Below are 115,343 nucleotides of genomic sequence, written 5' to 3' on the forward strand. Positions count from 1 at the left end.
GCACCCGCGGTCCGCTGCGCGAAAATGCACACGCAGGAAGAACCGCACAGCAGCATACAGGTGTGGCCAATCACTCGGCCTTCCCTGCGCGGTGGTCGGACGGCTTATGCCGTGCTCTCCCGGGAGCCGAACTTTCCTTCTGGCCTCCCTCGCCGTTCGAATTGGCGATGCCGTCCACCCGGTTGGGCTCGCGCGCATCTTCGATCCGGCTTGACCGTAGCAACGACGGCCAGGACCACACGGTTTTGCCGTACGCACGGCCCGCCATGTCGCCGCAGTTTTTCCAGCCCTGTCGACGAAGCCGGAAACTTACAGGCGAGACGAAGCCTAGCAGCGCCGTTCGTCTGCACGCGGCCACGGGCTCACAGGGACACCCCGCCCTGCCCGCGCCATCTCGTGCCGACGCTGCCGCGTCCACCGCAAGCCCGGCTCGCGAAATTGACGACCGCAAGATCGCCCCTCCTGGATAAGCCGGGATGGCCGACACATACGCCAAAACCGAATTTCGGTAAAGTGGAATATTTTTGTCCGCTGGGATTGACAGGGCGCGACACACCCGGTGCCGTAGGGTGGGCAAAGCGAAGCGTGCCCACGTCTTTTCGCCGTCATCGAGAGATCGTGGGCACGGCGCAAGTGCGCCTTTGCCCACCCTACGAGAGCTCGCCAAGCGTCCTCGACGCCCGCCTCGTGCGGCGTGAACTGGTAGACCGAGCTGCAGTGCCGCAGGGTGAGCAAAGCGACTTGTCCGCCGTAGCTCGAAGAGCGAAGGCGGAAGCGTGCCCACGTCTTTTCGCCGTCGTCGAGAGATCGTGGGCACGGCGCAAGTGCGCCTTTGCCCACCCTACGAGAGCTCGCTACGCGTCCTCCACCGTGCGGCGTGAACTGGTAGACCGACGAGCAGTACGAGAGCTCGAAAACGTCTAATCGGCGGCCGCCTGGGCCGGGACGATTCTCCCGATCATCGTCTCGATCTCCGCCTTCACGCGGTCGGGCACGGCATTCTGCACCATGTGGCCGAGATCGGGCAGCACGATCAGCTTCGCGTTGGGCACCATGGCCGCGAACGGGCGGGCGTGGATGCCGGTCCTCACCGTCTTGTCGGGCTCGCCGGCGATGATCGTGACCGGGGCTTTGATCTCGCCATAGCGGGAGACCTGCGCCGCGACGGCTTGCTTCAGCGTCACCAGATCATAGGCATTGGCGATGAATTCGCGCGGGCGCAGCAGCAGCGGCGTTGCGGAATTCTGCACGTATCCATCGGGCATCGTCTGCGGCAGGAATACGCTGCGCGCGCCGGGTTCGGCGAGAAAGTAACCGAGCGGCAGGGTGATGGTGTAGGCGAGCAGCGGGCCGATCACCGGCGTCGCGATGATCTCGTTGTAACGGCCGACGCCGCCGCGCCAGGGATGGGTGACCGGCGCGAGCATGACGAGGCCCGCGACGCGGCCGGGATGATCGAGCGCAAGCCGCGCGCCGAGCGCACCGCTCCAGGAATGCACGACGAAGACCGCACGCGCGATCCCGAGTTTTGCAAGCGCCTCGTCGATCATCCGGGCCTGGATCTGCGGCGTGGAATCCTGGCGCCGCGCACGCGTGCTCCAGCCATGGCCGGGACGATCGACCAGGATGACGCGATGGTCCTTGGCGAGGATGTCGCCGAGCGGGCGCCGCATCGCTTCGAGATTGGAGCTCGCGCCGTGCAGCATCACGATCGGCAAGCCCGCATCGCGCGGGCCGATATCGACGACGTGAAGCGTCGCGCCGTCGACTTCGACCATCTCGCCCTGCGGCGGAAAGGCGCGCTGCACGGCGACGATTCCGGCCTGCGTGACCAGCGCCAGCACAACCAGCGCCGTCACGACTGACATCACGATCATGGGGAGAATCCGGGTGATCCTGGGCACAGGGCAGTTACGGGTCTGGAGGGCGGCAGTTTCGCGCCGGCTTTCCGTGCTTCCACCGAAAATGCCGGGGCTGTGGATATGTGCACAATTGCACAACGTAAAAACTCAATGGAATCAACAATATTCTGAGAGCATAGGCAAGCCCGGAGCAGCTTCATGCAGCCGTCATCGCGGCTTCCATATAATCGCCATGGTCGGTTCCGCCATTTAGGCGCGGGTGGGCGCCGATCCTCCTCGCAGCCTCGGGGAATGTGGGAAGACCGGCAGAAATTGTCCTGGTTTGAACCGGAGGATTTTCGATGAGCTTCAGATCAAACGACACTGCGATCGACGAAATCGTCGCGAGCTGCAACGGCGACCTGCGCGGTGCCGTGCGGGCGCTGCTGCTGATCAATGAGCATCTCGAAGCGGAGCTGGCGAAGGCCTACGCCGCAGCGGCCGATCGCGGCCTGGTCGAGCGCGGCGGCAGCGTCCTGCATTGAGCGCAGGCTAGTTCGTACCGTCCTCGTCTTTTTCCTCGTCCGGCGTGAGCGCGGGACAGGCGCGGATCGTCGAACGGGCAAGCTTGGCATCGGCCCTGGACTTGTAGGGACCGTCGCCGAACCAGATATCGCCGATGATGACCGGATTGCTGGTCACGATATTGCATTTTCCGGTGGCGCGGTTGCCGACCACCCAGAACAATCCGTCGGCGAGGCTCACCGTCCCCGACGCGAGCAGCAAGCACCCTGCAAAGATCAAACGCTTCATGGCTTTGGCTCCTGCCATGCAGGTAGGCCTGCGGCGGCGCCGACAATAGTCCTCACGATGCCGCGCTTCCGATCGTGGTTAATCCGAAGACGCCACGTTCGCTCAAGAAACGATCGAGTTGTCGGCTAAAGCATGATCCGGAAAAGTGCGCAGCGGTTTTCCGGAAAGATCATGCGCAAACAACAACCTGAAGCGCCATGACGATTCGTCCGAATCTCATAGCGCTCTAGATATCGCGGCCTTCGACCTTCTCGGTCAGCGCCTTGACCTGGTCGGGGATCTTTTCGAGGTGCGGATTGACGGCGAGCGCCTTGCGGTAAGCGTCGAGTGCGCGCTTCTCGTCACCGACCTCCTGCATGATCATGCCAAGGCCTGCGAGCGCGCCGAAATGGCGCGGCTCCCGGATCAGCACCTGCTGGATATCCGCAAGCGAGCGGCCATAATCGTTCTGCATGTAATAAAGCGTGGCGCGCCGGTTCCAGGCCTCGATGTAGTCGGGCCTGAGCTTGATGACCGAGTCCAGCAGCTTGATCGCGACCTCGATCTTCTTGGCGTCGACCGCGGTCTTGGCGCGCGCCATCAACAGCGCCGCGGTGTCGCTGGGGGTCTGGAGCCAGATCGCCCAGATCCGCGCTTCGACGTGCTTGGCGCTGACCTCGTCGGGCGCCGCCTTCAGCGCGCCGAACAGGAAATCGAGATTCTTGGTGCGATCGACCTTGGGCAGCTTGGCCGGCGCCTCGGGCAGCTTCTTCTGCTTGCCCGGCGGGTTCGGCGGTTCAATCTGCTGCGCCAGCGCCGGACCGAGCCCAATGGCTCCCAGCACAAGGGCCAGACACAAAGTGCGCGAATGCGGGAATCTCACTGCCATGGTGAAAGTCTAAACGCGCAAAGCCGCCCTTGCAAAGCAAAGGCGGCGTCAAACTCGTGTGAGCCGTGGTCTTGCGGGAACGCGCGAAGGCGTCCGGCCGGGCGAGATCAGCCTTGCTGAGATCAGCCCTGCCGCGCCTTGAAGCGGCGCTGCACCTTGTTGATCACATAGACCCGGCCCTTGCGGCGGACCAGGCGGTTGGCGCGATGGCGACCGCGCAGCGATTTCAGCGAGTTACGGACCTTCATGGCGGAATCCTGAACGTTCGAAAGGCCGTGTTCGGCACTACCGTTGCGGCACGCGCGAATGTGGCAAAATGAGATTTTTCCCGCTGGCGGACGACCGCCCGGGACGGGGCGGTTCTTAAGGCATGGCGGGAGGTGCTGTCAATGTTCACTGCCGGCTTCCGAACCGGCAAATTCTCGAAAACAACCCCATGCACAGTCAAAGCGGCCGGATCGGGCCGATTTATCGCCAGCGAAATCAGGGCTCCTTTGATGATGCCTTGCCAAATTCGTTATATCATATAATCAATTCGGCAACCCGTCGGGAGGAAACCCATGCCGAAGCTGAAGCTGCCCAATATCGACGATGTCGTCGCCATCGACATCCACACCCATGCCGAGGAGCCCTGCGGCTGCCACCCCGACGACGGCTATGACGATTTCCAGGCGCAGATGGCGGAGTATTTCAAGTCGCCGAACAAGCATCCGCCGACGGTGCCGGAAACCGCGGCCTACTACCGTTCCAAGAACATCGCCGCGGTGATCTTCCCCGTCGATGCCGAGCGCGAGACCGGCTTCCGCCGCTACAACAATTACGAGATGCTGGAGGTCGCCTCCGATCATCTCGACGTCCTGATCCCCTTCGTCTCGATCGACCCGCACAAGGGCAAGCTCGGGGCGCGCGAGGCGCGCAAGCTGATCGAGGAATACGGCGTGCGCGGCTTCAAATTCCACCCGACCATGCAGGGCTTCTACGCCAACGACCGCATGGCCTATCCGCTCTACGAAGAGATCAACAATGGCGGCGCCATCGCGCTGTTTCACACCGGCCAGACCGGCGTCGGCTCGGGCATGCCCGGCGGCATGGGCATGCGGCTGAAATATTCCAACCCGATGTACATGGACGACGTCGCGGCCGATTTCCCCGACCTCAAGATCATCCTCGCGCACCCGTCCTTCCCCTGGCAGGAAGAGGCGCTGTCGGTCGCGACCCACAAGCCGAACGTCTATATCGACCTCTCGGGCTGGTCGCCGAAATATTTTCCGCCGATCCTGGTGCGCTACATCAACTCGATCCTTCAGGACAAGATGCTGTTCGGCTCGGACTGGCCGGTGATCACGCCGGACCGCTGGCTGTCGGACTTCGCCAAGATCGACATCCGCGATGAGATCCGGCCGAAGGTGCTCAAGGCCAACGCAAGGAAGCTGCTGGGGATCTGAAGCGCATCGAGGGCTTCGGTCGACCGAAGCCCTCATGCTCAAAACCTCACACCTGCGCCAGGCCTCCATCCACGAAGACCTCGCCGCCGGTCATGAAGCTGCTGTCCGACGACGCCAGGAACGCGGCCACCGCGCCCGTCTCGGAGGGGTCGCCGACACGCCCGATGGGCGTGCTGCTTCCGAGCGCGTCGAACGCTTCCTCGCCGACGATCTCCAGCGCCAGCTCGGTCTTGGTCGGCCCCGGCGACAGCACGTTGACGCGGATACCGGTGCCGCGCAGATCCTGCGCCCAGCTGCGCGCCAGATTGCGGATCGCGGCCTTGGTCGCGCTGTAGATGCTGAACTGCGGCGTCCCCATCACCCCCGTGCTCGAACCGGTCAGGATGATCGACGACCCCTTCCTCATCAGCGGCAGGGCTTTCTGCACAGTGAAGACCAGCCCTTTCACGTTGACGTCGAAGATGTGATCGTAATGCTCGACCGTGATCTCGCCGAGCGGCGCAAACAGCCCGGTCCCCGCATTGGCGAAGAGAACGTCGAGCGTGCCTCGTTCCTTCCTGACCGTCTCGTAAAGCCGGTCGAGATCGGACAGATCGGTCACCGAGCCCCTGACCGCGCGCGCCTGGGATCCGAGCTTCGCAACGGCGGCGTCGAGCTGCTCCTGCCGCCGCCCGAAAATGTAGACGAAGGCGCCTTCGTCGACGAACCGCTTCGCCGCTCCAAACCCGATGCCGGTGCCACCGCCGGTCACCACTGCCGTCTTGCCTTGTAGTCTGCTCATGATGTGCTCCTTCACTGAGGTTGCACTGAGCTGGCGGCGTACCCACCTATCGACAAGTATGCACCTTTTGGTAAGTGCCCAAAAAATGTCAGACTCAACCTTTCCGCCGACGCAGCCCCCTTCAACCGTTCAGCGTTGCACGCCGAATCTGCCCGGATTCACGTGCGGGCTGGATGCCACCCTGCGGATCATCGCGGGCAAGTGGAAGCCGTTGATCCTGTACTTCGTCGCCCAGGACGGCCCGACCCGCTACGGCGAGCTTCGGCGCGCCATACGCGACGTCAGCGACAAGGTGCTGATCCAGCAATTGAAGGAGCTGGAGGCCGACGGCCTCGTGAAGCGCACCGACTACAAGGAGGTGCCGCCGCGGGTGGACTACAGCCTCACTCCGTTAGGTCACAGCCTCGCCCAGGCTCTCGTGCCGCTCTGCTCATGGGGCACGGAGCACATGGCGGAAGTCAGCCGGGTGTTCGCCGAGCGGGCGGCCTGGACGCGGCGAGAACGTCCGCCGAGTGCCTAGCTTGCGCTGAACGTCGTTGGAAATCTGCTACGCCGCTGATTGCAGCGCATTCCATGCTCGCTCCAGCGGAGCTCCTGTGACCACAACCACCTGGAAGGATAGTCCATGAGCATCAAAGCCGTCGTCTTCGACGCCTACGGGACGCTGTACGACATCCAGTCGGTCGCTGACGTCACCGAGGATGCGTTTCCGGGTTATGGCGAGATCATCACGCAGATCTGGCGCATCAAGCAGCTCGAATACACCTGGCTGCGCTCGCTGATGGGACGCTACCAGGATTTCGCCGCGGTCACCCGCGACTCCCTGGCCTATACGCTGCGGATGCTGGGGCTGGCCTATGAGCGCGAGGCGTTCGAGCGGGTGATCGAGAGATATTTGCATCTCGATCTTTATCCGGATGCAGCCGCCGCGCTCACGGCCTTGAAGCCGCGACAACTGGCCATCCTCTCCAACGGCAGTCCGGACATGCTGAATGCGCTGGTGCGCAATTCCGGTCTCGACCGCCTGCTCGATGCCGCCATCAGCGTCGACGCCAAGAAGATCTTCAAGCCGAGTCCGGCGGCTTATGAGCTGGTCGGCGAGGAGCTCGGGACCGCGCCGAACGAGGTTCTGTTCGTGTCCTCCAATCCCTGGGACGTGGCGGGGGCAAAATCGTTTGGGCTCAACGTCGCCTGGATCGAGCGAGTGACGCCCGAGGTGATGGCGCTGGCTTGCGTCGAGAACGAACTCGTGGCACCGCTGACGATGTTCAAGGCGATCCGCACCCAGATGGACGAGCTTGGCTTTGCGCCGGATCATCGTGTCCGCGCACTCTCCGAGCTGTCGATGATTGCTTAGGCATCGCCGCCCGCACGTTTGACATGAGCTGCCTGGAATGAGCCTTCAATCCGTTCGCGCCTTCTTCGCCGAAAAAGCCCCCGACATCACCGTGATGGAATCGCCGATCAGCTCGGCCACGGTGCCGCTTGCCGCCGAAGCCTATGGCGTCGAACCCGGCATGATCGCCAAGACTCTGAGCTTGCGCGTCGGCGAACGCGTGATCCTGATCGTGGCCGCCGGCACCTCGCGGATGGACAACAAGAAGGTCAAGGCGCAGTTCGGCGGCAAGCCGAAGATGCTGGGGCTGGAGGAGGTCGCCGCCATCACCGGCCACGAGGTCGGCGGCGTCTGTCCGTTCGGACTGAAATCACCGCTGCCGGTCTATTGCGACGTCTCCTTGAAGGCATATGACGTCGTGGTGCCGGCCGCAGGCTCGACCCATAGCGCCGTGCGCATCACCCCGCAGCGGATGGCCGAGCTCACCGCGGCCGAATGGGTCGATGTCTGCGAGGTCAGGCCGAACGGCGGCGCCGGACAGGATGCCTGATGCATTTGCTGGCCAGGGAGGCTAGCATGGCGGCCATGGCTGACGAGAAGGTGAAACGACGACTGACCACCGTGCTGTGCGCTGACGTGTACGGCTATTCCCGTCTCATGGAAGCGGACGAGACCGGAACGTTGGAGACGCTCCGCCGCTACCGCACGGCCATTGCGCGATTGGTCGAGCGCCATGACGGCCGCATCGTGAATACCTGGGGCGATGCGGTGATCGCCGAGTTCGCCAGCGTGGTCGAGGCCGTGCAATGCGCGGTCGAGATTCAGCAGGAAATCTCCAGTCAGGCCTTGGACGCGCCGCAGGCGAGCCCGATGCGGTTTCGCATCGGCATCAACCTCGGCGACGTGATGGTGGACGGCTCCGACATCTATGGCGACGGGGTCAATATCGCATCCCGCCTGCAAGAGCTCGCCGAGCCCGGCGGCGTCGTGATCTCGAGCTCCGTCTATGATCAGGTCCACAATAAATTGTCCGTTGGCTTCGACTGTCTCGGCCAGCGCCCGATGAAGAACATCGCTCCCCTGACCAGTTATCGCCTGACCTTGGGCGACCGAGTCGCACAAGAGAGCTTCCCGATCGAGGCAAGCGCGGCTCCCTCAGAACGAGCGCGTGATCCGCGGATGGAAAACAGGGGCATACCAACTTCGGCGACGAATGTCGTCGCGGCTTGGCTCGCAAGGCTGCCCCGCCCGGTTGCAGCGGCCCTCACGGTGTCGGCTTTCCTGATCGTGATCAATCTGCTCACCAGCCACAAGATCTGGTTCCATTGGCCAGTCGCAGCCATTCTCTTCGGAGTGGCCATGCGGATGGTGCTGGGACAGCGGCCTGAATCGGACAGCAAGCCGGAGCGCTGAACGAGGCGGCACGATCGCATGTCGCGCCTACGCCCGCGCATCTCTCGGGCGCTCGTCAGAGCCTAATCGTCGTAATCGTCATAGGGACGCGGTCGCGCGTACGGAGGTGGCGGCGGCGCATTGTTAAAGCGCGGCGGCGGTGCGGCCCGATTGCGCGGGACCGGCTGCTGCGGTTGAGCCTGATTGTTCGACTGGAACACGGCACGGCAGCCGCTGGAGAGCTGCGGCGTGTTCTGTTGCAGACAGGCCACGATACGGTTCACATCGGGAATCTGGTCGCTGCACAGCCGCCACACATCGGGTGTGCACGCCATCTGCTGTTCCATCGTACCGCGGTATTCCTGCGCGGATGCAGCGCCCTGCGCCGCGATCCCGCCGACCGCAAGCGCCACACCTAGCGCGATCCGCTCTGCTCGCATGTCCAGATCCTTCCGGGTTCACCCAAAAGCTCCTAAATCAATGAGGCGCAGGAAGGTTCTGCTTCAACAACAAAACGTGAAAACTTGGAACCAACTTGATCAGCGCTTCCCATCCATGTTCACGCCACCGACTTTCGCATCCGAAGGCGTCATTCCAAAGCGCCGCCGAAATGTCCGGTGGAAATACGAGACGTCGTTGAACCCACAGAGGTAGGCGAAGTCGCTGATCTTGTTCAACCGGTGCAGCGGATCGCGGAGCAGTCGCGCCGCGCGTATCAATCGCTGCTCGAGAAGAAACTCCGAGTACGTGACGCCAGTGCGCTCGAACAGCAGCTGTATCGAGCGCGGGCTGACGCGATGGCGTTGCGCGACGCTGGCGAGCGTGAGATTGCCGTCGCCGAGTCGCGCCAGAATGTCGGACTTGATCGCTTCCAGGCGCGCAGCCGCAAGACCACGCGCTTTCGCCAGCTCAGTCTCGTCACGCCGGGTCCCCAGCATAAGGGCCACGAGATCCAGAAGATGCTGCGAGGCTGCGCTCTGCCCCAGCGCATCCAGATCCGCGGCGTGGCGGAGCGTCAGATCATAATATTGGTGCAGCATCGCCGCGAGTGCCGGGCTGTGCACGAGCGGCCGCGCGATACGATCTTCTGCGTCGGGACAACGGGCCAGCAGTGCTCGACGCGCAATGAACAGCGACTGAAACCGACCTTCGGCCAGTTGCGAGACATCGGCGCCTTGATGGGCCGCGTCGGCAAGGCCCGTTGCCATCGGTTCGAGTTCGACCGTCCGCCCGCCAACCGTGATGCGCATTGGCGCAGTCGTAGCAAGCACAAAGGCGAGTGAATTGTCGCGATCGGCACCGGTCGCGACGAACTGCATCGGCGATCCCGCGGCTCCCGACAACTTAAGTTCAGGCAGCGGCAGCGCCGTCAGATCGCAACGGACAGGCCCTGACACAAGCGGCGCGACATCGCCGCACATCACGTGGCGGCAAAATTCCTCCCGCCAGGCGTCATAGGTCGGCCCGTCCGGGTCGCCGGCATAGCCGAGGCGCGGCGCGCCGCGGATCGATCCGCCGTGTGTTGCCATCAAGCGTGTCTCCAGGCTCGAATACCGACACACTGATATCGTGCCGGACAAGCCGCGCAACGCCGTTCAGATCCGATGGCGCCTCGAACCCTCGTGAACTTTCGCTTTTGTCCATTTGCCGCGGCAACACGTCGCGGCGCCGGCGCTGTCGTCCGGCGCCGTGATCCGCGGGAATCTGACGGCCACGACATCGTGCCAGGCTTCCGTACGAGGGTGCGTTCGCGCCGGGATTTGACCGACCCACGCTCCGCAGCCTCATCCGAAGCGAATTCCGAATCTCGCCCCACTCCACCTTTCCGATCTTCTTCACCCGCCATCAGACGCGCAGGAACAAGACGTTTACCAGGCGTTAGCCATGTCCAGCCCGGCCAGGAACGCGTGCCTGCGGCCGCCGTTGGCCTCCCAGGGAGTGAGTGATGCACAATCTTGGAACCATCGACGTCGCCTTGGACGAGATGCTGGTGAATCTCGCAGCGATCGTGTTGCGGCTTTCGGCGCCCGAATTGACGCGAACCCCGGAAGCGCGGCGCGCGCTGGCGCAATCCGTCCATCAATATGGGGTATGCGCGGCGCGGTCGAGCGATCCACGCGTTCACGAATTGAAGATGCAGCTCGACGAGACGTTGAAGCCGAGCTTGCGCGTCGTCGCGATCGACGGCGTGAAGGTGTCGTAGTCGAGCACGGTGGGCACGCTTCGCTTTGCCCACCCTGCGATAGTTTGCACGAGCGATGGATTGATGACATCCGGTAGGGTGGGCAAAGGCGCGCTCTTCGCGCGCCGTGCCCACGATCACTCACCGAATTGCCCCGCGATGCCCCGCATATCACCGCCCCAATCCGCGGGGAGTGTGCTCAGCTCCACCTAGCGATGAACGGTAAAGGCGGACATCCTGCCTTGCGCGCGTCGATATCGAGACACTTGTAATCTTCTCAGGTAAAGACGTGGGCACGCTTCGCTTTGCCCACCCTACGAGAATTATTGCAGAGGATCGACAGCGAGATCGCGTAGGGTGGACAAAGGCGCGCACCTCGCGCGCCGTGCCCACGATCACTCGCCGAATTGCCCCGCGATGTCCCGCATGTCACCGCCCCAATCCAGGGGCAGGGTGCCGCTCTCCACGTAACGATGAAAGCTGCTGAGAGACCAGTCGCGCACACGAGCGACGAGGCCGTGCTTGACGGGATTGAAATGGATGTAGTCCACGTGGCGCTCCAGGTCCGCATCATCGCGAATGGCGTGTTCCCAGTAGCGCCGCTGCCAAATGCCCTTCTCGCGCTTCTTCAATTTGCTCATTGAAGGCGGGGCGGCCTCCAAGCCACGCGAGAATCCGCCCTTGATGAGATTCCAGCGCGACGCGAAATCAGCATCGTGCTCGGGTAACGACCAAACGGCATGGAGGTGGTCGGGCAAGATACAGATTGCGACAGTCTCAAACGGGCGGCGTTGCTGGACGGTTCGGTAAATTCGTCGCAAGCGATCAATGTGATCTGCAAGCAGAGTGCTTGACCGATCTTCGAGCACGACCGTGAAGAAGAACGTGCTGCCATGCGCGCGCCGATATCGAGACACTTGCGATCCCTCAAGCAAGACGTGGGCACGCTTCGCTTTGCCCACCAAATGGATCTATGGCGCCTTTGCTCTCACACGCGGCCGCCGCTTGCATGTGCCCGGCAGCTTGGCCGCGAGGAAATCGCCGAGCGCCTCGACGCGCGCTGGCCTGGGGCCGCCGGGCGGGGTCACGAGGTGCACGGCGCCTTCGGCCTGTTTCCAGTCCTTCAGGATCACTTCGACGGCGCCGGAGGAGATCGCCTCGCCGACGATGAATTCAGGCAGCTCGGCGATGCCGAGGCCTGCGATCAGCGCCGGCATCACGGCTTCGCCATTGTTGACGCGGAGCTGTCCACCCGGCCGCACGCTGGCCTGCTCGCCGGCCGAATTGGTGTAGTGCCAGACGTTGGGCGTGGAGAGATAGGCGTAGCTGAAGCATTTGTGCTCGGCCAGATGCATCGGATGCGTCGGCCGGCCATGACGCTTGAGATAGGACGGTGCGGCCACGGTGAAGCGCGGCATGGTGAAGAGCCGCCGTGCGATCAGTGACGAGTCCGGCAGCCGCGCGATCCGCACCGCCATATCAAAGCCCTCGCCGATCAGGTCGACGGTCGCATCGCTCAAGTGCAGATCGACCGAGACTTCCGGATAGGTCTCGAAGAATTCCGGCAGCAGCGGCGCCACCGCCTTGATGCCGAACGTCATGGGCACGGCGAGCCGCACCAGGCCGCGCGGCGCCACCGACTGCGCCAGCGCCTCGTTCTCCGCCGCTTCGCCGTCGGCCAGAAGGCGCGTCGCGCGCTCGGCGAGCTTGTGGCCGGCATCCGTCAGCGCAAGCCGGCGCGAGGTGCGGTTGAACAGCCTGGCGCCAAGCCGCTCCTCCAGGCGCGTGACCGCCTTAGACACCGTCGCCTTGGACGTCGCCAGCTCGCTCGCCGCCCCCGCAAACGACCGTAATTCCACGACTTTTGCGAAAATCGCGAGGGCCTCGAAATCCGGGAGCTTCGCCATGGGAGCAATCCGCCTGGGCTCTGTTAGGAAACAATGCGTTTCGACAGTTTCTATTTCTATACCACAACCGGAGGCCTATCCAAGGGCCATCAGAAATTCAGGAAGCGGAGAAATCCAATGACCAAGAAGCTCTCAGGCAAGGTCGCCCTCGTCACCGGCGGTTCGCGCGGCATCGGCGCGGCCTCTGCCCGCGCCCTCGCCGACGAAGGCGCGGATGTCGCCATCAGCTATGTTGCCTCGCCGGAGAAGGCTGAGGCCGTTGTCGCCGAGTTGAAGACCAGAGGCGTCAAGGCCCGCGCCTTCAAGGCCGACCAGGCCTCGGCCAAGGACGTCGCGCAGCTCGTGAACGATGTCGCCAGGGAATTCGGCCATCTCGACATCCTCGTCAACAATGCCGGCGTCGCCGCCGGCGGCGCCATCGACGATGCCAGCGCCGACACGGAAGCGCTGGCGCGCCAGGATCAGATCAACGTGCATGGCGTGATCGCAGCGATCCGCGCCGCGTCGCAGTTGATGGGCGAAGGCGGCCGTATCGTTACCGTCGGATCGATGCTGGCCGACCGCGCCTCGTTTCCGGGACTTGCCGACTACGTCGCCACCAAGGCAGCCGTGGTCGGCTACACCAAGGGTGCGGCACGCGACCTCGGCGCGCGCGGCATCACGGTGAACGTGGTGCAGCCCGGCTCGATCGATACCGACATGAACCCGAAGGACGGCGGCGAGTTCGCCGAGACCCAGCGCAAGCAGCACGCGCTGCAACGCTTCGGCCGGCCTGAGGAAGTTGCGGCCGGCGTCGTCTTCCTTGCAAGCCCGGACGCCTCCTTCGTCACCGGTACCGTACTCAACGTCGACGGCGGGTTCGGCGCCTGATGGCGCCGAACGCTTAGATCAAGGAATCACGCAGATGATCGAACTCAGACCCTTCGCAAAGCTCGGCGGTGCCGACCACGGCTGGCTCAAGGCCAAGCATCATTTCTCCTTCGCCAGCCATTATGATCCCGACAACATGGGTCACGGCGCCTTGCGGGTGTGGAACGACGACGAGATCGCGCCGAACACCGGCTTTCCCGCCCATCCCCACGCCAACATGGAAATCATCACCTATGTGCGCGAGGGTGCGATCACCCACCAGGACAGCCTCGGTAACGAGGGGCGCACCGAAGCGGGCGACGTGCAGGTGATGAGCGCCGGCAGCGGCATTCGCCATTCCGAGTACAATCTGGAGCCGACCAGGACACGCATCTTCCAGATCTGGATCGAGCCGACGCAACGCGGCGGACAACCGACCTGGGGCTCAAAGCCGTTTCCGAAGGCCGATCGCTCCGGCAAGCTCGTGACCATTGCGAGCGGCCTCGAGGGCGATAGCGACGCGCTGCCGATCCGCGCCGATGCACGCGTGCTCGCCACCACGCTGAAAGCCGGCGAGAGCGCGGAGTACGCGCCGCAGAGATCGCGGCACCTCTATCTGGTGCCCGCGGCAGGCGCCGTCGAGGTCAACGGCGTGCGCGTCAACGCCCGCGACGGCGCCGCGATCCGCGACGAGCAGCACCTGAAGATCACGGCGCTCGAAGATTCCGAGCTCGTGCTCGTCGACGCTGCGTAAGCCACCCTCCCCCGTCATGGCCGGGCCTGTCCCGGCCATCCACGGCCTGGCCCGGAGCAAAGAACGTCGATGCCCGGGACAAGCCCGGCCATGACGACCTCAACAATTAGACCAACACCAATCCCAACGGAGACCACCATGACCAAAGTTCTCGTCCTCTATTACTCCGCCTATGGCCATATCGAAGCGATGGCCAATGCCGTCGCCGAAGGCGCGCGCGAGGCCGGCGCGACCGTCGACATCAAGCGCGTGCCCGAGCTGGTGCCGGCCGAGGTCGCAAAAGCCTCGCACTACAAGCTCGATCAGGCCGCTCCCGTTGCCAAGATCGAGGACCTCGCCAATTACGACGCGATCATCGTCGGCACCGGCACCCGCTTCGGCCGCATGGCCTCGCAGATGGCGAACTTCCTCGATCAGGCCGGCGGGCTCTGGGCCAAGGGCGCGCTGCACGGCAAGGTCGGCGGCGCCTTCACCTCGACCGCGACCCAGCATGGCGGCCAGGAGACGACGCTGTTCTCGATCATCACCAACCTGCTGCATTTCGGCATGGTCGTGGTCGGCATGAACTACGGCTTTGCCGGCCAGATGAAGCTCGACGAAGTCACCGGCGGTGCGCCCTACGGCGCCACCACGATCACTGGCGGCGACGGCAGCCGCCAACCCAGCGCCAACGAGCTCGCCGGCGCGCGCTACCAGGGCCGCCAGATCGCGGAGACTGCCAAGAAGCTACATGGCTGAACTCCATGGCTGAGCTACATGGCTCAGCTGCACGGCCGATGCGCTCGCGGCATTCCCGTCCGGGAATGCCGCTTCAGCGTATGCCTTTGCCCATGGCGCGCGCGGCAAGAGCGGCGGCCGCGGGATAGCGGCGCAGGCCCTGCGCGGCATGATCGCGCCATGCAAAGGGCAAGCCTCGCCATGACAGCGCGACGCTGACGTCGGTCAGCGGCACCCGCTCGGCGCCGAAGCGGCGCTTGTAGTCCTGATTGCCGATGCTGAGGTCGAAGCGGCGCACGCCCTTTGCATGCAGCGCCGCCATGGTGCGCTCGATGATGAGCAGCCCGGGGGAGCAGCTCGACCAGGAATCGCCGGCGTGACTGATGCGCAGCAGGCAATAAGTCGCGCCTTGCCTGACGCCGAACGAGGTGCCGATCACGCCCTCGTCGCAGACCAATGCCGAAACGACGGCATAGCCATCGCCAAGGCCCTGACGGACGACCTCGCGATAGAATCGCGCATGAGTCTCGTCGTTGAGAACGAACGGCGAGCCGAGCTTTCGCATACGCGCCTGCTGCTGCACGTCCATCACGTCCAGCAGCTCACGCGCGCGCGCAACGTCCGTAGCGATCTCGAACCGCGCGCCCTGGTGCCGGTTGAAGACGCGCCAGCACCGCGGCATCTGCATGCGCTTGATCGATGCCTGATAGGCCTCGTAGGTATCGCCCATCAGCACGAGATTGCCGTTGAGCGAGCAGGACCCGATCCGTCCGAGCGACACCAGCGGGTTCGGCTTGCCGCCGACCTGGGCCGGCATCTTCCTCAGCCGCAGCAGATCGAAGCGGTCCGGCAAGGCGCGCAACGCCTCGACCAGCGCCATGCCGATCGCATTCGCCGCCGCCGCGTCCAGCGCGGCATCGGGCGCCATGATCGGCGCGTTGTTGTCGGCGACGCCGAGATCGGCGAATTCGACGATGCGGATGCCGCGTCTGGCATGGCTGATCATCGGCACCATCGCGATGTCCTTGCCGGTGGCGGCATCGCAGATCACGGCAATCAACGGCGCGACGTCATCGAACGCCTGATACCAGGCCTCGAGCCAGTAGCCATGCTGAAAGACGGTGCGATGCCCGGCGCTCAGGCGCGAAGCGGCCTGGCGCCAGTCACGCACGATATCGATCGCGATTCCCGACGTGGTGGATGCAAGCCCCTCCAATTGCTCGACGCCGAGACACGTCATGGCTTCGGTTCCGCTTGCGCAACGCACTGGAACCTGGCCAGGAAGTGCAGGCCGGCCGCGGCCAGAGCGAACATGAACCAGATCGGATTCTGCCGTTCGAGCAGGAAGGTCTCGGTCGTCCCGTAATACAGGCCGAACAGCCACACGGTCAGGAACAGCTTTGCCAGTGCGCCACTGCGGCTGTGGGCCTGGGCCGACTGGAAATTGCCGAGCGGTGCGAGCACGAAGACCATGATCACGAGCAGCAGGCCCGGCAGACCGATGCCGACCGCGAGATCGAGATAGCTGTTGTGGCTGTGCGCCGCGGACGTCGCCCATTCGGCGCCTTGGGCGGTCTGCCGCGCCGTGACGTCGTCCCAGAAAGCCGCATAGCCGTGACCGACGATCGGCTTCTCGGCGACGGCCGCGAGCGCAAACTCCCAGATCGCGGACCGGCCGGTGAAGGTGGGATCGAGCGGAAGCAGCCGCGTCATGGCCCCGAGCCCCGGGCTCAGGACGCTGCCGACCGTCAGCAGGTTCATCGCGATCAGCGGCACGAAGCAGATGATCCGCTTCAGCCACAGGCACGGAGTGACATAGACCAGCGAGGCGAGCACGTAGACCGCAAGGCAAAGCACCGACGAGGTCTTGCCGCCGGTGAAGATCAGGAAGAGGCCGGCCAGCACGGCGATCACCGGTCCCATCACGAAGGAGCCGACGGCGGACAGGTAGATGCCGACATAGACCAGGATGGTCATCACGGGCGAGGCGATGTTCTTGTGGCCGAAACTGCCGCGCCAGTCGCCGGCGAGCTGCGGCTCTGTAACATCGAGCGCGGTGTGGATCGAGTATTGCCGCGCGAGCAAGACGCCGAGATAGCAGAGCGCGAGCAAGACCAGCGCCGCGGCACCCAGGCACAGGTTGAAGCTGCGCTGCGTCGGCGGCAGCAATGGCAGCAGAACGGCGAGCGACGTCATGCTGACGAGGAGCACGAAGCGCTGCATCGACACGCCGCGGCTCTCGGACAGGACGATGTTGATCAGCAGCCAGCCCACGAGACAGAGATGAAGCGGCGTGACCAGGGTCTTCAGCGCGGGCGCATCGGTGCGAGCTGCGAACAGCACCGCGATCGCGGCCAAGAGCCCCCAGGAGACGTAGGTGACCGCCATTCGTCCGCCGACGACCGTTGTGACATCGGGATTGCGCAGGTCCGGGAACGGATCGAGCGTCACCATCACCAGCAGCAGCGACGCGACCGCGACGAGACAGCGCGCAGCCTGCGCGGCGTTCAGCTCCGCCAGGCCATCGCGCAGGACATGGCCCAACGATCGGGCCTCGAGGTCGGTCATATCGGCGACGCTACGGTCCATGCTGCGGTCCACGGCTCAAGACATCTGGTGACGCAGGTGGAGCTCCGGGTCCTGGCTCACCCCGGTTGAGCGTCCGTCAACAGGCGAGCCGGAGCTCTGCGCCGCGGGCGGCCGCACGATGCTCCGCGCAATCTCGTAATATTGCAGCGCTCGTTGCTCGAGCGTGAGGTTGTCCAGGACATAGCCGCGCGGGTCGAACGCGCCCGCTTCACAGCCGGCCCAGAACTCGTCCCACCCCGCCACGAACCCCGCGATGTCGACGAACTTGGCGCCGCAGCGCTGGTCCCAATACGGCACCGAGGACACCGGCGCGAACTGCACGCGGTGCGGATAGTAATCGGGATCTCGCCACGGCCCCCCCGGATCCCAGGCGAACACCGGTATGCCGCAGGCCAGGGCCTGCTGATAGGCGATGCCCTGGCTTTCGTTCTGGCACAGGAAGATCATCGCGCGCGAGGCCGCCAGCGCCGCCCGATATTCTTCCTCCTTGTAGCTGCCGTAGCGCAGCTCGATGAACGAGCGTCCCTCCCTGGCGAGCCGGGCACGGACCGGCGCGATCAATTCCGGCGCGTAGCGCTCGCGATCCCAGTGGACCTTGTCGTAGATCAGCACATCGACGGCCTTCTGCGAGGCCTGTGACGGCGCCCACAGATCGGTGTCGATGCCGACCGGCCAGGCCTCGGTGTCGGGCCAGTACGGCCGGTACATGTCGACGTACCAGGGGCCGGGCACGACGACTTTCTTGACCGGCAGACGCTTGAACAAATCGGGATCGTCGAGCGGATGATTGTGGGCGGCGACGCCGAGCAGGATCGGATTCTTCCACGCGAACTTGTCGAGCAGGAAGGTCCGGCCGATGATGCAGGCGAGCTCGTCGGGATGCTGCGCGATGTAACGGTAATCGTTGACGCGGTAGCGGATACCGAGCCGGTCGAGCCCCGCGCAGAGATTGAGGAACACGCGAAGCTGTCCGCTCATGCGCGGCTCGCCGAGCAGCAAGCGGCGCGCCGTGCGCCGCAGGTGCCGGTCGCCGGGAAACCAGCGATCGTCCTTGTCCTCGTAAAAGAGGTTGAGGATCATCGCATCGGGGTCGTGTTCGAACGTCGTGGCGGGCACTGGATCCATCCGCGGCAACCGGATGCGCATTCTCGCATGGGACCGGCTGCCGCCCTCTTCCGAATTTGCCACAGGCTTAATGCCAGCGGCTTAACGCTAATTGACGAAAGCACGCCGGCATACGCCTTCGCGTCAACGATCAGGCCGTAATGCGGGTATCATTCGCAAGGGGCAACGCTGCGATCGATCGCATCATCCATTCAGCAGCTGCGCCCTGGTTAACAGACTCTTAAGGGCGAGCCGTGACTCAGATCACCGCCGAACAGGTTCTCGATTTGCCGGCCTCCACCCGCATCGTGCCGGCGGCGCGCCAGCCGCTGCCGTCGAGCCCGACCACATCGGTATCCGTTGTCATTCCCGCCAAGAACGTTGCGGCCTATATCGGCGAAACCCTTGCCAGCGCCCTGGCGCAGCGCGAGGTGGGCGAAGTGATCGTCGTCGACGACGGTTCCACCGACGACACCACCGCGATCGTCCGCGCCATTCACGACCCGCGACTGCGCCTGGTGACAAATGAGTCCGCCGGCGTATCTGCCGCGCGCAATCTCGGTGCACGATATGCCAGCGGCGAGTGGCTGCTGTTCCTCGATGCCGACGACCGCCTGCGGCCCGGCGCGGTGGCTGCACTCCTGGCGGCGGCACGCGGAGCGCCGCGCGCGGTTCTGGTCTATGGCGACTACAACACGATCGACAGCGACGGACGCCAGATCGGCCGTCGCGGCCTTCTGAAGGGACGCCGCAAGCCGTCGGGCGACGTGCTGACGCGGCTCGCGGCCGGCAATTTCATCGTCAATGGTGGCATCGCGCTCGCGCGCGCGGAGGCGTTCCGCGCCATCGGCGGTTTCGACACCTCGCTGCGATATTGCGAGGACTGGCATTGCTGGTGCCGCCTCGCCGCGATCGGCGAGTTCGAATTCGCGCCGAAGCTGCTGCTCGATTATCGTCTGCACACCGCCAGCACCATGAACGCCGCGGTCCGGACGCCGAAGGACTTCTTCCCCGCCATCGCGCGGGTGTTTGACGACGGGCTGATCCTGGCGAGATTGCCCGCGGGCACCGCGCCCGGGTTGCGCCTTGCCGCCGAACTGCATCTCATCACCTATGCGGCGATGCAGGCCGTCCGCTTCGGCCGATATCGACAGGCCTTCGGCTATCTCGGCATGGTCGGCCGGCGTTCGCTCAAGGCGCTGCCGCGTGCCACGGCAAGGACCGCCCTCGCCTGCTTCGGCATCTAACCGTCACGACACGATCTTGGAGGCCTCGTAGGGCTTCGGCGCGAAGCCGAACGCCGCCAGCATGGAGCCGAGCGCCACCAGCGCCGGATGCATGGCGACGACGGCGTTCGACGTCGCCAGCAGGCGAACGGACCGGACCAGCGACAGCGGCAGCCGTCCGAGCATCTGCGCGAACACCCATGCGCGCGCGCCTGCGCTTCGGGCCGCCTTGTACTGCACGCGATAATTGATCGCGCCGATGCGCAGGCCACGCTTTGCGATCCAGCCGAGGCTGGTACGGCTTTGCGGCACGGTCTCGGTGATGACGGCCTCCGCCGTCCAGTGGAATATCATCCCGGCATCACGGCACCGCACGAAGAAGTCGCAATCGCCGCCGCCGAGAAAATTGAAGCGCAGGTCGAACGCGGGACGCTCGAACCGCTCGAAGACCGCGCGCGCGATCAGGCAATTGCCGCAGCCATAGATCAGCGGCACCGCGCCGGAATAGTCGTAGGCCGGACGGAAGGCGGGATGGCGCGACAGCCACGGCTTGCTGTCGTCCTCGAACACCGGCAGCACCGGCCCGCCGACCACGTCGGCGCCGGTCGCTTCCGCGGTGCGGACCATCAGCTCGAGCCAGTCGCTCGATGCGATCTCGTCGTCGTCGATCATCAGGAAGCGGGTTGCGGCGGGAAACAGCGCCTGCGCCGTCTCGAACGCAGCGTTGATCGCCTGGCAATTGCCCTGCCGTTTCTCGACAAGGCACACTCCCTGGAGCCTGCCGGCGGCCAGAAACTCGGCGGCGACCGGCGCGCTTTCGCGCCGCGCAGCGTCGTTCTCGACCATGACGACGGCGAAGGAACGCGGGGTACGCTGGTTCGCCAGCGATTCCAGCGTCAGCCGCAGGTGCTGCGGACGGCGGAAGCAGGGAATGCAGACGACAATGCCGACCGACAGGTCGATGACGCGGGAGCTCGCCGCGATCTCCCGGTTGGGATCGCGCACGGCATCCGAGATGCGCGTGGCGGACAGGTCTGTCGGGATCAATGTCATGACGTTCTAGATGTCCGAGATATGTTGAGAAAACCCTGCTTCGGTCACGCATCCCGCGACGGCACATCGCCGCGGGACAGATGCGTCCCAAAATGAGCAGCCCGGCGCAGGCGCGTGCCCAGGTCGCGCGCCGGTCTGCCGGCCGTCCTGAAACAACATCATGCGCTTAACCGCTTTCGCCTGTTTCTCCCGCGCCATCATGCCTGCGTGATAGTGCAATTCGCGGTCCGCGCGCCGACGGAGCCCCAACATGAACAATGCCGTAGTTAATGCGTGTGCGCATTAACCCGACCGTAAGCACTGCGACCGGTGAGACGGCGCGGCATCGGATTTGCTCTTCGGGCAAGCGAGTCTTTTCCTGTAAATTTGATTAGAACAAGCGCGGTCAGAAAATATGAACAAGCCAGCCACGATCGATTTCGCGACAGCCACGGCGATCCGGATCCCCGCGGCCACTGCACCCGTCCAGGCGCTGCACGATCTCGTCCCCGGCGAAGCCCGCGATAGCCTGCTCGCCGTCCACGAGGTGCTGCGCGGCGAACTGCCAAAGGCTCAACTCGCCATCTACGAAGCCGGCGGTGGCTCGTGCAGCGTCTTGCCGCCGGAATTGCTCCACCGCAGCAAGGTCACCGTCGTCGACATCGACGAGGACCAGGTCCGCAACAACAGCTACGCGGACGAGGCGATCCTGGGCGACGTGCAGACCTACCGTTTCGGGCGCGAGAGCTTCGATCTCGTGATCTGCTACAACGTGATCGAGCATCTGCCCCATGTCGACGCCGCGCTGCTAAATTTCCGCGACGCGCTCAAGCGCGGTGGCCTGATCCTGATCGGCGCACCCAATCCCAGCTCGCTGTCCGGAATTGTCACCAAATATTCGCCGCACTGGTTTCACGTCTGGTTCTACCGGCACATCCGCGGCATCAAGGATGCCGGTCTGCCCGGCGAGCCGCCATTCCCGACCTTCTTTCACCCGCTGGTGACGCTGCCCCGGCTGGAAGCGTTCGCGGCCGCCAACGGCCTCGAGATGATCTACCGCCGTGAGGTGGAAAGTCCGCGCTATCCCGAGATGCGCCGGCGCAAGCCGCTGCTCGCGGCTCTCGTGGACGCCGGCGCCGCGGTGCTGAACGCCGTGCTTCCGCGCGGCATCGACGTCCGCCGCGGCGACTATCACGTCATCCTGCGCAAGAGCTGACCATCATGGCGCGCGTGCGGCCCATCACCGGACAAGCGGGGTCTCGCGGCCGAAGCGTGCGCGGTAACGAACCGTTAATCTCCGGGAAGCCCGCGCGACTTGCGCGTCACAAGGGGGCTCGGCCGGCTGGCAAGCGCTTAAACGCTTTGTTTGCCATTTCGGTGAATAGTCCCTCAATGAGTATGGTTAATTTTCCCTGTTGCGTTGACTGGGCACCTATATCCCGGGTGCGTGGCGTAGAGCGAAGAATAACCCCTCAGCCTGCGGCACTTGGAATGAAAGCTGGGGATCATGCTTGACTATAACCAGCCGATAGATCGGGCGAGGCCCGAGCCTCCGCAACAGAGATCTCAGGCCGGCTTCAACGTGCTGGAGCTCGCCAATCTGCTCTGGCGGCGCAAGATCGCGATTGCCGCGGCTGCCCTGCTCGGCGCGACGCTTGCCGTCACCGTCGGCAAGAGCCTGACGCCCCGCTACACCGCCACCGCCCAGCTCTATGTCGACCCGCGCGAGCTTCAGCTCGTCGACCGGGAGCTGACGCCGCGCGCGCAGGACGTCTCCGGCATGTCCATGGTGGTGGAGAGCCAGGCGCGGCTGATCACTGCCAACAGCGTCCTGCTCAAGGTGATCGAGCAGGCCGGGCTCGACAAGGATCCGGAATTCGGCGGCGGCGACGGCAGGAGCCTGATGTCGTCGCTGCTCGGCCTGATCGGCCTTCAGCCCCGGGCGCCCTCCGCTGCGGCCAACACCGAGGTGCAGCTCGCGGCGCTCGAGGCGCTGAACCGGCACATCACGATCCGCAAGACCGAGAAGAGCTTCATCGTCGACATCGAGGTCTGGTCGACCGATCCGGCGAAGGCGGCGATGCTCGCCAACACGCTGACCAATGCCTATCTCGCGGAATCCCGCAATTCGCAGGCTTCGGCCGCACGGCGCGCCACCAGCGATCTCTCCGGCCGCCTCAAGGAGCTGCGCGAGCGGCTGCGCAACGCCGAGACGGCGCTCGCCACCTACAAGGCCCAGAACAATTTCGTCGGTACCCAGGATGCGCTGATCAGCGACCAGCAGCTCTCCGCCAGCAACCAGCGGCTCTCCGCGGCGCGCGCGGCGACGATGGATGCGCAGGCACGGCTCGACCAGATCGAGGCGAGCCGCCGGACCGCTGCCGATGCCGGCGCGATTCCGGAAGCGCTGCAATCGCCGACGATCGCGAATTTGCGCGCACAATATGCCGATGCGCGCAAGAAATATGCCGAGCAGGCCGGCGAGCTCGGGCCACGCCATCCGGCGCTGCGCCAGACCGAGAAGCAGGTCGAGGATCTCAAGCGTACCATCAGCGAAGAGATCGACCGCTTCGCCCAGTCCGCCAAGAACGATCTGACGCGCGCCCGCGATTATGAAGCCTCGCTCAACCGAGCGCTGGAAGCGCAGAAGCGGCAGAGCGTCCAGCTCAGCCAGGCCGCCGTGCGCCTGCGCGAACTGGAGCGCGAGGCCGATGCCAGCCGCGACGTCTACCAATCCTTCCTCAAGCGCTCCCGCGAGACCGAGGAGCAGGAGAGCCTGAACACTTCGGCGGCCCGCGTCATCGGCGAGGCGACCGTGCCGCAGCGGCGCTCGTTCCCGCCGGCGATGAGCCTGTTCGCCATGATCGGCTTCATCTTCGGCGCGCTTGCGGCCTCGAGCTGGTTCGTCGCGGCCGAGCTTCTGTTCGCCGGCGCAACCGCGCCAGTGCCCGCGCCGGCCCGCCGCGAACGCAAGCCGGTGCCGGAGACAACGCGCGCGCCCGAGGTTTCGCGGGCGCTGGAAGCTTCGCGGTCCGAGCAGCCGTCGCGATCCCCCGAGGTCGCGCAGATCCCGCCCGAACTTGCCGCGCCACCGCTGCAACCCGCGATGGTCGAGAACCCCTCGATCGAGAAGCCGCTGATCGCGCGCCTTCAGGAGGCCGACGTCATTCACACGCTCGGCGCCATTCTCGCCACCGGCGGCGGCGTCGATCTCACCCGGCTGGGCTGGCCGACGTTGCGGCCCGGCTTTCCCCTGACGAAGCTGCTCAACGCCTGGCGCGACATGCGCGCGGCCGTGGCCCGGCGCGCCGCCGGCAAGGCGATGCCGGTCATTGCGCTGGTCGGCACCGGCGAGACCGCCGGGCGCAGCGTGAGTGCGCTGAACTTCGCGCTCGCGGCCGCGCGCGATGGCGCCCGCGTGCTCATGATCGACGCCGACCATCAGACTCACGCGCTCTCGAACAAGGTCGGCCGCCCCGGCAAGAACGAACCGAGCAGGCTCGGCTGGCTCTCGATCGGCAGCAAGGCCGCACGCGAGATCAAGACGGTCAACGGCATTTCGGTGCTGCCGGCCGGCGAGGGCGATGCCGGCAAGGCCGCCGACGCGATCCGCAAGGCGATCGCGCAGGCGCGCGCCGCAGGCGGCTACGACCTCGTGATCCTCGACGGCCCTGCGATGCCGCTTCTTGCGGGCAGCCGCAAGCTGCTCGACGACACCGACGCACTGGTGGCGGTGCTGCCGACCAGCCTCGACCTCAACGACAGCCTCGAAGAGATCCTGACCGCGCTCGGCCGCGCCGAGTGCAAGCTCGTCGGCGTCGTGCTCGACGAGCTCACCCCTAAAGCTGAAACGCGTCAGCGAGGCAGACAATATGCTTGAGCGCCGCGTCAACCTCGACGGACGGGCAGCAACTGCCGACGTGCCGCGGATCACCGTCGGCGGGCTTCGGATGGCCGCGCTCGATCTGGAAGAGACCGCCGATTTCATGATCGAGGCGACCGATCCTGACAGTCGCATCGGCCGTCCGCTGTTCCTGACGTCGGCCAATGGCGAGGTGCTGGCGCGCTGTTCGACCGAGCCGCAGACCGAGCGCCTGTTCCGTGCCGCCGATCTGATCAACGCCGACGGCCAGCCGCTGGTCGCCGCCTCAAAGCTGCAATCCTGGTTTCCGCTGCCGGAACGCGTCGCAACCACGGACCTGTTCCACGTCGTCGCGCGCAAGGCGGAAGCGCTGGGCCGCACCTTCTACATGTTCGGCGCCAGCGAGGCCGAGAACATCGCAGCGGTCGCGAACGTCCAGAAGATGTATCCGAAGCTCAAGATCGTCGGGCACAGCCACGGCTATCTGCGCGGCGAAGAGCTGCGCGCGAAGGTCGAGGAGATCAACGCGCTTGCACCGGACTATCTGTGGGTCGCGCTCGGCGTGCCTAACGAGCAGGCATTCGTGAAGGAGTTCACGCCGCATCTCACCAATGTTGGCGTTATCAAGACATCCGGCGGCCTCTTCAACTTCTTGTCAGGCAGCCGTTCCCGCGCGCCGCAATGGATGCAAAAAATCGGACTCGAATGGGCCTGGCGCACCTTGCTCGAGCCACGCCGCCTGCTCTGGCGCTATTTGACCACCAACCCTCGCGCGCTCTATCTTCTCTTCAGCCGCAACCGACCCCTCTACTAAGAGAAGAGCACAAGACGACATGACCGACCGACCGACCGTCCTCGTCACAGGAGGCGCGGGCTATATTGGCTCGCACGCCTGCCGCGCATTGACCGCCGCCGGCTATCAGCCCGTCGTTTATGACAATCTTTCGACAGGCCATCGCAGCTTCGTCGCCGGTCCGCTGGTCACTGGCGATCTGCTGGACGGCACGGCGCTGGCACGCGCCTTCGCCGACCACAAGATCACGGCGGTGATGCATTTCGCGGCGGCGAGCCTGGTCGGCGAGTCCATGACCGACCCGCAGAAATATTATGTCAACAACGTGCAGGGAACGCTGTCGCTGTTGCAGGCGATGCGCAACGCGAGCTGCCATCGCATCGTGTTCTCCTCGACCGGCGCGGTCTATGGCAACGCCGATTCGAAGGAACTGCCGGAAGACTTCCCCTGCGCGCCGATCAATCCTTACGGCGCATCGAAGTTGATGATCGAGCGGATGCTCGCCGATTATCGCACCGCCTATGGCTTCGGCGCGTTCTGCCTGCGCTATTTCAACGCCAGCGGCGCCGATCCGGGCGGTGGCATCGGGGAACTGCGCGACAACGAAACCCATCTCATTCCGCGCGCGATGATGGCGCTTCAGGGACATGTCGATTTCGCGGTGTTCGGCGACGATTACGCCACACCCGACGGCACCGCGATCCGCGACTACATCCACGTCACCGACCTCGCGGCGGCGCATGTCGCGGCCCTGAAGCTTCTGGAAGGCGGACATGCCGGCGGCAGCTTCAATCTCGGCACCGGCTCCGGGTTCTCGGTGCGCCAGATCCTCGACGCCATCCGGCAGGAGACCGGGCGCGAGGTGCCACATACCGTCAAGCCGCGCCGCGCCGGCGATCCCACTTATCTGGTCGCAGATCCTTCGGCAGCGAGAAAGGTGCTGAACTTCGTACCGCGCCACTCCGACCTGGCTACGGTGATTCGCACCGCCTGGGCCTGGCACCAGAAGGCGCATCCGTTCAGGGCGCGATAGGCGTTCGACGCGCCCGCGCCTGGCTCCGCCGGGGGCGGACAGCTGCAGCCGTCAGACGACGGCGCGTTTCAGCCGTGACGCCGCGGCTTGCGTGGCGGCAAAGTCCGGCTCCGGCTGGAGCGGCGGGGCGGCAGGCAGGATCATCGGCCGCAGCAGCTCGGCCATCTGCCGTGCCGGCAAGGGTTTCGAGATGAGGAAGCCCTGCATCTCGTCGCAGCCATGGGCGCGCAGGAATGCCTCCTGCTCGGCGTTCTCGACGCCTTCGGCGACGACGGTCATGCCCAGCGCCTTGCCCATGCTGATGATCGCCTGCGCGATCGCCTGGTCTTCCGAATCCAGCGGCAGGTCCCGCACGAAGGAGCGGTCGATCTTGATGGTGTCGATCGGGAAGTGCTTCATCAGCGACATCGACGAATAGCCGGTGCCGAAATCGTCGATGGCGAGGCGAATGCCGCGGCTTTGGATGGCGTCGAGCACCTTGAGCGCACGGCCGACATTGCGCATCATCATGCTCTCGGTGACTTCGAGCTGGAGCAGCACCGGCGACATGCCGCTGGCCGCCAGCGCCTCGTCGACGTCCTGCAACAGATGCTCGTCGGCGAACTGCCGCGGCGACAGGTTGACCGCCATCGACAGCGGCAACAGGCCGCGGCGCTGCCAGGCCATGGCCTGCGCGCAGGCCTCGTTGAGGACCCAGCGGCCGATCGGCACGATCAGCCCGGTTTCTTCCGCAAGCGGAATGAACTGCGCCGGCGAGACGTTGCCGAGATCGGGATGTGCCCAGCGCAGCAATGCTTCCACGCCGGTGATCTGGCCGGTCTCCATCTCGACCTTGGGCTGGTAGTTCAGCGAGAACTGCCCGCGCTCCAGCGCCCGGCGCAGCGCACTCTCCAGCGACAGCCTTTCGATCGACTGCGTCTTCACTTCCTTGGAGAAAAAGCGATAGCCGTTCTTGCCGTCTTCCTTGGCGAGATACATCGCCATGTCGGCGTTCTTGGTCAGAGTCTGCACGTCGGAACCGTTGGCCGGATACATCGCGATGCCGATCGACGCCGTGGTGTGACATTCGTGCCCGGCCAGCTCCATGGGCTGGGCGAGTGCGGCCAGGAGCTCGGTCGCGATGCGCTGGACGGCATCGATCTCGCCGCACTGGTCGAGGATCACCACGAACTCGTCGCCGCCGAGCCGCGCCACCACGTCGCTTGCCCGCAGCGCGCCGCGCAAGCGGTTCGCCACTTCGAGCAGAAGCAGGTCGCCGGCCTCGTGCCCCAGCGAATCGTTGATAACCTTGAAGCGGTCGAGATCGATGAACAGCACCGCAAAGCGGTGATCGTGACGCTCCGCCGTGTCGATGGCCTCGCGCAAGAGCCCGTTGAAGGTCTCGCGGTTCGGAAGGTCCGTCAGGCTGTCATGCGAGGCGAGGTATTCGATCCGCTCGTCCGCCTGGTTCTTGGCGTCGGCGCGATCGAAATTCTCCATCGCAAAGGATACGTTGTCGGCGAGACGCTGCAACAGCTCGACGAACTCGACCGTGAAGGTGCCGGGCTCGGTCGACATGTAGATCATGACGCCGACCGCCTGCTCGTGCACGACGAGTGGAAATGCCGCGCCCGACCGCGCGCCGTCGTTGCGGACGATAGCATGGAAGGCGCGGACGCGATCGTCGTTGAGATAGTCGTTGCTGATGCAAGGCCGGCGCGTGCGGAACGCCGTGCCGCTCATCCCGCGCCCTTCGGGCCGCTCCGGATCGACGGAGAGGCGGACGTTGCGCGTGGTGTTGGAGGACGGGCCCGCGCTCGCCACGATTTCCAGCAGATCGCTCTCGGCCCTGGCCAGCGCGATGGTCGTCGACGTGAACTTGGCACCATGCGAGGCCGCGTGACACACGAGATCGAACAGCTCGGCGCGCGACTTCGCCCGCATGATCGCCTCGTTGGTCGCGCTCAGGGCCGCGAACATGCGCGTCAGCCGTTCCTTTTGGCTCTCGGTGCGGGCCTTCTCCTCGGCACGGTCGAAGTTGTCGAGGGCGAACGACACGTTCTCGGCGAGACGTCCAAGCAGTTCGACCAGATCTGGCGTGAACGTGTTCTCTTCGGTTGCAAGGAAAAGCAAGATGCCGATCGGCTCCTGGCCTGCCTTCAGAAGCGGAAAGCTGGCGGCAGCCCGCGTTCCATCCTCAACCGCCTTCGTCCGCCAGTGCATCGAGCGCGGGTCGTTGAGATAGTCGTTCATGACACTGGGCCGGCGGGTCCGGATCGAGATCCCGATGATGCCCTGGCCCTCGGGATGACCGGCGGAAAGATTGCAGGTCCGCCCGGCCATCTGCTCCTGCAGACGCCCCTTCACCGCGGCGACACGAAGGAGTTCGTTGTCCCTGTCGATGATGCCGATCGTAGCCGAAGCGAACACGTCGCCGAGGACGCCGGCCTGGCAGGCAGCCTCGAACAACTCCTCGCGCGTCTTGGCGCGGATAATGGCCTCATTGGTTGCGCTCAGTGCCTCGAACATTCCGCTCAGGCGATCGCGCTGCTTGTCGTCCTGCGCCTTCTCCTCGGCGCGATCGAAGCTTTCCAGGGCGAAGGCGACGTTGGCCTGGAGCCTGCTCAGCAACTCGACGAATTCATCCGTGAAGGTGCCGGCCTCCGGAGCGTTGAACAGGAACACGCCCTCGACCCGGTCGCCGCAGAACAGCGGCAAGGCGGCGGAGGATACGATTCCGGTGCGGCGCGCGCTGGCGTGCCACGGCGCGAGGCGCTCGTCCGCGAGCACGTCGTTGCTGACGGCGGGCCGGCGCGTACGATAGGCGGTGCCGGTCAAGCCGCGGCCTTCCGGCACCTCCTCGGAGGTGGAGAACTTGAAGTTGCGAACCTCATTCGCATTCGGCCCGTAACAGGCCACGACGCGCAGCAGCTCGGCGTCACGGTCGACCAGCGCGATATTGGCCGAGGTGAACTTGGCGCCCTTGGCGGTCGCCTCGCAGACGAGATCGAACAACTCGGTACGCGAGTGAGCGCGCAGAATGGCCTCGTTGGTGGCGCTGAGCGCGGCATACATGCGCGCCAGGCGTTCCTCCTCCACCGCAATCCTGGCCTTCTCGGACTCACGATCGAAATTGTCGAGCGCAAAGCAGACGTTTTCGGCAATCCGCAGCATCAGCGCGACGACTTCTTCGTCTTTGGCCCAGGACCGGCTGATGAAGGACAGCATGACGCCGACGCTCTGACCATGCTTGATCAGAGGAGCGACGACGCAGGCGACGACGCCGGTATTGATGTTGGCTTGCTCCCACGGCGTCCCCCTGGTGCGACCGGGCAGATCGTCTTCCAGGCACGGCTTCTGCGAGCGGAATACCTCCCCTGAGATTCCGCAGCCATACGGATTGGCCGGATCGACGGAGTACCGGGTTCGAGCAACCAATTCCAGGTTCTGGCCGGTGCCCGCAACAGGCTTCAGCCAATCGGAATCCGGCTCCTTCAGCAGAATGACGGTCGAGAGCGATTTGCCTCCGTGAACGGAGGCATCGCAGACGCGCTGATAAAGCTCCTGCTCGGTCTTGGCGCGCAGGATTGCCTCGTTGGTGGCGCTGATGGCCCCGAACATGCGATTGAGCCGCCGCGTCGCCCGTTCGCTGCTTTGCCGCGCGGTCTCACGCGCGAAATTGTCGAGCGCATAGGAGATGTTGGCCGACATGCGCTCGAACAGCGACACCATCTCGTCGTCGAGCGAATTGGCCTCGCTGCGGGTCACATACAGCACGCCGACGCTCTTGCCGTTGCAGAGCAGCGGCAGCGCCGCAGCCGCGCCGATATGGGCCGAAGCCGCGCCTTCGCGCCACGCCAGCGAGCGCGGATCGTTGAGGTAATCGTTGCTGATGCACAGCTTCTGCTCGCGAAACGCCTCGCCCCCGACGCCAGATCCCTCGGGCGTGCCGGCTTCCGTCGTGATCACGATCGAGCGCAGCCGCCGAACGTCGTCGCCGCAGCCGGCTGCGAACCGCAAACGGCCGCCGTCCGGTTCGACCAGGAACACGGCCACGGCCAGGAAGTCCCCGCTGGCGAACCCGGCGCCGCAGACCTTCTGGTACAGCTCGTCCGGCGATTTCGCATAGAGGATCGCTTCGTTGATGGCGCTCAACGCCGCAAAGGTGCGCGCGAGTGTCGTCGTCACGATCTCAGCTCCCGGGGCCTTCTGCCAGTTTTTCCCAGGTGACTTTATGAACGCCCATCGCCTAAGTGGTCGTTATTGCGCGCCGCAAACTGTCAATCAAAGTGAACGAGCTGCGAACGACCGCGCCAAGCGGCCGGAAAATACCGCAGCGTGGACGAATCCCCCACCGAGGGCGGGTCTGTTTACGAATTTGCAGTCCTGTATTGGTTTACGGCCGGTTGATATCGCAGCTACGCTTTGAGACGATGGCTTCAACAACCATTGCCCGCCAAGGGCAAGAAGTCGCGCGGGCCGTTCACCGGGCCGCGCTCGCAACAGGGTTATCCCGTGATCATCCAGGCCAGCGCCTCCGACCACGGCCAGCGCCTTGCCGTGCGATGGGCGAGGGTAGCGGAAGTGCCGTAGGGTGGGCAAAGGCGCTTAGCGTCGTGCCCACCATCTCTCGACGATAGAGAACGTGGGCACGGCGCGAGCGCGCCTTTGCCCACCCTACGGCGCTACGACGGCTGTGCGAGCCGCTCTCAAAACGGCAGCGCCACGCCCGACTTGATCTCCTTCAACACCACGTTGCTGCGGACATAGCGGATGCCGGGAATGCGAAACATGAACTCGTCGAGGAAGCGATTATAGGCCGCCATGTCCTGCACCACGACGCGCAAATGATAGTCGGCATCGCCCGTGGTCGCAAAGCACTCCAGCACTTCGCGGCGCCTCGTGACCCTGGCGACGAATTCGTCGACGAACTTCGCGTCGTGCCGCTCCAGCGAGACGTGGAGGATGGCCGACATCGTAAAGCCCGCCTGCTCGCGCGCGACCAGGGCCGCATAGCCCTGAATGACGCCAGCCTCCTCCAGCGCGCGCACCCGGCGCCAGCAGGCCGAGGTGGACATGCCGACCTCGTCCGCCAGTTGCTGGTTGGTGGCGCGGCCGTCCTTCTGGAGATGAGCGAGGATTCGCGCGTCCTGGTCTTCGATCATAGGGCCTCGCCACGGGGGAATTTTCCACCGAATTATCGGGTATTCTGGATAATTCTACCACAATAGACCGGATTGAAGAAAAAGATAGGTAAAACCTACCAGCCGTCCGGGCCTACCCTGCTCCGATCCGGGGGAATGCGTGGGAGGTCCGCATGGACGCCATTCCGTCACTCGACACCTATGAGCTTTCCGACCGCTACGACCGCGAGCAGGGCCGCGTCTTCCTCACGGGAACGCAGGCCATCGTCCGCATCGCGCTCGACCAGGCGCGGCGCGATCGTGCGCAAGGCCTCAACACCGCCGGCTTCATCTCCGGCTATCGCGGCTCGCCGCTCGGCGGCGTCGATCTCGAACTCTGGCGCATCCAGGAACGCCTCAAGCGGGACCGCATCGAATTCCTCCCCGCCGTCAACGAGGATCTCGCGGCGACCGCGGTGCTCGGCTCGCAGCAGGTCGAGACGCAAGGCGACCGCGAGGTCGCTGGCGTGTTCGGACTCTGGTACGGCAAGGGCCCCGGCGTCGATCGTTCCGGCGATGCGCTCAAGCACGGCAATGCCTATGGCTCCTCGCCGCATGGCGGCGTGCTGGTCGTCGCCGGCGACGACCATGGCTGCGTCTCCTCCTCGATGCCGCACCAATCCGACGTCGCCTTCATGAGCTGGTTCATGCCGACGCTGCATCCGGCCAGCGTCGGCGAATATCTCGCGTTCGGCGAATATGGTTACGCGCTGAGCCGCTTCTCCGGCATGTGGGTCGGCTTCAAGGCGATCTCGGAGATCGTGGAGTCGGGCGCATCGGTGGCGCTGCGCCCGCCGCGCCTCTTCCGCACGCCCGATTTCACGGCGCCGCCCGGCGGCCTGCACTACCGCTGGCCCGACTTGCCGGGCCCGCAGATCGAGGAGCGGCTGGAGGCGAAGAAGCACGCGGTCTACGCCTTCGCAAAGGCCAATCCGATCGACCGTCACATCTACGACATTCCGAACGCGACCTACGGCATCGTCACCACAGGCAAGGCGCATCTCGATTTGATGGAGGCGTTGCGATTGATGGGCCTCGACGAGGCCGCCTGCCGCAGCATCGGGATCGACGTCTACAAGGTCGGCATGGTCTGGCCGCTGGCGCTGCACGACGCCATGGCTTTCGTGAAGGGCAAGCGCGAGATCCTCGTGGTCGAGGAGAAGCGCGGCATCATCGAGAGCCAGTTCAAGGAATATTTCTACGACTATCCCGGCAGCAAGCCCGAACGCATGGTCGGCAAGCACGATGAAACCGGGGCAAGGCTGATCTCCTGGATCGGGGAATTGTCGCCGCGCGCGCTCGCCGGCGTCCTGGCCCGCCGGCTCGATCCGATGTTTCCGGGCCTCAATCTCGCCGCACGCGCAGCCGCGCTCCTGCCGGAGGCAGCACGCAGCATCAACGTTCCGGGCGCGACGCGCACGCCCTATTTCTGCTCGGGTTGCCCGCACAACACGTCGACCAAGGTGCCGGAGGGATCGAAGGCGCTGGCCGGCATCGGCTGCCATTTCATGGCGAGCTGGATGGACCGGGAGACCTCCTCGCTGATCCAGATGGGCGGCGAGGGCGTGAACTGGGCGGCTTCGTCGAGATTCACCGGCCGCAAGCACATCTTCCAGAACCTCGGCGAAGGCACCTATTACCACTCCGGCTCGATGGCGATCCGGCAGGCGATCGCGGCCGGGGCCAACATCACCTACAAGATCCTGTTCAACGATGCCGTCGCGATGACCGGCGGCCAGCCGGTCGACGGTCCCGTCAGCGTCCATGCGATCGCGCACAGCGTTCGCGCCGAAGGCGTGACGCGCATCGCGCTGGTGTCGGATGATCCCGCACAGTTTTCGCCCGCCGACCTGCCGGCCGGCGTCACCATCCATCCGCGCGAGGCGATGGATGCCGTGCAGCGCGAGCTGCGCGACATCCCCGGCGTCTCGGTCCTGATCTACCAGCAGACCTGCGCCACGGAGAAGCGGCGCCGGCGCAAGCGTGGGCAGATGGCCGACCCCAAGCGCTTCGCCTATATCAACGATCTCGTCTGCGAAGGCTGCGGCGACTGCTCGGTGGAATCCAACTGCCTCAGCGTCGAACCGAAGGAGACGCCGTTCGGCCGCAAGCGTCAGATCAACCTGTCGGCCTGCAACAAGGATTTTTCCTGTCTCAACGGCTTCTGCCCGAGCTTCGTCACCGTCGAAGGCGCGACGCGCCGGAAGAAGGCCGCGAGCCAGATCGACGCCATCGGCCATGCGGCCACGCTTCCCCTGCCCCCCTCTGCCTCGCTCGACCGTCCCTACGACCTGCTCGTGACCGGCGTCGGCGGCACCGGCGTGATCACGGTCGGCGCGCTGATCGGCATGGCCGCACACCTCGAACGCCGCGGCGTCTCGGTGCTGGACTTCACCGGCTTTGCGCAGAAGTTCGGGCCTGTGCTGAGCTATATTCGCCTCGCACCAGGTCCCGAGTCCCTGCACCAGGTGCGCATCGACCAGGGCGCGGCCGATGCGCTGATCGGTTGCGATCTGGTCGTCAGCTCGTCGCCGAAGGCATCCGGCACCTACCACCGCGGCACGCGTGCCGCGGTCAACACCGCGGAGATGCCGACCGGCGACGTGGTCCGCTTCCGCGATGCCGATCTCGCCTCCGCCGCCCGGCTAGGCGCGATCGGCCGGGTCATCGGCGAGCACAATCTCGGCACGATCAACGCCAACGCGCTGGCCGAACGGCTGCTCGGCGATGCCGTCTATGCCAACATCATCATGCTCGGCTTTGCCTGGCAGGGCGGGTTGGTCCCGATTTCGTTGCAGGCGCTGCTGCGCGCGATCGAGCTCAACGGCGTCGCGGTCGAGCGCAACAAGCAGGCCTTTGCCTGGGGCCGGATCGCGGCTTCCGATCCCGACTTCCTGCCGAAAATGACGGAAGCGCCGGAGGTCGAGACGCTCGACCAGATCATCGACCGTCGCGCCGACTTTCTCACCGCCTATCAGGACAGCGCCTATGCGGCGCGCTACCGTTCGACCGTCGCAAGAATTCGTCATGCCGAAGCGGCCCTGAACAGCGAGGCTTTGACCGAGGCCGTCGCACGCGGCCTGTTCAAGCTGATGGCCTACAAGGACGAATACGAGGTGGCGCGCCTGCACATGCAGAGCGGCTTCCTCGAGGAGCTGAAGCGCGAATTCGAGGATGGCTTCAGCGTCCAATATCACCTCGCCCCGCCGTTCCTCCCCTCGGAGCGCGACGCCCGTGGACGCCCGCGCAAGCGCGCTTTCGGTCAATGGATCCAGGTGCCGCTCGCCGTCCTCGCACGCTTGAAGGGGCTGCGCGGAACGCCGTTCGATCCGTTCGGCTATTCCCGGGAACGGCGCAGCGAGCGCGACCTGATTGCGTGGTACGAAGCGCTGATCGAACGGATGCTCGACCAGCTCGACGCTGCGCGTCTTCCCGATCTCGTCGCGATCGCCAAGGCGCCCATGGAGATCCGCGGTTATGGACCCGTGAAGGAGGCTGCGATCGCGTCGATCAAGTCGGAGGTCGAGTCTCTGTTGGCGCGACAGACGGCGCTGCGAGCGGCCTGACCGCAGGCCTCACGAATAGGGATTGATCAGCTTCTGCTGCTCGGCGCTGTGGTGCACGATCAGGTCGATGAAGGTCCTGACCTTCGCCGAGAGATGATGACGGTGCGGATAGACCGCGTTCATGGACAGCTCGACCGTCCGATATTCCGGCAGGAGCCGCACGAGGCGGCCGGCTTCGAGATCGTCCTGAATGAGAAACCCAGCCATCATGCAGACGGCCGCACCCTCCAGCGCGACCTTTCGCAGCGCTTCCCCGCTATTGGTGACGAAGCTGCCCGAAATACGGACGGAGGCCGGTGTGCCCTTGCGATCAAGGAAGCGCCATTCGTCGCCGAACGGATAGTTCAAATGCCGACCGCAATTATGCCCCTTGAGCTCGTCGAGCTTCTGCACCCTGCCGTGCTTTTCGATGTAATCATGGGAGCAGCACAGCACGTGACGCCAGGTGGCAAGGCCCCGCACGATCAGGCTCGAATCCGGCGGCGGGGTCATGCGCAGGGCGACGTCGTAGCCTTCCTCGATGAGATCAACATCGGCCTCGCCCATGCGCAGATCGACCTTGAGCTCCGGATAGGTCGAAAGCAGTTTCGCCACGACCGGCGCGGCGAACGGAACCATATGGGTGGCGACGTGAATGCGCAGCGTGCCGCGAGGCACCGACTGCAATTCGCTCGCGATGTCGTCGGCCTGCTCGAGATCGGCGAGAATTTGGGTCGAGCGGTCGTAATAGGCCTTGCCGATTTCGGTGAGGCTCACCTTCCGCGTGGTGCGGTTGAGCAGGCGCACGCCGAGCCGGTCCTCCAGCGCCTGCACGTGATTGCTCACCATGGTCGTCGACATGTTGAGCCGGCGGGCGGCGGCGGAAAAGCCGCCGTTTTCAACCACATGGACGAAGGCGGTCAGGCTGGTAAAGCGATCCATGGCCGAGATTATCCACTATTACTGGATAATGCTTCCATAAATTCAAAGATTATCACAATGTCCAGGACAGCACATCTTGCAGGCACCAACAGCGCACCATTTCGAAGGGGCGTCTGGGAAGTCCGAGGATGTCATGTCGAATGCTTCTTATGTCACTGAAACCAATAGAAAAATCAGCCTGCGCCCGTCCCGGCGGGCGATCAGGCGCGCAGCGGTCGGTCTGGCGCTGGCGATCTGCGCCGCGGTGGCCGGCGACTATGGCTACGACTACCTGAAAACAGGCCGCTACCTGGAAGCGACCGACGACGCCTATGTGAAGGCGGACTCCACCATCATCGCGCCGAAGGTCTCCGGCTATATCGCGAAGGTGCTTGTCGGCGACAACGAGAGGGTCAGGGCAGGCCAGACGCTGGCCAAGATCGACGACCGCGACTTCAAGGCGGCGCTCGACCAGGCCAAAGCCGACGTCGCTGCCGCCGAAGCCTCGGTGCGCAACATCGACGCCCAGCTCGAACTGCAGCAGCCGATCATCGAGCAGAGCACGGCCGATGTCGATGCGGCGGACGCCAATCTGAAATTCGCGCGGGAAGAGCGCGCCCGCTATGACGATCTGATGAAGTCGGGTTCAGGCACGATCCAGCGCGCGCAACAGACCGACGCGGCGCTGCGCGCCAGCAGCGCGCAATTGCAGCACGCCAAGTTCGGCCTCGTGGCTGCGCAGCGCAAGGTCGACGTGCTCACCACCCAGCGCGCGCAGGCAGCGGCCCAGCTCGAGCGCACCCGCGCGGCCGCGCAGCAGGCGGCGCTGAACCTGTCCTATACCGAGATCACCGCGCCGGTCGACGGCACGGTCGGCGCCCGGAGCCTCAGGGTCGGCCAATACGTCCAGGCCGGCACGCAATTGATGGCGGTGGTGCCGCTCGATGCGGTCTACGTCGTTGCGAACTTCAAGGAGACCCAGCTCACGCATGTGCGGCCAGGACAGCCGGTCGAGCTGCGCGTCGACAGCTTCCGTAACAGGACCCTGCGCGGCCATGTCGACAGTCTGTCGCCGGCGAGCGGGCTCGAATTCGCGCTGCTGCCGCCGGACAACGCGACCGGCAATTTCACCAAGATCGTGCAGCGCGTTCCCGTGAAGATCGTGCTCGACGACCACAGCCTCAACGGCCTGCTGCGCCCCGGCATGTCGGCAGTGCCGACCGTCGATACCAAAGCCACGGTGCTTGCCGAGCGCGAGACGGCGAGGCGCCTCGCCGACAACACCTCCCGCGCGAACGGCAGCTGACGCCATGAGCACGCTCCAACCGACCGCCAACGCCGCCGCCGGCCTCCCCGCCGCCGCCGCTGGCCCCGCAGCGCCGGTGGTCTCCACAAAAACCTGGATCGCCGTGATCGGCGCCACGCTCGGCGCGTTCATGGCGGTGCTGAACATCCAGATCGTCAACGCCTCGCTCGCCGACATTCAGGGCGCGATCGGCGCCGGCATCGACGACGGCGGCTGGATCTCGACCTCCTATCTCGTCGCCGAGATTGTCGTGATCCCGCTTTCCGGCTGGCTCGCGCAGGTGTTCTCGATCCGCATCTATCTCCTCACCAATGCGATCCTGTTCCTGCTGCTGTCGGCCGCCTGCGCGCTGGCGCAGGACCTGTCCCAGATGATCGTGCTGCGCGCCGTGCAAGGGTTCACCGGGGGCGTTCTCATCCCGATGGCGTTCACGCTGATCATCACGTTGCTGCCGCGCGCAAAGCAGCCGGTGGGCTTGGCATTGTTCGCGCTGTCGGCAACGTTCGCGCCTGCGATCGGCCCGACCATCGGCGGCTATCTCACCGAGAATTTCGGCTGGGAATACATCTTCTACGTCAACCTCGTTCCCGGCGCGATCATGGTCGGCATGCTCTGGTACGCGCTCGAGGCCAAGCCGATGAGGCTCTCAGCGCTGCGCGAGGGCGACTGGGCCGGCATCGTCACCATGGCCATCGGCCTGTCGGCATTGCAGACCGTGCTGGAGGAAGGCAACAAGGACGACTGGTTCGGCTCGCCTTTCATCGTCAAGCTCTCAGTGATCGCGGCCGTTGCGCTGACCACCTTCCTGATCATCGAACTGACGGTAAAGAAGCCGCTGCTCAATCTGCGCCTGCTCGTCCGCCGCAATTTCGGCTTCGGCATGCTCGCGAACTTCCTGCTGGGCATCGCGCTCTACGGCTCGGTGTTCATCCTGCCGCAGTATCTGGCACGCATCCAGGGCTACAACGCCGAGCAGATCGGCATGGTGCTGGCCTGGACTGGATTGCCGCAACTCGTGCTGATCCCCCTGGTGCCGCGCCTGATGCAGAAATTCGACGCGCGGATCATCATCGGCATCGGCTTCGCTCTGTTCGCGGCCTCCAACTTCATGAACATCTATATGACCAACGACTACGCCGCCGATCAACTCATGTGGCCCAACATCGTTCGCGCCATCGGCCAGGCGCTGGTGATGGCGCCGCTGTCGGCCGTCGCAACCGCCGGCATCGAGCCGGAGAACGCGGGCTCGGCCTCCGGCCTATTCAACATGATGCGCAATCTCGGCGGCGCGGTCGGCATCGCGCTGCTGCAAACGGTCCTGACCAAGCGCGAGCAATATCATTCCAACGTGCTGATGCAGTCGGTCTCGGTATTCGAGCAGGCCACCCGCACGCGGCTGGACCAATTGACGCAATATTTCGTCGATCACGGCATCCTCGACCGTGCGGACGCCGCGCATCGCGCCTATGTCGCGATCGGCCATATCGTGCAGAAGCAGGCTTATATCCTCGCCTTCAGCGACACGTTCTATCTGCTCGGCATGGCGCTGATCGTCGCGCTTGCCGCGGTCCTCTTCCTGAAGAAGCCCGGCCACACCTCGGCCGGCGGCGCCCATTGACGTCAACCCAGTGACAGCAAGGAGAACGACCATGAAGCCCCGCATGAATTTCTACCAGGCCGCCCCCGATACGATGAAGGCGCTGATGGCGCTGGAGCAACAGATCCAGTCCACGGGACTTGAGAAATCGCTGATCGAACTGGTCAAGATCCGGGCATCGCAGATCAACGGCTGCGCCTTCTGCATCAACATGCACACCGAGGACGCTCGCAAGCGCGGCGAGACCGAACAGCGCATCTACCTGCTCAATGCCTGGCGCGAATCCCCGCTCTATTCCGACCGCGAGCGCGCGGCGCTGGCCTGGACGGAATCGCTGACGCTGATTGCGCAGACCCACGCGCCCGACGATGTCTACGAGCAGGTTCGCGCGCAATTCTCCGAGGAAGAGACGGTGAACCTGACCATGCTGATCGGCGCCATCAACGCCTGGAACAGGGTCGCGATCGCGTTCCGCGCCGTCCATCCGGTGAAGGTGAAGGCGTCGGTGGCGTAAGGGGTGATGGAGGCAAACGCGTCTCCACACTTTCAACTGTCATGCCCCGCGAAGGCGGGGCATCCAGTACGTCGCGGCTTCTCGATTCAAGCACTCCTGTCACGGAGTACTGGATCGCCCGGTCAAGCCGGGCGATGACAGCGGTGGGAGTGGCTAAACCGCCGTTGCCTTGGCGAACTCCACGTAGATCTCGCGCAGGCGCGTGGCCATCGGGCCCGGCTTGCCGTCGCCGATCTTCTTGCCGTCGATCGCAATCACCGGCTGGACGAACAGTGACGCCGAGGTGGCAAAGGCCTCCTTGGCGGCCAGCGCCTCGGCGACCGTGAACGAACGCTCCTCGACGCGGAGCTGGCGTTCTTCGGCGAGCGCCACCACGGCCTTGCGGGTGCAGCCCGGCAGGATCGCGTTGGAGTTCTTGCGGGTCACGATGACGTCGTCCTTGGTGAGGATGAACGCCGACGACGAACCGCCCTCGGTGACGTAGCCGTCTTCCAGCATCCAGGCCTCGCCCGCGCCGGCCTCGGCCGCGGCCTGCTTCGCCAAGACCTGCGCCAGCAGCGCCACGCTCTTGATGTCGCGCCGCTCCCAGCGGATGTCGGGCACCGTGATCACGCTGATGCCGGTCTTGGCCGACGCAGCATTGATGATGTCCTTTTCCGAGGTGAACATCACCAGGCTCGATTTGACGTCGTCCTTCGGGAAGGCGAAGTCGCGGCCCTTGTCGGCGCCGCGGGTGACCTGGAGATAGACGAGGCCGTTCGCGACCTTGTTGCGCGCGATCAGCTCCTTTTGCAGCTCGGTGATGCGCTCGACCGTCTCCGGCAGCTTCAGCTTGATCTCGCCGACCGAACGCTCCAGCCGCGCCAGATGCGAGGCATTGTCGACCAGCTTGCCGTCGAGCACCGCTGAGACCTCGTAGATGCCATCGGCGAACAGGAAGCCGCGATCCAGCACCGAGATTTTGGCGTCCGAAAGCGGGACGAATGAGCCGTTGACGTAGGCGATCGGATCCAAGGCAGGTCTCCTGGGGAGAGAAGGAGGGAATTTGGTCTCGGTATAGGAGATTTGGCGCGCCCGATAAACCCTCGATCCGTCATTCCGGGGCATTCGCAAAGCGAATGAGCCCGGAATCCATCTCGCCTCGCGTCCTTCCGCCCAATGGATTCCGGGCTCGCGACTTCGTCGCGCCCCGGAATGACGGGAGTCAATGCGACAGGATCTTCGACAAGAACTTCTGCGCGCGGTCGCTGCGGGGCTTGCCGAAGAAATCTTCCTTCGCCGCGTCCTCAACGATCTCGCCGCGGTCCATGAAGATCACGCGATTGGCCACCTTGCGGGCAAAGCCCATCTCGTGGGTGACGACCATCATGGTCATGCCCTCATGAGCGAGGTCCACCATGACGTCGAGCACCTCGCTGACCATTTCCGGGTCGAGCGCCGAGGTCGGCTCGTCGAACAGCATGACGATCGGATCCATCGCGAGCGCGCGCGCAATGGCGACACGCTGCTGCTGGCCGCCGGACAGGTTGGCGGGAAACTTTTGCGCCTGTTCCTTGAGGCCGACGCGCTCCAGCAGCTGCATGCCTTTCGCCATCGCCTTGTCGCGCGACCGGTTCAGCACCTTCTCCTGCGCGAGACAGAGATTGTCGATGATCTTCAGGTGCGGAAACAACTCGAAGTGCTGGAACACCATGCCGACGCGCGAGCGCAGTTTCGGCAGGTTGGTCTTGGGATCGTTGACCTTGGTGCCGTCGACGCTGATGTCGCCGCTCTGGAACGGCTCCAGCGCATTGACGCATTTGATCAGCGTCGACTTGCCCGAGCCCGAGGGGCCGCAGACCACCACGACCTCGCCCTTGGTGACGCTGGTCGTGCAATCGGTCAGCACCTGGAAGCTCGGCGTATACCATTTGTTGACATGACTGATTTCGATCATGAGCTTCTGGCCCTAGCGAACGATGGCGATGCGCGCCTGGAGCCGGCGGACGGCGTAGGACGCGATACAGGAAATGGTGAAGTAGACGACCGCCGCGAACAGGTACATTTCGACGAGGCGCCCGTCGCGCTGCGCCACCTTGCTCGCGGCTCCGAGGAAATCCGTGATCGAAAGGACGTAGACCAGCGAAGTGTCCTGGAACAGAACGATGGTCTGCGTGATCAGAACCGGCAGCATGTTGCGGAAGGCCTGCGGCAGCACGACGTAGCGCATGGTCTGGCCGTAGGTCAGCCCCAGCGCACTGGCGGCGGCAGGCTGGCCGCGCGAGATCGACTGGATGCCGGCGCGCATGATCTCGGAGAAATACGCCGCTTCGAACATGATGAAGGTGATGAGCGAGGACGCGAAGGCGCCAACGCTGATCGGGCGCGAAGCACCGGTCACCCACTGCCCGATATAGGGCACCAGGAAGTAGAACCAGAAGATGACCAGAACCAGCGGCAGCGAGCGCATGAAGTCGACATAGACCCCGGCGATCCGGCCAAGGATCTTGAAGCCGGAGAGCCGCATCAGGGCGAGTGCCGTGCCGAACACGAGACCACCGAGCGCTGCAAGGCCCGTCAGCGTCAGCGTGAAGGTCATGCCCTCGAAGAACAGATAGGGCAGCGCGCGGCGGATGACGTCGAAATCGAGATTGCCGAACATCGCTATTTCCCCGTGATGTAGCCGGGGATCGCGACCCAGCGCTCGAGGAAGCGCATCGCGGTCACGACAACGGCGTTGACGAGGAGATAAAGGATGGTCGCAGCGGTGAAGGCCTCGAACACCTGGAACGAGAATTCCTGCATCGAGCGCGCCTGTCCGGTCAGCTCGAGCAGGCCGATGGTGATCGCGACCGCCGTGTTCTTGATGGTGTTGAGGAACTCAGAGGTCAGCGGCGGCAGGATGATGCGGAACGCCATCGGCAGCAGCACGTAGCGATAGCCCTGCGCGGTGGTCAGGCCCAGCGCCGTTGCGGCCATCTTCTGCCCGCGCGGCAGTGAGCCGATGCCGGCCTGCAGTTGCACGGCAACGCGCGCCGACATGAAGAAACCGACGCCGATCGCCGCGGTCCAGAACGGCGCGTTGGGCAGCTGCTTCAGCCAGGTGCCGGCGCCTTTCGGCAGCAGTTCCGGCAGCACGAAGTACCACAGGAAGAGCTGCACGAGCAGCGGCATGTTGCGGAAGAATTCGACATAGGCAAAGCCGAACCAGTTCGCCCCCTTCGACGGCAGCGTGCGCATCACGCCGACGAGCGAGCCGGTGATCAGCGCGATGACCCAGGCCAGCGCCGCGGTCTTGAGGGTCAGCACCAGGCCCGACAAGAGCATGTCGAGATAGGTGCCGGTCCCCATCGGGTTCGGCTGGAAAAAGATTCCCCAGTTCCAGTTGTAGTTCACGTGTCCCCCGCGCGAACGCGCCAGCTATGGATGTCCCGGCGCCTATGCAAATGTCCGGCCACCCCAGTGTCAAGAGTGGCCGGACATGATCCCGATCGAAAGATCGAGGTTTTGCTTACTTATAATCGTCCGGATTCGGCGAGTCCGTCGGCTTGGCGAACTCGTTCTTCAGCTCGGCCGAGATCGGCGTGTTGAGGTTCAGGCCCTTCGGCGGAATCTTCTGGGTGAACCACTTGTCGTAGATCTTCTGGGCTTCGCCCGAGGTATAGAGCGCGGCGGTTGCCGCATCGACCACCTTCTTGAAGGCGGGATCGTCCCTGCGCAGCATGATTCCGTAGGGCTCGGGCTTGGAGAAGGCATCCTTGGAGATCTCGTAGTCGCCCGGCGACTTCGAGCCGGCGACGAGGCTCGCGAGCAGGATGTCGTCCATGACGAAGGCGACCGCGCGGTCAGTCTCGACCATCAGGAAGGCCTCGGCGTGGTCCTTGGCGGGGATGATGTTGGCGCCGAGGCTCTTGGCGACATTGGCCTCGGTGAGCTGCTTGATGTTGGTGGTGCCGGCGGTCGAGACCACCGTCTTGCCCTTGAGATCGTCGATCGACTTCAGGCCGCTGGACTTCTTGAAGACGTAGCGGCTGGCGGTCAGGTAGTGGGTGTTGGTGAAGGCGACCTGCTTCTGGCGCTCGGCGTTGTTGGTGGTCGAGCCGCATTCCAGGTCGATGGTGCCGTTGGCCATCAGCGGGATACGGGTCGCCGAGGTCACCGGGTTGAGCTTGACCTCGAGCTTGTCGAGCTTGAGCTCCTTCTTCACGGCGTCGACGATCTTGTAGCAGATGTCCATCGCGAACCCGACGGGCTTCTGGTTGTCGTCGAGATAGGAGAACGGGATCGAGGAGTCGCGGAAGCCCAGCGTGATGGCGCCGGTGTCCTTGATGTTCTTCAGCGTGCCGGTCAGCTCCTGGGCCCCGGCCTGGCTGACGGCGAAGGTCGCGGCGAGTGCGAGCCCAATGCTACGGAAATGTTTCACTTTTTTGTCCCCTTTCAGGATGATGCGGCCGGATGCAAGCACAAATCGGCCCGGATTAGAATGTGACTTTTGGCTGGATCGAGGCTCAGGTTAACGGGCTTGTCAGCGGTGCTCGCAATTGGCCGAGATCCCAGAACAGCCCGGCCATCACCGTCAAGGCCTCTTCGGTCAAAGGCAGCAGAATGTGCTCATTGGGCGCATGCTGGGAGCAGCCGGGATAGGAGTGCGGGACCCAGATCGTCGGCAGGCCGAGGATTTCGGAGAACACGTCATTGGGAAGCGAGCCGCCGAAATTCGGCAGCACGGCCGGCGCCTTGCCGGTGGTCTCCTGCACCGAATCCGCCGCCCATTTGATCCAGGGGCTGTCGAAGTCTGTGCGCGATGCAGCAAAACTCTGGGCCGCCCGCACCTCCACCATCGGAAAACCCCTTGCGACCAGATGCGCGCGGATGGCCTCGATCAGGCCCTCGATCTTCGTCCCGACCACGAAACGCAGTTGCAGCACGGCATTGGCATGGCCGGGAATGGCGTTGGCCGGCTTCTCGATATTGCCCGAGGACATCGCCAGCACTTCCAGCGTATTCCAGGCGTACAGCCGCTCGGCGGCCGAAAGACCCTCCTCGCCCCAGTTCTCGGCGAGCGCGGGCTCGTCCGCGCTCGGCACCACCTGCACATCGGCCAGATAAGAGCGGATCTGGTTACTGAGCCGCGGCGGCTTCAGGGCGTCGAGCTGGAGGCGACCGTGGCCGTCGACCAGCGTCGAGATCGCGTTGACCAGAATGGTCGCGGGATTGGCCAGCACACCGCCCCAATTGCCGGAATGGTGGCCGCCGTCGCGCAGGTTCACATCCAGATGAATGCGGACGCCGCCGCGGCAGCCGAGGAACAGGGTCGGACGGTCGGCGGACAGGCGCGGCCCGTCGGAGGCCATGAACAGGTCCGCCTTGAGCGCGTCGCGATTGAGGTCGCAGACCTTGCCGAGGTCGGGCGAGCCGATCTCCTCGCCCATCTCCACGATGAACTTGGCGTTGAAGCCGAGCTTGCCGCCGCGGGCATCGCGCACCGCGCGCAGTGCCGCCATGTTGATGCTGTGCTGACCTTTGTTGTCGGCGGTGCCGCGGCCGTACAGCCGCGTGCCGGCAACCGTGGTGCGCCAGGGATCGCGCCCGTCGCGCCACTCGCCTTCCATGCCGTCGACGACGTCGCCATGGCCGTAGATCAGCACGGTCGGCGCGGAGGCACTCTCGAGATGCTCGGCGAGCAGGAACGGCGCCTTGCCGCTGGGGGACTCGACGATACGGCTGGTGAAATCCAGCGCGGCGAAGGCCGGCTGCATCTCCTGCTCCAGATAGGCGCGCAGCTCCGGGCCGCGCGACGGATTCTGGCTCTCGGTCTTGAAGGCGACGCGGCGGTCGAGCTCGGCGAGGAATGCGCCGGATCGAAAATCCTCACGGGCGCGGGCGATGGCGTCGGCTCTGGTCATGACTTGCTTTTCGGGACTTCAGGACGAAGGACTTTACCCGATACGGGTTGGCCTTCGAAAGTGGCAGGGGGTTGGTTAGTTCTTGTCGTTCGCTTGCACTTCTTCTTGGGATTTCGTCCTTGCTTCCTTGAGATTGGCTTGCCAGGCGCAGCAGCGCCGCTGATTTGGCCTTGCCAAGCGCAAGCGATATGCAAGAACTTCGCCAAGTTCGGGCGTCAAATTCGGGCGCACATCTATCATTCGAAGAGCGCTCAGTACAGAGCGCCGTGGAGCCAGCATGGCCAAGCAGATCAGACTCAACGCATTTGCGATGAATTGTGTCGCGCATCAGTCACCCGGCCTGTGGACCCATCCGCGCGACCGCACCGCCGACTACAACCGCCTGCCCTACTGGATCGATCTGGCCAGGACGCTGGAGCGCGGCCGTTTCGACGGACTGTTCCTGGCCGACGTGCTCGGGGTCTATGACGTCTATGGCAACAGTCCTGACGCGGCCTTGCGCAACGCGGCACAGACGCCGTCCAACGAGCCGCTGCTGCTGCTCTCGGCCATGGCCGCGGTGACGCAAAATCTCGGCTTCGGCGTCACCAGCAATTTGTTGTTCGAGCCGCCCTATCCGTTCGCGCGGCGGATGTCGACGCTCGATCACCTCACCGAAGGGCGGATCGGCTGGAACGTCGTCACCGGCTATCTCGACAGCGCCGCGCGTGGCGCCGGCAAGGACAAGCAGACCGGGCACGACGACCGCTACGACATCGCCGACGAATATATGGAGGTCGTCTACAAGCTCTGGGAAGGCAGCTGGGAGGACGACGCCGTGCTGCGCGACCGCAAGCGCGGCATCTTCACCGATCCCAGCAAGGTCCATCGCGTCAATCATGAGGGTACGAACTACCGCATCAACAACACCATCCATCTCAGCGAGCCCTCGCCGCAGCGCACGCCCGTGCTTTACCAGGCCGGCACCTCGCCGCGCGGCCGGCAGTTCGCGGCCAAGCATGCCGAATGCGTGTTCATGTCGGGACCGTCGGCCAAGATCATTGCGCCGCGCGTGTCGGCGATCCGCCAGGAGGCCGCCGCACTCGGCCGCAACCCGGCGGAGATCCTGATGTTCAGCATGATGACGATCATCCTCGGCAACAGCGAGGCCGAAGCGGCGGCGAAATATTCCGACTACCGCTCGCACATCAATCCGGAAGGCGCGCTGGCGCTGATGTCGGGATGGACCGGCATCGATTTCTCCGGCTACGAGCTCGACCAGCAAGTGCGTCACGTCCAGAACGATGCCGGCCGCAGCGCGCTCGACAATGTCACCCGGGGCGATCCGGACCGCGTCTGGACCGTGCGCGACGTCATCGAGCATGTCGGCATCGGCGGCGCCGGCCCGGTCGTGGTCGGCACGCCCGAAACCGTCGCTGACAAGATCGAGGACTGGTTCGAGAAGACCGACGTCGACGGCCTCAACGTGGCCTTCGCGATCTCGCCCGGCGATTTCGAGGATATTTCCGACATGCTGGTGCCGGAGCTGACGCGGCGCGGGAGGTATAAGTCGGAATATGCGAAGGGCACGCTGCGGGAAAAGCTGTTCGGTGCCGGCCGGGCGAGGCTCGATGCGAAGCATCCGGCGGCGGGGTATCGGGTGGGGAAGACGGGTGGCTAACGCCCCCACGCCATAAGTCCCGTCATCCTGAGGCGCGAGACCGGCGGTGCATGCCCCGCCGGGCGAGCCTCGAAGGATGAACGGCCGAGCTGGCAGCAACAGCGGGGCCGTCGCCCTTCGAGGGCCGCTGAAGAAGCGGCCACCTCAGGGTGACGGTGAGAATTTTGAGCGCGGTGCAGCCACGCCGTCATGGCGCGCAATATGGCGGAGTGCGCCGCAGCGTCCTACAGCTTCCCATCCACCATCACCTCGATCAGCTTCGTCCCCGGCCGATTGAACGCCGAGGCCAGCGTCGCCTTCAGCTCGCTGGGATCGCTGAGCTTGATCGCCTCGCAGCCCAGCGCTCTCGCGAGGCCGGCGAAATCCACAGGCGGATCGACGAAATCCATGCCGACGTAATTGTCGTCGCCGTGGAAGGCGAGCAGGCGCTGCTTGATGATGCGGTAGCCGCCATTGTTGGCGATGACGACGTTGAGCGGCAGCTTGTGGTGCGCCGCCGTCCACAGCGACTGGATCGAATACATCGCGCTGCCATCGCCCGAGAAGCAGACGACGGGACGATCCGGATTGGCGATGCTGGCGCCGACGGAGGCCGGCAGGCCCCAGCCGATGCCGCCGGAGGCAAGGCCGTGATAGCCATAGCGGTCGCGATGCGGGCGCAGCGCCGTGATCTGGCGGCTGGAGGTGAGGCCTTCGTCGACCAGGATCGCATGGTCCGGCATGGCCTCGACCATCTGCAGCACCAAAAAGTCCGGATCGATCGGCGTGCGGCTGGCGCTCTTGCCGATCTGCTCGACCAGCGCCGCGCGGCGTGCGGTCCAGTTGTTCGGCGCGAGCTCGGCAAGGCGCTGCTTGGCGCGGTTTGCAAGTGTTGCACCGCCCATCTCCTTCAGCACCGGGATCAGCGCGCGCAGGGTTTCCTTCAGATCCGCCTTCAGCGCGATCTCGGCGCCGTAATTCTTGGCGATCTCCCAATCGACGAGGCCGACCTGCACCATGCCGAGCCCGTCCGGCAGCGCATCGACCTCGCTATAGACCGACATCCGCAAGGGATCGCCGCCGAGCGCAATCAGGAGGTCGTACGGCGCAAGCGTATCGCGCGCCACCTTCTGCACGCGCGCGAGCGTGCCGACGAAGCTCGGGCTCTCCGACAGGAAGTGCGATCCATACGGCGTCGAAGACTGGTAAGCGGCGGCGCCGAGCAATTCGGCCAGCTCGACGGCCTCCTTCAGGGCATCGCTCTTGACCACCTCGTCCATGGTGACGATGACGGGGCGCTCGGCCTTGAGCAGCCGCGCAGCAAACGCCTTCAGCGCTTCGTCCGACGGCTTCACGCGGGCGTCGATGCGGGTGGAGCGGCCGAGCTCGATACCCGCCTCGCTGTTCAGGATGTCGCCGGGGAGCGAAATGAACACCGGCCCGGTCGGCGGTGTGGTCGCGATCTTGGCCGCGCGGCGGACGATGCGCGGCAGATCCTCCAGCCGCGTCACCTCCACCGCCCATTTCACCAGCGGCTCGGCCATGCGGACCAGCGGGCCGTACAATACTGGCTCCATCAGGCCATGGCCCTGCTCCTGCTGGCCGGCGGTCAGGATCATCGGCGTGCCCGTGAACTGGGCGTTGTAGAGCGAGCCCATGGCGTTGCCGAGGCCGGGCGCGACGTGAACGTTGCAGGCGACGAGCTTGCCGGAGGCGCGGCTGTAACCGTCCGCGATCGCGACCACCAGGCTCTCCTGCATCGCCATCACGTAAGTGAGATCGGGATGGTCCTTCAGCGCATGCATGATCGGCAATTCGGTAGTGCCGGGATTGCCGAACAGATGCGTGATGCCCTCGTCCTTGAGCAGCGCAAGAAAGGCGGAGCGGCCGGTGATCTTGTTCTTCATGTTTCCTCCAGGAGCGAGCGTTGCCGCAAGGCCTGAAGGCATGATGGCCGAAATCGAAGGAGGCGCGCAAGGAAGCACGGTCATGGCAGCGTTGCGCGCGGGCGCTCCTCGTGTCCCGGACGCGTCGCAGCGCGCAACGGTGCGACGCAGAGCCGGGACCCAGACTCGCTCCGAGTTCGCTGATGCATGGGCCCCGGCTCTGCGGTGCGTCACTTCGTGCCGCACCGCGTCCGGGGCACGAGAGTTGTGCGCCCAGCCCGCGCTACATCTCCTCGCGTCCAAGCTCGAACGGGTCCTCGCCGCCCGCGCGCTTCTTCTTTTTCGAGCGCTGCCAGACCACGCCGGGAAAACCCTTCAGCGGCACCAGCGGCTCGCCGGTATAGGCCCATTCCTGCAGCTCCTCGATCGCGATGTGATAGAGCGGCTGGCGGCCGGTGCGCTCTCTAAACAGCGCACGGGGGATGTTGACCATGTGCGGCCCGCGCGGCCGCTCATAGGCGATCGGCGTGCCGCAATGCGAGCAGAAGCTGCGGGTGGTCTTGGTGGCCTTGTCCTCGTAACGCGTGAGCGCGGTCTTGCCGGATGTGATGCGAAAGCGCTTCTTCCAGCTTCCGACATAGGTCGCATAGGCCGCACCATGGGCGCGGCGACTGGCGGTGGAGTGATCATGCCAGGCCCAGCGTGCTGGGACGTCGATCTCGAAGCTGACCTTGCCGCAGAGGCATTGGCCGGTGGCGATACCTGCGGCGGCTGCGGCTTTGGCCATTGTGTTTCCCCGTCGTCATTGCGGCTGACGGTGGCGCGACACTCTTACTCGTCATTCCGGGGCGATGCGAAGCATCGAGCCCGGAATCCATCTCACCTCCGGATATGCGGGCGGATGGATTCCGGGCTCGCGACTTCGTCGCGCCCCGGAATGACGGAGCAAGTCATGCCGGCGTCAGCTCGTCATACACCGGATAATCCGTATACCCCTTCTCCTCGCCGCCGTAGAAGGTCGCGCGGTTGTACGGCGTGATCGGGTAGTCGTGCTGCAGGCGCCGCGGCAGATCGGGGTTGGAGATGAAGATGCGGCCGAAGGCGATGATGTCGGCGTGGCCATCGGCAATCGCCGCGTTCGCGGTCTCACCGGTGAAGCCGCCCGCGGTCATCAGCACGCCGCTGTAGAGCGGCCGGAACAGCACCATCGCCGACGGCACGTTTTCCCAGTGGACGTCGGCACGGCCGGCGCCGCTCGAGCGCGGCTCGATGAAATGCAGATAAGCGAGTCCGAGCTGGTCCAGCGCCTTCACGACGTAGGTGTAGAGCGGCATCGGATCGGGCTCGCCGGAATCATTGGCGATGCCGTGGGGTGAAAGCCGCACGCCGACGCGGTTCGCGCCAAAGACGTCGATCGCGGCCTGCGTGACCTCGAGCAGCAGCCGAGCGCGGTTCTCGATTCCGCCGCCATATTGATCGGTGCGCTGGTTGCTGCGCGACTGCAGGAATTGCTCGAGCAGATAGCCGTTGGCGCCGTGGATCTCGACACCGTCGAACCCGGCCGCGAGCGCATTCTTCGCACCTTGCCGGAACGCCTCGACGATATCCTTGACCTCCCCGGTCTCCAGCGCGCGCGGCGTTTCATAATCCGAGATCTTGCCGTCGGCCGTCATCGCCTTCATCCCTTCCGCCCGGATCGGGATCGCCGAGGCCGAAACCGGCAGCTCGCCGCCGTGAAAGGAGGAATGCGAGACGCGGCCGACATGCCAGAGCTGGAGGAAGATGATGCCGCCCTTGGCGTGCACGGCGTCGACCACCTTGCGCCAGCCGTCGATCTGCGCCTGCGAATAGATGCCGGGCGTCGCCGGATTGCCGCGGCCGTGCGAAAGCACCGGCGAGGCTTCGGCGATGATCAGGCCGCCGGGCGTCGCGCGCTGGGCGTAATATTCCGCGTTCAGCGGCCGCGGCGAAAAGCTCTCGCGCTCGGCCCGCATGCGCGTGAGCGGCGCCATCGCGACGCGATGCGCAAGCTTGTACGGACCGACCTGCAACGGCCTAAACAACGCTTCGAATTTCATGTGGTCCCCGGATGTTTACAGAAGGATGCGGATCATAGCGCGAGGGGCGGCACCCGGAAAAGGCGCCACCCCCTCGAATGCGGATATTCTCTCTCGCGGAACGCGACAGAGAGCAGGCCTTACGCCGTCTTGATCCAGACGGCCTTCACGTTGAGATATTCCTCGACATGCTGCTTGCCGGACTCGCGGCCGTAGCCGCTCATCTTGTAGCCGCCGAACGGCACAGCCGGATCCATCGCCTGGTAGCAGTTCACCCACACCGAACCGGCGCGCAGGCGCTTTGCGACCGCATGCGCCTTGCTGACGTCGCGCGTCCACAGGCCGGAGCCGAGGCCGAACGTGGTGTTGTTGGCGCGCTTGACCAGCTCGTCCATGTCCTTGAACGCGATCGCGGAGATGACGGGGCCAAAGATCTCCTCCTGCGCGATGCGCATGTTGTCCTCAACGCCCGCGAACACCGTCGGCGAGACGAAGAAGCCTTTCGACAATGCGCCCTCGGTGACGCGGCCGCCGCCGGCGAGTGCCTTGGCACCTTCCTTCTGGCCGATGTCGAGATAGCCGGTGACGCGTTCGAGCTGCTGCTCGGAGACCAGCGGCCCGATCTGCACATTGGGATCGAGACCGTTGCCGACCTGCAGCTTCTTGCCGAACTCGGCGACGCGGCCGACGAACTCCTCGTAGATCGACTGCTCGACGAACAGGCGCGTGCCGGCGCTGCAGATCTGCCCCGAATTGGCAAACACCGCCATCGCCGCGCCAGGCACGGCGGCATCGAGATCGGCATCGGCAAACACGATGTCCGGTGACTTGCCGCCAAGCTCGAGCGAGACCCGCTTGAGATTGCCGGCGGAGGCGCGGATGATCGACTGTCCCGTGACATGCGAGCCGGTGAAGGCGACCTTGTCGACGTCGTGATGCGAGGCGAGCGCGGCGCCGGCGGTCTCGCCGTAGCCGGGCACGACGTTGACGACGCCGGGCGGAATGCCCGCCTCCATTGCGAGCTCGGCGATGCGCAGCGAGGTCAGCGGCGCCTCTTCGGCGGGCTTGAGCACCACGGTACAGCCGGTCGCGATCGCAGGACCGATCTTCCAGATCGTCGCGGTGAGCGGCCCGTTCCAGGGAATGATGGCACCGACGACGCCGATCGGCTCCTTCAGCGTGTAGGAGAAGATTTCGCCAGGCAGCGAGTTCTCGATGGTCTCGCCGTGGATCGCGGTGGTCTGACCAGCATAGTAGCGCAGCATGCCGACGGCGCGCAGGCGATAGGCGCGGGTGCGGCTGAGCGGCGCGCCCATGTCGAGCGTGTCGAGCTGCGACAATTCATCGAAGTTCTTCTCGACGAGGTCGGCAAGCCTCAGGAGCAGGTTCTGCCGCTCGAACGGCTTGACCTTGCTCCAGGGCCCTTCGAAGGCGCGGCGTGCGGCGGCAACCGCACGATCGATGTCTTCCTTGTCACCCTCCGCGACGGTCGCGAGCAGCTCGCCCGTTGCAGGATTGCGGGTCTCGAAGCGCTTGCCTGAGGCTGCATCGACCCATTTCCCGTCGATCAGCATCTGCTTGTAGGACCCATTCGCGAACGGATGGCGCGTGATCGGAATAGCCTGCGACACAGCCATGGCTGCACTCCCTGTCAGGTGATTGATTGGGTCGATCTGGGCGGGATCGTTCGTCGGACAAGGTACAACCGGCCCGGAGGGGCGTAAAGACGCCGTGGAGCGAAGACCTCCCATGCCGACTTGTGCAGGGTCGAGCCGAGCGCGTGCTATAACGCGACCGAGCGCAACGCAGCTTCGCCGGAGTCCAGCCATGCCGCATCCCGCCATCGTCAAAGACAACGTTGCCGTCATCACAGGTGGCGCATCCGGAATCGGGTTTGCCGCCGCCGCGGCGTTTGCGCGCACCGGCATGAAGGTGTGCATCGCGGATGTCGATCAGGGACGCCTGGTCGAGGCCGCAACAATACTGTCATCCATCGCCGGTGCCGCGAACGTGATGACGGCCGTGGTCGACGTCAGCAAGACAGAAAGCCTGACGGAACTCGAGCGCGCGGTACGCGAGCGGTTCGGTGGCACCGACATCCTCATGAACAATGCCGGCATCCAGCCGGGCAGCACGCTGTTCGGCGAGCCCGATCATTGGCAGCGCATCATCGCCGTCAACATGTGGGGCATCATCAACGGCTCGCGCATCTTCGCACCCAACATGATCGCGCGCGGCAGGTCCGGCCTCATCATCAACACCGGCTCCAAGCAGGGCATCACCACGCCGCCGGGCGATCCCGCCTACAATGTCTCCAAGGCCGGCGTGAAAGCGTTCACCGAAGCGCTCCAGCATGAGCTGCGCAACACGAAGGATTGTCGCCTCACGGCACATCTGCTGATCCCCGGCTTCGTCTTCACCGGCCTCACCGCTAAGGGGCGCACCGAAAAGCCGGCCGGCGCCTGGACGCCGGAGCAGACGGTCGATTTCATGCTGGCACGGCTGGAGGCCGGCGATTTCTACATCCTGTGCCCGGACAACGACGTGCCGCGCGCACTCGATGAGAAGCGCATGCTGTGGGCCGCCGGCGACATCGTCGAGAACCGCCCGCCATTATCGCGCTGGCATCCGGACTACGCGAATGCGTTCAAGAAGTTTGTGGAGGGGGAGTAGCTGTCAGACCCTCATGGTGAGGAGCGCGCCCTTGCGCGCGTCTCGAACCATGCAGGCCCGGCTGAGGCAGTCCGGCCTCGATCCTTCGAGACGACCGCTTTCAGCGGTCTCCTCAGGATGCGGGGTTAAAGGTGTCGCGGCGCGGCGAGTTAGCGCAAGCGCGCTACAGCGTCTCTTGCTGATGCCCGCAATTCTTGCAGGCGAACTTGACGCGGCTCTGGCCCTTCTCCGCCTGGACCCGGTTCGGGGCCCCGCACTTGCCGCAGACAGCCTCGATGCGGGTCGTGCCCTGCTTGACGACGATGGACTTCTTTTCCATCGATTCGCGGATCAGGCGCTCGGCCTCCTCACGCAGCGATTGTTTCGACAAAGCTCGTCTCCGCCTCTGAACGCGCGAGAGCCATATCGCACCTGCAGTCGGAGCACAATGCAGGATACGGATCGCGGAGCACGATCAAGCGTTCAGTTCCGGACACGAGAGCCGCGGCGCGTATTGCGCCGCGGCCCTCCTGCTTGTCCTCCTGATCGGCTCAACCGTTTTTTTCAAGCGGCCTTGGACACCTCCATCAAGAGCCGCTCGGCCTTCGCATCCTCGATCCGATTGACCAGCCGGCTGCTCTCGTGGTTGTCGCGCACGGTCTTGGTCAGGGTAATGCAGGTCTGGACCAGCATGACGATACCCATGGTGAGATAGCCCTTCATCCAGACGTCGATCGGCAGAAAGAAAACGCCGATGGCGACCAGGAAGGCGGAGGCTGCGAAGGACGCGTATGTGAAGGTCACCCAGGCGTTGCTGTGGGGCTGGCCGTTCTGGTTCATGATGGTCTCCTGTGAGGACGAATGATGACGGGGTTTGGGATCAGGTAATTGGCGAGCGCTTGGACTTCAGCCGCGCCAGCACGTCGTCTGCGGTCGTCTTCAGCCGCGGGCCAAAGCCCTGCTCGGCCAATCTTTCGGCGATAGCGATGGGACCGGTGGCCGCATCGAGCTCGACCAGCGCATCGTCGGCCGCCTGAGCTTCCATCTGCCGATCGCGCAGACGCCGCAAAGTGCTCTCCGCCTCCGGCAGCGTGGTTTCGTACGGACGCGCGGCCTCGATGCCGCTGCGGCGTAGCGAGCGGACCGCCTCCGAGGCACGGGCGACGCGGCGGCCGCGATCGAGCTCGGTGATGCGGGCCTGTGCGTTTGCGACGTGCCGCTTCAGCCGGGCGATCTCGGTCGCGAACAGCGCGCGGGCCGTCATCGCGGCATCGCGGTCAGCCTCCAGGCCCGCGATGGCTTCGGCGGCGTCCCTGGCGAGGTCGTCACGGCCGCCGTCGAGCGCCGCAACCGCACGGGTCTCGAGATCGGCGATGCGGGCGAGGGTCGCCTCGAGCTTGCGGCCTTCCTGCTGGTCCTGCGCGATCGCCAGCGCCAGCGTCCGCTTGCTGCGCTCGACGGCGGCAGCCGCATCGCGCATCTGCTGGTCGAGAATCAGGAGGGCCGTCCGGTCTTCCAGCTCTTCGCCTGCGGCGGCCACGCTGCCGCGGAAAAGTGTCGCTACAGTCTTGAACATCTTCAGCTCCCTGTTATGAGCGTTGCTCACAGATCCTTTGTAGCAAGGAACCTGAACATCGTTCAAGAAAATTTTGAGCAATGATCAAAAATTTGGTAAAGATGCCTAAGACCCTGGAACGTCGAGAGAAATTGAGGTCAGACCTAATCCTGGCGGCGGAGCGGATGATCGCCGCTCGTGGCTTGTCGGGGCTGAAAACCCGTGATCTCGCCCGCGAGATCGGCTGCGCCAATGGCGCGGTCTACAACCTCGTGGCCGACATGGACGAGCTGATCCTGCGTGTGGGCTCGCGCACCCTGCTGCGGCTCGACGAGGCTCTCAGCGCAGCGGAAAGCGCGGGCGAGCCATCGCCGCAGGAGACGCTGGTCCGCATCGCCCTCGCCTATTGCGATTTCGCGGCCGAAAATCTCCAGCTCTGGCGCGCGCTGTTCGAGCACCGCATGGAGGCCGACAAGGTCGTCCCCGACTGGTCGGTCCAAGATCAGATGCAGCTGTTCCGCCACATCTACCAGCCGCTGGCCGCGTTGTTTCCGAAGCGCAGCCGCGAGGAGCTCGGCATCACGGCGCGCGGCCTGTTCTCGGCGGTGCATGGCATGGTGGCGCTCGGACTGGAGCAGAAGCTGGTTGCCGTGCCGCTGCCGGCGCTGCGCAAGGAGATCGCGGGACTGGTGCGCGCGATGAGCGACGGATTGATCGCACGCGACGTGGAAAGGAGCGGCGGCGGCTGACTAAAATTTCACCTGTCGCATCGCCAGTAGCACGCTTAGCCTTCGAGCCGTCCCTCACCTCTCGGAGCTACTCATGCCCCTCCTCATCCGCGGCGGCACCGTCGTCAATCACGATCATTCGCGCCGCGCGGACGTGCTGATCGCCGGCGAGACCATCGTCGCGATCGGCGCTTCGCTCGATGCGCCGACAGGGAGCGAGATCATCGATGCGGGTGGCGCCTACGTCATCCCGGGCGGGATCGATCCGCACACCCATCTCGAAATGCCGTTCATGGGCACCGTCACCGCCGACGATTTCGAATCCGGAACCAAGGCGGCGCTGAGCGGCGGCACCACCATGGTGGTGGATTTCTGCCTGCCCGATCCCGGCCAATCCATGCTCGTGGCGTATCAGGAGTGGCGGCACAAATCCGAGAAGGCGGCCAGCGACTACGGCTTCCACATGGCGGTGACGTCATGGTCGAAGCAGATCCATGACGAGATGGAGATTGTGGTCAAGACCTACGGCATCAACACCTTCAAGCATTTCATGGCCTACAAGGGCGCGCTGATGGTGAACGATGACGAGCTCTACAACTCGTTCGCGCGCTGCGCCCATCTCGGCGCCATGCCTGTCGTCCATGCGGAGAACGGCGACGTCGTCGCCCTGATGCAGGAGGCGCTGATCGCGCGCGGCGTCACCGGCCCCGAGGGCCACGCCTATTCACGGCCGCCGGAGGTCGAGGGCGAAGCCACCAACCGCGCCATCATGATCGCCGATATGACCGGCACGCCGGTCTATATCGTGCACACCAGCTGCCGCGAGGCGCATGAAGCCATCGCTCGCGCGCGTGCCAGTGGAAAGCGGGTCTATGGCGAACCGCTGATCCAGCATCTGCTGCTCGATGCCGGCGAATATCAGAGCAAGGACTGGGACCATTCCGCACAGCGCGTGATGTCGCCGCCGTTCCGCGACAAGTCGCATCAGGACAGCCTCTGGGCCGGGCTGCAAGCCGGCTCGCTACAGGTGGTTGCGACCGATCATTGCGCCTTCACCACCGAGCAGAAGCGGTTCGGGCGCGGCGATTTCAGGAAGATCCCGAACGGCACCGGCGGCCTCGAAGATCGCCTGGCGCTGCTCTGGACCGCGGGCGTCGCCACGGGGCGGCTGACGAAAGAGGAATTCGTCGCGGTAACCTCGGCGAACATCGCCCGCATCCTCAACATCTATCCGCGCAAGGGCGCGGTCGCCGTAGGCTCTGATGCCGACATCGTGGTGTGGGATCCGAAGGCGAGCAAGACTATTAGTGCCAAACGGCAGATGAGCCGGATCGATTACAACGTGTTCGAGGGTTTTGCCTGCACCGGCGGTGCGGCGGCAACGCTGTCGCGCGGTCGTATCGTCTGGACGGATGGCGATCTGCGCGCCGAGGCCGGCGATGGGCGATACGTCGAACGTCCCGCCTTCTCGCCGGTGCATGTGGCAAATTCCACCTGGAAGGAACTGACGGCTCCGCGCGCCGTCGCGCGCGGCGCGGTGACGCCGTAAGCCATCGCACTCCCTGGCAGAAGTCCGGGGTAACGACCTCAATCTTGGAGAGACTTTAGGAACGAACGGCTGGAGGCCTCGTTGTCGCGTAGTTTCTCTCCAGCACGCGAGTCCCTCATGTATCACCACGTCAAGAAGCTGATGTTCACCGTGCGCGTCGACGAACCCGATCCGCGCTTCGGCAATATGCTCCTCGAGCAGTTCGGCGGCGCCAACGGCGAACTTGCGGCCGCGATGCAATATTCGATTCAGGGACTGAATTGCGAGGATCCCGACCGCAAGGACCTCTTGATGGACATCGGCACCGAGGAGCTCAGCCATCTCGAAGTCGTCGGTTGCCTCGCCCGGATGCATCTCGCACCCTCGAAGAATGACCGTCAGGCAGCCGAAGCCGATCCGCTGATCGCGATCGCCGGCGGGGGCGGCGTCAACCTGTTCAACTCGCAAGGCAATCCCTGGACCGCCGACTATCTCAAGATCACCGGCGAGCTCGACGTCGATCTTCGCAGCAACATCGCCGCCGAGGCGCGTGCGAAGATCGTCTACGAACGGCTGATCAATTTCTGCGACGACGCTGGCTCCAAGGACGCGCTGCAGTTTCTGATGACGCGCGAGATCACGCATATGAAGGCCTTCGCGCGAGCGCTCGAAAGCCTGTCGAAGCCTGCCTTCAGTGTCGGCAGGATTGCGCCGACGCCCGGCCTCGTGAACCAGTACTTCAACGACTCCACCGGTAGCGGCGACCACGGCGAAATCGACACCCGCGGCCCCTGGAACGAAGGAGAGGACTGGGTGTTCACGGAATCGCCCGCCCTCCAGTCTTCTGATCCCGGCGCGGCCCCGTCGATCGTCGCGGAGAGCTCGTCGCCCGTCGACGAGGCGGGCCTCACCGACCTTCTGCTTCACGAGCTGCGCGACATCCTCCATGCCGAGAAGCAGTTGACCAAGGCGCTTCCCAAGATGGCGCAGGCCGCGCGCTTCGACCAGCTGCGCGAACTGTTCGAGCAGCATCTGGCCGAGACGGAGAACCAGGTCGAGCGCATCAACGAATGCTTCGAGCTGCTCGGCGAGACCGCTCGCGCCAAGCCTTGCAAGGGCATGATGGGCCTGATCGAGGAAGGCCAGGAAGTCATGAAGGAAGGCCAGGAAAAGGAGGATGCAGCTGCCGACCTCGCGCTGATCTCAGCGGCGCAGCGCGTCGAGCATTACGAGATGTCCGGCTACACCACCGCGCGCAACCTCGCGCAGCAGCTCCGGCACAGCGCCATCGTCGCCCTGCTCTCCAAATCCCTTGCGGAAGAAGAGAATGCCGATCTCCTGCTCAACCAGGTGGCGCGATCGCTGATGTCGGTCGCGAAGATGCCCGCTGCGCTGGAGCAGGCCGAATAGACCTAAGCCGACGCGCAACGCCTATCCTGTCCTACCAAGCCGCCTCGCATTTGCGGGGCGGCTTGGGCCTTTCCTGTCTGTGGCATACACCTTGCCTCTCGATGCCGGACAATTCCGGACAGGAGGCACCTTTGAGCGTTTCACCCCTTGATCTGAACCGCCGCAACGTCGTGCTCGGTGTCGCCGGTATGGCAGCCTTTGCTCCACGCCTCGCCTGGGCCCAGGGGCGCAGCGAGACGCTGCTGGTGGTGCAGGAGCTCGGGCCGAATTCGCTGGACATGCAGGGCGTCGGCTCCAACCAGACCGTGAACGGCCTGTCCTGGAACTGCTACGACCGCCTGCTCACCTACGCCTCCAAGACCCTGCCAGACGGCACGTTGTCGTATGATCGCGAGAAGCTCGCGCCTGAGCTCGCCGAGAGCTGGGAGGTCGCGCCCGACGGCATGTCGTGCACCTTCAAGCTTCGCAAGGATGCGAAATTCCACGACGGCACGCCGGTGACCGCCAAGGACGTCAAATGGTCGTTCGACCGCGCCGTGAAGGTCGGCGGCTTTCCGACCTTCCAGATGTCGGCGGGATCGCTGGAGAAGCCGGAGCAGTTCGTGGTGGTCGACGACCACACTTTCCGCATCGATTATGTCCGGAAGGACAAGATGCTGCTGTTCAACGTCGCCGTCGTCGTGCCCTTCATCATCAATTCCGAACTCGCCAAGAAGAACGCGACGCCGGAAGACCCGTGGGCGCTGGCCTGGCTCAAGAACAACGAGGCAGGCGGCGGCGCCTACAAGATCGAGAGCTGGAAGCCGGGCAGCGAGACCGTGCTGACGCGCTTCGACGACTGGAAGAGCGGGCCGCTGCCGAAGGTGAAGCGCGTGATCGCGCGCGACGTTCCCTCCGCCGGCACGCGCCGTGCCATGCTGGAGCGTGGCGATGCGGATATTTCCAGCGGCTTTGCCCCGCGCGATTTCGAGCAGATCATCCGGGAGGGCAAGGTCAAGGTCTCGGGCGTGCCGATCCCGAACGCGCTGTGGTACGTCGCGCTGAACACCGCGAAGCCGCCGTTCGATAATGTCAAGCTGCGCCAGGCCATCGCCTGGGCCATGCCCTACGAGCAGATCCAGACCAGCGCCTTCTTCGGCCGCGCCGTTCCCATGTATGGCGGCGCCGCCGAAGTCTCAAAGCCGGTGTGGCCGCAGCCGTTTCCCTACGTCACCGATCTCGACAGGGCCAAGGCCCTGCTGAAGGAAGCGGGCTTCGAATCCGGCCTGGAGACGACGCTGTCGCTCGACACCGGCACCGCCACCGTCGGCGAACCGACCGCGATCCTGATCCAGGAGAGCCTCGCCAAGATCGGCATCAAGGCGACAATCGAGAAGATCCCCGGCGCGAACTGGCGCACGACGCTGAACAAGAAGGAGCTGCCGCTCGCGCTCAACCGCTTCAGCGGCTGGCTGGATTATCCCGAATATTACTTCTACTGGAATTTCCACGGCAACAACTCGATCTTCAACATCTCCTCGTACAAGAACAAGGAGATGGATGCCCTGATCGACAAGGCGCGCTTCACCACCGATGCCGCGGAGTACGACAGGACGGTGAAGGATTTCATCGCGCTCTGCATGCGCGACGTTCCCGTCGTTCCGCTCAACCAGCCGATCCACGACGTTGCCATGCAGAAGGCCATCACCGGCTACGAGTTCTGGTTTCACCGCGAACCGGATTATCGCCAGTTCGCGAAGGGCTGATTCTTTTCCACCACACGGACACCGCCTGCCGCTCGAGCCTGCGCGATCGGAAAGCCCCTCGCCAGCCTCGTCTCACTCGCGTGCAGCATGGCCGCGTCGAGCTTGCCCCGCCGCGCTCCGTCCAGGGCACAGGCGAAGACGCGGTAGAACTGCGCGCCGTCATAGGCCACCAGCAACAGATCGACGCCGGCATTGATCGCCTCGACCACGGCCTTGCAAACGTCGTTCTGGTAGATCGCGCCCATCACGAGGTCGTCGGTCATCACCACCCCCTGGTAATTCCATTTGTCGCGGATGATGCCCTGAACGACGGATTTCGAATGCGATGCGGCGCGATCGGGATCGACGGCAGTGAGCGTGACATGGCCGACCATCAGCGCGCTGCGCGAATGCGACAGCACGTCGCGGAACGGAAGCCAGTCGGATGCCTCCAGCTCCTCGACCGGCGTATCGAGCTCGGCGCTGAAATGATGCGTGTCGGTGCGCACGCGGCCGATGCCCGGAAAATGCTTGAGCGTGGCGCCGACGCCGGATTCTTCCAGCCCGCGCACATAGGCGCTCGCGATGGTGCTGACGACGGCCGGATCGGTCGCGATCGCGCGCTGGCCGATCAGCGTGTGGAAATCGAGCCGGTTGCGCCGCGCCGGCGGCTTGAGGTCGAGCACCGGGGCGAGATTGAGATTGACGCCGACCCCGGCGAGCTCGCGGCCGTGGATGCGGCCGAACTCTTCGGCCTTGGCCTGCTGGTCGTCGGGCGCAAGCCCGGCGAGCGTCGCCAGGGCCGGCACTTTCGTCAGCGGCGGCGCGAGATGCCCGACGATACCGCCCTCCTGGTCCGCAGCGACGACCAGCGGTGGCAGGCCGGCTGCCCTCCTGATGTCCTGGAGCGCGGCGATCTCGCTCCGCAGCGCCTCGACCGTGCCGCCGCGGATGTTGTGCCGGGTGACATAGACGCCGCGGATCAATCCCTGTCGGGCAAGGCGCGCGACCTCCGGGAAGGAGGAATAGCCGACCATGAAGTGAGCCCCGAGCTGGCGCGCCTCGGCAGCGCTGGCGCTGAGAACGTCGTGCCTGCGCAACTCGAACTTCAGATGCGCCGCGGACATCAGAACCGGCGGCAGGCACCAGAGCATGACGAGCAGCTTGCCGGCGATGGTGCGCCAACGTCCCCACCGCAGCAGAACGGCGACGATCAGGAGGCTTGCGGCGACAAGCGCGATGTTTCCGGCGCCGCGCAGCACGAGCAAATAGGGATCGTTCTTGTTTAAGGCCGCGAACGCGAGGGCAGGGGCGGCAAGCCACAGCAGAATGTGACCGAGACGACGGAGGAATTGCATGATGTGCCACATGCGATGAAGGCGAATGCTTCGCACCTATCAGAGCGATTGGCGCTGCGCGATAGGCAAAAGCGCGCCTGCACGAAATCTGCAAAAGACTCCTGAAGCCGTGCAGACGATGGTCCCGCCTTCTGCACGAGAGGCGTTCAGAGTTCGTCATGCCAACCATCACGAAAGGTCTTCTGGACATGACAAGCCTGGCTTCGACGATCGCAGAGGAAATCAAGCCGATCGGCCATTCCTCGATCCCGGCCAAGGTCGGCCTTGCGCTGGTGCTGGCGGCACTTGCCGACTGGCTGTTCTACGGGCAGCGGATCGGGCTGTCGCTGGCGCTCTTTGCGATCGCGATCGCCGTCGTGTCGGTGTGCTTCAATCGTGCGGCCATGGATCTACGCCGCGCTCTGGTCGGCTCGGCCGTTCTGGCCGCCGGTCTCGTGCCTGTTAGCGACGAGCTCAACACGCTGTCGTTCCTGATCCTGGTCGCATCGTTGATGATCGCGTTGCTGCTCGTGACCAATGCGGAAGCGACCGGGCTCGCCGACCGCGGCCGCGCGCTGCGCAACTTCGTCCTGCTCGGTCCCTTCCGGCTCTTTCTCGATGCGCCCCAGGCGTTCAACGCGTCGGCGCTCACCCGCGGCATCGCGCGCTGGCTGCTGCCGGCGGCGCTCAGCACGGTATTCGTCGCGCTCTTCGCCGCGGCCAATCCGGTGATCGAGCAATGGGTGTCCCTGCTCAATCCGAAGCTCATCCTTCATTATGTCAGCATCCCGCGCGTCCTGTTCTGGGCCCTGATGCTGGCATTGGTCTGGCCGTTCATTCACGTGCGCTGGCGGCGCAAGCCGATCGTCAACACCGCTGTGGCCGACGGTCTCGTGCCGCCGCCGCTCCCGCCCGTTGTCTCCGCCGAATTTCTCGGCCCCTCCACCATCCTGCGCTCGCTGATCCTGTTCAACCTGCTGTTCGCGGCGCAGTCCGTTCTCGACGGCATCTATCTCTGGGGCCATTTGGCGCTGCCCGACAATCTGACCTATGCCGGCTATGCGCATCGCGGGGCCTATCCGCTGATCGTAACCGCCCTGCTCGCCGCGGCCTTCGTGCTGGTGGCGATGCGCCCGGGCGGGCCGGCCGAGAACTCGACGGTGATCCGGCCGCTGGTCTATCTCTGGGTGGGCCAGAACGTGCTTCTCGTCGCCTCCTCCATCCTTCGTCTCGATCTCTACGTCGGCGTCTACATGCTGACATACTGGCGAATCGCGGCGTTCATCTGGATGGGGCTGGTCGCGTTCGGACTGATCCTGATCGTCGCCCGCATCGTCCTCAACCGATCCAACCAATGGCTCGTGGCCGCCAATCTGATCGCGCTCGCGATCTCGCTTTATGGCTGCTCGCTGGTGAACTTCGACGCCTTCATTGCCGACTACAATGTGGCCCACAGCCGGGAAGCTTCGGGCAACGGCCTGCAGATCGACATGAACTATCTCCTGACACTCGGACCGCAAGCGCTGCCCGCCATCGACAAGGCGATCATGCTTCGACCCGGCACTCCCGAGAGCTGCCTTGTGTCGCGACGCGACCGCCTTGTAGAACAGCAGCGCCAGGATCTGGCCTGGCGGAGCTGGGGCTTTCGGAGCTGGCGGCTGCAGCGCCGGCTGGACGCGCTGGCGAAAGACCCGTCCGGCAGCCGGCCGGTCGGGTGAGCGGAGAGTTTCTTGGCGCATCGCATCCTCATCGTCGACGACGAAGGCCACATCCGCGAGGTCATCCGCGTCGCCTTGAAGAAGGCCGGCATGGACGTGATCGAGGCCCGCGACGGCAAGGAGGCGCTTCTCCGCGTCGCCGCCGACAAGCCCGACCTGATCGTGCTCGACATCGGCATGCCCGAGTTCGACGGCCTCGACGTCTGCCGCGAGGTGCGCAAGACCTCCGACGTGCCGATCCTGTTCCTGTCGGCGCGCGACGAGGAGATCGACCGCATTCTCGGTCTCGAAATCGGTGGCGACGACTATGTGACAAAGCCGTTCAGCCCGCGCGAGCTGGTGGCGCGGGTCAATGTCATCCTGCGCCGCCTCAGCCCGCGCAACGGCGAGGCCAAGGCTGGCCCCGCCGCGCTTGCCCAAGGCAGTCTGCTGATCGATCCCGAGCAGCACGTGGCGTCCTTTGCCGGCGCGCCGCTGAAGCTGACCGCGATCGAGTTCGGCATTTTGCGTGCGTTCCTGACGCGGCCGACCTCGGTGTTCAACCGCGAGCAGCTGATGCGGGCGGCTTATCAGCTCAACATCCAGGTCTCCGACCGCACCATCGACAGCCACATCCGCAACATCCGCGCCAAGCTCGCGGCGCTGGCCTGCGACAACGTGATCGAGACCATCCACGGCGTCGGCTTCAAGCTCGGCCGCTGCGAGAAAGAGGCATGAAGGCGGCGCCCGACAAATGGCGGCCGTCGCTCGGCCTCGTGATCTTCGCGGTGCTGACCACCGTCGCCGTGCTGCCGCTGGTCGGCCTGTTCTTCTTCCGCCTCTACGACAACCAGCTGATCCGCCAGACCCAGGCCGAGCTGATTGCGCAGAGCCGTGTGCTGGCCACGATCTACGCGCAGGAAGTTTTGGCGCGGCTCGACAGCGGGCTGACGCTCGGGGCCGAAGTGCCGCCGAACGTGCTGCCCGATCCCGGCGACCCGGTGACGCCGATCCGGCCCGCGCTCGATCTCACCGCCAACGATCTGCTGCGACGTCGACCGGATGCGCTGCCAGCGCCCCGGCCCGCCCAGCCCGGCTATGTCGAGATCGGCGCAAGACTGACGCCGATCATCCGCGAGACCCAGAAGGTGACGCTGGCGGGCTTTCGGATCCTCGATCCGCAGGGCGTCGTCATCGCCGGGCGGCAGGAGGTCGGGCAGTCGCTCGCCCATATCGAGGAGGTCGCGGACGCGCTGCACGGGCAATACCGCGCCACTTTGCGCAACCGCGTGCCGGACAAGCCGCCGCCGCCGATTTATTCCTTCAGCCGCGGCCTCGGCGTGCACGTGTTCTCGGCGATGCCCGTCATCGTCAACAACCGCGTCGCGGGCGTGATCTACACCACGCGGACGCCGAGCAACATCTTCGATCATCTCTACCAGGAGCGGGCCAAGTTCGTGCTGGCCGGCCTCGCCGTCATCCTCGGCACCATCGCGATCGGCCTCGTATTCTCGCGCACCATCACCCTGCCAATGCGCGAGCTGGTCGACCGCGCCGCCAGAATCGGCCGCGGCGACCGCGAGGCGTTCCAGCCGCTCCGGCATTACGGCACGCGCGAGTTCGCCCAGCTCTCGCACAGCTTCCTCGGCATGGCCGAGCAGCTGGCGCGGCGCTCGGACTATATCGCGACATTCTCGGCCCACCTCACCCACGAGCTGAAATCGCCGCTGACCTCGATCAAGGGCGCGGCCGAGCTACTGCAGGATTCGGTGCAGGGCAAGGCAGGCAGCCTGACGCCGGCCGAGCAGAACACCTTCATCGCCAACATCCTCTCGGACACCCAGCGGCTGGAGGCGATGGCGCAGCGGCTGCGCGAACTCGCGCGCGCCGAGAGCCTGCCGCAGAACGAGCGCACCGAGCTCGCGCCGGTGATCGCGGATCTCAAGACCCGGTTTCCGGAAAGCTCGATCGAGGCCAGCGGCAGCCTTGACCGCTCCATCGCCATGTCAGGCGAGAAGGCGCTGATCGTGCTGTCGCATCTTGCCGACAACGCGATGCGGCACAAGGCGAGGGCGATCCGGCTAGAGGCGGCCTTCGAGCGCACGACCCTGCGTCTGACGGTGAGCAATGACGGCGAACCGATCTCAGCGCCGAACCGCGACAGGATTTTCGACGCCTTCTTCACCACCCGCCGCGACCAGGGCGGCACCGGGATGGGGCTTGCGATCGCGCGGGCGGTGATGGCGAGCCATGGCGGCTCGATCAGCCTCAAGCCGACCGAAGTGGGGGCGGCCTTCGAGCTCCAATTTCCAATAGCCTAGATCGCAAAGACCCAGGCGGCGACGATGGTACCGATGGTGACCAGGCCCGCGATGGTCCAGCCGGCGGCATATTCCAGCTCGGGATGACCGGTCGCCCGCATGATCTCTGCCGGATCGGCGGTATGCTTCTGTGCCATGACAGCCTCTCGCGCGTTACCTCCCGCGTCATATGTAAGTCGCTTGGGGCGGCAAAAGGTTCCGTCACGGAAATGCGAGAAATGACGCAGCTCGGATTATTCACTGAGCCGGAAGCAGGGCCATCCGGGCTTCGCTATGCCGACAATTTTATCGAAGCCGCCGTCGAGCAGGATCTGATCGGCCGCATCGCAGCATTGCCGCTCCAGCGCTTCCAGTTCGGGGCGTTCGAAGGCAACCGCCGGGTGGCGTCCTTCGGCTGCCGCTATGACTATTCGCTGCAGCGGCTGGCCGAGGCGGAGCCGATCCCGGACTGGCTCCTGCCGATCGCGCGCCGGGTCGAGGCCTGGGCGGGACTGCCGGAGGCCAGCGTCCGGCAGGTGCTCTGTACCGAATACGAGATCGGAGTCGGCATCGGCTGGCACCGCGACAAGCCGCAGTTTAAGGAGGTCCTGGGACTGTCGCTGGGCTCGGCCTGCAAGTTCCGCTTCCGCCGGCGGTGCGGCGACAAATGGCAGCGCCACACGCTCGAGACGCGGCCGCGCTCGCTTTACCTGATGCAAGGCGAGGCGCGCTCGCAATGGGAGCACAGCATCCCGCCGGTCGAGGCGCGCCGTTACTCCATCACGTTTCGGACGATGAAGCGGACCTGACGGGCCGTCCAAACCAAAAACTTTCGAAAACAACCCCATGCACAGTAGAAGGCCATCCCGGCTCGAGCCCCGGCGGCGTCGCGCAGCCGTCCCGGGGGGACCGTACTTGCGTACCAAAGGCAGCTGCACGCCGGACCGGCCGCCCGTTCCGTGCGGCCGCGAATCGGTGGGAGGTGCCGCGAATTCGCCTCAAGGCCGGCTGACTAATGAGGCGAATTGAAAAGACGGGCCACATCAGCGGGCCAATATGGGCCCCGAAGGCCGGCATCACCATGAAGAATTGTCTGACATTTTTCCTGCTTCTGACCATGGCGGCGGCCTCTGCCCATGTCGTAGCGCCGGCAAGGCTGACGAGCCCCTCAGATCTCATCCGGGTCGGCCTCACCGATTCCGACACCACCGCCGGCGGCACCGCGCGGCTGTGCGAGCAGGTCACCTTCTCGCGCGGCCTGCGCTACGGCGAGAGCGAAGCTAACGTGCTCGATGTCGCCGCCAGCGCCACCAAGGCGGATACGCCGCGGCCGGTGCTGCTGTTCGTGACCGGCGACACCTTCACCGGCGACCACGCCGCGCCGGAATTGTCGCGCCAGATCCAGGACCAGGCGATGTGCTTTGCCGCGCGCAACGACATGATCGGCGTGCGCGTCAATTATCGCCTGGCGCCGTCAGCGACCTGGCCAGCCGGGGCGACCGACGTGGCGGCGGCGCTGTCCTGGGTTCACGGCAATATCGACCTGTTCAACGGCGACGCCCGCGAGATCGTTGCGGTCGGCTACGGCGCCGGCGCCTTCCATGTCGCCACCATGCTGGCGCATCCCGAGTTTCAGACCGACCGCGCCGATGTCGCCGCCGTTGTCCTGGTGTCCGGCATCTACCGCGCCGGCAAGGACGCGAGCGACAGCGAGAAGGCCTATCTCGGCAGCGACGCCGGCCAATACAACAAGCGCTCGGTCTTCCCGGGTATCCTCAATGTCGATGTGCCGATCGTGCTGGCTTGGTCCACCGACGATTCCGCCGGCACCGTGGCACAGGGCGAAACCTTGAAGAAGACGCTCTGCGGCGCCGGCCATTGCCCGCGCAGCGCGCTGCTGCGCAGCCGCGACGGCATCGCGAGCGCCCTCGGTCTCGACGGCTCGGGCGACAGCCTCGCCGAGCCGACGCTGCTGCTGGTGCGCCAGCTGGAGGCGCGGGGGCTGCCGTAGCAGGGGCGTTGCTCCGCTATCGACAACTCACACCATTTGCTAGGCCACCCCTCTCCCTCGCCCTCCCCCGCAAGGGGGAGGGAGCGCGGCGGAGTACGCGGTTAGACCGCGGCTCGTCGCAAGCGTCTTGATAAGTCGAGTCACCCACCACGCGCTTGGTGTGTCCCCTCCCCCCTTGCGGGGGAGGGTTAGGGAGAGGGGTACCACACGGGGACTCTCGATCAGGAAAGAGCAACGCTCGTCCGCAGGACCCGACAATCCGGTCAACACGCCTGCCGTTTCGCCCGCGACCCGCCAGGCCACACGATCGCCAAACGCTTGACCTACATCAATCGGCCTTGGTGCGAACTGAGCCGACCTCGTTGGGGGCCAACGACAAGGTGTCGAGCATGCGCGTCACCGGAAGAGTGCTGTTCATTTCGATCGTCGCTTTCGCCTCGCTGGGGGCGATGTCGCAGCAACACGCCGAGCAGCCGGCGAGCGACAAGGAAATCCGCATCGGCAATGTCATGCCGTATTCGGGGGCGCTTTCTGAATTCGGCGCGATCGGTCAGGCGGAAGCCGCCTATTTCGACATGATCAACGCGCGCGGCGGCATCAACGGCCGCAAGATCCGCTTCATCACGCGCGATGACAATTCCGATCCGTCGACGGCGCTGGAGCTGACGCGCAATCTGGTCGAGAAGGACGACGTGCACCTGATGTTCGGATCGTTCGGCACGCCCGGCAATCTCGCCGCGCGCTGGTATTTGAACGAGAAGAAGGTCCCGCAGCTTTTCGTCGCCTCCGGCGACGAGGAGCTGAGCCAGGCCAGGGCGTTCCCCTGGACCATGGGCTGGCAGCCGTCGATCCGGTCGGAGGGGCGCATCTACGCCAACTACATTCAGGCTTATTACCCCAGCAAGAAAATCGTCGTGCTCTGGCAGAACGACCAGTTCGGACGCATGCTCTACAAGGGGATCCAGGAGGGACTGGGCGACCTGAACCGCCATGTCCTCGTCGACATCGCCTTTGACATCGGGGACGAGCACCTCGACGGCCACGTCTCGATCCTCAAGCGCGCCGGTGCCGATATCTTCGTCTTCCTCGGCGTGCCATCGACGGCCTCCAAGGTGATCAAGCTCGCGGCTTCGCTCAACTGGCGCCCGGTCTTCATCGTCAACGATGCCTCCGCCTCGATCGCCAATGCGATGGCGCCCGCGGGCCTGGAGAATTCGGCCGGCGTTATCTCGGCGGCGTTCCTGAAGGACCCGAGCGATCCCGCCTGGAAAGACGATCCCGCCATGAAGGAATGGTTCGCCTTCATGGACAAGTACCATCAGTTCGAAAGCACCAACAACAACGCCGCGGTCTACGGCTACGCCGCGGCCGAGGCGTTGACGCAGGTGCTGAAGCAGTGCGGCGACGACCTGTCACGCGAGAACATCATGCGTCAGGCGGCCTCGTTGAGGGGTTACAACCCCTCCGTCGCGCTGCCCAACATCAGGATGAATACCTCGCCGAGCAATTATCTGCCGATCAAGCAGATGCGGCTGGTCCAGTTCGACGGACGGTCGTGGCAGCCTTTTGGCGAGGTGATCGAGACGGCGTTCACGGAGGGGGCGGCAAGGTGAGGTGGCCCAGTGCGCGCGGTGACGTACCCTTACCCGCCCCTGGAGGGTCCTCTGAGGGGGAGGGTCGGCTCACATTGAGCACAGCGAGATATGAGACGGGGGTTAGGTGAAGGTCTCTCCACACATGGTCTGCCCGTGCGAGAGATCACGCCAGCCCGCTAATAGGAGGCAGCCGCGTGCGGCGGAGAAACCGGCTCTTGCTCAACTTGCCTTCCATCGCAAGCATGGCTCCCCTGCGGGGCCCCAGCCGGGATGCTACGAACCCACTCATTCAGGTCAGCCGATGCTGGTCTGCCGAGCAAATAGCCTTGGACGAGATCCAGTCCTTGGCCCCTCAGGTAATGTAGCTGCTCCTCGGTCTCGACGCCCTCTGCAGTAACTTGCACCCCTAAGCCGGCCGCCAGAGTCATGATCGAGGCCACCACCGTCCTGTTCGCCGGGTTCGTCACTAGGCCTTTGGTGAAGGATCGATCGATCTTCACCTTGTCGAAGGGGAATGAGACTACCGAACCAAGCGATGCATATCCCACACCGAAGTCGTCCAGCGCGATCGATATCCCGATGTTCTTGAGGTGGCGAAAGAGCAAGAGGTTCTCCTCCTTCTCCTGCAGCAGAATGGATTCCGTGACCTCGAACTCGAGCCGATCGGGCGACAAACCTGTTTCCAGCAGCGCGCTCAGCACATCGTCGAACAGAGCCGGTCCTCGAAACTGCGCAGGAGACAGGTTGACGGCGACCTTGATCCCCTTGGGCCACGACGCTGCGTCTGCGCACGCCTGACGAAGAATCCACCGGCCTAAGGGCTCCATAAGGCCGGTCTCTTCAGCGAGTCCAATGAAGCGATCCGGGTAAAGCAGGCCCTCAGAGGGATGACGCCATCGCACCAAGGCCTCCATCACCCGCGGCTGCAGCGTCTTCGCATCAAAGATCGGCTGATAGTGCAATTCGAAATCGCCCCGGGCCACGGACTCGCGGAGCTCGCCGACACGCCGATTGCGGGCTTGCGCGTTCCTGTGCATCTCTTCTTCGAAGAACCGATAGCCGTTTCGGCCCTCCGCCTTAACGCGATAGAGGGCGAGATCTGCTTTGTAGAGCAGTTCGGAAGCCGTGGAGCCGTGCCGGGGTGCGAGCGCCAATCCGATACTCACCCCGACCGAGACGTCCTGTGCCGCGACCGAGAACGGTATCGCTACGATTTCGAGCAGGGTGACCACAAGTCTTTCCGCCTGTTCGCGCCCTTCTCCAGTGTTGAACTGAACGATCGCGAACTCGTCGCCTCCCAGACGGGCGATCAGATCGCCATCGGCCGAAACCGACTTGAGGCGCCTGCTCAGCTGCCTGAGCAAGGCGTCACCGGCAGCATGCCCCAGCGTATCATTCACCCACTTGAACCCGTCGAGATCCAGCAAGTAGACGATCAGCTCCTGTTCGCTCGCATTTGCTTGTGCAAGCCGGTTCGATAGCTCCTCGAGCAGGGCGGCCCGGTTCAAAAGCCCGGTCAAAGCGTCGTGGCGGGCCGCATAGTGCACCAGCGCTTCGGCGTTCTTCCGAGCTGTTATGTCGACCCGGATTGCCATGTAGGCCACCGGCTTCCCCTCCGGACCGAGTTGAGGAGTAATGACCGTATCGACCCAATATAAACTGCCGCCTTTCGCTTTGTTGCAGAGCTCTCCGCGCCAGACCCGGCCGCGCGCGAGTTGACGATACATCTGGCGGAAGAACTCACGTGAATGAACCCCGGATTTCAGGATGCGGTGATTGCTTCCGATGAGCTCGTCACGGTTGTAGCCGCTGATTTCGCAGAGCCGGTCATTGGCATAAGTGATCGTACCGCGCACATCGGTGACTGCGACAATGACCGCTTGGTCGATGGCATATTGCTTCTCGATTAGCTCCTGCCTTGCCGCTTCGGCCCGAAGCTCGGCAAGCCGCAGCTGGGTGATGTCCCGATGCCTTTCGACAAAGCCACCTCCCTCCATGGGATGCATGTCGAGCTCTATGAACGTCCCGCCTTCAAGTCCGTAGCTGGTTCGGAATTCTGCTCTAAGCTGGATCGCCGCCATGTACTCGGCAATCCGGGCGCCCGCAGACATTCCGTTAGCGCCGGCATACCGGCTGACCAGAAGGTCCTGCACGTGTGTCCCAGCGGCAACCTGCGAGTGTGTCAGGCCATACAAATTGCGATGCAGCTCGTTGCCGATCACCAAACGCGACCGTTCGTCGAAAACGCACAAGCCATGAGAGCTACTTTCGATGGCCGCATGAACCAGTCGCTCCCAGTCCATGGCCGGAGAGCCGCGAGGGCCGATAGCAGATCGTGACGCCGGCCGGCTCTCGGCCGCAGGTAGAACTTCGCTCATCGCAGCAGGAATTGTATTGCCCGATCTCATGACTTTTTGCGACGCAACGCTAGGCGGCTTTGATTTCGTCAAAGAATGCGTCTACCTCGGACCGCAGAGCCGATGCCTGGCCGGAAAGCGCCTCGGAGGCGCTCAGCAGCCTTCCCGCGGTCTGCCGCGTTTCAGCAGCGCCTTGGCTGACTCCGCTTATGTTGCTCGAAACCTCCTGCGTGCCGAGCGCGGCTTGCTGAACGTTACGTGCGATCTCGGCTGTCGCGACACCCTGCTCCTCCACGGCGGCTGCTATGATCGTGGCGATTTCGTTGATGGATTCGATCGTGCCGCCGATCTCCTGCATTGCCGTCACCGACTGCTTCGTCGCGCTCTGGATCGACGAGATCTGCTCCCCGATTTCACCGGTTGCTCTTGCTGTCTGCTCCGCCAAGGCCTTGACCTCGGCAGCAACGACCGCGAAGCCGCGACCCGCCTCACCGGCCCTCGCGGCCTCGATCGTGGCATTCAGCGCCAGCAGATTGGTTTGCCCGGCGATCGACTTGATCAATTCCACCACGTCGTCGATGCGTTGAGCCGCTTTTGCGAGGCTCTGGACAGTGGCGCCGGACTTCGCGGCCTGCTCCACGGCAATGCTCGCAATCCGCGTCGATTCCGAGACCTGACGGGCAATTTCCCGGATCGAGGAGGTGAGTTGCTCGGTCGATGCGGCGACAGCCTGCACATTGGTCGACGCCTCTTCCGAAGCTGCCGCCACGGTCGCCGATTGTTGGGTCGATTGCGAAGAACTCGCCGCCAGCGCACTCGCTGCATCCTGCAGCTGGGCAGAGGATCCACCAACCGTATTCAACACCGCTTTCATCCGCTCGTCGAAGGCACAAATGGCGGCGCGGACCTTCTCTTGGCGCTTCTCCCGTTCGGCGAGCATTGCCTCCTGGTAGACAGAGATCGCGATCTCCATATCCAGCATCACAGCGCAATTGACTGCACTCAGAACCTCGCAGAGGTGCGATGGCCTCCAGCGATACTGCCGTATGCCCACCGCTATGAGCTGATTGAGAACGAAATTGTAGCCGCCGATGTACCATCGCGGCTCCAGGCCGATCTTGTTGTGCACCATCCCGATGGCACGAACGCCCTTCAGGTACTCGTCGTCGAACCGGCCGTTGAACAAGCGAGCCCAGTGCGTGCCCTGCGCCACTTTCAGCCGAGGAACGTTGTTGCCGACCAGGCTCGCCAATTGCGGCTCGATCGTGAGATGCCGGTAGAAGCCGTCAAGAATTCGCGGAACCTCCGGCTCGGCGATGGTCCAGAATTCCCGCAACAGCTCGCCGGTTCGGGCTGTAATACCCATGAAGCGCATCCTGACTCGACGATGCTGATCAGAGGTGGAGTCCGCAGCTAATTCGGTGGTCACGATGACATCCTCCCAAATTGCAAGCTTGAAAACGAATGGGTAAACGCGGCCTCGCCAATCAACGACGCAGGCTGATTAGCTGGAAAGAGCGCCCGCGATGTCCAAAGAGGAATATTTACCGAGCGCGATATCAGGCTCGATCCGGCGGACAAGGGAAGGCGTGCATTCAGCCAACAGCTGAGTGCGGGTACCAATTCCGAGGTATCGAAAGATGTCTCTCATGATTCCCGCCCTGAAAGACCGACTGTAATGTCGGAACAATAGTGCGGAACGGCTAACCTTTTGTTAGGCAAAATTGGTGCTCGGCTTTCGTGGCACGCGCCATTGCGCGCGATGAAGCTCGAGAATCACGCGAGCAAAGCGCCAAATTTGCTGGTTGAAGGTGAGATATGCGGGTCGCGCGAGCCAATTCGGCTCGGCCGTCCATGTCAGCGCGCCAATTTAGCGCGGACGCACGCCCGGCTTGCCTGTTTTCGGAAAGAAGAACTCGACACCCGCCTTCGAAAGTGTGGCTTCGATCGACGAAAGGGCGGGATCGTTGTGATTTGGAGCCGCATCCAATTCCTCGATCCGCCGTATCGTTGCGCGACTGATGCCCGCGGCATGGGCCAGATCCATGACGGACCAGCGCAAGAGACCTCGGGCCGCCCTGACCTGCGCGCCGGTGATCGAGTCGCCCGCGGACCCGGCTGTGTCGGGCTCGAGATCGACGCTTATCCCGAGCCATTCCTTGACGTTGCCGGCGCCATCGAGCACCGGCTGGCCCGTCGAGCGCTTCCATTTGAAGCTGCCGTCTGCGTGCCGGATCCGATGTACGACATCGTAGCCTCGCTTCTCGCGGCTGGCCGCTTCGCGCACCTTGATGGTATCATCGCGGTCATCTGGGTGTATCAGCTGGAGCCAGCCGGAATTCAGCACAGCGGCCTGAACTTCTGCGCCGTGCTCACAATTGATGACCTCGTGGAGGCGGCCATCAGACTTCGCAACCCAGACAACGGCGCCAGTGGCCTTCACCAAGGCCCGGTATCGCTCGTCGGCAACCCGAAGCCGACTGAGTTGGTCTTCCTGGACCGTGACGTCCGTGCAAACGCCTAACGCTTTCTCCGAGTTGCCCTCGTCATCGACGAAAACGATGATCTGGCAATAAATCCATGCGACGTTGCCGCCTCGTCGGATGACGCGGAATTTCCGTCTGATGGTAGACGCTTTGCGAACGATCCGATCGACCTCGGCCTGCGCGCCCCGATCCTCGGGATGCGTCACCTGAAGAATGGAAGAGAAGGACGGAAGTACCTTTCCGGGTTCGATGCCGAGAAGATCATAGTACCCCCTCGACCACTGCATTTCATTGGAGCGCAAATCCCAGCTCCAGAAGCCACACCGCAGTTCGCGCTCGATGATACCGAAGGTCTCTTCGGTCCCTCCCTTCAAGAGGCCCAACATTTCCTGCTCTTAGCTCTCCGACCGTCGCAAATTAGCTAACTCTGCCGTCTTGTCCAGCTCGTCTGATCTATTATTCCGACGGCGCACCTAATCGCAGATCAGCACCCGGCGGTGGCGCCTGTAGACGTAAGCGCAGTTGCCGCTCGCGTAGTAGCTGGAGCGCGAATCATCATAGGCATGACCCGCATAAACGCCGGCGGCGTACGCACCGGCGTATGACGCCGCACGCGTGCCATAGGTGCCGAGTCTGTGGTGAGCATAGTCGCCCCTCCCGATATTCACCGAGACCGCCCGCGCAGAGTTTGCGACCGTCGGCACGCGACCGAGACCTCTTGCGGCGGGATCGGCGCGTGGTACAGCCGCAGGACCAAGGCGCGGCGGTGGCGCACCGAGACCAGGACCCGGGCCCGGTCGAGGCGGGCCGGCGGCGGGAACCGCAGGAGACGCCATCGGAGGCGGCGGGGGGAATTGCGCGAACGCGGCAGCGGGCATCGTCGCGAACGCCACGCCCAGCGTGACGGCAAGGGGCTTCAATGAAAGCATTCTCGTCTCCTTCAGGCTTGCGTCTCGAGCGCGAGCTCCGGCGCATCGTGCGCGGAGGCCAGATCGGCTCGAGCCGCGTGAGATTCACCCATCGGCGGTCCATTCACCTGTTCTGGATGGATCCTGAACCACGCCACGTACAGCGCCGGCAGAAACAGCAGCGTCAGCAGCGTGCCGACGATGATGCCACCCATCATGGCGTAGGCCATCGGACCCCAGAAGATCTCGCGCGCGATCGGAATGAGCGCGAGGCTTGCGGCGGCGGCTGTCAGCAGGATCGGCCGCATGCGGTGCTCGGTCGCCTCCAGCACCGCATCCCAGGGCGGCCTGCCCTCCTTTTTCAGATCCTCGATCTGCACGATCAGGATCACGGAGTTCCGGACCAGGATGCCGATGAGGGCCAGCACGCCGAGGATGGCGACGAAGCCGAGCGGCGCACCGCTGGGCAGCATCGCCATGACGACGCCGATCAACGCGAGCGGCGCGACCGCGAACACCAGGAACAGGCGCGAAAAGCTCTGCAACTGCACCATTAGCACCGTCGCCATGACGAACAGCATCAGTGGCACGACCGCAATGATGGGCCCCTGGCTCTTGGCACTCTCCTCCACGGAACCGCCGATCTTGAGCGAGTAGCCGGCGGGCAAATGCTTGGCAAACTCGGCCACCTTCGGCGCGAGCTGGTCGACGATCGTCTTCGGCTGCGCATCGCTGATGACGCCGGCCTTCAGCGTGATGGTGGGAATCCGCGCGCGCCGCCAGATCGTGGGCTGCTCGAGCTCGTAGCGCAGATTGGCAACGGCTCCGAGCGGCACCGATTGGCCGCCGAGCCCGGTCAATTGCAGGTCGCGCAGCGTATCGATCGAGGCGCGCTCCGACGCGGTCGCCCGTCCCGTGACATTGACGAGATAGATGCTGTCACGCACCTGCGTGACCGCCGAGCCCTGAAGCACGGAGTTCAGCGTGGTGGCAATGTCTTCCGAAGTCACGCCGAGCTGGCGCGCCTTATCCTGAAGGACGTCGACCTTAACGACGCGCGCCGGCTCCATCCAATCGAACACCACGTTGCCGAGGTCGGGGCTGCTGCGGATGACACCTGCAAGCTTCTGCGAGAGGTTGCGGACTTCTGCGATGTCGGGGCCGCTCAGGCGGTATTGCACCGGACGGCCGACGGGAGGGCCGACCTCAAGCAGCTTGACGTAGGTGTCGGTGCCCGGAAAGGTCTTCCTCAAATAATCCTCGAACTGCGCCTTGACCCGGTCGCGCGCGGGGATGCCGCCCTTGGTCACGATCACCTGCTGGCCGAACCAGGTGTTAGCGGTCTGAAGATCGAACGACAGCACGAAGCGGGGCGCGCCCGTGCCGACATAGGTGGACCAGTGCTCGACCGAATCGTTGCCCTGCAACTGCTCGCGCTCGAAGCGGGCCATCTGCGTGTTGGTCTCGGTGATCGAGGCGTTCTGGGGCAGGTTCCAGTCGATCACGAGCTCGGCGCGGTCCGACGAGGGAAAGAACTGCTGTTGCACGAACTGCAAGCCGAACAAGGCGAGCAGGAAGGCGCCGACCGTCACGGCGATGGTGCTCCAGCGGTGATGCATGCAGAACAGGAGCAGGCGCGCGAACATCTGCGCCAGGCGACTCTTCTGCTCGTGATGTCCCTTCATCCTGGCCGGCAAGATGGTGACGCCGAGAAGCGGCGTGAACAATACGGCGACGATCCACGAGACGATCAACGACACCGCGATCACCACGAACAAGGTGAAGGTGAACTCGCCTGCGTTGCTGCTGTTGAGCCCGATCGGGATGAAGCCGGCCACGGTGACGAGCGTTCCCGTCAACATCGGGAACGCGGTCGACGTATAGACGTGGGTTGCCGCCTTTTCGAGGGGATCGCCGATCTCGAGCCGCGCCACCATCATCTCGACCGCAATCATGGCATCGTCGACCAGGAGGCCGAGCGCGATGATCAGGGCCCCCAGCGAAATTCGCTGCAGCGAAATGTCGCAATAGGCCATCACGACGAAAGTGATCGCGAGCACGAGCGGAATGGCGATGGCGACCACGAGCCCGGCACGCAGGCCCAAACTCAGGAAGCTGATGCCGAGCACGATGATGACGGCCTCGAACAACGCTTCGGTGAACCCGGAAACGGCGTGCTCGACCACAACAGGCTGGTCGGCGACGAGGTGCACCCCGACGCCGATCGGCAGGTCGGCAATGACCTTGGTCATCTCCTCCTTCAGCGCCTCGCCGAACTGAAGCAGATTGGCTCCGGATTTCATGCCGATCGCGAGCGCGATGGCGGGTTGACCGTTGTACCTGAACAGCGTTGACGGCGGATCGACGTAACCCCGCGTGATGGTCGCGACATCGGTCAGCGGGAAGAAACGATCGTTGATGCGAAGATTAACCGCCTTCAGGCTGGCCTCTGAGGCGAACTGGCCGTTCACACGGACGCTGATCCGCTCCGGCCCTTCCTGGAATACGCCGGAGGGCGCCACCGCGTTCTGGCCCTGCAGAGAATTCATGATGGCGTGGACGTCGAGGCCGAGGGCGGCGACCTTTCGGGTGGAGAATTCGAGATAGATGACCTCGTCCTGCGCGCCGAGGATATCGACCTTGCCGACGTCGGGCACCGTAAGCACCTTGGCGCGCACGTCCTCGACCCGATCGCGGAGCTGCCGCTGGCTCAAGCCGTCGCTGGTGAAGGCATAGACGTTGCCGAAAACGTCGCCAAAGCGATCGTTGAAACCGGGGCCGATCACGCCTTGCGGGAAGTCGCCCTTTATGTCCGCGATCATGTTGCGAACGCGGACCCAGGTCGGCTTGACGGCGGCCGCCTTGGTCGAATCGCGCAAATAGACGAAGATGACGGTCTGGCCCGCGACCGTCACGCTCTTGGTGTAGTCGAGGGATTCGAGTTCCTCCAACTTCTTCTCGATGCGGTCGGTGACCTGACGCGTCATCTCCTCAGGCGAGGCGCCGGGCCACTGCGCCTGGATCACCATGGTCTTGATGGTGAAGTCAGGGTCCTCCTGGCGTCCGAGCTGGAGATAGGCAAACAGGCCGGCCGCCATGAAGGCAATCATGAAATACCAGACGAGCGAGCGATGGCCGAGCGCCCAGTCGGATAGGTTGAACGACTTCATTGATCTTGATCCTGTTCGATGCGGACGTGCTGTCCAGGCCTGAGGCTGTGAATTCCGGCGGTGACGACACGGGCGCCCGCGGCAAGCCCGCTGGTGACGCGAATGCCCCCTTGTTCGGTGACGCCCTCGATTTTCTGCAGCGCGACGGTGCCGGCGGACTGATCGACCACCCAGACGAAATCGGCGCCGTCCCTGGCGAGCACCGCTGATGCGGGCAGGTGCAAGGCCTCGCTCTGGTCCTTGCCGAGCTTCGCCGTGACGGTCGCGCCGAGGCGGAAGCTTTCGGGCGGGTTGTCGAGCGCGATCCGGACGCGCCGCAGCCGCGTCACCGCATCGGCTTGCGGCGCGATTTCGCGGATTCTGCCCTCGACCTGAACGGCAGGAAGAAGCTGCAGGCTGACGGTGAACGGGAGACCGACTTCGAGGGGGACAGGGAGGTCTTCCCCGATATCGACGACAGCCTCCCGGATGTCCGGCCGCGCGACCGTCACCACAGTCTGTCCGGGCGAGACCACCTGGCCGACTTCCGCGCCGACGGCCGTGACGACGCCCCCGAAGTCAGCCTTGATCTTGGCATAGCCAAGCTGCTCAATCGCCTTGGTCAGGCTCGCCTGCTCCTGTGCGACGCCCGCTTCGGCTCCGGCGCGCGCCTGCTCGGCATTGTCCAGTGTCTGCCTGGTGGTCGCATCGCTGGTGATGAGCGTGCGTTGCCGATCCTCCGAGGCCTTGGCCGTCGCAAGCTGCGCCTCGGCCTTTGCCAATTGCGCCCGCGCTGCGCGAACGGCGAGATCGAGTGCGGTTGGATCGATCGCGCCAACGACCTGCCCTTCCTGGACGATGTCGCCAACGTAGACCGGACGCGAAGTCAGCCGTCCGAGGACGCGAAAGCCAAGGTTGGTCTTGTAGCGCGGCTCGACCACCCCGACGGCAATTGTGCTGTCACCGCTGATCGGCTTGGCAATCATCGAGAGCACGGGGCGAGCAGGCTCCGGCGCGTGCGCCTCCTTGTCGCAGCCGGCGAGCAACGAGGCCGCCGCGAGCACGCCTGCGATCATCATGACCTGTCGCTTCATGAGCGATCTCCCTCTTCGGCGACCGGCTGGCCGATGCTTAGAAGCTTGCCGCCGTCGACGACGACACGGTCGCCCGGCTCGAGGCCTGCGCTGATCAAGACCTGACCGGCCTCATAGGCACCGACCGCGACGGGCTTCAGCGACGCTGTCTGCGTTTTCGGGTCGACGGCCCAGACGGCGGGCTTCCTCCCCGCGGCCGTCAGCGCGCTCCAAGGCAAGACAATCTCGTTCTGAGTCTTCGCCTTGACCGTCCCAGCGACGGCACTGCCCAGCGTCATCGCGGCCGGCGGATCCTTGATCGATACCTTGACGCGGATCGTGGAGCTCTTCGCGTCGATCACCGGTGAGATCTCTCTCACCTCTCCCGTCGCGGTCACGCTGGAATCGGAGACCAGCGCCAGCGTCACGTGGCGAGCGTCAGTCTGGCCAAGGAAGACGGATTCGTAGACCTCGAAGACCGCATCCCGCGCCCCATCCTGCGCAAGAGAGAACACGGGTTGGGCCGCCGGCACGACCTGGCCAGCCTCGAGATTGCGCGCGGTAATGACGCCATCGCCTTCAGCGCGCAGCACGGTATGGCTGAGCGCGTCGCGCGAGCTGCCCAGCTGCGCCTTGGCGGCTTCCAGCACGCCCTCCGCCGTTCGCAGGCCTTCCTCTGCCTGATCGTAGACGGCGCGGGTGGTGAACCCGCTCGCGATCAGCGCCTTCTGCCGGGCGAAAGTGGCGCTCGCCACGCGCAGCCGAGCTTCGGCGGAGGCCACCGTCGCGACCGCAGCATCGACATCGGCCTGTTGCTCGGCCGGATCGAGCCGGGCCAGGACGTCGCCTGTGTTGACGTGAGCACCGACATCCGCCGTGCGTGCAACGACATGGCCGCTGACGCGGAACGCAAGATCGCCACGGAAGCGCGCCTGAACCTCCCCCGTCAACGTGATGGAGGTTTCGCGGTCGCGCGGCTGCACGATCATGGTCCGGACCAGCGTGGCGCGTGTGGCCGTCCGCGCCGCGTGATCATCGCAGCCGGTCAACGCAATGCTCACGAGCAAGGTCGCTGCGGCGAGACCCTTCGCTGCCCGCTGCGTTCGAGCGACGTGGATCGGATCGGAAGGTTCATCTGTCATGACGCGTCCGTGTGGTGGGAGGGCGACAACAGCCCGCCAAGGGCATCGGCGGATGGGCGGGGACGGAGCGCAGCGCCATCCGAAGCGGCGGCGGCTCTCGCGCGGCGCGGAACCCTCATCTGGCGCGTTGCGATTGACCAGTTTGCGCCCCGTTCGCGCTCGGTCAGCGGGAAGGAGAGGACAATCGAGGTGAATTCAGCGCCGAAGCCCTGCTCGATGCGGCCGCCAAGGGCCCTCGCGATATCCGTCGCAGTTCGCAATTCGCGGTCGGAGGCCTCGCGCGCAGGACGCGAGCCGTTGTCCAGGATCACGCAGTTTACCAGTGCACCGGTGCGCGTCAGCTTGATCCTGATCTGCCCCGCCCGCGCGTCGAAGCACGCGTGCCTTGCCGCGTGCATCACGAGTTCATGGACGATGAGCCCAAGGTACCAGCAGCGCTCCGGCTTGAGCGCGATGGACTGGGTTGCGAAGGCCAACTGGATATCCATCCGGTCCAGGAGCGCCCGGCGCATGCCAAGGCCCAGCTTGCGAATGTAGGCTGCGGCATGGATCAGCGTTTCGCCCGCCGGCATGGCCAGCGCGCGATGCACGTCGGAATAGCCATGCAGCAGCTCGACGACGTCGCTGAGTGCGCGCTTGGCTTCCGCTCCTTCGACCCGGACAGCGGTGGCGGTCACGACGTCGATGGCGAAGGCAACACCGTGGGCCACTCTGTGATGCAGCTCGCGCAGCAGCACGCCTTCCTGCAATGCACAAGGATCCGGGATCGAGACAGTCACGATATTCTCCTCAGTCGGTCCGGACGATCGGGCTCGAACACCCCAGCTTTGCCTGATCATCCGGGGGCCCTCGCCGGTCCCACAAAGGGACCAGGTCCGGCGAATTAATATACTACACCGTATATTTTCTTTTTCTTGCCTTTCTTCGCGGGCCATGTCAAGTGGAAAGCGACATGCAAAGACCGCGAGGAGGTCCAAGAATGAAGAAGACGAAGCGAGGCAGGCCACCCAAGGGTCTTGCGGGCGATGCGCAGGCGCGCATTCTCGATGCGGCCCAGCAGCTGTTTCTCGAGAAAGGCTACCGTAGCGCCAGCATTGACGACATTTCCGAGCTCGCCCCTGCAAGCAAGCCGACGATTTACGCCCACTTCCCCGGCAAGGAGGCGCTGTTCGCCGCCGTGGTGGCCCGCACCATCGACGGCTTGACGGACTTCGAGGGCTTCTCGCCCGAAGGCCGCTCCATCGAGGACAAATTGATGAGCCTCGGGACCGCCATCGTCGAAAGGGTGGTCGAGGAATCGCTGGGCATGGTGCGCGCGACGATCGCGGAATCGCAGCGGTTCCCCGAGCTGAGCCGCAATGTTCACGACGCAGCGCGCGATCGTTCCCTGGCCGCGGTGTCCCAGCTGCTCGACGACGCCACGCAGAGGCTCGCGCGCTCCCCGAAGGGCCCCTTCAGCGCCAAGCGAAGCCGCGCTACGGCGCAGATCTTTCTCGACCTGATCCTCCTACCGATGCTGTTTCGGTCGCTCGTCGGCGAGACTCCCAAGGACCTGAAGAAGGAACTTCCCGGCTTCGTGCGCGAACGCGTCGGATTCTTCCTCGCCGCCTGCGAGACAGGCTGGCCGCATTAGCGTTGCGGCAAGCCCCGGGTGGCGCGTCGGAGGCGCCCCGCTAGCCGGCAGCCTCGAGCCGCACATGCGATGGCATCCCGGCGTGCAACGACGGGCTGCAAGCCAGAGCGTCCAAACAAAATCTCGACATCTTCTCGAAGCTTGGCCGAAGCGTCGCCGCCCCAGCCCACGACGGATTGAGATGAACATCCATGGCTTGCAGCAGACAACAGGTCAGCGCCATCGGACTACCGCCCCGCAACTCGCCGCTTGCCTGCCCGGTGCCGATGATCGGCCGCACAAGCCCTCGGATCCTGTCGTCGTAGGCGCGGACGACGGTCCAGTTTTGGCGGACGGCCAAGGCCACCAGATCCTGCAGCCTTCCGTGCTTCGCCGATCGGCCTTCATTGCAGTCGGCGATCGCTTTCAGGATTGTCGCCAAGCGCCGCAATGCCGGCCCGGGGGTACGGGCCGCCTCGGTTGCCGCACTGACCGTTTCCTCGAGCACCTCTCCTACGACTGTCTCTTCAATCGCCTGCTTCGACGGAAAAAAGCGGTAGACGTTGGCTGAGGACATCGACAAGTGCCGCGCGATGTCGGAGACCGTGGTCTTGTTGTGGCCGATCTCGCAATAGAGCTGGAGAGCGGCCAGCACGATCTTGCGACGGGCGTCCGCATTCCCCGTCCTGTGCCCAATTTCCTCGCGCATGCTTCTCACCGCGCCGGGAAGTTCATGAGCTCGCGGCGGCAGGCTTCGCCGAAATCGCGCAATGGATCCATTTCCTCGATGAATTTGGGCAGGTCCACAAACGAGCGATTGGGCGAGAGATATGCCTCGATGATCAGGTGCCCGGTTCGCTCAGCGGCCTGGACGACCTCGTTGCTCGACAAGATCCGCATGCGTCCGACCAGCGTGTAGAAGCCGACCAGCTGGGGGATTTCCGCCCGGTCGTTGACCAGGGCGTCGGCATAGAGCCGTGACGCCTCCTCGATGAAGCTCCGGTACAGCCGCTCGCGCTTCGAGAACGAGCGGGCATGATGACGCTCGCGAAGCCGCCGGCGTCGGCCGAACCACCCACTGACGATGGTCGAGACCGCGCCGAAGGCGGAGCCGCCAAAGGCAGCCAGGGCCGATATGTACATCGCGCTCACGAGATCGCTCCTGTCTCCTGTCGCAGCGCGGATATCAACCAGGACAGAGCCCGGTCACACCCGCCGCAAGGTCACTTGGTTATCTGGTCCTGGCCGAACCGGTGGTCGCACGATCGAACACCGCTTTGCATGCATCGGTCAGATCCGATTTTCTGAGCCGCAGGCAGCCTTCGACTCCCGCCGGATCCGGAATGTAGGCACTGCACAGACGAAAGGCGTCCGACGTGCAAGCTGCCCGCTGCTCCGGTGTGCCCCGGTTCTCCTCGGCAGAAGCTGCTGCGCAACCAAGCACAATCATGGCCGCTGCGAGAACCGCCGGCATCAATCTTGTCATGTCAAATCCCTTCTCTGTTCGAGGCTTGTTTCGTTCAGCTCGACGCTGCCTCGCCGCCTCGATCTGCATTCACGGGTAACGCCCCGTCTTGACTTCGGCCCTGGCGCGTGATTTATATGAACTATACGGTGTATTTTATTAAGGAGACGGAGAATGTCAACCCTGCTGTTCGCGTTGATGCGCGAAAATCCGTTGCCCGGTCTTGCCGCCGCATCGCTGAACGTCGTTGTCGCCCTGTGCCTCGTGGCCTTGAGCCTGCTGCTTGGCATCACGATCGCGATGATCGCGTGGGCTCATTCGCTCGCCGCGCGCCAGCCCACCCCTGTTCTGCCGGACCGGAGGACGGTCGCATGACGCCGGCCCTGCTGATCGCCCGCAACTGCATCATCTGCTGGGTCAACGTCTGGATCGCGCCGATCGAATGCGCGTTCGACGTGATCGAGTCCGAGCTCGCGCGCAGGGGTATCGCGCCTGACGAGGCCTTCCGCCTCATCCACGCAGCGTGACTGGACGCCCCCTGACATGCCGAACTTCATCGAAGTCTTTGACGCCATCGAAGTGGATTCAATCAGCGGAAAGGCCCTGTGGACCGGTGTCACCGGAACACGAGCCGCGCTTCAACGCGACGGATTCATGATCGCCCCGAACGCCCCAGCCCATTGTCCAGCCAAATGGCTCGACGAGCGCGGCTATCTCGACGCCAAGCTCGCGCGCCGGCATTCGCGCCCGTGGAGCCTCTGACGATGAGACCGAGTGACTCCGTTGTCGGGAGCCGCGTGCCGTGAGCCGACGATCCCTGATGTCAATGCACGCGAGCCTGTCAACCGACAGCGCTCTTCCCTTGCGCGGCTATTTTCTGTCGGTCGGGGGCGCCCTGCTCTGCTTGTTTTGGGCGACCGGTTTGGTGCTGCCGGCGCATCTGCCGGACCGCCTCGCGGAGCCGGATCCCGCGCGGCCTGCGATCCGCATTCATTCCGACGTGAAGGTGCCGGAGCGCGTCGTGATCGATACAAATCAGCTCCCGCCGACACCCGCCGATAGCGAAGTCGTTGTGGCCGCTTCGCAGCCGGATCGCCTCATTGCGTCCGGCGCCGTTCAAGAGACGGTTACGGCCGCGCCGATCGTTGATGTCAGAAGTCACACTGCACCGGAGATTCAGCTGCGCGACAGTTTCGCGCAATCGGCAGCCGATCAGGCAGTGGCGAGGCCACGTGCAGTGGCCATGTCGAAGCTGAGGCCCTCTCGGACACGAAGCGCGACACGGCGAACCACGCGCCACTCGAAACCGCATGGCAGGTCGAGCCCCTGCAGCCGGGCAAGCCATGCCCCTTGCGGCGACGCGCTTGCGTTCACTCGCCTTTGGTAGGCGGTCAGTCACAAACCCGAACGAGATTTGCCCAATGTCGATGAAGCATTTGTTTGCCCTGATCGTGTGTTCCGCCACGATCGCCGCGACCGGCGCAACTGCCGACGTCCAAGATTCGGCGAACACGCAGAGCCGAAGCCCGAGCACGCAAAGCGATGCCGAGGCGGCCGCTATTCAACGCGTCCTATCGGAATTCCGCACCACACGCGTCCCGCTCAGCCGGGCGATGGCGATCGCGGAACGTCTGCATGACGGCTCGAAGACGGCCGACATCAACTTCGAGATCGACGGCCCGCCCGTCTACCGCGTTCGCACGATCCGCAACGAGCGCGTGTGGGAGAACGCCATCGACGCAAACACCGGAAGCATCACGGGCAAGGAGATGACGTCGTCGCTGAAGGAACTCGATCGGGAAGACCTCGCCAACATCCTTGCCCTGAAATGGATCAAGCAGGAATTGTCGGATGCCGTGCAAATCGCCGAGAGAGCGGCGGCAGGCAGCGCGCTGGCCGGTGGACTGATCCGACAGGATGGCAGACTCAACTTCGTGATCTTGGTCGCCACCGAGGGCCATTTGAAAGAAGTGACGCTCGAGCCGCCCAAAGTCACAAAGCAAGACTCGAACCGCCATTAACACAAACATCCAATCAGCAATTCAAGAGCACCCGCCATGAACTTCCAGCCCCGATCAGAACTCTCATCCGCACAACGGCAGCTTCCCTTCGATTGCATCGCGCTACTGTTACAAGGCGGTGGTGCGCTTGGCGCGTACCAGGCGGGCGTATACGACGCCCTGGCCGAAGCCAGCATTCATCCCGATTGGGTCGCCGGCATCTCGATTGGAGCCATCAATGCCGCAATCATCGCCGGCAATCCGCCCGAGTCCCGCGTCGACCGCTTGCGCGATTTCTGGACCCAGATCACCTCGACGGCGCCTTGGGACTTGTCCGGAACTCCCTTCATCGAGTGGACGCGGAGCGACAGTACGCGCAACCTCATCAACCAGATGAGCGCCGGTCTTGCGGCCACGTGTGGCGCAACCGGTTTTTTCTCCGCCCGTCCCGTCCTGCCCTGGTTGCAGCCCGGCGGAGCCAGCGATGCGACAAGCATCTATGACACGCGCGCGCTCAAGACCACGCTGGAGCGCCTGGTCGATTTCGATCGGCTCAACAGCGGACTGACGCGCTTCAGCGCCGGCGCGGTCAACGTCCGAACCGGCAATTTCGTCTATTTCGACAACACGACCCATACCATCCGGCCGGAGCACATCATGGCGAGCGGCGCACTGCCGCCGGGCTTTCCGGCGGTGGAGATCGAGGGCGAGCACTATTGGGACGGCGGTCTCGTTTCCAATACGCCGCTGCAATGGGTGATCGAATCGGATGCCCCGCAGGACACCCTGGCGTTTCAGGTCGACCTCTGGAGCGCGCGCGGTCAACTTCCTGCCAACATGGCCGAAGTGATCACACGGCATAAGGAAATCCAGTATTCCAGCCGCACGCGCGCCAGCACCGACCAGTTCAAGCGGGTGCAGCGCCTGCGGCGCGCGCTGACGGAGCTGCTCGGCCGGCTGCCAGACGATTTCAGCCAGCACGAGGACGTGAAGCTACTCAACACGGCGGTCTCCCGCAACGTCTACAACATCGTCCATCTCATCTATCGTGCGCGCAATCACGAGGGACACTCCAAGGACTACGAGTTCTCGCGGCTTTCGATGCAGGACCATTGGCGCGCGGGCTACCACGACGCGCTGCGCACGCTGCGCCATCCTGAGGTGCTCGCTCGACCTTCGAGTCCCGACGGGGTCTTCACCTTCGATCTCGAACATGACGGCCGCGAGTAGCCTCGACCTCATCCCTGGAGAGAACGCAAATGCGTGAGACTGATGTGAAACAACGGGCCTTCGCCATGCCGCTGACCAGCCCGGCCTATCCGCCCGGGCCGTATCGGTTCGTCGATCGCGAGTACTTGATCATCACCTATCGTACCGATCCGGCCAAGCTCCGGGCCGTGGTGCCGGGGCCGCTCGAGATCGACGAGCGCGAAGCTCTCGTCAAATACGAGTTCATCCGCATGCCGGACTCCAACGGCTTCGGCGACTATACGGAAAGCGGACAGGTCATCCCCGTCTCCTTCCGCGGGCGCAAGGGCGGCTACACGCACTGCATGTTCCTCAACGACGAAGGTCCCATCGCGGGCGGGCGCGAACTCTGGGGCTTTCCGAAGAAGCTTGCGCACCCGACCCTGCGAACCGAGATCGACACGCTGATCGGCACGCTGGATTACGGCCCGCTCCGGGTCGCCACGGGGACGATGGGATACAAGCACCGCGAGGCCGATCTGGCGAAGATCAAGGCTGCGCTTAACGAACCGAACTTCCTGCTCAAGATCATCCCGCACGTCGACGGCAGCCCACGCATCTGCGAGCTCGTTCAGTACCATCTCGAGGACATCGTGCTGAAAGGTGCCTGGACCGGACCGGCGGCTTTGGCCCTCACACCACACGCATTGGCGCCGGTTGCCGAGCTGCCGGTCCTGGAAATCGTCTCAGCCACCCACATCCGCGCCGACCTTACACTCGGCCTCGGGACAGTGGTGCATGACTATCTGCAACAGCCGGCGCGCGGCTCGATTCGAGCCGGTGAGCGAGCGCTGGTCTTCTGACTTCAACTCCGCGTCGCGACCAGCGGCACAGCGCCGATTGTTCGCATGCCATAAGGAAGGTGTACGAGATGGGAATTCTGAACGGCAAGACAGCAGTCGTCACCGGCTCGACTAGCGGCATTGGCCTCGCCTGCGCGCAGGCTTTTGCCGGCGCCGGCGCCAACGTGGTGATCAACGGTATGGGTGGGCCTGCCGAGATCGAGAAGGAGCGGGCCGCCATCGAGGGCGAATTCGGCGTCAAGGCGATCTATTCGCCTGCGGACATGACCAAGCCGCACGAGATTGCCCAGCTCATCGCGCATACCGAAGACGCCTTCGGCGCCGTAGACATCCTGGTCAACAATGCGGGTATCCAGCACGTTTCGCCGATCGAGGACTTCCCCGCCGAGAAGTGGGATGCGATCATCGCGATCAACCTGTCCGCCGCCTTCCATGCCATCCGCGCGGTCGTACCCGGCATGAAGAAGCGCGGCTGGGGCCGCATCATCACCACGGCTTCGGCGCATTCGCTCGTCGCCTCGCCGTTCAAGTCGGCCTATGTCGCGGCAAAGCACGGCATCACGGGCCTGACCAAGACGGTAGCGTTGGAGCTCGCCCGTTCGAAGATCACATGCAATTGCATCAGCCCCGGCTACGTCTGGACGCCCCTCGTGGAAAAGCAGATCCCAAACACGATGGCAGCCCGTCGCATGCGGAGGGATGAGGTCATCAACGATGTCCTGCTCGCCGCGCAGCCTACCAAGGAGTTCGTCACCGTCCAACAAGTCGCTTCGCTGGCGCTGTTCCTGTGCAGCGACGACGCCGCTCAGATCACGGGCGCCAACCTCTCGATGGATGGCGGCTGGACGGCTGCGTAGCCGGTTTCACCACGGGCCCTATCATGCCTTCTGTCAAGGAGGCCGCTCGGTTCAGGACCAACCGCCCTCTCCAGCTCGATCTCGCGGAAGACGCAGAAGAAGACCTATTTCGAAAGCGCGGGCAGGCAGATCGAGCAGCAAAAAGCGATGAGCCGATCGGCATAGCAGCCGTGCCCGATCGCCTCGATGCAGGTTACGGCCTTCTTGGAGCCGAGGGGGCGGCCCCTCGCGAGCATCCTCACGCCGGCTTCAGCGAAGCCAGCGCGCTCTCCAGCAGCGCACGCACGCGGGCGGCATCGCCTGACTTCACCACTGCCGGATCGAGATAGAGCTCGAGCCCCGGCGCGCGCTCGGTGATGATGCCGCTGTTCTCGGCTGCTCCGTCTGCCAGCGCATCGACCGAATAGGGAATCACCTCGCGGCTGATGCCCTTCATCGTGATCGCCGGCAGTGCGTGGGCGCGGACGATGTCGCTGACGAGCGCGAAGGTCTCGTAGCTCAGCACGATGCCGCCGGGCTCGGCGATCGACTGCAGGCGCGCGGCGAGGTTCGCCTCCGCGCCGATGATGGTGTAGTCCATGCGGTCGGAGCTGCCGAAATTGCCGACATTGCAGTAGCCGGAGTTGATGCCCATGCGCGAGCGGAACGGCTGCTCGATGCCGGACGCCCGCCATTTCGCATTGAGCTCGGCAAGGCGCTGCTGCATGCGCCAGGCCATCTGCAGACAGGCCTGCGCATCGGCGCGATCGCCCCTGGTCTCGGGATCGCCGAAGAAGATCAGCATGGCGTCGCCGATGAACTTGTCGATGGTGCCGCCATAGTCGTGGGCGATCGCCGACATCTCGGTGAAATATTCGTTGAGAAGCTGGGTCAGCTGCTCCGGCTGCAGCCGTTCGGCGGTAGCGGTGAAATTCTGGATGTCGGAGAAAAAGATGGTGAGCTTCTTGCGCTCGGTGTGGATGGTGACGTCCTTCTGGCCCGAGAAGATGCTCTTGTAGACCTGCGGCGGGATGTAGCGCGAGATCTTCATCGAGAGCGAGGCCAGGAAGTCGTTGGCGGATTCGAGCTCCCTGTTCATGGTCTTGATGCGGCCGGCCTGCCGGCGCTGCAGCGAGAGGAACGCGAGGCCGCTGCCGGCGGCGATCAGGAAATAGGCCAGCAGGAACTTGAACGAGAAGATGTTGGCGGCGATCGGCTGCGCGATGATCACCTCCTGGATGCCCCTGACATCGCCGACCTTCCAGTCCTTCTTCGGGCTCTCAGGGTGACTGTTGTGGCAGCTTACGCAGGCCGGGCCCATCGTGACGGGCGCGACCAGGCGAACCTTGTCTGAGAACAGCGAGGTCTCGGTGTCCAGAATCTTCTGCTCCGGATCCTTCCTGAGCGCATCGAGCGCGTCCTTTTCGAACTTGTCGAGCTGGTGCGATGCGCGGTTCTGGAACGGGAAATCCGAGACGAATCGGTAGGTGATGTTCTCCTGCTGCGCGCCGATCACCCGTCCGAGCTCCAGCGACAGCGTCGCCGGAATCGGGATTGCGCCCGAAACGGACTCGTAATTGTGCACGACCTTCGTGGTGCCATCAGGGTTCGCCAGCACGCGCCCGACCACGTTGGAGGCGTAATAGCTGCGCACGCTTGATATCACTGAATTGAGATCGAGCGCCTGCCGTCGCAACGCCGTCTTGCTGAGCTCGGTCAGGTCCAGCCACACCGCCAGCGGCAAAGCGAGCAGGAGGAAGGCGATCACGGCCCCGGTGAGGATGCCGCTTTTGCGCTGCTCTTCGGAGATCTCTTGTTTCACGTTGGGGCTCCGTTATGTGCCTTTTTGTCGCGACGGCCGGCATCCGCGATGGAACATGCGGCGGCACAGAACCCAGAAAACGCAGATCCGCGCAACCCCATTTTATGGTGGTCGGGCCAAGCGCCTTTTCGTTTGATCACGGATGCTTAAGATCACCCTCGACCTGCATCCGCCGCGCCGGGAGAGACCCATGACCGAGACCATCCGCATCAAGCGCTTCCAGGCGCGTCCCGTGATCGTGCCAATGAATCTGCCGTTGAAAACCTCGACCGGCGCGGTCGCCAAGGCGCCGCTGGTGCTGATCGACTGCGAAACCGACCAGGGCGCGGTCGGACACGCCTATCTGTTCTCGATCACGCCGTCGGCCTTGAAGCCGCTGACGTCGATGGTCACGGAAATGTCAGAGCTGGTCGCCGGCGATGCGCTGCTGCCGTTCGAGATCGAGCGCAAGCTGACCCAGCGCTTTACCCTGCTGGGCCTCGCCGGCCTGCAGCGGCTGGCGCAATCCGGCATCGACATGGCGGCCTGGGATGCGCTCGCCCGCACACGCGGTCTGCCGCTGGCGCGCTTGCTCGGCGGCGCGCCGAAGCCGGTCAGGGCCTACAATTCGAAGGGGCTCGGCATCATGCCGGCAGACGCCGCCGTGGACGAGGCGCACCAGCTGCTGGCCGAAGGATTTCAAGCTGCCAAGATCCGCGTCGGCCGGCCCGATGCGCGGGAGGATCTTGCCGTCGTTCGCGCGGTCCGCAAGGCCGTCGGCGACGAGGTCACGTTGATGTGCGACTACAATCAGGCGCTGACTGTGACCGAGGCCATTCGTCGGGGCGAGATGCTCGACGACGAGGGCCTCACCTGGATCGAGGAGCCGATCCGCCACGATGACTATACCGGCTGCGCCCGCATTGCCGATGCGCTGCATACGCCGATCCAGATCGGCGAGAATTTTGACAGCGCCTTTTCGATGCAGGCGGCGCTGTCGGCGGAAGCGTGCGACTACGTGATGCCTGACGTGCAGCGCATTGGCGGCGTCACCGGCTGGCTGCGCGCCGCTGCGCTCGCCCATGCCGCCGGCATCGAGATGTCCTCGCATCTGTTCTCGGAAGTCAGCGCGCACCTGCTCTGCGTGACACCGACCGCGCACTGGCTGGAATATGTCGACTGGGCCGACGCGGTGCTTTCGACGCGACTGCAAATCAAGGACGGCTTTGCGTTGCCGAGCGAGCAGCCCGGCAACGGGATCGCATGGGACGAGGCGGCGGTGAAGAAGTATCTGGTGGGGTGATCACGGGCACAGCTTCGTTATCGCGACGTTGCCGACGTCGGTTGACAAGCACGAGGCGCTCAAGCAGAATTTTGCCAGGTAGATACCGCCTGCCGCTTGCGCCCTTCGGGGTATGGTGAAGTGTATCGGACCGCCGCCCGCTTCCTTTGCTCACGCGAACGGGTCAGTAACGCAAGCCCTGACATTCTCCGTTCATATTGCAAAGGAACAGAGTATGCGCGATTTCCGCGACGCCAAAGCCATGGCGCAGACGCTCCGCGAAACCCTCAACGCCCGATCGATCGCCCTTACGGTCAGTGAGAGTCTTGAGCTCGTCGCGAGACTATTCGGGTTTGCCGATTGGAATGTCCTGGCCGCTCGAATCCGCTCCGCGGAGCAAGCCGGCTCGGGCCGGAGCAACGAGGAAAGCACGAAGACCGATGCTGCGGATCAACTCCGCTCAAAGACCAAAGAAATTCAGTTGCCGCAGGCGATGCTGGATCGTTATGCCGGAACATACCAATTCCATAGCGCCGTCTTCACCGTGACGCGTGAACAGGACCACCTATCCGCGCGGCTCAGCGGCCAAAGCTCAGTCCCCTATTACCCGGTCGGCGAAACGGAATTCGTCGGACGGGAGATCGATGTCACGCTACGGTTTATCCTCGGACCGGATGGGATGCCGACCGGCGTGATCCTGCGCCAGCACGGCAACGATCACGCGATGCAGCGCATCAACGCGACCGTGGCGCAAGAGCTCGAGCGCGCGATCGAGAGTCGCATGAGCGCCCGCTCCGCCAATCCCGGGACCGAGGCCGCGTTGCGCCGTCTCATCGAAAGCATCGCATCGGGCCAGCCCAATTATGGCGAGATGAGCGTGGATCTGGCCGAGGCAACCCGCAAGCAATTGCCGCGGCTGCAGCCCGGCCTTGCGGAAATGGGCCCGATCAAGTCGATCGAATTCCTTGGCGTTGGCGCGCAAGGCCAGGACGTTTACTCGGTCTGGCACCAGGGTGGCGCCGCGTCGCACTGGCACATTACGCTCGGCAGCGATGGCACGATCATCTCGGCCTTCGTCACGCCGGGGCCCTAGTCTCGGTCAGGCGACCATGCTTCCGCGCCCGGAATTCTCTTCCGCACCGCCATCCGCTGGATCCGGATGCAGCGACGGACGGACTTGCTGGAGTGGATTGCGGCTTGCCGAGCCGTAGCTCGCGGCGGCGGCCCGCCTTCGCCTTTGGGCTTCGGGGCGGCATCCTTCTCTCGTTACCGCGAGCGAAGGATGGTGGGCACGACAGGGATCGAACCTGTGACCCCTACCATGTCAAGGTAGTGCTCTCCCGCTGAGCTACGTGCCCTAAAAGTCCACTTGGGTCGGGTGGGGTCCCTATAACGGCTCAGGGGACCCGGCGCAAGGACGGAACGGGGCCGATTTAGGCCGCCAGCATCTTGTTCACTTCGCTGACCAATTCGCGCAGGTGCACGGGCTTGGACAGCACCTTGGCATTCTTGGGAGCGTCCGAATCCGAGTTCAGGGCGACCGCGGCAAAGCCGGTGATGAACATGATCTTGATGTCAGGGTCGAGTTCCGAGGCCCGGCGGGCGAGCTCGATGCCGTCCATCTCCGGCATCACGATGTCGGTGAGCAGCATCTCGAACGGCTCTTCCCGCAACCGCTGATAGGCGGCCATGCCGTTGTCATGGGACGAGACCTGAAAACCGGCGTTTTCGAGCGCCTTGACCAGGAAACGGCGCATGTCGTTGTCGTCTTCGGCGAGCAGGATCTTTGGCATGGCAGGAATCGTCGCATCCCCAGAGGATATCAGCAGAGGTCACTAAGCCCGACAGAGGGTAAATTTGGGGTGAAAATCTTTACCTTAGGCCGGCTGCGCTGCCGCACTGTTGTGAACCGGAAAGCGGCTCGAATCAATCGAGCCGCGCGGGCGCATCCCCGCTGCCCTGCCCGCACGGTTAAGACGTGTTCCAATGGACCGATACATCTTTTCGCTTGGCAGAATGGTTGCGATTCCGGACAATGACGACACATAAGAGCCGCATCCATCGGCCGAATCAATGCGGTCTGGCCCCCTGCCAGATCCCGGCGCGAAGGGACGAAGCCTGAGAAGATGACCCGGTTTGACGGCGAGACGTCGCCAGCCTTCGAGATCGTCGAGCCCGCACAATGGCGCGCGCCGGTCATCTTCAACTCGCCCCATTCCGGCTCGACCTATCCTGACGAATTCCTGGCGGCGTCAAGGATCGACCTGCTGACGCTGCGTCGGTCCGAAGATTCCTTCATGGACGAGCTGATCGGCCACTTGAGCGAGCGCGGCTTTCCGACCGTGAGGGTCAACTTTCCCCGCTCCTATGTCGACGTCAATCGCGAGCCCTATGAGCTCGACCCGCGCATGTTCACCGGCCGCCTGCCGAGCTTCGCAAACACCCGCTCGATGCGGGTCGCCGGCGGCCTCGGTACCATTCCGCGCGTGGTCGGCGACGGCCAGGAGATCTACCGCGACCGCATTCTGGTCGACGACGCGCTGGGGCGGATCGAGTCGCTGTACAAACCTTACCATCGCGCGCTGCGCCGGCTGATCAACAAGGTGCACCAGATGTTCGGCACCGTGGTGCTGGTCGACTGCCACTCGATGCCGTCGGTCGGCGTGTCCCGCGACGAGCCGCGCCGGCCCGATGTCGTGATCGGCGACCGCTACGGCACGAGCTGCACGCCGCTTCTGCCCGACCGGGTCGAGGAGACGATGACCGGACTCGGCTATTCGATCGGCCGCAACAAGCCCTATGCCGGCGGCTTCATCACCGAGCATTACGGCAATCCGGCGAGCGGCCTGCATGCCGTGCAGCTCGAGCTCAACCGCGCAATCTATATGGACGAGCGGCGGCGCGAGCGCGGTCCACGCTTTGCGCAAGTGGCGACCGATTTCGGCGTTCTCGCCGACGTGCTGGCGACCACGATTCCGTTCGGCGATCTCGGCCCATTCCAGGCGGCGGCGGAATAGGCGCCGGCTTCTCTCTCGAATGAAGATACTCTGAGCGCGAGCGCGCTTTCGCTTGGCAAGCTTGCGCGCCCTCAAACGAAAACGGCGGCGGCAAGAAAAAAGGGCCGCTCGCGAATGACGCAAGCGGCCCAAGTCTAGGGAGGAAACGCCCAAGGAGGGCAGCGGTAACGCCAGGCGCTACCGCACCGCAACAATATGCGACCGCGCCGCACAAAGTGCAAGGGCTTTTGCTCCATTTCCCATGCAATATGCACATGGCTCAGTTGCTTCCATGGAAGCCCAGATTCAGTTTCTTTGATAAGGAAATTCAATGGGTTGATAGATGTTTGCATACGAACGAGGCAACCTCGGAACTAAGTTTTCAACGCAATGATCGATATTTGGCCAGGAGATGACTGAGAGGAGGCGGTCCGTTTCGGCATCCAAAATACCAGGGTGCAAATCAAGACAGCGCTGCCCGCGGGAGGCGAATTGGGCTAGGCAGGAGGCGAGCTTCATCCAACTTTCGCTTTGAGGATTTGGCCTGTGACGGTGATCGACTTCTCCGCCTTCATCGGACGGCTCGCCACCGCCTCCGGCGAAACCATCCTGCCGTTCTTCCGCACCTCGCTGTCGATCGACGACAAGAGCAAGACCAAGGACTTCGACCCGGTCACCGAAGCCGATCGCGCCGCAGAGGCGGTGATGCGCCGGCTGATCAAGGCCAACTTCCCCCAGCACGGCATCGTCGGCGAGGAATTCGGCAACGAGCGCGAGGACGCCGACTATGTCTGGGTGCTCGACCCCATCGACGGCACCAAATCATTCATCGGCGGCTTTCCGATCTGGGGAACGCTGATCGCGCTGCTGCACAAGGGCGCGCCGGTGTTCGGCATGATGCACCAACCCTTCATCGGCGAGCGCTTCTCCGGCGACAACGGCTCGGCCAATTACAAGGGCCCCTCCGGCGAGCGCCGGCTCCAGGTCCGCCGCTGCGCCTCGCTCGCGGAAGCCACGACCTACACCACGAGCCCCCTGCTGATGAACGAAGGCGATCGCGCCATTTTCGGCCGCATCGAAAAGGGCGCACGGCTGTCGCGCTATGGCGGCGATTGCTACTCCTATTGCATGCTGGCCGCAGGCCACGTCGACCTCGTGGTCGAGACCGAGCTGAAGCCGTACGATATCGCGGCTCTGATCCCGATCGTGACCGGCGCCGGCGGCGTCGTCACCACCTGGGAAGGCAAGCCGGCCCAGGGCGGCGGCCGCATCATCGCGGCCGGCGACGCCAGGGTTCACGAAGAAGCGCTGAAGCTTCTCAACCAGTGACAGACGCGAGCGGGAGGCTTGCATGACGATCTCACGCAGGCTTCTCCTTTGACGGCAAGAACCGACCTCTCACAACGCAACAGGTGCGTTCGCTCCCCCCTCGCGGGGCAGGGCTATCGCATATGAATTACACGGGGGCTGTCTGCAGGCTTGCTCCGCCTCTCCCGCTTGCGGGAGAGGCCGACGCGCTCGCAGAGCGCGGCGGGTGAGGGCTCTCGCCGCGCAGGGACGTCCTTAGTCATTCTCAATAATCCCTGCGCGGAGACACCCTCTCCCCAACCCTCCCCCGCAAGCGGGGGAAGGAGAGCAGTTGGTTGTGCAGTTGCAGTGTCGGCTCACATCACACCGCCGCCGCCCGCAAATGCTCCACCAGCATCTTCGCAGGGCGGGGCAGCGCCTTGAAGCTGCGCGCGCAAATGGCGAGGCGGCGGTTGGCCCAGGCGTCGCGGAGCCGGACCACGGCGAGCGGCATCAGCTTGGCGCAGCGGCGGGCGGCGGATTCCGGTACCAGGGCAACGCCGACCTCGGCGGCAACCATCTGGCAGATCGCGTCGAAATCACGCAGGCGCGCGCGGAAATGCGGGCGCATGCCGAGCCGGGCCGCGTGCTTCGAAATGTGCATCTGCAGCGCGGTGGCGCTGGTCAGCCCGACGAAGTCGCAGGCTCCCGCCTCCTGGAAGTCGATCTGGCGCCGGCCGGCGAACGGGCCGCGGCGCGCGGTCACCAGCGTCAGGCGATCTTCGCTGAACACGAAGCGCTCGATATGGTCGGGCAGCGCGTGCTCGGCAGCGAAGCCGAGATCGGCCGCGCCCGCGGTGATCGCCGCCGCAATGTCGGTGCTCTCGCGCTCCTCGATGTCGACGGCGACATCGCGATGCTCGCGCAGGAAGCCGGCCAGCGCCTTGGGCAGATGCTCGGACAGGCCCGACGTGTTGGCGAGGAAGTGCACGCTGGCACGCACGCCAGAGGCAAAGCCGGCGAGATCGCCGCGCATGGCGTCGATCTGGTGGATGACGAGCCGCGCATGATCGAGCAGGCTCTCGCCGGCCGCGGTCAATTCGACGCCCCGCCGTCCGCGCTTGAGCAGCGCGACGCCGAGCGCGTCCTCGAGCCCCTTGATGCGCGCGCTGGCCGAGGCCAGGGCGAGATGCGACCGTTCCGCGCCGCGGGTGATGCTGCGCTGGTCGGCAACCGCGATGAAGAGCTGGAGGTCGATGAGGTCGAAGCGCATGGCAGGTCTCCCAGCCTTCGCTCTCTACGAAGGCTTACTCCGTAACCTCCAGATTGTGCGCCGGCGCGGCTTCGGTCAATGTGCCGGCATGATCGACCCGCTGCTCATCCTCATCGCCGCCGTCTTCCTGATCGCCGGATTCGTCAAGGGCGTGGTCGGTCTCGGCCTGCCGACGGTGTCCATGGGCCTGCTTGCGGTGAGCATGGCGCCGAGTCGCGCCATCGCCATTGTGATCGTGCCCGCCATCGTCACCAACATCTGGCAGACCTTCGTCGGCCCGTATTTGCGCGACATCCTGCGGCGGCTGTGGCCGCTGATGATCGGCACCGTGATCGGCTGCTGGCTCAATGCCGGCGCGCTGACCGGCCCGCATGCGCGCTACGGCACGATCGTGCTCGGCGTCCTGCTCGTCGTCTACGCGGTGATCGGCCTGAACAAATTCAAGTTCCACGTCGCGCCCAGGAACGAGAAATGGGTCGGCGGCGTCGTCGGCGTCGTCACCGGCGTGATCTCGGCCTCGACCGGGGTGCAGGTGATCCCCTCGATGCCGTTCATGCAGGCGATCGGCATAGAAAAGGACGAGCTGGTGCAGGCGCTCGGCGTGTTCTTCACGACGGCGACGCTGGCGCTCGCCTTCAACCTCACCGCCGTTGGATTGTTGACGCCGACCAATGCCGTGCCGGGCGCCGTGGGCCTCGCCATGGCCTTTGCCGGCATGTTCATCGGCCAGTCGGTGCGGGCGCGGATGCCGGCCGAGGCGTTCCGTCGCTGGTTCCTGATCGCGATGATCCTGCTCGGTTTTTACCTTGCCGGCAGCGCGCTGCTGAAAGAGCTCGCCTGAGGGGCGCTACCGCGTCTCCAGCATGGCGACGCGGATGCCGAGATAGATGAACAGGCCGCCGAGCGCGCGGTTGACCCAGGCGATCGCGCCCTCGGACTCGCGCAGCCGGTGGGCGGCCTTCGCCGCGAACGCCGCCAGCACCAGGCACCACAGCGTTCCCGTAAAGATGAAGATCAGGCCGAGCGTCAGGAAGGCGAGCGGCTTGTGCGGCGCATCGGCTGCGACGAATTGCGGCAGGAAGGCCAGGAAGAACAGCGCGACCTTGGGATTGAGTGCGTTGGTGAAGACGCCCTGGAGGAAAACCCGCCGCAGCGAGTTGCGCACCGGCTCGTCGATCGCCGCTGCCAGCACCGGGCGCGACCACAGCATCTGAAGCCCGGTCAGGACGAGATAGGCCGCACCGACCAGCTTCAGGATCGAGAAAGCGGTCGACGAGGCCATCAGCAGGGCTGAAAGGCCGATCGCCGCGGCCGCAACATGGACAAAACAGCCGCAACTGATGCCGAATGCGGCGGCGGCTCCGCCCCGCCAGCCCATCTGCATGCTGCGGCCGATGACGTAGACGGAATCGGGCCCAGGCGTGACGTTGAGCAGCACCCCCGACAGGATGAACAGCCAGATTTCGTGAATGCCCAGCATGGTGGTGCCCCTGCCGCCGTCCGGGCGGTCGCCACCACTTAGTCGGTTCGTCCCTCTCCGTCCACCGCCCGGATTGCGTGGGATTTGCCTCGAATTTGCAATGCGGATCCTACTATCGCTCGGCTGCAACTGCTCTATAAAGGCAGGGTTCTTGAAATGCGGGATTCGAGGCGACTGCCACGCCGTGGCCGGTCTGTCCTCCCTTGGAGCTGCGAGAATATGGAAAGACGTCTGGCTGCCATTGTCTGCGCCGATGTCGCCGGCTATTCGCGCATGATGGGCAGCGACGAGGCCGGTACCCATGCTGCCTTCAAGGCCCATCGCGCCGCGATCCACCCCATCATCCTCAATCACGGCGGCCGCGTCGTGAAGAACACCGGCGACGGCTTCCTGCTGGAATTCCCCTCCATCGTCGGCGCCGCCGAGGCAGCGATCGCGATGCAGACCCTGATGGCGGAGCGCAACCACCATCTGCCCGCCGACCGCGCCATGCAGTTCCGCCTCGGCATCCACATGGGCGACGTCATCGCCGACGAGGACGAGGTGTTCGGTGACGATGTCAACATTGCCGTCCGGCTGGAAGCGGTGGCGAGCCCCGGCGGCTTCGCCATCTCGGCCAAGGCCTTCCGCGAGGCGAGCAAGCATCTCACCGTGCCGCTGGTCGATGCTGGCAACCACCGCTTCAAGAACATCAAGGATCCGATCGGGGTCTTTACCTGGACGCCCGAGGGCGCCCCGGCGCTCGCGCCCGAGTTCCGGGAGGCATCCGCCCTCTCGCAGCAGTACCGCACCGCGATCGTCGGCGTGCTGCCCTTCGCCAATCTCAGCGACGCCCAGGACGAATATTTCTCCGACGGCCTCACCGAGGACCTGATCCACGCGCTGTCGCTGCAATCCTTCTATCGGGTGCTGAGCCGCAACTCGACCTTCGCCTTCAAGGGCAAGAACACGAGCACCCGCCTGATCGCGCGCGAGATCGACGCCACCTATCTGATCCAGGGCTCGGTGCGGCGCGCCGGTGCCAAGATCCGCGTCACCGCCGAGCTGATCGCGCCGGAGACCGGCGAGCAGCTCTGGACCGGCCGCTACGACCGCGACATCGGCGACCTGTTCGCGATGCAGGACGAGATCACGACCAGCCTGTCCGCCGCCATCGCCACCGAGATCGTCCGGGCGGAAGCCTCGGCACCGGCGCGGCTCTCGACCGACGTCACCGCCTGGGACCGCTTCCTCAAGGGGCTGTCGCATTACTACCGGCAGACCAAGGAGGATCTGGCCGTCGCGGTCGAGCTGTTCCGGGAGGCCATCGGGCTCGATCCCAAGCTGTCGATCGCACATGCGTATCTCGCCACGATCCAGATCCAGAGCATCCAGTTCGGCTGGGTCAAGGGCACGCGTGAGATGTGGGCCGAGGCGATGAGCCTGGCCGAAACCAGCGTCCGGCTCGATCCGCGCTCCTCCTTCGCGTTCTCGATCCTGACCTGGGCGCACGCGTTGGAGGGTCATCACGAGGCGGCAATGGACGCCGCCAAGCGCGCGGTCGCGCTCAACCCTTACGACAATGGCGCGCGCGGCGTGCTCGGCATCTGCCATTTCATGATCGGCGAGCACCGCGAGGCGATCGAGCTGTTCTCGATGGCGTCGCAGCGCGACAACAGCGACCCGCGCTACCAATGGGCGGCACTGAACGCCTTCAGCCATTATCTGTTGCGCCAATATGACGCGACCCTGTCATGGGCGCGCGAGCAGCTCTACATCAACCCCAACCACATGCAGGCGCTGGCGATTCGTGCCGCCGCGTTGGCGCAACTGGGACGAAACGACGAGGCGAGCGAAGCCGCCCGCGTGCTGATGAGCAACTACCCGACGCTCAACGTCGACCGTCACCTGCGTAATTTCCATTGGAAGAAGCCCGAACATCTCGCCCATTATCGCGAGGGCCTGCTGAAGGCCGGCGTGCCGCTCGGCAAGCTGACCCTGGTTCAGAGCGACGTCAAACGCGCCGCCGAGTCCTGACGGGCGCGCCGGGGACACCCACTCTGATCCTTGGCGACCTCGCGCCTGCTCTTATTGACACGACAGTGAAATCGACCACACTTCGTCACACGCTGAAGTAGTATATTGTGCTGTCGGTTTGTTAGGACTTTCCGCGCTTGATCGGCGCGCCATTTCACGATTCGCTGTTTTCAGGATTTGGGCCATGCATCACCCCGCCTCGAAGCCTCCCTTCGATCCGTCGATCCCGGTCTCGCCGAACAATCCATGCCCGTTCCTGCGCGGCCTCGTCGGTGAAGGTTTCGTCGAGGGCGGCACCGTCCCGCTGAACACGCTGTCGCAGACCATCGCAAATGCGACCGGCGAGACCGGGCTGAAGAAGGTCTCGGCCCGCATCCAGGTCCGCGGCGTTGCGCTCATCGCCAACGGCTTCAAGCACATCCTGAAGAGCATCTGGTCGGGTGCGCAGCTCGACGCGCTGCGCGGCGGTCCGCTCGACAAGCGCGGCGCCGGCTCGCGCATCCTCGGCGTCGACGGCAAGGTCAACGAGGACGAGATCGCGCGGCTCGCGAGCTTCGGCCGGACCTACACCGACCCGAACACCGGCAGCAGCGAGCCCGGCCTGAACGCCGCGGAAATCAAGACCTTCATGCGCGACAACCTCAAGCGGGCCGGCAGCGCCGTACGCTGGTACTACCCGCTGCTGATGAAATTCGAATGGCCCATCCTCTTGAAGATCATCGGCAAGGGCAAGACGGACGAGGAGCGCTATCTCAGCGTGGCCGACGTTCGCACGCTGTTCAACGAGCGCCGATTCCCCGATCGCATCAATCAGCGGATATTGTCGCAGCCGCTGCTGTCGACCTGCCAGCTGCGCTTTCGCTGGGCCGTCGCGCTGACGGCGTTCGTCATCGGCCTTGGGCTCGTCGCGCTGGTGGCCATCGCCGAATTCCCCAACCAGGTCCGCGCCATGCTGCCGCAAAAGGGCATCCTCGTGAACCTTCTGCCGCCGCCTTTGCCTGCAGTCCCGGAAACGAAGGCCGCCTTCTGGCTCGAGCAAAACTGGTCGATGAAGGACCGGCACTGGTTCCATCATGCCAGCCAGGGCACCGCGACCTTTCCGGTGCCCTATGAGTGGTTCATGGCGCTGGAGCAGCCGCGCCTGCATCTGTTCTCGAAGCCGGGCATGATGAAGGACAGCAGTTATCTCGAAGGCTTCGGCTTCATCCCGAGTCCGCAGTCGATCCAGACCGACACGACGACATTGCGCCGCTTCGGCTACGCCAATGTCTACGAGACGACGCAGGTGCCGGACTGGTCGACCAGGTGGACGCCGGCCGAGAACGTCGACGGCCTGCCGGTCGGATTCGCGCGGATGACCGGCGTCGTCGATCCCGCCACCGATCGTCGCGAAGAGGACAAGATCGGACTGACCTGCGCGGCCTGCCACACCGGCCAGATCCACTACCAGGGCGTGGACGTCCGCTTCGACGGCGGCCCGGCCATGACCGACCTGAAGAAGCTGGAGCTCTCCACCGGCCTGTCGATTGCCTATACGCTGTACGTCCCGTTCCGCTTCCAGCGCTTTGCCGATCGCGTGCTCGGCCCCGATGCCAGCAAGACCGACCGCGCCGCGCTCAAGCAGAAGCTCAGCGCAATCGGCACGTTCCTGATCGACTGGGCGAAAACCCAGCAAAGCACGATTGAAGGCAAGAAGACCTGGGACGGCCGGCAGCAGAAGGATACCGAGGAAGGGCTTGGCCGCCTCGACGCCCTCAACCGCATCGGCAACCAGGTCTTCTCGCAGGACCTGGCGCTGAGCGGGGTCAAGGGATTCGAGAAGAACCTGCACGCCCAGGACGCGCCGGTCAGCTACCCCGCGATCTGGACCGTGCCCTGGTTCAAGTTCGCCCAATACGACGCCTCGATCGAGCAGCCGCTGATCCGCAACGCCGGCGAGGCGCTCGGCGTGACCGCGCTGCTCAACCTGTCCGACGCCTATCCGGAGGACCGGCTGTGGCGCTCCTCGGTGAACATCAGGACGCTCGGCTGGATCGAGGACATGTTGAGAGGCCCCGATCCGTTCAAGTCGGCCGATTCTTCCACCGGTCCGAAGTTCGGCGGCCTGCTCGCGCCGAAATGGCCCTCGCAGATCCTCGGCGACGCATGGCGGCTGAAGCCCGATCGCGTCGAGCGCGGCCGCGCCATCTATGCCGAGATGTGCTCCGGATGCCACCTTCCGGCCGTCGACACCCCCGCCTTCTGGTCATCCAAGCACTGGGAGCCGAGCGGCGACAGCAAGGTGCTGAACGCCGTCACGATTCCGCTCAAGGAGATCAACACGGATCCCGAGCAGTCGCTCGTGCTCGGCAACAGGATCGTCGATGTGCCGGGCTTCCTGAAGGTGAACACGGCCGACCTCCAGACATGGTGGCAATGCGAGGTCCCGACCGCGAGCAAATCGCCCAACGAGATGGTCTATGCACTCGGCCTGATGACGGTGGTCGACCTCGTCGCGCGCAAATGGATGGACGACGAGAACATCTCGGAGGCAGAGCGGGGGAGATTGTGGAACCTGGCGCGCAAGAACTGCCTCAATCCGGCGCCCGATCCGCGCTATCGCGCGCGGCCGCTGAACGGGATCTGGGCCACCGCGCCTTACCTGCACAATGGCTCGGTGCCATCGCTGTATTGGCTGCTGAAGCCGGCGGGCGAGCGCCCGCAAAGATTCTGCATGGGCCGCCGCGACTATGATCCCGAGACCGTCGGTTTTGCTGTCACCGCAAATGAGACGTGCAAGACGGGTGAAACGGAGTTCTCTGCGACGGGATCCGACGGCAAGCCGGTTCAGGGCAACAGCGTTCTCGGCCATTCCTTCGAGCGCAAGGACGGCGAGCCGAAACGCCCCGGCGTGATCGGCCGCGAATTCAAGGACGACGCCGAGCGCTACGATCTGATCGAGTATCTGAAGACGCTGTAGCGCGACCAGAGTTCGTCGTCATGGCCGGGCTTGTCCCGGCCATCCACGAACTTTTCCCTGCCCCAAGAACGTGGATGCCCGGGACAAGCCCGGGCATGATGAGTTCGTGGCACGATCCCTCGCTCAAGCGCTCACTTGAACAGCGGCGTGCCCGGCACGAAGGCGTCGAAGGCGGCCCAGAACTGGGAGCGGTAGCGGTCCCGCTCTTGCAGGATCTCGTGCTTGGCGCCGGCGATCACGAGATGGGATCCTGCGCGCAGATGATAGGCGAACTCCTCGATCGCCGCGGTCGAGACCACGGTGTCGTTGGAGGCCGCCAGCATCAGGATCGGCTGGCGGATCTGGGAGGGGTAGTTCACGCGCTTGAACGTGTGCATCGCGCGGAAAGCGGTATCGGCCCAGGCGACGGTCGGCGACGCCAGTCCGAGCGTCGGGTCCTCCTCCAGGATCGCGGCATTGCGTGCATAGCGGACGGGATCGCTGGTCACGGGATTGTTGATGAAGGGATCGAGCCCGGTGAGGCGGTCGCTGCCGCCGGGGACATAGCGGCCGCCCTGCCCGAGCAGGCGCATCGTCTTCAGCAACGCCCGCACCGGAAACGAGGTGGTGCGGCCGGGCAGGTCGATCATCGGTGCCGACAGCACCATGCGGTCGAACCAGCGCTTGCCCGCATGCGCCACCCGCAGCATCACCGTGCCGCCCATGGAATGGGCCAGCGCGAAGAACGGCGGCGGGCAATCCGGCAGCACCACCTGCTGCACGAAGGCCTCGACGTCGATCTCGAAATCGGCGAAATCGCGCACATAGCCCTTGCGCGGGTCGCGCAGGCGGCGCGAGGAGTGCCCCTGCCCGCGCCAGTCGATCATCGCCACCGCAAAGCCGCGGTCGCGCAGGTCGCGCACGGTCTCGAAATATTTCTCGATCTGCTCGCTGCGCCCGGTGAAGACGCAGACCGTGCCCTTGCGGTTCGCCGGCGGGGCCCAGCGTGCAAAGCGCAGCTCGACGCCATCGGGGGTCTTGATGGTGCCGCTGACGACGTTTTCGGGGACGGGGTTGGACGGGATCGAGACCAGCGTCATGATTGGAGGTGCTTGGGCGCGAAGTGCTGCAAATCAAGGGGCCAAAGCGCCGAAAAGGCGCAAATGCCGCCCTCTTGAACGCCGTCTCGTTCCACCCATATCACCTTCGTGCAGGCCGCTACCAGTGTTTCGGAACCGGAACATCAGGCTGCACACAGATGAAAGCCCGGCCCGATTGGCGGGCGGGTTACCCAACAGTCGCTCAATGGAGGACTTGACCATGCGTAGCTACGATCTCACCCCGTTCTATCGTTCCACCGTCGGCTTCGACCGCCTCTTCAGCCTGCTCGACCAGGCCGGTTCGGACGGCGGCAGCCCCGGCTATCCCCCCTACAACATCGAGCGCACCGGCGAGAACGCCTACCGCATCACCGTTGCGGTTTCGGGTTTCGCCAAGGACGAGCTCTCCATCGTCGCGAAGGAAAACACGCTGACGATCAAGGGCGAAAAGGTCGCTAACGAGAACAGCAAGAACGAAGTGCTGTACCGCGGCATCGCCGCGCGTGCCTTCGAGCGCGCTTTCCAACTCGCCGACTTCGTGCAGGTGAAGGACGCCTCGCTCGAGAACGGGCTGCTTCACGTCGACCTCGTCCGTGAGATTCCCGAGGCGAAGAAGCCGCGCCAGATCGCGATCAACACCGGCGCCCCGAAGGCGCAGGTGATCGAGAACTCGGCCGCGCAAGCCGCCGCGTAAATCGCGCGCCACTTCCAAGTTACGAAAACGCCCCGGTGCCCCGGGGCGTTTTTTTGCGTGTTCCGTCCACGGCTCTGGTTTTCGGTCGAAATGGAAATACTGGTTCGAGGCGCCATTCTAGGATGACATGGTGCTGCATAAGCCGGGCTGCGTGTCGCGGCCGGTACATCGATCGCGCAATCACGACGCGCCCGATCAAATGCCTGTCACGGGTGAGTGACCAAGCGTAACGCCACCGCCTCGCGCGCCGTCCTTTGGAGATCGAAAACAGAACGAGACGGAGAACGATCATGACCTTCTGGCGCAGCCTTTTCGTCGCCGCGAGCCTGCTGGCGGCTCCCATCAGCTTTGCCCATGCGCAGACGTCGCAGACGGTGAAGGCCAAGAACGTCGTGCTGGTGCACGGTGCCTGGGCCGACGGCTCCAGCTGGTCGGAGGTGATCCCGATCCTCCAGGCCGCAGGCCTGCATGTTACGGCTGTGCAGAATCCGCTGTCGTCGCTCGGCGACTCCGTCGAGGCGACCAAGCGCGCGCTGGCCGAGCAGGATGGTCCCACGGTGTTGGTCGCGCATTCCTGGGGCGGCACCGTGATCAGCCAGGTCGGCACCGATCCGAAAGTGACCGGGCTCGTCTATATCGCCGCCCGCGCGCCCGATGCGAACGAGGATTTCGTCGCCCTGTCGAAGCAGTTTCCGACCGGCCCGGTGCGCGCCGGCATCGTCGAACGCGACGGTTACACTAAGCTCTCGGAAGACGCCTTCCTGAAGTACTTTGCCAATGGCGTGAAGCCTGAGCAGGCCAAGGAGCTCTATGCCGTGCAGTGGCCGACCGCGGCCTCGATCTTCGCCGGCCGCACCACGGAAGCGGCATGGCGCAGCAAGCCGAGCTGGTACGCGGTGTCGAAGAACGACTACACGATCAACCCCGATCTCGAGCGCTTCCTCGCCAAGCGCATGAACGCCACCACGATCGAACTCGATGCCGGCCATCTCTCGCTGGTGTCGCATCCGAAGCAGGTGGCGAATCTGATCCTGGAAGCCGCGGGGTATCCGCGGAGCTAGGGTGATCGCTGAAAATGCAAGAGTGCCTGAGATCTTCAGGCGCTCTTTGTTTTACTCAATCTCTCCCCAATGTCGTCCCCGCGAACGCGGAGACCCATAACCCCAGGGAGTAGTTTGGCGAAGATTCTCAGTTCGGTACTCGCACCTCATCCCCACCGATCAATCACGCGGTATGGATCCCCGCGTTCGCGGGGATGACACCGTTGGTGAGGCCGACGCCGTCGCGCCAAACTCGCAGCGCTAATCGAGCCCCTGTGCGGCCGGCATGTCCTGGGTCGGCAGGATCGCCGGGGCAGGCTTGGCTTGGCCGACGGTCGGCGCGGCGCCTGCCGGAGCGGCCTCGACAGGCTTTGCCTGCACGGCAGCGGTCTGCTGTGCGGGAGCCTGCGGCGCTTGAACCTGCTGCGTCGCGGGCTCGGCCGGCCTGGCGACGGCAACCGGCGTCTCGCCGCGTCGTGGCGCGGCCTTGGGAAGCGGTACAGTGCGAGATGCCACATGCGGGATCGCGGCTGGCGGGCGCGGCGGGCCGCTGCGGACCATGACTGGCGGCGGCAGCGCGGTTTGCGGCCCATAAGGCGCGACCGCGCGCTCCTCATAGGCGGGCGCCATGCCGTAGGCGTCAGTGGCCGGCAGGAAGCGGATGATCCGACCATCGCGGGCATCGATCACGAGCCGGCCATCGTCGCCGCGACGGTCGATCACGGCGATCGTGTAGACGCTGCCGCGCAGGCGCGGGATGCCGAGCGGCGAGAAGCCGTTGTCACGCAGAACCGCATAGACCTCGGTGGCCGGCAACAGCGCAGGCGCCGGGCCGCGCTCCTCGTAGCCATAACCGTAGCCGTAGCGCGGCGGCGGGGGTGGCGCGGCTTCGCCCGGCACGTACGGTCCGTGGAAATCCGAGGCCGCGACATAGCCCCCGCCCCCGATACCGCTGGCCGGAACTTGGGCCCGAGTGGCGGTTGCAGCCAGCATCAGCGCGGCAGCGGCCACACATCCTGTGAAAAACTTCATGGTCGATACGCTCCTGTCAGGCCCCCGAATGCCTCGCGCTCTTTCGCTTCTTGCGGCGTGGCGCTCGGATCGAAGGGCTGAGGCGAAGCTTCATTGGGGATTCCGGCGTCCACAGGGCCGGATCAGGGCGCGTTTCCTTCAAAACCGCGGCTGCGCAACTTTTGGAAAGCGATTGATTGACATTAGGGGAATCGGGACTTCCGCACGCTTGTGTGCTAGACAAAAATTTGGCAAGGTGATGGTTAGGACAGGAAGACTGTCTCAATTTTGCTCGCGATCCCGGCACAGGGATTGCAGCGAATCCTGGTGCTCTCGGGACCCAGGAAGGTACCAGGCAAAGCCGTTCTCGGGGACGAAGAACGCCTAAGCCTGAATTTAAGAAAATGCGGCTCGCAAAGGACGAGCGGTGACCCAGAGGCGGGTGCCGCGGAACGCCCAAGGTGCGCCGAAGATAGCGGTGAGGCAGCTTGCCGCATGGAGAGGACAGGAACAATGAACGGGTCGCAATTCGAGCGCGCAAGCATCGTGGCAGAACAGCTGTCGGCGACGGCCGCCTCGAAAACGACCGATCCGATTCAGGAGCACAATTCGCGCCCCGAAGCCGAAGGCCTGTACGATCCGAGCCTGGAGAAGGATTCCTGCGGCGTCGGCTTCATCGCCAACATCAAGGGCAAGAAGTCGCACGAGATCGTCTCGGATGCGTTGAACATCCTCTGCAATCTCGAGCATCGTGGTGCTGTCGGCGCCGACCCGCGCGCCGGCGACGGCGCCGGCATTCTGGTGCAGATCCCGCACGCCTTCTTCAGCCGCAAGGCCAAGGAGCTCGGCTTCGCGCTGCCGGCGCCCGGCGAATACGCCATCGGCGCGCTGTTCATGCCGCGCGACACCGCCTGGCGCAACGTCATCAAGAGCATCATCGCCGACCAGATCAAGGAAGAGGGCCTGACCCTGCTCGGCTGGCGCGACGTCCCGACCGACAATTCCTCGCTCGGCGTCACCGTGAAGCCGACGGAGCCCGCCTGCATGCAGGTGTTCATCGGCCGCAACGACACCGCCAAGACCGAGGACGAATTCGAGCGCCGGCTCTACATCCTGCGCAAGTCGATCTCGCAGGCGATCTACCAGCGCCGCGACCGCGGGCTTGCGGGCTATTACCCGTGCTCGATGTCCTGCCGCACCGTGATCTACAAGGGCATGTTCCTCGCCGACCAGCTCGGCAAGTACTATCCCGATCTGCACGAGCAGGACTTCGAGAGCGCGCTCGCGCTCGTGCACCAGCGCTTCTCGACCAACACCTTCCCGGCCTGGTCGCTGGCGCACCCCTACCGCATGATCGCCCATAACGGCGAGATCAACACGCTGCGCGGTAACACCAACTGGATGGCGGCGCGGCAGGCTTCGGTGAGCTCCGAGCTGTACGGCAAGGACATCAACCGGCTCTGGCCGATCTCCTATGAAGGTCAGTCGGACACCGCCTGCTTCGACAACGCGCTCGAATTCCTGGTGCAGGGTGGCTACTCGCTTCCGCACGCCGTCATGATGATGATTCCGGAGGCGTGGGCCGGCAATCCGCTGATGGACGAGAAGCGCCGCGCCTTCTACGAATATCACGCCGCGCTGATGGAGCCGTGGGACGGCCCCGCCGCGATCGCCTTCACCGACGGCCGCCAGATCGGCGCCACGCTCGACCGCAACGGCCTCAGGCCCGCGCGCTACCTCGTCACCAAGGACGACCGCATCGTGATGGCGTCCGAGATGGGCGTGCTGACCATCCCTGAGGACCAGATCATCACCAAGTGGCGCTTGCAGCCCGGCAAGATGCTGCTGGTCGATCTCGAGCAGGGTCGCCTCATTCCCGACGACGAGATCAAGGCCGAGCTCGCCAGGAGCCATCCCTACAAGGAGTGGCTGGAGCGGACCCAGATCGTGCTGGAAGAGCTGCCGAAGGTGCCGACCACCGGCGTGCGCTCCAATCTGTCGCTGCTGGATCGCCAGCAGGCGTTCGGCTACAGCCAGGAAGACATCGCGATCCTGATGACGCCGATGGCGGCCACCGGCGAAGAGGCCGCGGGCTCGATGGGTAACGACACGCCGATCTCGGCGCTGTCGGACAAGGCCAAGCCGCTGTTCACCTACTTCAAGCAGAACTTCGCGCAGGTCACCAACCCGCCGATCGACCCGATCCGCGAGGAGCTGGTGATGAGCCTCGTCTCCATCATCGGACCGCGGCCGAACCTGTTCGACCTGCAGGGCATGGCCACCACCAAGCGTCTCGAAGTGCGTCAGCCGATCCTGACCGACGCTGACCTGGAAAAGATCCGCTCGATCTCGGACGTGGCCGACACCCACTTCAAGTCGCGCACGCTGGACACGACTTTCCATGCCGGTCTCGGTGCGGCCGGCATGGACCAGGTGCTGGACGAGCTCTGCGCGCGCGCCGAGAGCGCGGTGCGCGAGGGCGTCAACATCATCATCCTGTCCGACCGCATGGTCGGCACCGACCGGGTACCGATCCCGTCGCTGCTGGCTTGTGCCTCGGTGCATCATCACCTGATCCGCACGGGTTTGCGCACCTCGGTCGGCCTCGTCGTCGAATCCGGCGAGCCGCGCGAAGTGCATCACTTCGCCTGTCTCGCGGGCTACGGCGCCGAGGCGATCAATCCTTACCTCGCGTTCGAGACCATCATCGCGATGAAGGATCGCCTGCCCGGCTCGCTCGACGACTACGAAATCGTCAAGCGCTACATCAAGTCGATCGGCAAGGGCCTGCTCAAGGTGATGTCCAAGATGGGCATCTCGACCTACCAGTCCTATTGCGGCGCTCAGATCTTCGACGCCGTCGGCCTCAAGGCCGACTTCGTCGCCAAGTTCTTTGCCGGCACTCACACCCGCGTCGAGGGCGTCGGCCTTGCCGAGATCGCCGAAGAAGCGGTGCGGCGTCATGCCGACGCGTTCGGCGAGGCACTGGTCTACAAGAACGCGCTCGATGTCGGCGGCGAATATGCCTATCGCAGCCGCGGCGAGGACCATGCCTGGACCGCCGAGTCGGTGTCGCTGTTGCAGCACGCCGCGCGCGGCAATTCGCAGGAGCGCTACCGCGCCTTCGCCAAGATCCTCAACGAGCAGTCGGAGCGGCTCCTGACGCTGCGCGGTCTGTTCCGGATCAAGAACGCGGAGGAGGAGAAGCGCAAGCCGATCCCGCTCGACCAGGTCGAGCCGGCCAAGGACATCGTCAAGCGCTTCGCCACGGGTGCGATGAGCTTCGGCTCGATCTCGCGCGAGGCACACACCACGCTCGCGATCGCCATGAACCGGATCGGCGGCAAGTCGAACACCGGCGAAGGCGGCGAGGAAGCCGATCGCTTCAAGCCGATGCCGAACGGAGATTCCATGCGTTCGGCGATCAAGCAGGTCGCCTCGGGCCGCTTCGGCGTCACCACGGAGTATCTCGTCAACTCCGACATGATGCAGATCAAGATGGCGCAGGGTGCCAAGCCCGGCGAAGGCGGCCAGCTGCCCGGCCACAAGGTCGACGCGACCATCGCCAAGGTCCGGCACTCGACACCGGGCGTCGGCCTGATCTCGCCGCCGCCGCACCACGACATCTACTCGATCGAGGACCTGGCGCAGCTGATCTACGACCTCAAGAACGTCAACCCGACGGGCGACGTCTCGGTCAAGCTGGTCTCCGAGATCGGCGTCGGCACGGTGGCCGCGGGCGTTGCCAAGGCGCGCGCCGACCATGTCACCATCGCGGGCTTTGAGGGCGGCACCGGCGCTTCGCCGCTGACCTCGATCAAGCACGCCGGCTCACCGTGGGAGATCGGCCTTGCCGAAACCCATCAGACGCTGGTGCGCGAGCGGCTGCGCAGCCGCATCGTGGTCCAGGTCGACGGCGGCTTCCGCACCGGCCGTGACGTCGTGATCGGCGCGCTGCTGGGTGCCGACGAGTTCGGCTTCGCCACCGCGCCCTTGATCGCGGCCGGCTGCATCATGATGCGCAAGTGCCATCTCAACACCTGCCCGGTCGGCGTCGCGACCCAGGATCCGGTGCTGCGCAAGCGCTTCACCGGCCAGCCCGAGCACGTGATCAACTACTTCTTCTTCGTCGCGGAGGAAGTCCGCGAGATCATGGCCTCGCTCGGCTTCCGCACATTTAACGAGATGGTCGGCCAGGTGCAGCTGCTCGACCAGACCAAGCTGGTGGCGCATTGGAAGGCCAAGGGCCTCGACTTCTCCAAGCTGTTCGTCAAGCAGAAGGAAGAGAAGGGCCAGAAGATCTATCACTCCGAGCGCCAGAACCATCATCTGGAGGCGGTGCTCGACCGCTCGCTGATCGAGCAGGCCCAGCCTGCGCTCGACCGCGGCGCGCCGGTGAAGATCGAGGCCAGCATCAACAGCACCAACCGCTCCGCGGGCGCGATGCTGTCCGGTGCCGTCGCCAAGATCTACGGCCATGCCGGCCTGCCGCACGATACCATCCATGTCAGCCTCAAGGGCACCGCCGGCCAGGCCTTCGGCGCCTGGCTCGCCCACGGCGTCACCTTCGAGCTCGAAGGCGAAGGCAACGACTATGTCGGCAAGGGCCTGTCGGGCGGCAAGATCATCGTCAAGCCGCCGCAGAACTCCGGCATCGTGCCGGAAGAGAGCATCATCGTCGGCAACACCGTGATGTACGGTGCGATCGCGGGCGAGTGCTACTTCCGCGGCATCGCCGGCGAGCGTTTTGCCGTGCGCAATTCGGGCGCGGTCGCCGTGGTCGAGGGCGCGGGCGATCATTGCTGCGAATACATGACCGGCGGCATCGTGGTCGTGCTCGGCAAGACCGGGCGCAACTTCGCGGCCGGCATGTCCGGCGGCATCGCCTATGTGCTCGACGAGACCGGCGACTTCGACAAGCTGTGCAACCTCAGCATGGTCGAGCTCGAGCCGGTGCTGTCCGAGGAGCTGATCAACGCCGGCACCTATCACCATGCCGGTGACCTCGAGGCGCACGGTCGGGTCGACGTGTTCAAGAACCTGCTCGCCTCCGACGTCGAGCGGCTGCACGTCCTGATCTCGCGCCACGCGAAAGCCACCGGCTCCAGGCGCGCCGCCGACATCCTTGCCAATTGGAAGGAATGGCTGCCCAAATTCCGCAAGGTGATGCCGGTCGAGTACCGGCGCGCGCTGCGCGAACTGGCCGCCAACGCGGACGCCGAGCCGAAAATCGCGATCGGGGCGTAAGAAAAAAGCCCTCATGGTGAGGAGCGCGCAGCGCGTCTCGAACCATGAGGTCACCATCCGGGCCTCATCCTTCGAGACGCGGCGCGAAAAGCGCGCCGCTCCTCAGGAAGAGGAGTGAGAGAACAAACGACTAAGCGGCAGGGACTTCGGGTTTAATGGGCAAGATCACGGGTTTTCTCGAAATCGAACGGCGCGACCGCAAGTACACCCCGGTCACCGAGCGCGTGAAGCATTACAAGGAATTCGTCGTTCCCCTCTCCGAGAAGGAGGTGCGCGACCAGGCCGCGCGCTGCATGAACTGCGGCATTCCCTATTGCCACGGCACCGGCTCGGTCGCGCCCGGCACGCCCGGCTGCCCGGTCAACAACCAGATCCCCGACTGGAACGACCTCGTCTATCAGGGCAATTGGGAAGAGGCCTCGCGCAATCTGCACTCCACCAACAATTTTCCGGAGTTTACGGGGCGAATTTGCCCGGCGCCGTGCGAAGCCTCCTGCACGCTCAACATCGACGACAACCCGGTCACCATCAAGACCATCGAATGCGCGATCGTCGACCGCGCCTGGGACAATGGCTGGCTCAAGCCGGAGATCGCCGCCCAGAAGACCGGCAAGAAGGTCGCGGTGATCGGCTCGGGCCCGGCCGGCATGGCCTGCGCGCAGCAGCTCGCGCGCGCCGGCCACGACGTGCACGTCTACGAGAAGTACGCCAGGGCCGGCGGCCTGCTGCGCTACGGCATCCCCGACTTCAAGATGGAGAAGGGCGTCATCGACCGCCGGGTCGCTCAGATGGAAGCCGAAGGCGTCACCTTCCATTACAACAGCCATGTCGGCGCGGACGGCAATGTCGATCCGCGCGAGATGCTCAACGAGTACGACGCGGTGGCGCTGACCGGCGGCGCGGAAGCCCCGCGCGACCTGCCGATTCCCGGCCGTGAGTTGTCAGGCATCCACTACGCCATGGATTTCCTGCCGCAGCAGAACCGCCGCGTCTCGAATGAGCCGCTCGGCGGCGTCCAGGAGATTTTGGCCGGCGGCAAGCACGTCGTCGTCATCGGCGGCGGCGACACCGGATCTGACTGCATCGGCACCTCGCTGCGCCAGGGCGCGCTCTCCGTGACCCAGCTCGAGATCATGCCCGCTCCGCCCGAGCGCGAGAACAAGGGCCTGACCTGGCCGAACTGGCCGCTGAAGATGCGGACCTCCTCCAGCCAGGCCGAAGGCGCGGTGCGCGAATACGCCGTGCTGACGCAGAAATTTTCCGGCGAGGACGGCAAGGTCAAAAAGCTGCACTGCGTGCACGTCGACGACAAGTTCAAGCCGATCGCCGGCACCGAGTTCGAGCTCGAGGCCGAACTCGTCCTGCTCGCCATGGGCTTCGTCCATCCCGTGCACGAGGGCCTGCTCAAGCTGCTCTCGGTCGAGCTCGACCCGCGCGGCAACGTCAAGGCCAACACGCTGGACTACCAGACCTCGCGCCCGAACGTGTTCTCCGCCGGCGACATGCGCCGCGGCCAGTCGCTGGTGGTCTGGGCGATCCGCGAGGGCCGGCTGTGCGCGCGGTCGATTGATACGTTTTTGATGGGGAAGACGGACCTGCCGCGGTAGGTGTTGGTCCGCTGCCAGCCTTACAGACGGTGTCATCGCCCGGCTTGACCGGGCGATCCAGTATTCCAGAAACGTTCGTGATTGAGGCGATGGGCCGCGGCGTACTGGATGCCCCGGTCAAGCCGGGGCATGACTACAGAGTGATTGGGCAAAGCGCGCCTCAGCCTAAGACGTGCGGAAAGTGCAGCGCGTCCCACTCGTCAAGCCGGAACAGAACCTTACCGTATTCAAGAAGCTTGTCGTTCGGTCGATAGGGGCGTGTCGAAACTTCAACGTCCGACGGGACATCGGAAGGCATTAAGTGAAAGTGCTCGTTTGTTTCACTTAGAGCCAGCAATTCCTTGACGAGGAGATCTCGGCCTTCGGGATTAAGCCATAACTCGAATTCACCGGCCGAATTGATGTCCAAAGTAATTCGGGCTGCCATGATGGCTTCTCCTCAATTCTGCAGCCTCACGCCCACCATCACCACGGTCCCCTGCGAGCTCGACCCCGGCTGGTTCGACTCCAGGATGTCATGCCGCAGCGTGCCCTTGACCCAGATGTTGCGGTTGAGCTTGTAGATCAGATTGCCTTCGAGCGAATAGGTCTTGTCGTTGCGGTTCTGGCCCTGGTAGTCGAGCGTGCCGTAGGTGAACTTGCCGACGGCGGTGAGCCAGCGGCGGAAGTCGTGGTCGACTTCGGCCGAGTAGGTCCGCACCAGGACGCCGGAGGAGCCGGCGACCGTAGTCTCCGCGATCTGCGTGTCGGTGAAGAATTTCACCGTGGTCAGCCCGCTCGCATTCCAGATCAGCGAGCCCGAGGTGAGAAACCCTGCGAGCTGGCTGAGACGCGGGTCGGTGTAGTTGCGCGCGGAATAACCGACCGAGACTTCGCCGGTGAGGATGCGCGAGAACTCGAAGGACGAGCCGACCTTGGC

General features: G+C 64.5%; 100 protein-coding genes and 1 tRNA gene (1 of these 101 running past the window's edge). 52 read left to right on the top strand and 49 right to left on the bottom strand.

All coding sequences use genetic code 11. The features are described from left to right. Positions 1-920: 920 nt before the first annotated feature. Positions 921-1,877: an alpha/beta fold hydrolase gene (locus E4K64_RS26330; protein WP_167772267.1), complete on the bottom strand. Its 957-nt coding sequence runs from the start codon at positions 1,875-1,877 to the stop codon at positions 921-923. Between the two features lie 326 nt (positions 1,878-2,203). Between E4K64_RS26330 and E4K64_RS26335 the strand changes: the two genes are divergently transcribed. Next, a complete protein-coding gene (locus tag E4K64_RS26335) occupies positions 2,204-2,386 on the top strand; it encodes a hypothetical protein (RefSeq protein WP_135166086.1) in 183 nt (60 codons plus the stop codon). A 7-nt stretch (positions 2,387-2,393) separates the two neighbouring features. On the opposite strand, the gene E4K64_RS26340 is transcribed toward E4K64_RS26335, so the two are convergent. The 3 genes from E4K64_RS26340 to ykgO form a co-directional block, all read right to left on the bottom strand. Beyond that, on the bottom strand, positions 2,394-2,654 hold the full coding sequence (locus E4K64_RS26340; RefSeq protein WP_135166087.1) for a hypothetical protein: 261 nt from the start codon (positions 2,652-2,654) through the stop codon (positions 2,394-2,396). Between the two features lie 226 nt (positions 2,655-2,880). Continuing rightward, positions 2,881-3,522: a tetratricopeptide repeat protein gene (locus E4K64_RS26345; RefSeq protein ID WP_135166088.1), complete on the bottom strand. Its 642-nt coding sequence runs from the start codon at positions 3,520-3,522 to the stop codon at positions 2,881-2,883. A 122-nt stretch (positions 3,523-3,644) separates the two neighbouring features. After that, positions 3,645-3,770: a type B 50S ribosomal protein L36 gene (ykgO, locus tag E4K64_RS26350; protein ID WP_006611362.1), complete on the bottom strand. Its 126-nt coding sequence runs from the start codon at positions 3,768-3,770 to the stop codon at positions 3,645-3,647. Positions 3,771-4,082: 312 nt separating this feature from the next. Between ykgO and E4K64_RS26355 the strand changes: the two genes are divergently transcribed. Beyond that, the gene (locus E4K64_RS26355; RefSeq protein ID WP_027551976.1) at positions 4,083-4,967 is read left to right on the top strand and encodes an amidohydrolase family protein; all 885 of its coding nucleotides are present in this window, start codon (positions 4,083-4,085) and stop codon (positions 4,965-4,967) included. A gap of 46 nt (positions 4,968-5,013) precedes the next feature. On the opposite strand, the gene E4K64_RS26360 is transcribed toward E4K64_RS26355, so the two are convergent. After that, positions 5,014-5,748, bottom strand: coding sequence for an SDR family NAD(P)-dependent oxidoreductase (locus E4K64_RS26360; RefSeq protein ID WP_167772268.1), 735 nt, complete (start codon positions 5,746-5,748; stop codon positions 5,014-5,016). An 85-nt stretch (positions 5,749-5,833) separates the two neighbouring features. On the opposite strand from E4K64_RS26360, the gene E4K64_RS26365 reads away from it, so the two are divergent. The 4 genes from E4K64_RS26365 (at position 5,834) to E4K64_RS26380 (ending at position 8,497) form a co-directional block, all read left to right on the top strand. Further along, on the top strand, positions 5,834-6,268 hold the full coding sequence (locus tag E4K64_RS26365; protein WP_235884789.1) for a winged helix-turn-helix transcriptional regulator: 435 nt from the start codon (positions 5,834-5,836) through the stop codon (positions 6,266-6,268). 105 nt (positions 6,269-6,373) lie between these two features. Then, positions 6,374-7,105 (top strand): haloacid dehalogenase type II, encoded by a 732-nt coding sequence (locus E4K64_RS26370; protein ID WP_135166090.1) that lies wholly within the window; start codon positions 6,374-6,376, stop codon positions 7,103-7,105. Between the two features lie 37 nt (positions 7,106-7,142). After that, positions 7,143-7,634, top strand: coding sequence for a YbaK/EbsC family protein (locus E4K64_RS26375; protein ID WP_135166091.1), 492 nt, complete (start codon positions 7,143-7,145; stop codon positions 7,632-7,634). Positions 7,635-7,669: 35 nt separating this feature from the next. Next, on the top strand, positions 7,670-8,497 hold the full coding sequence (locus E4K64_RS26380) for an adenylate/guanylate cyclase domain-containing protein (RefSeq protein WP_135166218.1): 828 nt from the start codon (positions 7,670-7,672) through the stop codon (positions 8,495-8,497). 62 nt (positions 8,498-8,559) lie between these two features. Here the strand turns inward: E4K64_RS26380 and E4K64_RS26385 are convergent, their stop codons facing one another. Together E4K64_RS26385 and E4K64_RS26390 are read right to left on the bottom strand one after the other, a co-directional pair. Then, positions 8,560-8,916 (bottom strand): hypothetical protein, encoded by a 357-nt coding sequence (locus E4K64_RS26385; protein WP_135166092.1) that lies wholly within the window; start codon positions 8,914-8,916, stop codon positions 8,560-8,562. Between the two features lie 99 nt (positions 8,917-9,015). Beyond that, positions 9,016-10,005: a helix-turn-helix transcriptional regulator gene (locus tag E4K64_RS26390; RefSeq protein ID WP_135166093.1), complete on the bottom strand. Its 990-nt coding sequence runs from the start codon at positions 10,003-10,005 to the stop codon at positions 9,016-9,018. Positions 10,006-10,421: 416 nt separating this feature from the next. On the opposite strand from E4K64_RS26390, the gene E4K64_RS26395 reads away from it, so the two are divergent. Then, positions 10,422-10,679, top strand: coding sequence for a hypothetical protein (locus E4K64_RS26395; protein ID WP_167772269.1), 258 nt, complete (start codon positions 10,422-10,424; stop codon positions 10,677-10,679). Between the two features lie 374 nt (positions 10,680-11,053). Here E4K64_RS26395 and E4K64_RS26400 read toward each other — a convergent pair whose 3' ends face one another. Next, the gene (locus E4K64_RS26400; protein ID WP_135166219.1) at positions 11,054-11,575 is read right to left on the bottom strand and encodes an REP-associated tyrosine transposase; all 522 of its coding nucleotides are present in this window, start codon (positions 11,573-11,575) and stop codon (positions 11,054-11,056) included. A 54-nt stretch (positions 11,576-11,629) separates the two neighbouring features. Further along, a complete protein-coding gene (locus E4K64_RS26405; RefSeq protein ID WP_126259537.1) occupies positions 11,630-12,565 on the bottom strand; it encodes a LysR family transcriptional regulator in 936 nt (311 codons plus the stop codon). Between the two features lie 117 nt (positions 12,566-12,682). Between E4K64_RS26405 and E4K64_RS26410 the strand changes: the two genes are divergently transcribed. The 3 genes from E4K64_RS26410 (at position 12,683) to wrbA (ending at position 14,906) form a co-directional block, all read left to right on the top strand. Then, positions 12,683-13,435, top strand: coding sequence for an SDR family NAD(P)-dependent oxidoreductase (locus E4K64_RS26410; protein WP_135166095.1), 753 nt, complete (start codon positions 12,683-12,685; stop codon positions 13,433-13,435). Between the two features lie 34 nt (positions 13,436-13,469). Beyond that, a complete protein-coding gene (locus E4K64_RS26415) occupies positions 13,470-14,168 on the top strand; it encodes a pirin family protein (RefSeq protein WP_135166096.1) in 699 nt (232 codons plus the stop codon). A gap of 138 nt (positions 14,169-14,306) precedes the next feature. Further along, entirely contained in the window at positions 14,307-14,906 is a 600-nt protein-coding gene (gene wrbA / locus E4K64_RS26420; RefSeq protein WP_135166097.1) for an NAD(P)H:quinone oxidoreductase, read from the top strand. Between the two features lie 73 nt (positions 14,907-14,979). On the opposite strand, the gene E4K64_RS40565 is transcribed toward wrbA, so the two are convergent. Genes E4K64_RS40565 through E4K64_RS26435 form a run of 3 tightly spaced genes read right to left on the bottom strand, consistent with a single transcriptional unit; the run spans position 14,980 to position 18,590 of the window. Next, positions 14,980-16,125: a GNAT family N-acetyltransferase gene (locus E4K64_RS40565; RefSeq protein ID WP_167772270.1), complete on the bottom strand. Its 1,146-nt coding sequence runs from the start codon at positions 16,123-16,125 to the stop codon at positions 14,980-14,982. Then, entirely contained in the window at positions 16,122-17,474 is a 1,353-nt protein-coding gene (locus E4K64_RS26430) for an O-antigen ligase family protein (RefSeq protein ID WP_135166098.1), read from the bottom strand. The genes E4K64_RS40565 and E4K64_RS26430 overlap by 4 nt, the downstream gene beginning before the upstream one ends. 15 nt (positions 17,475-17,489) lie before the next feature. Further along, a complete protein-coding gene (locus E4K64_RS26435) occupies positions 17,490-18,590 on the bottom strand; it encodes a glycosyltransferase (RefSeq protein ID WP_135166099.1) in 1,101 nt (366 codons plus the stop codon). Between the two features lie 242 nt (positions 18,591-18,832). Between E4K64_RS26435 and E4K64_RS26440 the strand changes: the two genes are divergently transcribed. Then, positions 18,833-19,825, top strand: coding sequence for a glycosyltransferase (locus E4K64_RS26440; protein WP_167772271.1), 993 nt, complete (start codon positions 18,833-18,835; stop codon positions 19,823-19,825). Between the two features lie 3 nt (positions 19,826-19,828). Here the strand turns inward: E4K64_RS26440 and E4K64_RS26445 are convergent, their stop codons facing one another. Next, on the bottom strand, positions 19,829-20,857 hold the full coding sequence (locus E4K64_RS26445) for a glycosyltransferase family 2 protein (protein WP_135166100.1): 1,029 nt from the start codon (positions 20,855-20,857) through the stop codon (positions 19,829-19,831). Positions 20,858-21,251: 394 nt separating this feature from the next. Between E4K64_RS26445 and E4K64_RS26450 the strand changes: the two genes are divergently transcribed. The 4 genes from E4K64_RS26450 (at position 21,252) to galE (ending at position 26,524) form a co-directional block, all read left to right on the top strand. Further along, entirely contained in the window at positions 21,252-22,052 is an 801-nt protein-coding gene (locus E4K64_RS26450) for a class I SAM-dependent methyltransferase (protein WP_135166101.1), read from the top strand. Between the two features lie 291 nt (positions 22,053-22,343). Continuing rightward, positions 22,344-24,716, top strand: a complete 2,373-nt coding sequence (locus tag E4K64_RS26455; RefSeq protein WP_135166102.1) for an exopolysaccharide transport family protein — start codon at positions 22,344-22,346, stop codon at positions 24,714-24,716. Continuing rightward, positions 24,709-25,512 carry a WecB/TagA/CpsF family glycosyltransferase gene (locus E4K64_RS26460; RefSeq protein ID WP_135166103.1) on the top strand — a complete coding sequence of 268 codons (804 nt, stop codon included), beginning with the start codon at positions 24,709-24,711 and terminating at the stop codon, positions 25,510-25,512. Before E4K64_RS26455 ends, E4K64_RS26460 begins: the two co-directional genes overlap by 8 nt. A gap of 19 nt (positions 25,513-25,531) precedes the next feature. Beyond that, a complete protein-coding gene (gene galE / locus E4K64_RS26465) occupies positions 25,532-26,524 on the top strand; it encodes a UDP-glucose 4-epimerase GalE (protein WP_135166104.1) in 993 nt (330 codons plus the stop codon). A gap of 51 nt (positions 26,525-26,575) precedes the next feature. Here galE and E4K64_RS26470 read toward each other — a convergent pair whose 3' ends face one another. Beyond that, positions 26,576-30,691, bottom strand: a complete 4,116-nt coding sequence (locus tag E4K64_RS26470) for a sensor domain-containing phosphodiesterase (protein ID WP_135166105.1) — start codon at positions 30,689-30,691, stop codon at positions 26,576-26,578. Between the two features lie 261 nt (positions 30,692-30,952). On the opposite strand from E4K64_RS26470, the gene E4K64_RS40570 reads away from it, so the two are divergent. Continuing rightward, complete coding sequence (locus tag E4K64_RS40570; RefSeq protein WP_167772266.1) at positions 30,953-31,096, top strand: hypothetical protein; 144 nt, start codon at positions 30,953-30,955, stop codon at positions 31,094-31,096. Between the two features lie 116 nt (positions 31,097-31,212). On the opposite strand, the gene E4K64_RS26475 is transcribed toward E4K64_RS40570, so the two are convergent. After that, positions 31,213-31,668 carry an Lrp/AsnC family transcriptional regulator gene (locus E4K64_RS26475; RefSeq protein ID WP_135166106.1) on the bottom strand — a complete coding sequence of 152 codons (456 nt, stop codon included), beginning with the start codon at positions 31,666-31,668 and terminating at the stop codon, positions 31,213-31,215. 152 nt (positions 31,669-31,820) lie between these two features. On the opposite strand from E4K64_RS26475, the gene E4K64_RS26480 reads away from it, so the two are divergent. Beyond that, positions 31,821-35,252, top strand: coding sequence for an indolepyruvate ferredoxin oxidoreductase family protein (locus tag E4K64_RS26480; RefSeq protein ID WP_135166107.1), 3,432 nt, complete (start codon positions 31,821-31,823; stop codon positions 35,250-35,252). Positions 35,253-35,261: 9 nt separating this feature from the next. Here E4K64_RS26480 and E4K64_RS26485 read toward each other — a convergent pair whose 3' ends face one another. Then, complete coding sequence (locus tag E4K64_RS26485) at positions 35,262-36,173, bottom strand: LysR family transcriptional regulator (RefSeq protein WP_135166108.1); 912 nt, start codon at positions 36,171-36,173, stop codon at positions 35,262-35,264. A gap of 133 nt (positions 36,174-36,306) precedes the next feature. Between E4K64_RS26485 and E4K64_RS26490 the strand changes: the two genes are divergently transcribed. From E4K64_RS26490 to E4K64_RS26500, 3 genes are read left to right on the top strand one after another with little or no spacing between them, the layout of a single operon-like run. After that, positions 36,307-37,458, top strand: coding sequence for an HlyD family secretion protein (locus E4K64_RS26490; RefSeq protein ID WP_135166109.1), 1,152 nt, complete (start codon positions 36,307-36,309; stop codon positions 37,456-37,458). A 4-nt stretch (positions 37,459-37,462) separates the two neighbouring features. Continuing rightward, complete coding sequence (locus E4K64_RS26495) at positions 37,463-39,076, top strand: MDR family MFS transporter (protein WP_135166110.1); 1,614 nt, start codon at positions 37,463-37,465, stop codon at positions 39,074-39,076. A gap of 31 nt (positions 39,077-39,107) precedes the next feature. Next, positions 39,108-39,569: a carboxymuconolactone decarboxylase family protein gene (locus E4K64_RS26500; RefSeq protein ID WP_135166111.1), complete on the top strand. Its 462-nt coding sequence runs from the start codon at positions 39,108-39,110 to the stop codon at positions 39,567-39,569. Positions 39,570-39,722: 153 nt separating this feature from the next. Here the strand turns inward: E4K64_RS26500 and E4K64_RS26505 are convergent, their stop codons facing one another. The 6 genes from E4K64_RS26505 to E4K64_RS26530 all read right to left on the bottom strand — a co-directional run bounded on the left by E4K64_RS26505 (position 39,723) and on the right by E4K64_RS26530 (position 45,454). After that, a complete protein-coding gene (locus E4K64_RS26505; protein ID WP_135166112.1) occupies positions 39,723-40,583 on the bottom strand; it encodes a D-amino-acid transaminase in 861 nt (286 codons plus the stop codon). A 190-nt stretch (positions 40,584-40,773) separates the two neighbouring features. Then, the gene (locus E4K64_RS26510; RefSeq protein WP_135166113.1) at positions 40,774-41,505 is read right to left on the bottom strand and encodes an amino acid ABC transporter ATP-binding protein; all 732 of its coding nucleotides are present in this window, start codon (positions 41,503-41,505) and stop codon (positions 40,774-40,776) included. A 12-nt stretch (positions 41,506-41,517) separates the two neighbouring features. Further along, on the bottom strand, positions 41,518-42,210 hold the full coding sequence (locus E4K64_RS26515; RefSeq protein ID WP_126259517.1) for an amino acid ABC transporter permease: 693 nt from the start codon (positions 42,208-42,210) through the stop codon (positions 41,518-41,520). A gap of 2 nt (positions 42,211-42,212) precedes the next feature. Continuing rightward, positions 42,213-42,944, bottom strand: coding sequence for an amino acid ABC transporter permease (locus tag E4K64_RS26520; RefSeq protein WP_126259516.1), 732 nt, complete (start codon positions 42,942-42,944; stop codon positions 42,213-42,215). Between the two features lie 115 nt (positions 42,945-43,059). Then, entirely contained in the window at positions 43,060-43,971 is a 912-nt protein-coding gene (locus E4K64_RS26525; protein ID WP_126259515.1) for an amino acid ABC transporter substrate-binding protein, read from the bottom strand. Positions 43,972-44,056: 85 nt separating this feature from the next. Next, positions 44,057-45,454 (bottom strand): M20 family metallopeptidase, encoded by a 1,398-nt coding sequence (locus E4K64_RS26530; protein WP_135166114.1) that lies wholly within the window; start codon positions 45,452-45,454, stop codon positions 44,057-44,059. Positions 45,455-45,731: 277 nt separating this feature from the next. On the opposite strand from E4K64_RS26530, the gene E4K64_RS26535 reads away from it, so the two are divergent. Continuing rightward, a complete protein-coding gene (locus tag E4K64_RS26535; protein ID WP_135166115.1) occupies positions 45,732-47,114 on the top strand; it encodes an LLM class flavin-dependent oxidoreductase in 1,383 nt (460 codons plus the stop codon). Positions 47,115-47,338: 224 nt separating this feature from the next. Here E4K64_RS26535 and E4K64_RS26540 read toward each other — a convergent pair whose 3' ends face one another. The 4 genes from E4K64_RS26540 to E4K64_RS26555 all read right to left on the bottom strand — a co-directional run bounded on the left by E4K64_RS26540 (position 47,339) and on the right by E4K64_RS26555 (position 52,673). Continuing rightward, on the bottom strand, positions 47,339-49,000 hold the full coding sequence (locus E4K64_RS26540; RefSeq protein WP_135166116.1) for a thiamine pyrophosphate-binding protein: 1,662 nt from the start codon (positions 48,998-49,000) through the stop codon (positions 47,339-47,341). Positions 49,001-49,262: 262 nt separating this feature from the next. Further along, on the bottom strand, positions 49,263-49,766 hold the full coding sequence (locus E4K64_RS26545; protein WP_135166117.1) for a GFA family protein: 504 nt from the start codon (positions 49,764-49,766) through the stop codon (positions 49,263-49,265). Positions 49,767-49,929: 163 nt separating this feature from the next. Next, positions 49,930-51,057, bottom strand: a complete 1,128-nt coding sequence (locus E4K64_RS26550; protein ID WP_135166118.1) for an alkene reductase — start codon at positions 51,055-51,057, stop codon at positions 49,930-49,932. Positions 51,058-51,176: 119 nt separating this feature from the next. After that, a complete protein-coding gene (locus tag E4K64_RS26555) occupies positions 51,177-52,673 on the bottom strand; it encodes an aldehyde dehydrogenase family protein (RefSeq protein ID WP_135166119.1) in 1,497 nt (498 codons plus the stop codon). A 190-nt stretch (positions 52,674-52,863) separates the two neighbouring features. Between E4K64_RS26555 and E4K64_RS26560 the strand changes: the two genes are divergently transcribed. Further along, positions 52,864-53,709, top strand: a complete 846-nt coding sequence (locus E4K64_RS26560) for an SDR family NAD(P)-dependent oxidoreductase (protein WP_135166120.1) — start codon at positions 52,864-52,866, stop codon at positions 53,707-53,709. Positions 53,710-53,872: 163 nt separating this feature from the next. Here the strand turns inward: E4K64_RS26560 and E4K64_RS26565 are convergent, their stop codons facing one another. The 3 genes from E4K64_RS26565 to E4K64_RS26575 form a co-directional block, all read right to left on the bottom strand. Continuing rightward, positions 53,873-54,079, bottom strand: coding sequence for a hypothetical protein (locus E4K64_RS26565; protein WP_028134265.1), 207 nt, complete (start codon positions 54,077-54,079; stop codon positions 53,873-53,875). A 173-nt stretch (positions 54,080-54,252) separates the two neighbouring features. Continuing rightward, the gene (locus tag E4K64_RS26570) at positions 54,253-54,528 is read right to left on the bottom strand and encodes a YiaA/YiaB family inner membrane protein (protein WP_126259507.1); all 276 of its coding nucleotides are present in this window, start codon (positions 54,526-54,528) and stop codon (positions 54,253-54,255) included. A gap of 40 nt (positions 54,529-54,568) precedes the next feature. Continuing rightward, a complete protein-coding gene (locus E4K64_RS26575) occupies positions 54,569-55,264 on the bottom strand; it encodes a PspA/IM30 family protein (RefSeq protein ID WP_135166121.1) in 696 nt (231 codons plus the stop codon). Between the two features lie 101 nt (positions 55,265-55,365). Here E4K64_RS26575 and E4K64_RS26580 point away from each other — a divergent pair, with 101 nt between their 5' ends. The 4 genes from E4K64_RS26580 to E4K64_RS26595 all read left to right on the top strand — a co-directional run bounded on the left by E4K64_RS26580 (position 55,366) and on the right by E4K64_RS26595 (position 60,654). After that, positions 55,366-55,992 (top strand): TetR/AcrR family transcriptional regulator, encoded by a 627-nt coding sequence (locus E4K64_RS26580; RefSeq protein WP_135166122.1) that lies wholly within the window; start codon positions 55,366-55,368, stop codon positions 55,990-55,992. Between the two features lie 73 nt (positions 55,993-56,065). Next, positions 56,066-57,520: a dihydropyrimidinase gene (hydA, locus tag E4K64_RS26585; RefSeq protein WP_135166123.1), complete on the top strand. Its 1,455-nt coding sequence runs from the start codon at positions 56,066-56,068 to the stop codon at positions 57,518-57,520. 117 nt (positions 57,521-57,637) lie between these two features. Continuing rightward, entirely contained in the window at positions 57,638-58,909 is a 1,272-nt protein-coding gene (locus E4K64_RS26590; RefSeq protein WP_135166124.1) for a DUF892 family protein, read from the top strand. A gap of 101 nt (positions 58,910-59,010) precedes the next feature. Then, complete coding sequence (locus tag E4K64_RS26595) at positions 59,011-60,654, top strand: ABC transporter substrate-binding protein (RefSeq protein WP_135166125.1); 1,644 nt, start codon at positions 59,011-59,013, stop codon at positions 60,652-60,654. Here the strand turns inward: E4K64_RS26595 and E4K64_RS26600 are convergent. Next, on the bottom strand, positions 60,630-61,991 hold the full coding sequence (locus E4K64_RS26600; protein WP_135166126.1) for a glycoside hydrolase family 3 N-terminal domain-containing protein: 1,362 nt from the start codon (positions 61,989-61,991) through the stop codon (positions 60,630-60,632). The two genes, E4K64_RS26595 and E4K64_RS26600, sit on opposite strands and share 25 nt — an antisense overlap. A gap of 188 nt (positions 61,992-62,179) precedes the next feature. Here E4K64_RS26600 and E4K64_RS26605 point away from each other — a divergent pair, with 188 nt between their 5' ends. Genes E4K64_RS26605 through E4K64_RS26615 form a run of 3 tightly spaced genes read left to right on the top strand, consistent with a single transcriptional unit; the run spans position 62,180 to position 65,988 of the window. Then, on the top strand, positions 62,180-63,688 hold the full coding sequence (locus E4K64_RS26605) for a DUF4153 domain-containing protein (protein ID WP_167772284.1): 1,509 nt from the start codon (positions 62,180-62,182) through the stop codon (positions 63,686-63,688). Between the two features lie 12 nt (positions 63,689-63,700). Next, a complete protein-coding gene (locus E4K64_RS26610) occupies positions 63,701-64,405 on the top strand; it encodes a response regulator (protein WP_135166128.1) in 705 nt (234 codons plus the stop codon). Then, positions 64,402-65,988, top strand: a complete 1,587-nt coding sequence (locus tag E4K64_RS26615) for an ATP-binding protein (protein WP_135166129.1) — start codon at positions 64,402-64,404, stop codon at positions 65,986-65,988. The genes E4K64_RS26610 and E4K64_RS26615 overlap by 4 nt, the downstream gene beginning before the upstream one ends. Here E4K64_RS26615 and E4K64_RS40575 read toward each other — a convergent pair. After that, positions 65,985-66,125, bottom strand: a complete 141-nt coding sequence (locus tag E4K64_RS40575) for a hypothetical protein (RefSeq protein WP_164718835.1) — start codon at positions 66,123-66,125, stop codon at positions 65,985-65,987. The genes E4K64_RS26615 and E4K64_RS40575 overlap by 4 nt on opposite strands. A gap of 81 nt (positions 66,126-66,206) precedes the next feature. Here E4K64_RS40575 and E4K64_RS26620 point away from each other — a divergent pair, with 81 nt between their 5' ends. The 3 genes from E4K64_RS26620 to E4K64_RS26630 all read left to right on the top strand — a co-directional run bounded on the left by E4K64_RS26620 (position 66,207) and on the right by E4K64_RS26630 (position 69,591). Further along, positions 66,207-66,776 (top strand): alpha-ketoglutarate-dependent dioxygenase AlkB, encoded by a 570-nt coding sequence (locus E4K64_RS26620; RefSeq protein WP_135166130.1) that lies wholly within the window; start codon positions 66,207-66,209, stop codon positions 66,774-66,776. Positions 66,777-67,048: 272 nt separating this feature from the next. Continuing rightward, positions 67,049-67,978, top strand: a complete 930-nt coding sequence (locus tag E4K64_RS26625; RefSeq protein WP_135166222.1) for an alpha/beta hydrolase — start codon at positions 67,049-67,051, stop codon at positions 67,976-67,978. A gap of 389 nt (positions 67,979-68,367) precedes the next feature. After that, positions 68,368-69,591 (top strand): ABC transporter substrate-binding protein, encoded by a 1,224-nt coding sequence (locus tag E4K64_RS26630; protein WP_167772285.1) that lies wholly within the window; start codon positions 68,368-68,370, stop codon positions 69,589-69,591. Between the two features lie 158 nt (positions 69,592-69,749). Here E4K64_RS26630 and E4K64_RS26635 read toward each other — a convergent pair whose 3' ends face one another. The 7 genes from E4K64_RS26635 to E4K64_RS26670 all read right to left on the bottom strand — a co-directional run bounded on the left by E4K64_RS26635 (position 69,750) and on the right by E4K64_RS26670 (position 81,467). After that, positions 69,750-71,876 (bottom strand): putative bifunctional diguanylate cyclase/phosphodiesterase, encoded by a 2,127-nt coding sequence (locus tag E4K64_RS26635; RefSeq protein WP_167772273.1) that lies wholly within the window; start codon positions 71,874-71,876, stop codon positions 69,750-69,752. A 124-nt stretch (positions 71,877-72,000) separates the two neighbouring features. After that, positions 72,001-73,359, bottom strand: a complete 1,359-nt coding sequence (locus E4K64_RS26640) for a globin-coupled sensor protein (RefSeq protein WP_135166132.1) — start codon at positions 73,357-73,359, stop codon at positions 72,001-72,003. Between the two features lie 441 nt (positions 73,360-73,800). Beyond that, a complete protein-coding gene (locus E4K64_RS26645) occupies positions 73,801-74,802 on the bottom strand; it encodes a PAS domain-containing protein (RefSeq protein ID WP_126259486.1) in 1,002 nt (333 codons plus the stop codon). 554 nt (positions 74,803-75,356) lie between these two features. Then, positions 75,357-78,494, bottom strand: coding sequence for an efflux RND transporter permease subunit (locus tag E4K64_RS26655; RefSeq protein WP_135166134.1), 3,138 nt, complete (start codon positions 78,492-78,494; stop codon positions 75,357-75,359). Then, positions 78,491-79,567 carry an efflux RND transporter periplasmic adaptor subunit gene (locus E4K64_RS26660; RefSeq protein WP_135166135.1) on the bottom strand — a complete coding sequence of 359 codons (1,077 nt, stop codon included), beginning with the start codon at positions 79,565-79,567 and terminating at the stop codon, positions 78,491-78,493. The genes E4K64_RS26655 and E4K64_RS26660 overlap by 4 nt, the downstream gene beginning before the upstream one ends. After that, a complete protein-coding gene (locus E4K64_RS26665; RefSeq protein ID WP_235884791.1) occupies positions 79,564-80,595 on the bottom strand; it encodes an efflux RND transporter periplasmic adaptor subunit in 1,032 nt (343 codons plus the stop codon). Before E4K64_RS26665 ends, E4K64_RS26660 begins: the two co-directional genes overlap by 4 nt. 89 nt (positions 80,596-80,684) lie before the next feature. Further along, on the bottom strand, positions 80,685-81,467 hold the full coding sequence (locus E4K64_RS26670) for an ATP-binding protein (protein WP_235884792.1): 783 nt from the start codon (positions 81,465-81,467) through the stop codon (positions 80,685-80,687). Positions 81,468-81,667: 200 nt separating this feature from the next. Between E4K64_RS26670 and E4K64_RS26675 the strand changes: the two genes are divergently transcribed. Continuing rightward, entirely contained in the window at positions 81,668-82,321 is a 654-nt protein-coding gene (locus tag E4K64_RS26675; protein WP_126259481.1) for a TetR/AcrR family transcriptional regulator, read from the top strand. A gap of 40 nt (positions 82,322-82,361) precedes the next feature. Here the strand turns inward: E4K64_RS26675 and E4K64_RS26680 are convergent, their stop codons facing one another. Both E4K64_RS26680 and E4K64_RS26685 read right to left on the bottom strand, forming a co-directional pair. Beyond that, entirely contained in the window at positions 82,362-83,009 is a 648-nt protein-coding gene (locus E4K64_RS26680; protein ID WP_135166137.1) for a TetR/AcrR family transcriptional regulator, read from the bottom strand. A gap of 5 nt (positions 83,010-83,014) precedes the next feature. After that, positions 83,015-83,443, bottom strand: coding sequence for a hypothetical protein (locus tag E4K64_RS26685; protein WP_235884793.1), 429 nt, complete (start codon positions 83,441-83,443; stop codon positions 83,015-83,017). A 496-nt stretch (positions 83,444-83,939) separates the two neighbouring features. Between E4K64_RS26685 and E4K64_RS26695 the strand changes: the two genes are divergently transcribed. The 8 genes from E4K64_RS26695 to E4K64_RS26725 all read left to right on the top strand — a co-directional run bounded on the left by E4K64_RS26695 (position 83,940) and on the right by E4K64_RS26725 (position 88,673). After that, positions 83,940-84,140, top strand: a complete 201-nt coding sequence (locus E4K64_RS26695; protein WP_135166140.1) for a hypothetical protein — start codon at positions 83,940-83,942, stop codon at positions 84,138-84,140. Then, entirely contained in the window at positions 84,137-84,292 is a 156-nt protein-coding gene (locus E4K64_RS40580) for a hypothetical protein (protein WP_167767602.1), read from the top strand. The genes E4K64_RS26695 and E4K64_RS40580 overlap by 4 nt, the downstream gene beginning before the upstream one ends. A 16-nt stretch (positions 84,293-84,308) precedes the next feature. Beyond that, positions 84,309-84,527 carry a hypothetical protein gene (locus E4K64_RS26700; protein WP_167772274.1) on the top strand — a complete coding sequence of 73 codons (219 nt, stop codon included), beginning with the start codon at positions 84,309-84,311 and terminating at the stop codon, positions 84,525-84,527. A gap of 40 nt (positions 84,528-84,567) precedes the next feature. Next, entirely contained in the window at positions 84,568-85,152 is a 585-nt protein-coding gene (locus tag E4K64_RS26705) for a hypothetical protein (RefSeq protein ID WP_135166141.1), read from the top strand. 34 nt (positions 85,153-85,186) lie between these two features. Continuing rightward, positions 85,187-85,786, top strand: coding sequence for a PepSY domain-containing protein (locus tag E4K64_RS26710; protein WP_135166142.1), 600 nt, complete (start codon positions 85,187-85,189; stop codon positions 85,784-85,786). A 36-nt stretch (positions 85,787-85,822) separates the two neighbouring features. Further along, positions 85,823-86,995, top strand: a complete 1,173-nt coding sequence (locus tag E4K64_RS26715) for a DUF3734 domain-containing protein (protein WP_135166143.1) — start codon at positions 85,823-85,825, stop codon at positions 86,993-86,995. A gap of 29 nt (positions 86,996-87,024) precedes the next feature. Next, positions 87,025-87,816: an acetoacetate decarboxylase gene (locus E4K64_RS26720; RefSeq protein WP_135166144.1), complete on the top strand. Its 792-nt coding sequence runs from the start codon at positions 87,025-87,027 to the stop codon at positions 87,814-87,816. A 68-nt stretch (positions 87,817-87,884) separates the two neighbouring features. Further along, positions 87,885-88,673 carry a 3-hydroxybutyrate dehydrogenase gene (locus E4K64_RS26725; protein ID WP_135166145.1) on the top strand — a complete coding sequence of 263 codons (789 nt, stop codon included), beginning with the start codon at positions 87,885-87,887 and terminating at the stop codon, positions 88,671-88,673. A 238-nt stretch (positions 88,674-88,911) separates the two neighbouring features. On the opposite strand, the gene E4K64_RS26730 is transcribed toward E4K64_RS26725, so the two are convergent. Further along, entirely contained in the window at positions 88,912-90,474 is a 1,563-nt protein-coding gene (locus E4K64_RS26730) for an adenylate/guanylate cyclase domain-containing protein (protein WP_135166146.1), read from the bottom strand. Between the two features lie 190 nt (positions 90,475-90,664). On the opposite strand from E4K64_RS26730, the gene E4K64_RS26735 reads away from it, so the two are divergent. Both E4K64_RS26735 and E4K64_RS26740 read left to right on the top strand, forming a co-directional pair. Then, a complete protein-coding gene (locus E4K64_RS26735) occupies positions 90,665-91,756 on the top strand; it encodes an enolase C-terminal domain-like protein (protein ID WP_135166147.1) in 1,092 nt (363 codons plus the stop codon). Between the two features lie 214 nt (positions 91,757-91,970). Next, complete coding sequence (locus E4K64_RS26740) at positions 91,971-92,828, top strand: glyoxalase superfamily protein (protein WP_135166148.1); 858 nt, start codon at positions 91,971-91,973, stop codon at positions 92,826-92,828. Between the two features lie 190 nt (positions 92,829-93,018). Here E4K64_RS26740 and E4K64_RS26745 read toward each other — a convergent pair. After that, a tRNA-Val gene (locus tag E4K64_RS26745) sits at positions 93,019-93,093 on the bottom strand. 75 nt (positions 93,094-93,168) lie between these two features. Continuing rightward, complete coding sequence (gene cpdR, locus E4K64_RS26750; RefSeq protein WP_007597092.1) at positions 93,169-93,528, bottom strand: cell cycle two-component system response regulator CpdR; 360 nt, start codon at positions 93,526-93,528, stop codon at positions 93,169-93,171. Between the two features lie 333 nt (positions 93,529-93,861). Here cpdR and E4K64_RS26760 point away from each other — a divergent pair, with 333 nt between their 5' ends. Together E4K64_RS26760 and hisN are read left to right on the top strand one after the other, a co-directional pair. Continuing rightward, positions 93,862-94,752 carry an N-formylglutamate amidohydrolase gene (locus tag E4K64_RS26760; RefSeq protein ID WP_135166149.1) on the top strand — a complete coding sequence of 297 codons (891 nt, stop codon included), beginning with the start codon at positions 93,862-93,864 and terminating at the stop codon, positions 94,750-94,752. A gap of 525 nt (positions 94,753-95,277) precedes the next feature. Further along, on the top strand, positions 95,278-96,060 hold the full coding sequence (hisN, locus tag E4K64_RS26765) for a histidinol-phosphatase (RefSeq protein WP_135166150.1): 783 nt from the start codon (positions 95,278-95,280) through the stop codon (positions 96,058-96,060). 340 nt (positions 96,061-96,400) lie between these two features. On the opposite strand, the gene E4K64_RS26770 is transcribed toward hisN, so the two are convergent. Beyond that, positions 96,401-97,291, bottom strand: coding sequence for a LysR substrate-binding domain-containing protein (locus tag E4K64_RS26770; RefSeq protein ID WP_135166151.1), 891 nt, complete (start codon positions 97,289-97,291; stop codon positions 96,401-96,403). A gap of 88 nt (positions 97,292-97,379) precedes the next feature. Between E4K64_RS26770 and E4K64_RS26775 the strand changes: the two genes are divergently transcribed. Then, positions 97,380-98,132: a sulfite exporter TauE/SafE family protein gene (locus E4K64_RS26775; RefSeq protein WP_135166226.1), complete on the top strand. Its 753-nt coding sequence runs from the start codon at positions 97,380-97,382 to the stop codon at positions 98,130-98,132. A gap of 6 nt (positions 98,133-98,138) precedes the next feature. Here E4K64_RS26775 and E4K64_RS26780 read toward each other — a convergent pair whose 3' ends face one another. Continuing rightward, positions 98,139-98,771, bottom strand: a complete 633-nt coding sequence (locus tag E4K64_RS26780; RefSeq protein WP_135166152.1) for a LysE family translocator — start codon at positions 98,769-98,771, stop codon at positions 98,139-98,141. A gap of 219 nt (positions 98,772-98,990) precedes the next feature. Here E4K64_RS26780 and E4K64_RS26785 point away from each other — a divergent pair, with 219 nt between their 5' ends. Both E4K64_RS26785 and E4K64_RS26790 read left to right on the top strand, forming a co-directional pair. Further along, the gene (locus E4K64_RS26785) at positions 98,991-100,787 is read left to right on the top strand and encodes an adenylate/guanylate cyclase domain-containing protein (RefSeq protein ID WP_167772275.1); all 1,797 of its coding nucleotides are present in this window, start codon (positions 98,991-98,993) and stop codon (positions 100,785-100,787) included. Between the two features lie 184 nt (positions 100,788-100,971). After that, positions 100,972-103,746, top strand: coding sequence for a di-heme-cytochrome C peroxidase (locus E4K64_RS26790; protein ID WP_135166154.1), 2,775 nt, complete (start codon positions 100,972-100,974; stop codon positions 103,744-103,746). A 131-nt stretch (positions 103,747-103,877) separates the two neighbouring features. On the opposite strand, the gene E4K64_RS26795 is transcribed toward E4K64_RS26790, so the two are convergent. Further along, positions 103,878-104,825, bottom strand: coding sequence for an alpha/beta fold hydrolase (locus E4K64_RS26795; RefSeq protein ID WP_135166155.1), 948 nt, complete (start codon positions 104,823-104,825; stop codon positions 103,878-103,880). A gap of 220 nt (positions 104,826-105,045) precedes the next feature. On the opposite strand from E4K64_RS26795, the gene E4K64_RS26800 reads away from it, so the two are divergent. Then, positions 105,046-105,519, top strand: coding sequence for an Hsp20 family protein (locus E4K64_RS26800; protein WP_167772276.1), 474 nt, complete (start codon positions 105,046-105,048; stop codon positions 105,517-105,519). 290 nt (positions 105,520-105,809) lie between these two features. Further along, complete coding sequence (locus tag E4K64_RS26805) at positions 105,810-106,580, top strand: alpha/beta fold hydrolase (protein ID WP_135166157.1); 771 nt, start codon at positions 105,810-105,812, stop codon at positions 106,578-106,580. 240 nt (positions 106,581-106,820) lie between these two features. Here E4K64_RS26805 and E4K64_RS26810 read toward each other — a convergent pair whose 3' ends face one another. Next, complete coding sequence (locus tag E4K64_RS26810; protein ID WP_135166158.1) at positions 106,821-107,591, bottom strand: flagellar biosynthesis protein FlhF; 771 nt, start codon at positions 107,589-107,591, stop codon at positions 106,821-106,823. 492 nt (positions 107,592-108,083) lie between these two features. Between E4K64_RS26810 and gltB the strand changes: the two genes are divergently transcribed. Both gltB and E4K64_RS26820 read left to right on the top strand, forming a co-directional pair. After that, positions 108,084-112,817, top strand: a complete 4,734-nt coding sequence (gene gltB, locus E4K64_RS26815; protein WP_135166159.1) for a glutamate synthase large subunit — start codon at positions 108,084-108,086, stop codon at positions 112,815-112,817. A 155-nt stretch (positions 112,818-112,972) separates the two neighbouring features. Continuing rightward, complete coding sequence (locus E4K64_RS26820; RefSeq protein WP_135166160.1) at positions 112,973-114,424, top strand: glutamate synthase subunit beta; 1,452 nt, start codon at positions 112,973-112,975, stop codon at positions 114,422-114,424. Positions 114,425-114,584: 160 nt separating this feature from the next. Here E4K64_RS26820 and E4K64_RS26825 read toward each other — a convergent pair whose 3' ends face one another. Together E4K64_RS26825 and E4K64_RS26830 are read right to left on the bottom strand one after the other, a co-directional pair. After that, positions 114,585-114,851, bottom strand: a complete 267-nt coding sequence (locus tag E4K64_RS26825; RefSeq protein WP_135166161.1) for a hypothetical protein — start codon at positions 114,849-114,851, stop codon at positions 114,585-114,587. Positions 114,852-114,863: 12 nt separating this feature from the next. Then, positions 114,864-115,343, bottom strand: the final stretch of a protein-coding gene (locus tag E4K64_RS26830) for an outer membrane beta-barrel protein (RefSeq protein WP_135166162.1). It continues 1,275 nt past the right edge of the window; the window shows 480 of its 1,755 coding nt (coding positions 1,276-1,755); its start codon lies off the right edge, out of view; its stop codon occupies positions 114,864-114,866.

Origin of the sequence: Bradyrhizobium frederickii, from assembly GCF_004570865.1 — a bacterium.
GTDB lineage: Bacteria > Pseudomonadota > Alphaproteobacteria > Rhizobiales > Xanthobacteraceae > Bradyrhizobium > Bradyrhizobium frederickii.

Excerpts from the sequence above, each read along its gene's own strand:
- wrbA (WP_135166097.1), top strand. The coding sequence starts at position 14,307 with ATGACCAAAGTTCTCGTCCTCTATTACTCCGCCTATGGCCATATCGAA.
- E4K64_RS26365 (WP_235884789.1), top strand. The coding sequence starts at position 5,834 with ATGTCAGACTCAACCTTTCCGCCGACGCAGCCCCCTTCAACCGTTCAG.
- E4K64_RS26655 (WP_135166134.1), bottom strand. The coding sequence starts at position 78,494 with ATGAAGTCGTTCAACCTATCCGACTGGGCGCTCGGCCATCGCTCGCTC.
- E4K64_RS26485 (WP_135166108.1), bottom strand. The coding sequence starts at position 36,173 with ATGGATCGCTTTACCAGCCTGACCGCCTTCGTCCATGTGGTTGAAAAC.
- E4K64_RS26360 (WP_167772268.1), bottom strand. The coding sequence starts at position 5,748 with ATGAGCAGACTACAAGGCAAGACGGCAGTGGTGACCGGCGGTGGCACC.
- E4K64_RS26735 (WP_135166147.1), top strand. The coding sequence starts at position 90,665 with ATGACCGAGACCATCCGCATCAAGCGCTTCCAGGCGCGTCCCGTGATC.
- E4K64_RS26620 (WP_135166130.1), top strand. The coding sequence starts at position 66,207 with ATGACGCAGCTCGGATTATTCACTGAGCCGGAAGCAGGGCCATCCGGG.
- E4K64_RS26345 (WP_135166088.1), bottom strand. The coding sequence starts at position 3,522 with ATGGCAGTGAGATTCCCGCATTCGCGCACTTTGTGTCTGGCCCTTGTG.
- E4K64_RS40565 (WP_167772270.1), bottom strand. The coding sequence starts at position 16,125 with ATGACGTGTCTCGGCGTCGAGCAATTGGAGGGGCTTGCATCCACCACG.
- E4K64_RS26720 (WP_135166144.1), top strand. The coding sequence starts at position 87,025 with ATGCGTGAGACTGATGTGAAACAACGGGCCTTCGCCATGCCGCTGACC.
- E4K64_RS26785 (WP_167772275.1), top strand. The coding sequence starts at position 98,991 with ATGGAAAGACGTCTGGCTGCCATTGTCTGCGCCGATGTCGCCGGCTAT.
- E4K64_RS26685 (WP_235884793.1), bottom strand. The coding sequence starts at position 83,443 with ATGTACATATCGGCCCTGGCTGCCTTTGGCGGCTCCGCCTTCGGCGCG.
- gltB (WP_135166159.1), top strand. The coding sequence starts at position 108,084 with ATGAACGGGTCGCAATTCGAGCGCGCAAGCATCGTGGCAGAACAGCTG.
- E4K64_RS26460 (WP_135166103.1), top strand. The coding sequence starts at position 24,709 with ATGCTTGAGCGCCGCGTCAACCTCGACGGACGGGCAGCAACTGCCGAC.
- E4K64_RS26555 (WP_135166119.1), bottom strand. The coding sequence starts at position 52,673 with ATGGCTGTGTCGCAGGCTATTCCGATCACGCGCCATCCGTTCGCGAAT.
- hydA (WP_135166123.1), top strand. The coding sequence starts at position 56,066 with ATGCCCCTCCTCATCCGCGGCGGCACCGTCGTCAATCACGATCATTCG.
- E4K64_RS26380 (WP_135166218.1), top strand. The coding sequence starts at position 7,670 with ATGGCTGACGAGAAGGTGAAACGACGACTGACCACCGTGCTGTGCGCT.
- E4K64_RS26490 (WP_135166109.1), top strand. The coding sequence starts at position 36,307 with ATGTCGAATGCTTCTTATGTCACTGAAACCAATAGAAAAATCAGCCTG.
- E4K64_RS26430 (WP_135166098.1), bottom strand. The coding sequence starts at position 17,474 with ATGGACCGTAGCGTCGCCGATATGACCGACCTCGAGGCCCGATCGTTG.
- E4K64_RS26680 (WP_135166137.1), bottom strand. The coding sequence starts at position 83,009 with ATGCGCGAGGAAATTGGGCACAGGACGGGGAATGCGGACGCCCGTCGC.
- ykgO (WP_006611362.1), bottom strand. The coding sequence starts at position 3,770 with ATGAAGGTCCGTAACTCGCTGAAATCGCTGCGCGGTCGCCATCGCGCC.
- E4K64_RS26630 (WP_167772285.1), top strand. The coding sequence starts at position 68,368 with ATGCGCGTCACCGGAAGAGTGCTGTTCATTTCGATCGTCGCTTTCGCC.
- E4K64_RS26540 (WP_135166116.1), bottom strand. The coding sequence starts at position 49,000 with ATGAAGAACAAGATCACCGGCCGCTCCGCCTTTCTTGCGCTGCTCAAG.
- E4K64_RS26445 (WP_135166100.1), bottom strand. The coding sequence starts at position 20,857 with ATGACATTGATCCCGACAGACCTGTCCGCCACGCGCATCTCGGATGCC.
- E4K64_RS26700 (WP_167772274.1), top strand. The coding sequence starts at position 84,309 with ATGCCGAACTTCATCGAAGTCTTTGACGCCATCGAAGTGGATTCAATC.
- E4K64_RS26375 (WP_135166091.1), top strand. The coding sequence starts at position 7,143 with ATGAGCCTTCAATCCGTTCGCGCCTTCTTCGCCGAAAAAGCCCCCGAC.
- E4K64_RS26625 (WP_135166222.1), top strand. The coding sequence starts at position 67,049 with ATGAAGAATTGTCTGACATTTTTCCTGCTTCTGACCATGGCGGCGGCC.
- E4K64_RS26595 (WP_135166125.1), top strand. The coding sequence starts at position 59,011 with ATGCCGGACAATTCCGGACAGGAGGCACCTTTGAGCGTTTCACCCCTT.
- E4K64_RS26355 (WP_027551976.1), top strand. The coding sequence starts at position 4,083 with ATGCCGAAGCTGAAGCTGCCCAATATCGACGATGTCGTCGCCATCGAC.
- E4K64_RS26710 (WP_135166142.1), top strand. The coding sequence starts at position 85,187 with ATGTCGATGAAGCATTTGTTTGCCCTGATCGTGTGTTCCGCCACGATC.
- E4K64_RS26675 (WP_126259481.1), top strand. The coding sequence starts at position 81,668 with ATGAAGAAGACGAAGCGAGGCAGGCCACCCAAGGGTCTTGCGGGCGAT.
- E4K64_RS26790 (WP_135166154.1), top strand. The coding sequence starts at position 100,972 with ATGCATCACCCCGCCTCGAAGCCTCCCTTCGATCCGTCGATCCCGGTC.
- E4K64_RS26810 (WP_135166158.1), bottom strand. The coding sequence starts at position 107,591 with ATGAAGTTTTTCACAGGATGTGTGGCCGCTGCCGCGCTGATGCTGGCT.
- E4K64_RS26415 (WP_135166096.1), top strand. The coding sequence starts at position 13,470 with ATGATCGAACTCAGACCCTTCGCAAAGCTCGGCGGTGCCGACCACGGC.
- E4K64_RS26635 (WP_167772273.1), bottom strand. The coding sequence starts at position 71,876 with ATGGACTGGGAGCGACTGGTTCATGCGGCCATCGAAAGTAGCTCTCAT.
- E4K64_RS26805 (WP_135166157.1), top strand. The coding sequence starts at position 105,810 with ATGACCTTCTGGCGCAGCCTTTTCGTCGCCGCGAGCCTGCTGGCGGCT.
- E4K64_RS26340 (WP_135166087.1), bottom strand. The coding sequence starts at position 2,654 with ATGAAGCGTTTGATCTTTGCAGGGTGCTTGCTGCTCGCGTCGGGGACG.
- E4K64_RS26510 (WP_135166113.1), bottom strand. The coding sequence starts at position 41,505 with ATGATCGAAATCAGTCATGTCAACAAATGGTATACGCCGAGCTTCCAG.
- E4K64_RS26825 (WP_135166161.1), bottom strand. The coding sequence starts at position 114,851 with ATGGCAGCCCGAATTACTTTGGACATCAATTCGGCCGGTGAATTCGAG.
- E4K64_RS26515 (WP_126259517.1), bottom strand. The coding sequence starts at position 42,210 with ATGTTCGGCAATCTCGATTTCGACGTCATCCGCCGCGCGCTGCCCTAT.
- E4K64_RS26530 (WP_135166114.1), bottom strand. The coding sequence starts at position 45,454 with ATGACCAGAGCCGACGCCATCGCCCGCGCCCGTGAGGATTTTCGATCC.
- E4K64_RS26795 (WP_135166155.1), bottom strand. The coding sequence starts at position 104,825 with ATGACGCTGGTCTCGATCCCGTCCAACCCCGTCCCCGAAAACGTCGTC.
- E4K64_RS26550 (WP_135166118.1), bottom strand. The coding sequence starts at position 51,057 with ATGAAATTCGAAGCGTTGTTTAGGCCGTTGCAGGTCGGTCCGTACAAG.
- E4K64_RS26645 (WP_126259486.1), bottom strand. The coding sequence starts at position 74,802 with ATGTTGGGCCTCTTGAAGGGAGGGACCGAAGAGACCTTCGGTATCATC.
- E4K64_RS26545 (WP_135166117.1), bottom strand. The coding sequence starts at position 49,766 with ATGGCCAAAGCCGCAGCCGCCGCAGGTATCGCCACCGGCCAATGCCTC.
- E4K64_RS26580 (WP_135166122.1), top strand. The coding sequence starts at position 55,366 with ATGCCTAAGACCCTGGAACGTCGAGAGAAATTGAGGTCAGACCTAATC.
- E4K64_RS26560 (WP_135166120.1), top strand. The coding sequence starts at position 52,864 with ATGCCGCATCCCGCCATCGTCAAAGACAACGTTGCCGTCATCACAGGT.
- galE (WP_135166104.1), top strand. The coding sequence starts at position 25,532 with ATGACCGACCGACCGACCGTCCTCGTCACAGGAGGCGCGGGCTATATT.
- E4K64_RS26335 (WP_135166086.1), top strand. The coding sequence starts at position 2,204 with ATGAGCTTCAGATCAAACGACACTGCGATCGACGAAATCGTCGCGAGC.
- E4K64_RS26570 (WP_126259507.1), bottom strand. The coding sequence starts at position 54,528 with ATGAACCAGAACGGCCAGCCCCACAGCAACGCCTGGGTGACCTTCACA.
- E4K64_RS26330 (WP_167772267.1), bottom strand. The coding sequence starts at position 1,877 with ATGATCGTGATGTCAGTCGTGACGGCGCTGGTTGTGCTGGCGCTGGTC.
- E4K64_RS26695 (WP_135166140.1), top strand. The coding sequence starts at position 83,940 with ATGTCAACCCTGCTGTTCGCGTTGATGCGCGAAAATCCGTTGCCCGGT.
- E4K64_RS26615 (WP_135166129.1), top strand. The coding sequence starts at position 64,402 with ATGAAGGCGGCGCCCGACAAATGGCGGCCGTCGCTCGGCCTCGTGATC.
- cpdR (WP_007597092.1), bottom strand. The coding sequence starts at position 93,528 with ATGCCAAAGATCCTGCTCGCCGAAGACGACAACGACATGCGCCGTTTC.
- E4K64_RS26820 (WP_135166160.1), top strand. The coding sequence starts at position 112,973 with ATGGGCAAGATCACGGGTTTTCTCGAAATCGAACGGCGCGACCGCAAG.
- E4K64_RS26740 (WP_135166148.1), top strand. The coding sequence starts at position 91,971 with ATGCGCGATTTCCGCGACGCCAAAGCCATGGCGCAGACGCTCCGCGAA.
- E4K64_RS26775 (WP_135166226.1), top strand. The coding sequence starts at position 97,380 with ATGATCGACCCGCTGCTCATCCTCATCGCCGCCGTCTTCCTGATCGCC.
- E4K64_RS26780 (WP_135166152.1), bottom strand. The coding sequence starts at position 98,771 with ATGCTGGGCATTCACGAAATCTGGCTGTTCATCCTGTCGGGGGTGCTG.
- E4K64_RS40575 (WP_164718835.1), bottom strand. The coding sequence starts at position 66,125 with ATGGCACAGAAGCATACCGCCGATCCGGCAGAGATCATGCGGGCGACC.
- E4K64_RS26480 (WP_135166107.1), top strand. The coding sequence starts at position 31,821 with ATGGACGCCATTCCGTCACTCGACACCTATGAGCTTTCCGACCGCTAC.
- E4K64_RS26660 (WP_135166135.1), bottom strand. The coding sequence starts at position 79,567 with ATGAAGCGACAGGTCATGATGATCGCAGGCGTGCTCGCGGCGGCCTCG.
- E4K64_RS26600 (WP_135166126.1), bottom strand. The coding sequence starts at position 61,991 with ATGCAATTCCTCCGTCGTCTCGGTCACATTCTGCTGTGGCTTGCCGCC.
- E4K64_RS26370 (WP_135166090.1), top strand. The coding sequence starts at position 6,374 with ATGAGCATCAAAGCCGTCGTCTTCGACGCCTACGGGACGCTGTACGAC.
- E4K64_RS26495 (WP_135166110.1), top strand. The coding sequence starts at position 37,463 with ATGAGCACGCTCCAACCGACCGCCAACGCCGCCGCCGGCCTCCCCGCC.
- E4K64_RS26715 (WP_135166143.1), top strand. The coding sequence starts at position 85,823 with ATGAACTTCCAGCCCCGATCAGAACTCTCATCCGCACAACGGCAGCTT.
- E4K64_RS26455 (WP_135166102.1), top strand. The coding sequence starts at position 22,344 with ATGCTTGACTATAACCAGCCGATAGATCGGGCGAGGCCCGAGCCTCCG.
- E4K64_RS26475 (WP_135166106.1), bottom strand. The coding sequence starts at position 31,668 with ATGATCGAAGACCAGGACGCGCGAATCCTCGCTCATCTCCAGAAGGAC.
- E4K64_RS26770 (WP_135166151.1), bottom strand. The coding sequence starts at position 97,291 with ATGCGCTTCGACCTCATCGACCTCCAGCTCTTCATCGCGGTTGCCGAC.
- E4K64_RS26405 (WP_126259537.1), bottom strand. The coding sequence starts at position 12,565 with ATGGCGAAGCTCCCGGATTTCGAGGCCCTCGCGATTTTCGCAAAAGTC.
- E4K64_RS26590 (WP_135166124.1), top strand. The coding sequence starts at position 57,638 with ATGTATCACCACGTCAAGAAGCTGATGTTCACCGTGCGCGTCGACGAA.
- E4K64_RS26535 (WP_135166115.1), top strand. The coding sequence starts at position 45,732 with ATGGCCAAGCAGATCAGACTCAACGCATTTGCGATGAATTGTGTCGCG.
- E4K64_RS26395 (WP_167772269.1), top strand. The coding sequence starts at position 10,422 with ATGCACAATCTTGGAACCATCGACGTCGCCTTGGACGAGATGCTGGTG.
- E4K64_RS26390 (WP_135166093.1), bottom strand. The coding sequence starts at position 10,005 with ATGGCAACACACGGCGGATCGATCCGCGGCGCGCCGCGCCTCGGCTAT.
- E4K64_RS26575 (WP_135166121.1), bottom strand. The coding sequence starts at position 55,264 with ATGTTCAAGACTGTAGCGACACTTTTCCGCGGCAGCGTGGCCGCCGCA.
- E4K64_RS26760 (WP_135166149.1), top strand. The coding sequence starts at position 93,862 with ATGACCCGGTTTGACGGCGAGACGTCGCCAGCCTTCGAGATCGTCGAG.
- E4K64_RS26500 (WP_135166111.1), top strand. The coding sequence starts at position 39,108 with ATGAAGCCCCGCATGAATTTCTACCAGGCCGCCCCCGATACGATGAAG.
- E4K64_RS40580 (WP_167767602.1), top strand. The coding sequence starts at position 84,137 with ATGACGCCGGCCCTGCTGATCGCCCGCAACTGCATCATCTGCTGGGTC.
- E4K64_RS26605 (WP_167772284.1), top strand. The coding sequence starts at position 62,180 with ATGACAAGCCTGGCTTCGACGATCGCAGAGGAAATCAAGCCGATCGGC.
- E4K64_RS26385 (WP_135166092.1), bottom strand. The coding sequence starts at position 8,916 with ATGCGAGCAGAGCGGATCGCGCTAGGTGTGGCGCTTGCGGTCGGCGGG.
- E4K64_RS26410 (WP_135166095.1), top strand. The coding sequence starts at position 12,683 with ATGACCAAGAAGCTCTCAGGCAAGGTCGCCCTCGTCACCGGCGGTTCG.
- E4K64_RS26450 (WP_135166101.1), top strand. The coding sequence starts at position 21,252 with ATGAACAAGCCAGCCACGATCGATTTCGCGACAGCCACGGCGATCCGG.
- E4K64_RS26800 (WP_167772276.1), top strand. The coding sequence starts at position 105,046 with ATGCGTAGCTACGATCTCACCCCGTTCTATCGTTCCACCGTCGGCTTC.
- E4K64_RS26725 (WP_135166145.1), top strand. The coding sequence starts at position 87,885 with ATGGGAATTCTGAACGGCAAGACAGCAGTCGTCACCGGCTCGACTAGC.